This is a genomic window from Halorubrum aquaticum (genome assembly GCF_900113615.1).
In the GTDB taxonomy this organism is placed as follows: Archaea; Halobacteriota; Halobacteria; order Halobacteriales; family Haloferacaceae; genus Halorubrum; species Halorubrum aquaticum.
Genome location: NZ_FOPZ01000014.1, coordinates 1 through 90,301, shown reverse-complemented (window position 1 = coordinate 90,301; position 90,301 = coordinate 1). Strand labels below are relative to the sequence as shown.

The window sequence follows — 90,301 nt, the reverse complement described above, 5'->3', positions numbered from 1 at the left end:
GTCGGGCGCGCCCGGCGCGCCCGGGAGCGCGGGCAGGTGTATCATGCCGATCACCGGCGCGTCCGTGCCGAACGTGGCGTCGAAGTTCATGGCCCCTCCGACGACCGGGGGCGGTTTAACGCTCCCGTATACGGATTCATGGAACCGTTCGCACGCCATCGGAGAACCGCTCACTACAGGCGAAGCAATGAGCGATCGTCCGAGCGGTGGCGCGCCGGTGAGTGGTCGCCGTAGGCGACCGCGAACCGCCCGCGAGGGACGCCGCGAGCGGAGCGAGCGGCAGCGAGGCGCTCCGCGCCTCTGGCAGCCGGCGGCTCTGCCGCCGGCGACGAGGCTGGGGAGGCGTGAGGTGCGGGGCGGTCGCGGTCGGGTGGGACTCAAAGGGGCAGTCACGCGAATCCTCGCGACTGGGGCTTTGGACGAGTTCACCGCGCCAGCAACTGTTCCCTTCTGTTCACCCGAAACAACCGTACTAGTAGCAAGCCAACTCTCGCGGATGGCTCCCGAAGACGATGGAGACGGAGTGCGATGGATGGGAATCGATTTCCGGCGCGGAAGGTACAAACCCCTCCGAGTCCAACGGGAGCACATGACATCCTCGCTCGCCGACGAGCCGGTGGAGTCGTCCGCGGAGGACGACGAGCCGCTGACGCCGGAGGAGTACGCCGACCACCTCGCCGAACTCGGCGACGCCTGGGAGGTGATCGAGGAACACCACCTGGAGGCGACGTACCCCTTCGAGGACTTCGCGACCGCCCTCGAGTTCACGAACGGCGTGGGCGAACTCGCCGAGGCGGAGTGGCACCACCCCGACATCCACCTCTCGTGGGGGGAGGTCGGGATCGAGATGTGGAGCCACGACATCGACGGCCTCCACCGGTCCGACTTCGTGATGGCCGCACGGATGGACCGGCTCTACGACGAGTACGACGGGGAATGAGACGCGTCCGTCGCACCGCCGCGATCGGCGCAGGGAACCCGCGATCGGCCAACGAACGCCTTTAAATCCCTCCCGGAGAAACTGGAGGGCAATGAGCGACAACGTCTTTCTCGTCCCGGTCGATCCGGAGAACTTCGATCGAACGGTCCGATCCGCGGTCGACCTCGCCGAGTATCCCGACCGACCGGAACCGCTCGCGGACGTCGAGGAGGCGCGCCTGTGGGCCGTCGACGACGACAGCGGGAACGGTTCGACGTTCGACCGCATGGAGTCGGGCGACCTCCTCCTGTTCTACCACGACGGCGAGTACGTCGCCACCGGCCGGGTGGGCGAGACCTTCGTCGACGAGGACCGCTGGGCCAGCGGCACGTTCTGGACCGCGTTCCCGACCACGCGCGTGTACACGGTCGAATCGTTCGCGGCGGTCTCGGTGCCCAAACGCGGCGTCAATCGGATCTTCGACTACTCCGCGTCGTACACGCCGGGGTTCATGCGCGTCGCCGACGATCGTGTCACTCGGGACCTGTCCACGATCGAGACCGCGCTCGACGCCTACACCAAACGGAACGCCGAGGCGTAGTCCGGCCGAGACCGAGCGCCGTCCGACCCGTCCCGAGCGTCGCCGTCCGCGACGACGCGCCCCGTCAGTACAATTATACCACATCGGGCGGTAGCCCGGCGCATGTCCCTCGCGGAGACGCCCGTGGTGTTCGCGTTGCTCTGTGTCAACACGCTCGTCGGGGGCGTGTTGGTGACCGCCGCCTACGACCTCACGGACCTCGTCCTCGGCTGGACCGGATGGATCGCCGGCGCGGTCGGCGGCGGCGTGATCGGGTGGATCGTCGTCCCGCGGGTCGCCTCCGGGACCGTCTCGACCGGCGGCCGGATCGGGTTCGCCGCGTCGCTCGTGCTGATCGGCGCGTTCCTCGGCCGAGCGCTCGTCCCGATCGTCGCCCGGTTCGCCGTGGCGATATCGGCGTTCCTCTTCTCGACGCTCGCGACCCTCGTGTTGACCGTCGGCGAGTCGGTCCTCGAGCAGGTGTACGACCCGTCCGGGTCCGGAACGCCGGTCCTCGAGGCGATCGATCCGGCGGCGCTCGCCGGGTCCGGCCTGTTCGCGCGGCCCGAGTTCCAGCGGTTCCTCCTCGTCTCGCTTCTCGTCGGCGTCGTCGCCGGGGTTCTGGCGATGCGGTACTACGACCCGATCGTCTCGCTGGCGCTGACCGGACTCGGTGCCGGCGTCCTCGCGACCGCGTACCCGGTGTGGCGGGCCGTCCTCGCCGGCGAGGCGCTCGCGATCACGCAGCAGGCCGCCCTGTCGAGGCCGGCGTTCCTCGCGCTCCTGCTCGGCGGGGCCGCGATCCAGTACCTCCGCCACGGCGACGACGAGGATCCCGTGCTCTCCGCCGCGGGCTGAGGTGACCCGTCCGCCTCGCCACAAGAAGGGCACGTCCGCCTCGCCGCGCCGGCGTTCCAGTCGCGGCCGAGGGCTCGCCTCCGTCGCTCGTGTCCACGATCCGGCGAAATGACGGTTCGGCCCGGATCGGCCGGCTCGGGTGCGCTCGAGCCGGATTGATCGGCGTTAATTCGGGCCAAATCGAACGAATCGAGTGGGTCATTGAAGTCGGTCCCCGCTCGAGTGGAGCACGCAATGAACGCCATTCGAACCGCGCTCCTCGGAGCGCTCGCCGCGGTCGTACTGATCGGAACCGGCGTCGCGGCCGGCGGGGTCGCCGCAGCCGGGCCGAACGCGCCCGCCGACGTCGGTCCGGACGCGAACGCAAGCGACGACGCCGGACCGCCGAGCGACCTGCCGGAGCCCGTTCCGGAGTTCGTCGGCGACCTCCTGAACGAGGTCGACGGCTTCCTGTCGGGCGAGGTCGAGAACCTCGGTGACGCGGTGAGCGACCTCGCCGGCAACGACGTGGGCGGCACGGGAGGTGTCTGACGTGAGCGATCGGTTCGAGCGCCTCGGGACGATCGGCCGTCGTGACTACCTCCGTGCGACCGGTGCCGCCGCGCTCGGGACCGCCGGGCTCGCCGGCTGTATCGGCCGTGCGACCGGCACGCTCGCGACGTCGGTCACGGACCAGCCGGCCGACATCGGCGACTTCGAGTCGCTCGTCGTCACGATCGACGGGATCTGGCTGGGGCCGGAAGGCGGCGACGGCGGCGAGGAGGACGGAGACGACGAGGGAGACGTCGATGACGGCAACGAGACCGACTCCGCGGGCGGCAACGAGACCGATCCCGGAGACGGAAACGAGACCGGATCCGACGATAGCGACGACGAGTCGTCCGACGAGGACGGCCCGCAGGGACGTGAGTACCACGAGTTCGACGAGCCTCAGGAGGCGGACCTCGTCCAGCTACAGGGCGAGGAAACCCAGCTGATCGACGAGCGCGAGCTGACCATCGGGACCTATCCGTACCTCCAACTCGACGTCTCCGGAACCGACGCGACCCTCGCGGACGGCGGGGAGGCGACCGTCGAACTGCCCGGGAACGCGCCGCTCACGTTCAATCAGGAGTTCGAGATCAGGGAGGAGTCGGTCACGAGCTTCACCGCCGACTTCGCGCCCGTCGAGCGCGGGAACGGGACGTACCTCCTCCGCCCGGTGCCGCGGGGCATCGAGGTCAGCTACGAGGAGGACGGAAGCGAGTAGCGCGAACGCGGGAGTGTGGACGGCTCGAGGTCGGAGGACGCGGACGGCTCGAGGTCGGAGGACCCGGACGGCCAGAGACCGGCGTACACCGGTCCGTTCGGAGTTCTACCGCCCGGCAGAGGGGCCGCGACAGCGTCGCGAGGTGATCGCCTCCTTCGACCGGAACCGACAGCCGCACTCGACGCAGCGGACGAACGGCTCGCCGGGCTCGGTCTCCAGCCGGTGACCCCCGACGACGAACGGTCGGGTGACCGTTCGCGGCCGGATGCGGTCCGGTATCGTGGTCTCCGGCGTCTCGCTCAACGCGGCTCTGAGAGCGATGGTGTCGACGTCGACCGGGTCGAATCGACCCGCCTCGAGCGCGGCCTCGCGGTCCGCCACCTCGGTCCAGCCGGTGACGACGACCGGGGAGTCGGTCTCGGTGTCGCTCACGACCACGACGAACCGGATCCCCCCGTCGACCAGTGCGAACCGCCAGCCGTCCGTCCGGTTCCAGCGGAGCTGTCCACGCCGGATCGCCTCGGTCACGGTTCGCGTGGAGACGTACCGGCCGGGCTGTTCCAGCCGCTCGCGGAAGTGGTTCGTGAGCGCGTACGATCCGGGATCGCGGAGGGGAGGGTCCTCCGGCGTGCGCCTCCGCGGTGTCGTCGACCGTCCACGGTCGGGGTCGGTCTCCCGTCCCCGAGACGGGACCGACTCGGGCGAACCGGGTCGCGCGGTCGACGCGCGGCGTCGATCGGCCTCGGGTGACGCCGCGTGCGGTGCGGTCCGACGCTCCGTCGATCCGGGACGGGGGACCTCCTCGGCCCCCGACCCGCCCTGTCGGGATGCCACTGGGTGTGGGTATAGAGCGTGTTCTTAAGTTTGTTACGGCGACCCACGGAAACTCACGACCGCTGGGCAGGGGACGAACGGAAGTCGGCGAGGGGCGGGTAACCACCCGCCACCGACGGCCTCACTCGTGTCCGGAGACGCGGACCGGCTCGTAGGGCTCCTCGAGCCACTCGACGTCGGAGTCGGAGAGATCGATGTCCAGCGCCTCCACCGCGTCCTCGAGGTGCTCGACGCTCGAGGTCCCGACGATGGGCGCGTCGACGACGTCCTTCTCGAGGATCCACGCGAGCGCGATCTGCGCCATCTTCACGCCTCGCTCGTCGGCCAGCTCCTCGACGCGGGCGTTGACCTCCTCGCCGCCGCCCTCGCGGTACGGGCGGCCGATCGACGTCTCGTGTTCCCCGCGCGTGGTCGCGTCGTCCGCCTCGTACGGGCGCGTCAGGTAGCCCGCGCCGAGCGGGCTCCACGGGACGGTGCCGATCCCCTCCTTCTCACAGAGCGGGATCATCTCGCGTTCCTCCTCGCGGTACGCGAGGTTGTAGAGGTTCTGCATCGTGACGAACCGCTCGTATCCCTCCCGATCGCTCGTGTGGAGCGCGTCGGCGAACTGGTGGGCCCACATCGAGGAGGCCCCGATGTAGCGGACCTCGCCGCGGCGGACCGCGTCGTCGAGGGCGGCGAGCGTCTCCTCGATCGGCGTGTCGTCGTCCCAGCGGTGGATCTGGTAGAGGTCGACCGTGTCCATCCCGAGCCGGTCGAGGCTGTTCTCGAGCTCCTGTTCTATCGCCTTCCGGGAGAGCCCGCTCGCGTTCGGGTTCGACTCGTCCATCTCGCCGTACACCTTCGTGGCGACGACCTGCCGGTCGCGGTCGTACTCGGCGAGCACGTCTCCGAGGATCTCCTCGCTCTCGCCGTTCGAGTAGACGTTCGCGGTATCGAAGAAGTTCACGCCGAGTTCGATCGCGCGCTCGATCAGGTCCTCGCTCTCCTCCTCGTCGAGCATCCAGTCGTGCCCGCTCCCGAAGCTCATACAGCCGAGACAGAGGCGGCTCACGGTCGTGCCCGTGTTCCCGAGCGTCGTGTACTCCATACGTTCGGTCCCCTCGCCCGCGACATAAGTCCCGTGGCGAGTCGTCGACGGTCGGAGCCGAGTCGGCGATCGCCGGATCGCCGCGGCGCACCCTTTATACGACCGGCTGTGTTAGCCCCGCGTATGCCCCAGTGTGAAATGTGTGGTGCCGAGCAGGCCTCCCTGACGACGACGAAGGTCGAAGGCGCCGAGTTGGAGCTGTGTAGCTCCTGTACGGACTTCGGTACGGAGGTCCGTGAGGAGCCGAGCAGCTCGGCCGGGAGCAAGTACTCGACGAGCTCCAGTTCGGGGACGCCATCGTCGTCGTCCGCGTCGAGCGGCTCGGGGGGGTCCTCGGGCGGCTCGACGCGCCGTCGCGACATGTTCGACGACATGGAGGAGATCGCCACGGACTACGACGACCGGATCCGGAAGGCCCGGGAGTCGAAGGGGTTGAGCCAGGAGGAACTCGCCGACGACCTCAACGAGAAGGCGAGCCTGATCCGAAAGCTCGAGCGCGGCGACACGCTCCCCACCGACGAGATCCAGCGGAAGCTCGAGCGCGCGCTCGACGTCTCGCTCGTCGAGGGCGAGGAGGTCGACGCCGACTGGGACTCGAACGACGCGGGCACGATGACGCTCGGCGACGTGGTCAAACGGAAGGACTGATCGCCGCCTCGCGGTTCTCACCGCCGCTCCGCGGTCCGGATCGCCTACTCCATCGGCGTTCCGCGGTTCCGCATCGTGCTTCCGCACTCGGGACAGGTACCCGGATTCGTCCCGTCGACGACGTTCCCGCAATCGAAACACTCGTAGCCGGCCTTTCTATCGGCGTCTTGGGTCACGTCTCTCATTGTAACACGCGAGCACCGTTCGGTCCGGATGCTCCTACCCGAGGTAGGGGCGTGACCCTCGTGTAGCGTGTGGTTCAACATCCAACCTAGATGGATTGTGGTGGTTGGATGTTGAACCACACTACGGCGACTCGGCGACGTCCGCGACGTCCGCGGCGTCAGCGTTCCGTTCGTCGAAGAGCGCCGAGAACAGCTTTCGCTGGACCGTCCGGGCGTGCTGATAGAACGCGGACGAGGAGATGTCGAGCGTCTCGGCGATCTCCTCGCCGGAGCGCTCCCGCGGGGACTCGAAGAACCCGCCGTAGTACGCGGTCTGGATCACCTCGAGCTGTCGATCGGTCAGGTCCCCGAGGAACCGCGAGTGGAGGTCGCGTTCGGCGGTTCGGTCCCGGGTCCGTTTCGAGACGAGCCGCGTCTCCTCGAACGTCTCCTCCAGCAGGCGGCCGATCCGCGAGACGTCGACGCCCTCGGGGACGTCGACGACGACGTTCGTCGACGCCGGCGTGGCGGACGCGCTGTGAAACACGACCCCGTGGTCGGCCAGTTCCTCCGCGAGGAAGGGTCGCGAGAGCCGCAGCCGCAACACGCCCCCCGTCTCCGTCGCGTTGATCTCCCGGACGGAGTCCACGACGAGGAGGTCCCGCGCGACCGCCGCGACCGACTCGACGGTCGTCCCCTCCACGTCGACGAAGACGTAGCTCCCCTCCGTCGTCTGTCGTGCGCCGCCCTGATAGGAGACCGTACACGAGGCGTCACGCGCCAGCCGCGAGAGGAGGAACGTCGGGTCCTCGACGGCGAACTCGACGCGCGTCGTCGACGTCGTCAACAGCGCGTTCTTCCGCTCGATCGCGCTTATCGCCGAGGCGATCGTCTCCCCGAGCTCCGTGAACACCTCCCGGACCATCTCGGAGAACGCCTCCCGCTCCGCGGCGTAGACGGTGAGGACGCCGTACGTCAGCTCGTTGTAGACGAGCGGCACGCTGATGGCGGAGAGGTAGTCGCGCGAGACCGCGGCCTTGCGCCACTCCTCCTCGCGAAGTCCGCCCGGGACGTTCCCGACCACGGACATCTCGCCGGTCGCGGCCGTTCGACCGGCCGGCTCGACACCGTCGGCGGCCACCGAAACGGGCTGGTCGTCGAGGTATCCCCGCTCCGCGCCGGCCCACGCACGCGGCGTGAGCGTCTCCCCCGTCGCGTCGGTCGAGCCGATCCAGGCGAAACGGAACCGGTCGTCGCCGGTCAACAGCTCGCAGACGGCGTGTTCGACCTCCTCGCGGGTCTCCGCGCGAACCAACGCGCGATCGACCTCCCGGATCGTCTCGTTGATCCGGTTCAGCGCCGTGAGTCGGTCGTTTCGTCGCTGTAGCTCCCGGTCCTGCTCGCGGAGGCGTTCCTCGCGCACGATCCGGTCGAACGCGGCCTCCGCGGTCGCCGCGAGCAGGTCGGCGAGCTCGCGGGTCACCTCGTCGAACGCGCCGACGGCCGTCGTCCCGGCGACGAACACGCCGTTCCCCCCGAGCGGGATGAACGCGACGCTCCGGAGGTCCGTCGACCGGTCGGCGAGCCGGTCGTCGGCGTGGACGTCGTCGAGGAACAGCCGCTCGTCCTCGACGAAGGCGTGCCCCACGAGCGTCTCCCCGTCCGCGTCGACGGGCGAGGGCGGGCCGTGGACCGCCCGCATTCCGTCGGAGTACGCGACCGGACGGAGCGCGTTGGCGTCGGGGTCGAAGCGATACACCGCGGCGGCCTCGAGTCCGAGCACGTCCGGCGTGTCCGCCGTGACGTGGCGGGCGATCTCCGCGTCGGTTCCGGCGTACAGGAACTCCCGTGCCGTCTCCTGGAGGGTCGCGAGCGCCCGTTCGCGCTGTTTGCGCTTGGTGATGTCGCGACAGCTGTAGAGCAGGGTCCCGTCGCGGATGGACACCTCGCGGACGTTGACCAGGAGCGTGTGCTCGCGGCCCGCCTCGTCGGTCACGGTACACTCGATGTTCTTCAACACGCCCTCCTCGGCGAGGGTCTCCCGGTCGAAGAGGTCCTCGCCGAGGAGGTCGTCGATGGTGCCGAGTTCGCGTATCTCCTCGGCCGTGTATCCGAAGATGAAGTGGACGTTGGGACAGACGTAGGTGTACTCGCCCTCCTCGTCGGTGATGAGGACGGTGTCGGTCATGTTGTTGAGCGTGACTCGGTGGAGTTCCTCGGACCGACGGAGGTCGCGCTCCACGTCGGCGTGGTCCGTGATGTCGACTCCCTCCACGACGGCGGAGACCAACTCGCCTCGCTCGTCGGTGACCGGCCGCGCGGACAGTTCGATCACGGCTCGGTCGTCGTCGTCGCCGTCCCCGTTTCCGCGGTCGTCCCCGGGTTCCCTTTCACCCGCGTCGTCGCGGTCCGAACCACGGATGACGACCGCGTTCCCGAACCCGCCGTCGAGCGCGGTCTGGACCACCCGTCTGACGTCGCTCCGGACGCGCTCGGAGTCGGACCAGCGCGGTAGCTCCCAGATGGGCACGGCGACGTCCTCGTTCGAGTCGACGACGCTCTCGTTCGAGTCGACGACGGTTCCCTCCGGGTCGGCGAGGACCGTCGCATCGGTCCCGCCGCGACCGCCCGACAGTTCGGCGGCCGTTCGGTTCATCCGGTCCACGGAGCCGTCGGCGTCGAGTACCCACGTCGCGGTCCGCGCGTCGCGGAACATCGCGTCGAACTGTCTGGCGCGGTCGCGCCGAGCGCGGTCGAGTCGGGCGGCCTCGACGGCGCTCGTGACTCGGTCGAGGAGCTTCGAGACCGGGTCGTCGTCGGGGTCGAGACGCACGTAATCGCTGACGCCGGCGGCGATGGCCTCGCTCGCGACCGCCTCGCTCCCGGACGCGGTCGCCACGATCACGGGGAGCGTCGGGTCCCGGTCGCGGATCGCTCGGAGCAGGTCGAGCCCGGAGCCCTCGGGGAGCCGATGTTCGGTGACGACGGCGTCGGGCCGTCGCGTTCGGAGCGCCTCGAGGGCGTGCGCCTCCGTCGGGGCCGTCCGAACCGTCGTTCCGGGTTCCGACGCCACCGCGTCGGCGAACGGCTCGATCCACGTCGCGTCCCCGACCAACAGCAGTCGTGAGGGAGCGGGCGTGCTCGACTCGGGAGTCATTGCCCCTCGTTTGAACCGCGCGCGGTTCAAGACACCGGCCGCGCCGTCAGTGCGTCGAGGCGGGCGGAGGGGACGGGTCGGGAGAGAGGGCCACGGCTTAGGCCGTCGCGTCGTCCTCCCCCTGCCGTTCGGAGGTGCCGTACCGTTCCGTCAGGTAGTCGACGACCCGGTCGACGGTGTCGGGGTCGTAACTCCAGAAGCCGTAGAACCGGCCGGGTTCGCGCTCCTCGGCGAGCAGCACGCACTTCGCGCCGTCGAAGCCGCCGCCGTCGTAGGCGACGAACCACGTCTCGCGGATCTCGGCGGTGCGGCCGATGTGTACCTCGTACCGCTCGGTGTCCGGGGCCTCCCCTTCCGCGGCCGCGTACGCGTGGACCTCGAGGCGTTCCTTCCCGCCGAGCCGGTCGTAGGTGTTCGACTCGCCGGTCAGGACGTCGAGCGTCTGGAACCCCGCGTGGAGTTCGCCGTCGCCGACGCGCCAGGCCCGGTCCTCGATCTCGCGGGAGGCGGCGACCATGTCCGAACGCGAGTACGAGGTGAAAAGCGTCTCGTCGAGGTGGTCCAAGACCGGCCGGCCGACCCGCCGGGACTCGGCCTCCTCGGTCCCTTCCGCGGGCCCGTCACCGTCGGCAGCGTCGGCGGGACCGGGGAGGAGGTCGTCTATCGCGGTCGCGGTCACGAACTCGCCGTCGCGGGAGAGCACGGCGTAGCCCGTGGGACCCTCGGCCGGCCGTTCCGCGACGACTCGGAGGTTGCGGTCGGCGAAGTGCTCCGCGAGCGTCTCGGCGACCGTGGGGTCCGGATCGAACACCGTCAACGTGGCTTCGCGGGCCTCCACCCCGGCGATGATCTCGATGAGCGACATGCGGTATCGGACCCGTCGAAACGCGGGTTCGTGTGTCGGTATCTCCCGCGGGTTAATAGTGTTTCTCCGCGGGACCCGACGAACCACGAAGGTATTTGCGGCCCCGTCCGCTACCCGGGGTATGTTCATCCTGGTGAACCTCAAGGCGTATCCCTGTGATCCGATCGAGGTCGCGACCGCCGCCCGCGACGTCGCCGAGGCGTCCGGCGCGCGGATCGGCGTCGCCCCGCAGGCGGCCGACCTCGCCCGCGTCGCGGAGACGGGCGTCGAGACGTGGGCCCAGCACGTCTCGCCGAACGCCCACGGCTCCCACACCGGGTCGACGCTGGCGGAGGCCGTCGCCGACAACGGGGCCGAGGGGACGCTGATCAACCACTCGGAGAACCGGCTGAAGCTCGCCGACGTCGACGGCTCGGTCCGGGCGGCCGAGCGGGCCGACCTGGAGACGATCGTCTGTGCGAACAACCCGGCGCAGGTCGGCGCGGCCGCGGCGCTCTCCCCCGACGCGGTCGCCGTCGAGCCGCCGGAACTCATCGGCGGCGACGTCTCCGTCGCGACGGCGGACCCCGGCATCGTCGAGGACGCGGTCGCGGCCGCCGAGGACGTCGACCCCGCCGTCGACGTGTTCTGCGGGGCCGGCGTCTCCACCGGCGACGACGTGGACGCGGCGGCGGACCTCGGCGCGTCGGGCGTCCTCCTCGCCTCCGGCGTCGCCAAGGCGGACGACCCGGCGGCGGTGCTCGAGGACCTCGTCTCCGGGCTCTGAGCCGGGGGTTCGTTCCGCGGTACCGACCGGCCGACGTGCGTCTCCCGATCCCCGTCGGCTGCGCTTGCGGGTCAGTATAAAGACATCGATGTGAGTGGGTAACACGATCGCACAAATCGCAGGACGGCATCGACATCGTGTCGTTCAGGAGATCGGGGCGTCTAGTAACCTTTAACCGACACAAGCCGGTATTTGTGGCCAAGATGGCGACCAACAAGATCCTCGGTATCGACCTCGGTACCACCAACTCCGCGTTCGCGGTGATGGAGGGCGACGAGCCCGAGATCATCTCGAACGCAGAGGGCGACCGGACGACCCCGTCGGTCGTCGCCTTCTCGGACGACGGCGAGCGGCTCGTCGGGAAGCCGGCGAAGAACCAGGCCGTCCAGAACCCCGACCGGACGATCCAGTCCATCAAACGCCACATGGGCGAGGACTACACGGTCGAGATCGGGGACGACGAGTACAGTCCCGAGCAGATCTCGGCGATGATCCTCCAGAAGATCAAACGCGACGCGGAGGAGTACCTCGGCGACGACGTGGAGAAGGCCGTGATCACGGTCCCCGCGTACTTCAACGACAAACAGCGACAGGCGACGAAGGACGCCGGCGAGATCGCCGGCTTCGACGTCGAGCGCATCGTCAACGAGCCGACCGCCGCCTCCATGGCGTACGGCCTCGACGACGAGTCCGACCAGACCGTCCTCGTGTACGACCTCGGGGGCGGCACGTTCGACGTGTCGGTGCTGGACCTCGGCGGCGGCGTCTACGAGGTCGTCGCCACGAACGGGGACAACGACCTCGGCGGCGACGACTGGGACGAGGCGCTCATCGACCACATCGCGGCGGAGTTCCAGAACGACCACGGGATCGACCTCCGGGAGGACCGGCAGGCGCTCCAGCGGCTGAAGGACGCCGCCGAGGAGGCGAAGATCGAGCTGTCGAACAAGAAGGAGACCACGGTCAACCTCCCCTTCATCACCGCGACCGACAGCGGCCCGGTCCACCTCGAGCAGTCGGTCACGCGAGCGACCTTCGAGAACCTCACGTCGGATCTCCTCGACCGGACGGTCGAACCGACGGAGCAGGCGCTCTCCGACGCGGGCTACGACAAGGGCGACATCGACGAGGTCATCCTCGTCGGCGGCTCGACGCGGATGCCGCAGGTCCAGGAGAAGGTCGAGGAGCTCGTCGGTCAGGAGCCGAAGAAGAACGTCAACCCCGACGAGGCGGTCGCGCTGGGCGCGGCCGTCCAGGGCGGCGTCCTCTCCGGCGACGTCGACGACATCGTCCTGCTCGACGTGACCCCGCTCTCGCTCGGGATCGAGGTGAAGGGCGGCCTCTTCGAGCGGCTCATCGAGAAGAACACGACGATCCCCACCGAGGAGTCGAAGGTGTTCACGACGGCGGCGGACAACCAGACCTCCGTCAACGTCCGCGTCTTCCAGGGCGAACGCGAGATCGCCGAGGAGAACGAGCTGCTCGGCGCGTTCCAGCTCTCGGGGATCCCGCCGGCACCCGCCGGCACCCCGCAGATCGAGGTCTCGTTTAACATCGACGAGAACGGCATCGTCAACGTCGAGGCCGAGGACCAGGGCTCGGGCAACGCCGAGTCGATCACCATCGAGGGCGGCGTCGGCCTCTCCGACGAGGAGATCGAGGAGATGCAAGAGGAGGCCGAGAAGCACGCCGAGGAGGACGAGGCCCGCCGCGAGCGGATCGAGGCCCGCAACGAGGCCGAGACGGCGATCCAGCGCGCGGAGACCCTCCTCGAGGAGAACGAGGAGAACGTCGACGACGACCTCGCGGCCGACATCGAGGCGGCGATCGAGGACGTCGAGGAGACGCTCGAGGACGACGACGCCGAGACCGAGGAGATCGAGGAGGTCACCGAGGCGCTCTCCGAGCAGCTCCAGGAGATCGGCAAGCAGATGTACCAACAGCAGCAGGCCGCACAGGCCGGTCCCGGCGGCGCGGGCGGTGCCGGTCCGGGCGGTATGGGCGGCGCCGGCCCCGGCGGGATGGGCGGTCCCGGGGGCGCGGCCGGCCCCGACGGTGCCGACGGCGACGACGAGGAGTACGTCGACGCCGACTTCGAGGACGTCGACGAGAGCGACGACGACGAGAGCGACGAGTAGTCGCCGACGCGCCGCGATCGGCCGCGTCGTGACCGACCGTATCGCCGCCGAACGGGCCGGCCACGGTGCCGCCGTCGGCCGCGCCGCTTAACACGACCGAACCACGACCACACACCAACGTAACGCATGAGCGAGGACTTCTACGACGTCTTGGGTGTCTCCCGGGACGCCAGCGAGGACGAGATCAAGAAGGCGTACCGGAAGAAGGCCGCGAAACACCACCCCGACGTCAGCGACGACGACGACGCCGAGGAGCGGTTCAAGCGGATACAGAAGGCCAAGGAGGTGCTCACCGACGAGGAGAAACGCCGCCAGTACGACCAGCTCGGCCACGACCGGTTCACCGAGGCCGACAAACACGGCGCGACCGGCGGCGGTGCCGGCCCCGGCGGCGCCGGGGGGCCGTTCGGCGGCGCGGGCGGCGGTGCCGGTGGCTTCGAGGACATCTTCAACCAGTTCTTCGGCGGTGGCGGCGGTCCGGGCGGCCGCGGCGGCCGCCGGGACGACCGCCCGCGACAGGGCACGGACCTCCGGACGGGCCTCACCGTCGACCTCGAGGAGGCCTTCGAGGGGACCGAAAAGCAGTTCACGATCACGCGACCCACCCGGTGTGACACCTGCGACGGCGAGGGCCACCCCTCCGACGCCGACGTGAACACCTGTCCGCAGTGTAACGGGCAGGGGCAAGTCCGGCAGGTCCAGCAGACGCCGCTCGGGCGCGTCCAGCAGACCTCCACCTGTCCGCGGTGTGAGGGCGCGGGCGAGGTGTACAGCGAGGACTGTCCCGACTGCGGCGGCGACGGGATCGCCCGCGAGGAGGCCACGCTCACCGTCGAGGTGCCGGCCGGGATCCAGTCGGGGCAGAGCCTGCGGATGGAGCGCGAGGGCGCGCCCGGCGAGAACGGCGGGCCGAACGGCGACCTGCTGATCGAGGTCGACGTCGACGTCGGCGACCGGTTCGAGCGCGACGGCGACGACCTCCGCGTCAACGAGGCGGTCTCGTTCCCGCAGGCGGTCTTCGGCGACACGATCGACGTGGAGACGGTCGACGGGACGGTCGAGATGGACGTGCCCGCGGGCACCCAGAGCGGCGAGACGTTCCGGCTGAAGGGGAAGGGGATGCCCCACCTCCGGCGTCGCGGCCGCGGCGACCTCTACGTCCAGGTCGCCGTCGTCGTTCCCGACTCCCTCAACGAGGAACAGCGCGAGGCGCTGGAGGCGTTCGCGGAGGCGGGCGGCGAGGACATCGACGTCGGCGGCGGCTTCTTCGAGAAGCTGAAGAGCACCTTCTGAGCGGCGGAACCGGATCCGAGGATAGGCTTTTCGGGCCTCCGACCCAAGCGAGGGTATGGGCTACGACGAAGCCGCCTACACCGACGTCGAACCGAAGGCGCCCGGCATGTACTTCCTGCGCGAGGCGCTCGACTGCGCCGAGCTCGGCGTGACCGTCGTCGAGGGCGACGCCGACTGGGACGGGATGGAACACGACCACGCGGAGGACGGCCAGGAGGAGGTGTACGTCCTCCTCGAGGGCGAGGCGACGATGGACGTCGACGGCGAGTCGGTCGCGCTCGCGGCCGGCGACGCGGTCCGCGTCGACCCCGAGTCGAGCCGGACGCTCTCGTTCGAGGCGGACGGCTCCCGGATGGTCGTCGCGGGCGCGCCCTGAAGTGGCGGGGATCGACGTCGTCGGCGACCTGCTCGCGCGCGACCGGCGGAGCCGCGACCCCGCGCTCGTCACGCCGGACGGCCGCGAGCGGACCGCTCACGACCTGATCACCAACGGGTACAAGGCGGCGAACGTGCTTCGCTATCTCGGCGCACGCGAGGGGTCGACGGTCGCCGTCGACCCGACCCCGGGGCTCCACGCGACGCTCGCGTTCCTCGGCGCGGCACGCCTCGGGGCGGCGGTCAGGTTCGACCCCGACGCTGGCGTCGCGGCCGGCGACCGCGTCGTGGTGGTCCCCGTCGCGGACGGATCGGCACTCGACCCGCGACCCGGAACGAACATCGCCGCGTTCGGCGGACCGCCGGAGCGTCCCGAGACGACGCACTGGGAGCAGGAGCTCTGGAGCGAGAACCCGGCCACGCCGCCGTCGACCGTCTCCCCGAGCGATCCCGTCGTCCGCGGCGAGGGCGGAACCGTCTCGCACGGTCGGCTCGTCGACGCGGCGGAGGCGGCGGCGACGGAGCACGGGATCGACCCCGGAACGCGGGTCGTCGTCCGGACGACGCTCGCCGACTCGCGGACGGTCGCGGCGGGCGTGGTCGCGCCGCTCGCTCGCGGCGGCGTGGTCGTTCTCACGGACGCGGCCGGGGAAACGGACCCGGAATCGACGTCTCTCGGCGATCTCGCCGTCGTCGACGGCCCGGACGCGGAGCCGCCCGAGCCCGCGCGGGTCGACGTGGCGTCGCTGCCGGATCTGACCCGCTAGGACCGGTAGGAACCGCCACCTCTGTCGGTCCCTTTCGGTCGACCGCCGCGGTCGATCGGGGCGAGTTTCTCCGACGGGAGCGGCAGGGAACCGTGTCGGAGCGTCCCGAGCAGTTCGGTCCGGTCGCCCTCGAGGCCGATTCGGAGCGTCGGCGCGAGGGTTCCGCCGAACCGGCGACGCTGCTCGCTCTCGGGAAGGTCCGCGATCCCGTCGAGATTCGCGCCGACGTACTCGTAGTAGTTGAAGAAGCTCGCCACGAGCACCTCGTCGCCGTGGTCGTAGGCGGTCCACGAGTACGACTGGAACGGCGCGTTCGCGGGGTTGGTCGCCACCATGCCGTGGCCGTTCAGCGGCCGGTACTCGCCGCGGAGGTCGTCGGCGACGAAGCCGTACAGCGCGTCGTGTCCGACGATACCCGGCGCGAAGGTGTGCTGGTGACTGGAGACGAACAGGTAGTACGTGCCGTCCCGGACGACGAGGTGTGGCCGCTCCAGTTCCTGGTTGACACAGACCGCGTCGAGAAGCGGCGGTTCCAGTTCCCACTCGGTCGGATCGCCGGTCGGCGAGCGCGCGATCCCGACGCTGCCGTTGAACGACGCGGCCTCCGGGTCCTCACACGGGTCCGCGTCCTCGGGGATCGGGGTGTTCGCCTCGAAGAGGAGGTACGTCTCGCCGCTCGCGGGGTCCTCGAAGAACCACGGGTCCCGGAAGGTGTAGGTCATCCCCCGCGACTGCGCCTCCCGCTCGTAGAGGTCGCCGTCCGGCTCCAACAGGACCTCGTGGTCCCACTCGCCGTCGATCCGGAGCCCGTCGTCCTCGACGCGCACCGTGCCGCCCGTCGCGCCCGCGATCCGCTGGGTGTACGCGAGCTCGTCCTCGCCGCGCTCGCCCGCGGCGGTGTAGAAGGCGTACACGTCTCCGTCGTCGACCATCGTCGAGCCGGCCCACTGTCGCGACCCGAGCGCGTCGCCCGAGAAGAGGGGACCGCCGTGGCTCCAGGACTCCCCGTCCGGCGACGTGAAGTAGTGGATCGACGCCACGTCGTGACGCTTGCCCGGGAGCAGGTCGTCGGTCGTCGTGAGCGCACAGACGACGCGGTAGCCCCCGATCTCCGCGAGCGATCCGTCGCGGTTCCGAAGCGGCCACGTGTCCCAGACGTGGAACCCGTCGAACCGGTCGGTCTCCGGCGGATAGATGACCGGTGCGACGGTGTCGTCCGTACGCTCGATCCGGCCGGCAGCCTCCCGCGTCCAGACGGCGCGACCGTCGCTGTCGTTCGTCATAACGGCCGTTCGACGGTGGGGCAAAAAACGGTTACTACACCCGTTGAAACTGGACCGTCACGTGGTGGAGACCGGTCCGACACGCGTTCGCGCCGGATCCCAAAGCCCTAATCGGTGCCGGTGGTCGGTCCCGTATGGTCGACACTCATCCCGCACAGCGCGTCGGCGTCCTCGCCGACTCACAGAACCTCTATCACTCCGCACAGAGCCGGTACTCGCGGAACATCGACTACTCGGCGCTGCTCGAGGAGGCGGTCCGCGAGCGGTCGCTGGTCCGGGCCATCGCGTACGTGATCCGCGCCGACTCGCCGGAGGAGGAGAGCTTCTTCGAGGCGCTCCGCGACATCGGCTTCGAGGCCAAGATCAAGGACATCAAGACGTTCGCGGACGGCTCGAAGAAGGCCGACTGGGACGTTGGAATGAGCCTCGACGCGGTGACGCTCGCGAACCACGTCGACACCGTGGTGTTGTGTACCGGCGACGGCGACTTCGCCCGGCTCTGTTCACACCTCAGACACGAGGGCGTCCGCGTCGAGGCGATCGGGCTCGGAAGCTCCACGGCCGACGAACTGGTCGCCGCCGTCGACGACTTCGTCGACATCGACGAGCACGAGGAGCGGTTCCTGCTGTAGCGTCGTCGTGCTCGCCAGGGCGAGCGACCGGAGTGACCGCCGGAAAGCCTTTATCCGCGACGGTTCAGCGTCGAACCGATGCCCTCCGACGACAACGACACGAGCTACTCGGTCTTCGGCGACGACTCGACGGACGCCGGGAGCGGCGGCGGCGATCGAGCGACCGGCGACGACGACGGCCCCGGTCCCGGTCGCGCCGAGTACGACGACGAGAGCGGAGATTGGAACGAGAGCCGCGCCGACGCCGATCCGGAGACCCTCGGCTCCGACGACACCGGCTGTCCCAAATGCGGCGGCGAGGAGACCGAGACCGACGAGATCGCGACGAGCGGAACCGGGCTCACGAAGCTGTTCGACGTTCAGAACCGCCGGTTCGTCGTCGTCTCGTGTGCGAACTGCGGCTACTCCGAGCTGTACAAGGGGCAGTCGAAACACGACGCGATCGACTTCTTCGTCGGGTAGCGCGGGCCACCGGCCGAACCGCTCCCGCACCCCGTCTCAACCGAGCGTACGATCGAGGACGGCCGCGACCGTCGCGGCCGCCGCCTCCACCTCTCGGACCCTCACGTACTCGCGTTCGGCGTGTGCCACCGCGCCGGCGTCGTCCGCGAGGTCGCCCGGCCCGAAGACGACCGTGGGTGCCGGCGCGAAGTACGACGCCTCGGTGGCCGCGCCGAACGGCCGCACCTCGCCCCCGCGCCCGGCCGGGAGTCCCGCGTCCGCGGTCGCGGTCCGTGCCGCCGCCGCCACGGTCTCGACGAACTCGTGGTCCGGATCGGTCGAGAACGCCTCGAAGAACGGGGACTCGCGGTCGGTGAGCGTCACCCGAGCGTCGACCGCGCCGTCGGTCGTGCCCGTCGGATCGTCCGCCGCGTCGGCCGAACCGATCGCTTCCCGAACCGCCGCCTCGAGGGCGCTCCGGAATTCCTCCGCCGTTTCGGGGGGCACGCTCCGCCGGTCGACCGTGATCGCGCAGTCGGCGGGCACCTGGTTCGTCGCGCCGCCGCCCTCGATGACGGTCGGCGTGAGCTTCGGCGGGCCGAGCTGCGGGTGCTCGTCGGTCCCCTCGTCGAACCGGCGGACCGCGGCCAGCGCCCCCTCCGCGGCCGCGACCGCGTTCGCGCCGGCGAACTCGGCGGCGTGTGCCGCCTCGCCGGCGAGTTCGATCCGCCCCTGAAACCGACCCTTCGCGGCCGTACAGACGTCGAGGCCGGTCGGCTCGCCGACGAGGTACAGGTCGCCCTCGAGGGCGTCCGCGGTCCCCGGGAGCTTTCCGGTCAGCGTCGCGGCACCCCGCGAGAGCGTCTCCTCGTCGGGCGTCACCGCCAGCGTGAGCCGTCCGTGTTCCGGCTCGGCCGCGAGGAAGCCGTACAGAAGCGCCGCGAGCGGCCCCTTGGCGTCACACGCCCCGCGGCCGCGGATCACGTCGGCGGCGTCGCCGGCTCCCCCCGTCTCCGGACCGGTCGCCTCCCGGTCGCGCTCGAACGCGACGTGCGGAGTGACGGTGTCGATATGCGTGTTCACGACGACGTGTGGGCCGTTCTCGGGGCCCGGCGAGGCCTTCTCGGCGACGACGCAGCCGGCGTCGTCGACCGCGGCGTCGACGCCGGACCCCTCCAGCGTCTCCACGAGCAGCCGTCGCATCTCCTCGACCCCCTCGTGTGAGGGGGTCGAAACCGCCTCCTCGAGGAAGCCGACCGGGTCGAAGTCGGTCGCGTCCGTCATCGCGGGTCCGCCGCGACCCGCCCCGAGAACTCGCGAGCGACCGGGCCAGTGAGCGTCGCGTGGTCGTCGTCCGGAACCGTGATGCGCAACTCGCCGCCCGGCGGTCGGGTCACGGCGGTGTCGCCGTCGATCAGTCCCAGCCGGCGGGCGACCGCGACGACCGCGACCGCGCCGGTGCCACACGAGCGCGTCTCGCCCTCGACGCCGCGCTCGAAGGTCCGCTGGTCGATGACTGCCGGCCGGCCGCTCCCCGCCTCTCCCTCGGATCCGCCACCCGCGTCGACGACCGCCGCGAGGTTCACGTTCGCGCCCTGCGGGAAGACGTCCGCGTGCCTGACGGGCGGCGCGACCGCGTCGATGTCGACGGCGTCGATCCCGTCGGGCGCGTCGCGGCCGCCCTCGAGGAACGCCACGGCGTGGGGGACGCCGGTGTCGACCGCGGTGACGGTCAGTCCCTCGACCTCCTCGTCGACGAGCGGCTCGTCGCGGTCGACGGGCACCGACGCCGGGTCGAACCGCGGCGTTCCCATCTCGATCGTCGCCTCGCTTCCGTCGGGGCTCACGGTCGCCCGGCGCGTGCCCGCCTGCGTGTCGATCATGAACTCGCGTTCGCCGGTCCGGTCGTGCGCCCAGCGGGCGACGACGCGCGCGCCGTTGCCGCACATCGCGGCAGTCGAGCCGTCCGGCTGGACCAGCGTCATCACGACGCGGGTCGGGCGGTAGCGCTCGCCGATCTCCAAAAAGAGGACGCCGTCGGCCCCGCGGCGACCCGTGGGGTCGTCGGCGGCGTCGCTCGCCCCGTTCTCCGTCGGGCCTCCCTCGTCGACCGTGTCGGCCGAGACGCCCGTCTCGCGGTCGCAGTACGCCCGCGCGAACGCCGAGCGGTCGCCGACGCCCTCGGCGGCGTCGACCACGAGGAAGTCGTTTCCGGTGCCGTGGTACTTCTCGATCGGAACGGCGTGGGCGCTCATCGGCCCACCTCCGGCGCTTCCTCGACCGTCGTGAGGTCCGCGAGCCGCTCGCGCCGTCGGACGACCGTCGCCTCCCCGTCCGTCAGCGCGACCTCCGCGGGTCGCGGCCGCGAGTTGTACTGGTTCGCCATCTCGTATCCGTACGCGCCCGCGACGCCGACCGCGAGGAGGTCCCCGCGGGCCGGCCGCGAAAGCGCGCGGTCCCGACAGAGGGTATCGCCGGTCTCACAGATAGGTCCTGCGACCGTGACGGACGTTGCCTCCCGGTCCGCCGGGGCCGGCTCGTCGGCCGCGCCGCCGAGGTTCCGGATCGGGTGGTACGCGTCGTACATCGCCGGACGCAGGAGGTCCGTCATCCCGGCGTCGACGCCGACCACCGTCTCCTCCGGCGTCGGCTTCACCGTGTTCACCCGGGTCAGGAGGACGCCCGCGTCGGCGACGACGTACCGGCCGGGCTCGATCGCGAGCGCGAGCCCGGAGAGGTCGCCGACCGCCTCCCGCGTCGCGTCCGCGACGGCGGGCAGGTCGAGCGGCTCGTCGTCCTCGCGGTACGGAACGCCGAAGCCGCCGCCGACGTCGACGTACTCGAGGTCGAGGGGGTCGGCGACGGCCGGGTCCGGATCGATCAGGTCGCGCGCGAGGTCGCCCATCCGCGAGACGAGCTCGCGGTGGCTGTCGAGCTGGTCGGGGTCGATCCCCGAGCCCGCGTGCGCGTGGACGCCCACCACGTCGAAGCGCGCGGCCGCCTCGCGGGCGACCCGTGTCGCGCGGTCGTAAGGGACGCCGAACTTGGGGGCCGAGCCCGTGGTGACCTTCGCGTGGTGGCCCGCGCCGACGCCCGGGTTCACGCGGAGACACAGTCGGCCGTCGTAGCCGCGCTCCGCCAGCCGGTCGAGGGTGTCGACCGCGCCGGCCGTTATCGTGAGGTCCGGCTCCCGCTCCGCGACGTCGACGACGTAGTCGAGGTCGCGGGCCGGCGGGTTGACCGCGGTGTAGTGGAGCCGGTCGCCGTCGAAGCCGGCCGCGAGCGCGCGGTCGAGCTCGCCAGCCGAGGCGCACTCCGCGTCGAGTCCCGCCTCGCGGACCGTCTCCAGCACCGCGCGACCGGTGTGTGCCTTGACCGCGTATCGCACGTCGGCGTCGGGAAAGGCCGAACGGAGTCGCTCGCAGTTCTCGCGGGTCCGGTCGAGGTCCTGGACGTACAGGGGAGTGTCGTGTTCGTCGGCGAGGGCGGCGAGTCGATCCCCGTCCCAGTCGCCGGTGCGCCGGACGGGCGGGTTCGCGTCGGCGTCGCGCTCCGCCTCGGCCGTCTCGGCCGTCTCCGCCGTCTCCGCCGTCATTCGCGGAGCGCCCCCTCGCGTCGGGTCGCCTCGAGCGTCTCCGTCTCGACGTCGGTGGCGACCACCGCGGGCTTGTACGCGCCGCCCTCGAAGAGGTCGTGGTCGCCGACGGAGGACTCCACCATCCGCGTGAACGCCCGGCGCTCGGCGGGGAGGTGGCCGTAGATGACCTCCTCCTCGACGAGGTCGTAGACCGGGATCCGCGGCGTCAGGAGGGTGTTCTCGCCGACGATCGAGTCCTCGCCGACGCGGAACCCGCTCGTGACCCGGCAGCCCGCGCCCAGCGAGACGCCGTCCTCGATCACGACGGGGGCGTCCTCGATCGGCTCCAGCACGCCGCCGATCAGCGTGTTCGCGCCGAGTTTCACGTCCGCGCCGATCTGCGCGCAGGAGCCGACCGTGTCACAGGAGTCGACGAGCGTCCCGTCGCCGACGTACGCGCCCATGTTGAGAAAGGCCGGGCTCATCACGATGCAGTCGCTGCCGAGGTACGCCCCGGGTCGAAGCACGGTTCCGTCGGGGGTGTTCCGGGTGTCGCGCTCGGCGAGGTCGTCGGTCTCGCGGAGGGGCAACACGTCGTAGTAGGTCACGCCGCCGTACTCGCGCGGCTCGGTCTCGCGGAGCCCGAAGTTGAGCAGGATCCCGCGTTTGACCCACTCGTTGGCCTCCCACGTCGTCACGTCGTCGCCGGTCTTCTCGGCGGCGCGGACCTCGCCGGCCTCTAACGCCGCGAGGAAGTCGTCGAGGACGGCCACGTCGTCCGCCGTCGTCTCCGCGGCCGAGAGCCCCGCCTCGTAGCGCCGCCAGAGGTCGGTCACGTCGGATTCGAGCGTCATTACTCCCTCCGTGGTCGACCGACGGTATTTACCCGTCGATGTGTGTCCCTGGGTAGCGCACCCACGCGCTCACCCGTCGTCATCGGTCGTCCCTTCCCCTCCCGCCGCGCTCCCGTCGAGCACGTCGTCGAAATCGTACCGGCCAGGGTCGCGGCCGACCAGCCACGTCGCGGCGTCGAGCGCGCCCGCCGCGAACACGCCGCGGTCGCCGGCGCGGTGGGTGAGCGCCAGCGTCTCGCGGTTGCCCGCGAGCAACACCTCGTGCTCGCCGGTCACGTCGCCGGCGCGTCTCGCGTGGACGCCGATCTCGTCCGAGCCGCGGGGCGCGTCGCCCTCGCGACCGTGGACCCGGCGGTCGAGGTCCTCGCGGACCCCCTCCACGTCCTCGAGGAGCGTCTTCGCGGTCCCCGAGGGGGCGTCCCGTTTCCCGTCGTGATGGGTCTCCGTCAGCTCCACGTCGTATCCGGGGACCGCCGCGACCGCCTCGCGGACCGCTCGCCGGAGCGCGGCGACCCCGCGCGAGAAGTTCGACGCCTTCAGCAGGGGGACCGCCTCGCTCGCGGCTCGGAGCCGCGCCGTGCCTCCGGAGTCGAACCCCGTCGTGCCGGTGACGACGGCCACCCCGGCCTCGGCGGCGGTCTCGGCGTACGCGGCGGCCGACTCGGGTCCCGTGAAGTCGACGAGCGCGTCGGGGGCGGTCTCCGCGAGCAGGTCGTCGAGCCGGGCGGCGTCCGCCACGTCGACGCCCGCGACCGGGTCCGTCGGCGTGCGGTTGACCGCGAGGACGACCTCGACGCCTTCCCGCGCCGTCGCCGCCTCGATCACCTCCCGCCCCATCCGCCCGCCCGCGCCGGTGACGGCGATCCGGAGGGCGGCGTCGCCGGTCATTCCACGCCCCCGGAGACCTCGGTCGCCTCCGGCGTGCCGTCCTCGTACTCCGCGAGCACTTCGCGCAGGGAGTCGCGCCGGTCTTCGGAGAGCCGGGTGAGCGGCGGCCGAAGGTGCGGGCCGCCGCGGCCGCGGACGTGCATCGCCTCCGTGACCGGGATCGGGTTCGTCTCGACGAACAGCTCGCGGACCAGCGGCGCGAGCTCGTGGTGGAGCTCCCGCGCGCGGTCGTAATCGCCCGAGAGCGCCGATCCGACCATCGCACACGAGCGCTCCGGCTCGACGTTCGCGACGACGCTTATCGTTCCCGTCCCGCCGACGGAGAGCGTCGGGAGCGTGAGCCCGTCGTCGCCGGAGAGCACGGAGAACGTCTCCTCACGGGTTCGTTCGACGACCTCGCTGATCCGGTTCAGGTCGCCGGAGGCGGCCTTGTACCCCTGAACGTTGGGGTGGCTCGCGAGGTCGACGACGACGTCGACCGGGATCGACCGCCCCGTCCGCGAGGGCACGTTGTAGACGATCTGCGGGAGGTCGACCGCGTCGGCGATCGTCCGGTAGTGTTCCGAGAATCCCTCGGGCTCGGGCTTGTTGTAGTACGGCGAGATGAGGAGGAGTCCGTCCGCGCCCGCCTCCGCGGCTCGGCGCGAGAGCGAGAGCGCCTCGGCGGTGTTGTTCGAGCCCGTGCCCGCGATCACGGGCACGTCGTCGATGGCGTCGCGAACGGTCTCGACCACCTCGATGTGCTCGTCGTGGGTCATCGTCGCGGACTCGCCGGTGGAGCCGACGGGGACCACCCCGTCGACGCCGGCGCGCTCGAGGTAACGGGCGTTCTCCGCGAGCTGGTCGTGGTCGATCCCGTTCTCGTCGGTGAACGGGGTCGTCATCGCGGGATAGACTCCCTCGAAGGGTTGGTCGGTCGGTTCTCGGTCGTCGTCGCGGTCGGTCGTGTACGGTGTCGTCGTGGTCGTCGTAGGGTTCGTCATCGGTGTCGTGGTGTGGATCGCGTGGTCCTGAACGTGGTGTGGATCGCGTCGTTCTGAAAACGGTCGCGTGCGGGCCGGGGGTCGTCCGGAACGGGGTCGCCACTCCCGCCTGTGGACGCGTCACACCCGTTTCTTCGAGAAGAGCCGCGTCGCTGCCGGCGGGCGCGAGCCGAGCGACGACGCGGTTCGAGTCACGCCCGGACGTACGTCGATGACTCGCTTATACGTTTTGTCTCCGACGGAATCTGCCGTCCCCGCCGAGCGTCGGCGGGTTCGTCGACCGACTCGTCCGCGGATCCGCCACGCCGTCACGGGAGAACGGTTTTTACTACGAGCGTGGTAACGGGGGATCATGACCGACGACGAACCCCGCCTCGGATTCCTCATCGAGGGGGAGACGGACGGGGGGGAGACGGACGGCGGGGCGACGAAAGGCGAGGCGGCGGCCGAGGGGGTGCCCGACGGAACGGAGGGGTCGGCCGCGCTCGCGTTCGCCCGCGACGTGGTCGGGGACGTCGAGACCGTCGCGCTCTCGGCGATCGCGGCCGGAGCGGTCGACCTCGGAGGCTTCGACGCGCTCTGGTGGCACGCGTACGACCCCGTGAGCGACCCCGCGACGGTCGCCGAGTGCGCGGACCCGATCCGGGCGTTCCTCGCGGACGGGGGCGGACTGTTCTGTTCCGCGCGGGCGCTCGCGCAGGTGAGCGCGCTCGGGATCGACCCCGTGCCGCCGGACGCGACGGGGACCGAGGAGGTGGTCGACCCCGTCGGCCCGCTGTGGCACCCGCTTTACGCCGGCCATCCCGCCGTCGACGGCCTCGACGGCCTGCGCCACCACATCCGTCCGGCGGGTTCGACCGCCCCGTACGCCAGGTACGAGGACGTGCTTCCGGAGCGGGCGGACGTGTTGGCCGCCACCTACCGCGGCGTCGAGGACGTCCCCCGGGAGGTGACCGTGCTCCAGTGGCGGGTCGGCGCGGGGACCGTCATCGGCGTCGGCGTCGGCATGGAGTTCGCCCAACGCGACGACGAGACCACCGAGGCGACCCGCGAGCGCTTCGCGGCCGACGCCATCCGCTGGCTGGCGGGGGAGAGCGAGTACGACACCGCGCTCGCGACGGGCCGACCGAAGAGTAGCCGTGAGCTCGAGCGCTACCGGGACGCCCTCTCCGGCGACCGCGACCGTCCGTCCTACCACGTCACCCCGCCGGCCAACTGGCTCAACGACCCGAACGGGATGATCCACCACGACGGGACCTACCACCTGTTCTATCAGTACAACCCCGCCGGGCCGTACCACCACTCGGTCCACTGGGGCCACGCCGTCAGCGAGGACCTCGTCCACTGGGAGGACCGCCCGGTGGCGATGTCCCCCGATCCGAGCGGGCCGGACCGGGACGGCTGCTGGTCCGGGTGTGCGGTCGCCGTCGACGTGCTCGAGGGGGCGGACGACGGGACGCGGCGGGTCGTCCCCGCGGGCGACGACGCCGATCCCGCGGTCACCGCAGCCGACGCCGACGCGGTCTACGCCCTCTACACCGGCGGGCGAGACGGGTGGCAGCGCCCGTGTCTCGCCACCGCGACCGACGACGACCTCACCGGCTTCGAGGGCGACGCGAGCAACCCGGTGGTCCGGTCGCCGCCGCCCGAACTGGACCTGCTGTCGACGCCCGGCGAGCCGGCGCACTTCCGGGACCACTGCCTGTGGTACGAGGACGACCGGTGGCACCAGCTGATCGGCACGGGGCTCCAGGACCGCGGCGGCGCGGCCGTGTTGTACACCGGCCGCGACCTCCGCGAGTGGAGCTACGAGGGTCCCGCCCTCGTCACCGAGGAGGCCGAGCCCGGCGTCGTCTGGGAGTGTCCCGAACTGCTCCGGTTTTCCGACGGCGACCTCCTCCACGTCTCCGACTACGAGGACGTGCGGTACTTCCTCGGCGAGTTCGACGCCGACGCCGGCCGCTTCCGCGTCGAGGACCGGGGGATCCTCGACCCCGGCGCGTTCTACGCGCCGCAGTCGCTCTCGACGCCGGACGACCGGTGGGTCACGGTCGGCTGGCTCCGCGAGGAGCGGTCGACCGCGAGCGGGTGGGACGCCGGCTGGTCCGGGGCGATGAGCCTCCCGCGCGAGGTCGAGGTCGTCGACGACGAGCTCCGTCAGCGACCCGTCCGGGAGGTCGACCGCCTCCGCGGGACGCGGCTGCTCGAGGGGACGTGGACCGCGGGTTCGACCCCCGAGCGTCTCGACGCCGTCGGCGAGGCGTTCGAGGTCCGCGCTCGCCTCGATCCGGGCGACGCGCCCGGAACGGTCGTCGCCCTGCGGGTCCGGGAGACCCCCGACGGCGCGGAGCGGACGACGATCCGGATCGGCGACGACCGCGTCGTCGTCGACCGCTCGGAGAGCAGCCTCGACCGCGACGCGCGGGACGCGCCGGTCGGCGTCGCCGTCGACGACCTGGAGTTCCCCCTCGACGTCCGCGCCTTCGTCGACGCGTCCGTCCTCGAACTCTTCGTGAACGGGCGGCGGGCGCTCGCGACCCGTATCTACCCGACGCGCCACGACGCGACGGGCGTCTCGCTCGTCTCCCTCCCCGGCACGACGGCCGCCGTCGACGGTGACGAGGGGGACCTCGACGTCGAACGCGACGACGCGGACGGTGGCCCCGTCGACGTCGACCTCTCGATGTGGCGGATGGAGGGCGCGTGGCCCGCGATGGGGGACGACGTGCGACCGTTCGATCCACGGTAGCGGACGTGGGGCAGCCGACGGGACGCTGACCGGCGGACGACTCAAGCCACACTATTTACGCACCCGCCACCACGGTTACGACTCATGAGCGAGCCAGCGGACGACGACCACGCCGCGAGACAGGAGTACGACCCGGCCGCGGACCACGCGTTCCCGGACGACCGGCTCAACGAGGTTCTCGACCGGATCGCGAACGACCCGGAGATAACGACGTACCTCGAGGCGCAGAACGTCAACGCCGTCGACCGCAAGGGGTACAACGACCACGGGACGAAACACGTCGAGATCGTCCGCGACCGTGCGCTTCGGCTCTACGACCTGCTCAAGGCCGGCGGCGTCGAGTTCAACGGCGCCCGCCAGCAGGGGCTCGAGGAGGCCGACGAGCCGGTGATCATCGCGCTGGCGGCGACGCTACACGACATCGGGCACGTCGTCCACCGCGACGAGCACTCCTACTACTCGATCCCGCTGGCGGCCGACGTGCTCGACCGGTTCCTCCCGGCGTTCTACGACGTCCCGGAGCAGGTCCGGGTGAAAGCCGAGGTGCTCCACGCGATCCTCTGTCACCACACCGAGGAGGAGACGCTGACGCGGGAGGCGGGCGTCATCCGCATCGCCGACGGCCTCGACATGGAGCGCGGTCGCTCCCGGGTGCCCTACGAGAAGGGCGGACGCGGGATCAACACCGTCTCCTCGCAGGCCATCGAGTCCGTGATCCTCCATCCCGACGAGGAGGGCCCCGTCCAGGTCGAGATCCGGATGAACAACGCGGCGGGCGTCTACCAGGTCGACTCGCTTCTGAAGGCCAAAGTCGAGGGGTCGCTGCTCGAAGAGGAGGTCCGGATCGTCGCGATCAACACGAAGGAGAACGGCGAGGGCTCGCTCGTCGAGCGGATCGAGCTGTAGGCGGCCGCTCCGTCGGCGGAACCGGATCGAGCGCGGAATCCAGCAGGGACCGCCGGCTCGCGCGGCCTTTACTACGTGGACCCCATTCGCCGAGCCGGTACTCGACCGTGGCCCGCTTCGGCAACTCGGTACGGCTCCTCGGCAACGCGGAGTTCGCCTCGCTCGCCGGGACCGCCTTCGCGCGCAGTCAGGCGTACTCGACGATCCTCATCGCGATCGCGTTGTACGCCGACCTCTTCGGAACCACCGGCTTCGTCGAGGGGCTGTTCGGCACCGCCTTCGCGGCCGTCCAGCTGCTCATCGTCCTCCCGCTCGGTCGGGCGGTCGACACGGGCAACGCCAAGCGCTTCCTGCTCGCCGGATTCCTGATCAACGTCGGCGTCTTCGTGGGCTTCGCGTTCGTCTCGAGCCCGGTCCACGTGATCCTCGTCCGGATGGTCCAGGGGCTCGGCGCGAGCGTCCTCTGGATCACCGGCGCGACGATCATCGGCGAGATCAGCCCCGACGACGAACAGGGGCTCTGGCTCGGGTCGTACAACCAGTTCGCGTCGGTCTCCTCGCTCATGGGCGACCTCCTCGGCGGCTACCTCCTGTACGCGTACGGGTTCACCGAGACGTACGCCGTGCTCTCGCTTATCACCCTCGTGAGCTTCCTCCTCGTCTACCGCTTCCTGCGGGACGACCCCGGCGGCCAGACCGACCCCGAGGCGGTCGACGGGCTCGAGACGTTCCGGTCGCTCCTGGCGCTGCCGATGCTCCGCTCGCTCGTCGTCTTCCGGTTCACCTTCAGCGTCGGCAAGATGGCCGTCATCATCTTCCTCCCGATCTACGCCCGGACGGCGTTCGGCATCTCCGCGTTCGCGATCGGGTGGATCATGGCCGGCGGGAAGGCGACGAAGGCGGTCACGCAGGGGTTCGTCGGCGACCTGACCGACAGGTACGGCAGGCGACACGCCTTCGTCGCGATCGGGGCCGTGTTGTACGGGGTCGGCACCGCCGCGATCCCGCTCGCGACCTACTTCGAGGGGACCGTCGACCCGGTCACCGTCTCGTATCTCGGCGACTCACAGACCCTCGGCGGGGCCTTCTTCGCGCTCTTCGCGGCCTACTCGCTGCTCGGCGTGGCCGACTCGATCCGGCTCCCCGCGAGCATGTCGCTCTTCGTCGACGAGGGGGAGCGACACGACTCCGTCGCCAGCGCGATGTCGCTGCGCTCCATCTCCTGGAAGGTCGGGCAGGTCGTCGGGCCGGTGGTCGTCGGCACGACGATGGACTTCACCAGCACCGAGACCGGCTTCCTGCTCGCGGCCGGATTCATCGGGTTCGCCACGACGCTCTTCGTCGTTCAGGCGCGGCGAGCGGCCGCGGCCGAACCGAGCGCGGCGTGAGCGACGGTCGGATCGGGAGCGACGGTCGGATCGGGAGCAACGCCCGGACCGGAACCGATTTGCGCACGGCGGCGGTACCGCGGCCATGAGCGACAGCGAGGACCTCGCCGACCTGCGGACCGGCGCGGACTACCAGTTCGGATCCGGGGCCGGCGGGGCGCTCTTCCCGCCCGACGAGCCGGTCACGATCCGCCGGTCGAGCGGCGGTCGTCCCCGCCAGGTCATCGCCGGCGACGTCGACGACACCCCCGGGAGCAGCGAGGGAGACCGGATCGTCACCTACGGAACGGACGGGCGGTTCACCCTCGGCGAGGTGGGCGCGAGGAGGCTACAGGAGGTCTTCCCCGAGCCCGCCCACCGCGTCGTCGTCGGCGAGGAGAGCGAGCCGTTCGTCCGCGACGGGCGAAACGCCTTCGCGAAGTTCGTGACCGCGGTCGACGAGGGGATCCGCCCCGGCGACGAGGTCCTCGTCGTCGACGACGAGGACGCACTCTTCGCGGCCGGGCGCGCGGAACTGTCGGGAGCCGAGGCGCTCGCGTTCGGGAGCGGCGTCGCTGTGAAGGTGCGCCACGGGGTCGGCGGCAGCGACGGCGACGGCGGGTGAACGGAGGACGCCGAAAGGCGGATCCCCGACGCTCGCGCTCGCCTCGCCGACGGCCACGGTCCTTCCCGGATCACGCCGGATCGGTCGGCGGGGGACCCTCCCGCCGGTACGTCCGCACGAACGCGTACGCCAGCCCGATCAGCCCGCCGATCCCGAGCACGCCGGGACCGACCCCGAGCGAGACCTCCTCCGGGGTATCGACGAACGAGAAGAGGTAGGTGAGCCGCCCGGGCGTCCCGATCGTGAGCGACTCGACGCCGAGGGCCGTCAGGAGGATCGGCCCGCCGAGCGCGAGCAGGACGAACGTCGCGAACGCGGCGACGGCCGCCCCGGCGAGGCCGTCCCAGACGAGTGCCGTCACGGAGAGCCCGCGCGGCGCGTCCGCCTCGCGGCCGAGGATCCTGACGCCCGTCTCGTGGTCGACCACCCGGACGTGCTCGGGGTACCGAAGCACGGCGACCGTCATCCAGACGTCCGCGACCGCGCCGGCCGCGTTCAGCGTCAGCGGGAGGGCGAGCCACCCCCACTCGAGGGCGAGCATGACCGGCACGCCGACCGCGGTCATGGCGACGAGCGGGGTGAGGAGGACGACGACGAACTGGTTCCGGGAGAACTCGTGGTCGGTCGTCGCGTACGCGTACGGCAGGACGAAGTGGGCGATCCCGACCCCGTACCGCGGCTCGCCGCCGTAGTACCGGATGGCGAGCCCGTGGAGCCACTCGTGGGGGACGAGAAAGAACGTTCCAAGGAACGCCACGATCAGGAGGTCGAGCGGCGTCGCGATCCAGCCGACCGTCGCGGGGAAGAAGTCGAAACTCACCGCGTTTCCGGTGGCGAACCGGTAGAGCCCGGCGAAGCACGCCCATCCGACGATCATCCCGAGCGTCCCGACCGCCGTCATCTGGATCGTCAGCCCCCGGGTGAGTTCGAGTTCCCCGAGGACGCGCTCGGGTTCGGCGTCGGTCATACCGCACTCGACGTGTCGGAGGGACAAGAAGTATGCCGGCCGTCAGAACGCGACCGTGAGCCCGAGCGCCTCGACGAGGGGGACGCCGGCGACGAGCGAGCCGACCAGGTATCCGCCGATCGCTCCCCCATTGAGCAGGGGCAAGCCGGCGTGTGCGCGACCTTTCATCACCCAGTTCATCAACACGAGCAGGCCCGCGAGCGTGCCGACCATCGCGAGAAGCGCCGGGAGGTTGAGTTCGATGAACGGGACCGAGAGCGCCGCGGCCGGCGAGAAGGTGGCGGCGCTGGCGACCATCACCGCCGGGATCACGGCGTCGCCGAGCCCGATGAAGAAGGCGTCGCGTTCGTCGTCTTCGGGCTCGTCGTTCCCGTCGTCGGCGCCTCCCTCGCGGTCGGGCTCGTCACCGTCGGCGTCCTCGCGGTCGGTTCCGTCCTCCTCGTGGACGTCGTTCGCGTCCTCGAAGTCGTCCTCGAGGAGCGAGTAGGAGACCGAAAGCGGGATCACGAGGACGACCGGGATGTTGAGGTCCATCACGCCCTCGGCGAGCGAGAGCATATGTTCGGTGCCGTACACCGAGATCGCGTCGTAGACGGCGAGGAAACTCAGGAGGACGAGCGCGGGGAGGATCCCGAAGGAGATCCCGAACAACCCGGCAGCCCCCGCGCCCATCAACACGCCGGCGGCGTCGATGACGTACCACTCGGGGTGGACGAGCAGGCCGACCGCGACCGCGACCGCGGGGATCGCGGCGAGAAGCGGCGGGGCGAACGCGGCGAACACGTACCACGAGAGCCACGCGGAGACGCCGACGATCAGGAGCCGGATCGCCCAGTCGAAGTCGTAGCGGAACGCCGCGAGAATCAGCCCCGTCATGGCGACGATGGCGACGATGTACACCAGACTGTTCGTCGGGTCCTGCGGGTTCTCGACGGGTTGATAGTCGCTCTCGACGAACTCGGGGACCAACGCCAGCGCGCCCAGTTGGACGACGAGGAAGAGGCCGACCGCGAAGGCGACGCCGCGGTACTCGCGGGGGAACATTCGGGCGTACGTACTCCACAGAGGCCTATCGTCCTTGCGTTTCGACGACGGGGTCGTGACTCGAGGGATCGGCTCCGTTCCGGGAAGAGGGATCGGTGCTTCCACGCCTCGAACGGGTCCGGGTGGTGGTGGGAGCGGGTGGCCCGAACCCACGCCGACGGACGACGGACGGTGGAAGCGAGTGGTCGAGCCGACCATGCCCGAAACGGGTGGTCGGCCGGATTCGTCCGCGGCGTTCGTACGCAAGCCGAAACGGATGAAGAAGCTGTCGCTCGAATTATCCGTGCTGATACTCTCGGGGGAGTGGCGAAGGGCGGCAGGTGGCGGAAGCCGGATGGCGGCGAAAGGCGAAGGCGGAAACGGGAGGCGAGTGGACGGGTGACGGCACCGAACAGCGGACCCCCTGGCTGTATCGGGCCGTCGCCCGAGGCGGGACGGGCGCGGGTCGTTGTCGCCGAACTTCGACGAGAAAAGCGTCGAACTTCGGCAGTCTCCGGTACGTCCCGCTCGCGTATAAAACCACGGAGACGGGACCGAGTCGGATCGGACCGGGCCGAACCGGCCACCGGACCGGATCGACCCGCGACTCGAGCGGAACTCAGGCGTCGAGCGTCAGGGACCGCCGGAGCGCATCCTCCAGGTTGTCGAGCTCGCCGTCGAAGTTGCGTTTGAAGAAGGACTCGACGCCGGGGAGTTTCCCCTCGACGACGAACTCGTTCGCGAGCCGGCAGCCCCCGTCGGTCTCCGTGATCGTGTGTTCGCCGGTCACCCGGAACGCGCTCGATCTGCCCACGAACTTCACCCGGTTCGGCGGGTCGCGCTCGACCTCCTCGGTCTCGACCGTGATCGTCGACCGGATCATCGGGACCGGAAGCGCGACGTGCCACGTCGCCGTCCCGTCGCCGTGGACCTCGAAGGTGTCGACCACGCTAATCGCCCCTGCTCGTTTCTCCGCGTCCGAGATGAACGCCCACACGTCCGCTGCGGGCGCGTCGAACTCGAACGTCCGGGAGACTCGGACGGTCATGGATCGGAGTACGAACGCGGGGAGATTAAAAGGGTGGAGTCGCGGATCCGACCGCCGGCTCCGAACGCGTTCGATCGGGTGTTCGGGCCGGCTCACCCCTGCGTCACGCGCCACGTCGTCGAGCGGGCCCGACCCCACTTCTCGATCTCGACGTCGTCGGCCTTCTCGGCCAGCCGCGGGAGCCGGGAGCCGACCTGCTTGGCGGTGAGACCGATCGCGTCGGCGATCGTCTTCGAGCGGACGTATCGCTCGCCGCGGGTGACGCTGTCCGTGAGGTACGCGAGGATCCGCCGCTCCTCCTCGGTGTACTCGGTCATCGTCGGACGTTGGCGTCTGACGCGCTTAACGGTTTCTCGTCGAGCCGTCTCACTCGAACGCCTGGACGGCGACGACCGCCAGCAGCGCGAAGACGAACGCGGCGGCGAACCCCCACGCCTTCCCGAACTGGGTCGGGTGGCCGTACATCACGACTGCGCCGACGACCGCGACGGCGGACAGCGCGAGCGTCACGCCGATCCCCTTGTCGGACTCGATGGATCCCTCGGTCATACGAGTCGCTTCGCGGGTGGACACTTAGTTCATGCGAACTTGGCGATCCGCGTGAGGGGACGGGACTCGCGGGGCGTCGACGGCCCGTCTAGACGATGTCGACGTGGTCGGACGCCTCGTTGAGCGCGAGGTTCGCGGCGATCTCGGCGTTTCGCATGGCGTACTCCGCGGTGTGCTGGAGGCTGACGAGCACCTCACGGGTCATCAACAGCACGTCGTTGTCGAGGTCGTCGGGCAGCTCGCCGAGTATCTCCTGTTCGCGGTCCTCGAGCCGGGCGAAGAGGTCGCGGCACTCGACGGTGAGGTCGTAGTCCCGCTCGACGACCGCCCGGACCGCCAGCGCCGTGAGCTCGTCGACCTGGTCGGTGAACTCGCGGATCTGTCGCATGGTTGCCTTGTCGACGTCGAGAGTGTGGCCGTCGGCCTCCATCACGATGTCGGCGATGTCCTCGGCGTTGTCGGCGGTGAGCTCGAGGTTCTTCGCGACCGACCGGTAGCCGATGAGCGGGAACCCCTCCTCCAGTCCGACCGCCCGCGCGAGGTTCGGGTTCTGGTAGGCGGTGAAGATCAGCCGCAGGAGGAGCACGAAGATCTTGTTCGCCTGCCGCTCGCGGTTGAGCGCGCGCTGGGCGAGGTCGGCGTTGCCGTGTGCGAGCGCCTTGACGGCCTCGCCGCGCATCGTCGAACCGGTGTTCTCCAGCCGCTCGAGCAGGTTGTCGAGCGTGAAGTCCTCGGGGTCGACCGAACACCGGATCGAGATGTCCTCGGGCGTCTCCTCGATAACGCCGAGTCCCATGAGCTGGGTCTCGGCTTTGTACACCGCGTTGATGTGCTCGCTGTCGAGGGTCCCCTCGCTCCGGACGTGGATCACGCGCCGGCCGAGCACGTACTGGGCGACGACCGCTCGCTCGAGCGCCCGAGCGTCGAGCCCGTCCGCGTTGATGACCGCCTCCGACTCCTCCGAACTCACCGACTCGGGCAGCACCGTGAGCGTTCCCTTCCCACCCATCCGCAGGGAGACCTCGTCGCCCTTGTTCACGCCGTGTTCCTGTGCCCACTCGGCCGGGAGCGTCATCGCCAGCGTCGACGGCCCGAGCCGTTGGACCTTCCGCGTTTCCATATCCATCGGTATCGTGTGAGATACCTTAACCTTGTTCCTATGTTCATTATACGCTCGATCAAATATACAAGGTGATCGAACGTCGAGGCGTCCGTCCGCCAGCGACGCCCTCGGACGCGGTCCGGGCGGTTCCGGAGTCGATCCGCGAACTTATATCGACCGCCGGCGACGAGCCGATATGACCGAGCGGGTGCTCGTCGTCGACGATTCCTCGTTCCAGCGGACCGTCGTTCGGGACGCGTTGGAGGGGTCCTTCGACGTGGTCGGCGAGGCGGAGAACGGCGCGGAGGCCGTGGAGCTCTTCGAGGCGCACGAGCCCGATGCCGTGTCGATGGACGTCGTGATGCCGGAGATGACGGGGATCGAGGCGACGCGGAACATCAAGGACCGATGGCCGGACGCCGTGGTCGTGATGTGTACGAGCGTCGACCAGCAGGAGAAGATGATGGAGGCGGTGAAAGCCGGCGCGGACGGCTACGTGACCAAGCCGGTGGACCCCGACGAGCTGGTTCCGGAGCTGAAGAGCAACCTCGACTGATCGGGGCTCCGTCAGTTCTCAGCCGGGTGTGACGGCGTCTCTCGGGGGCATAAATAAGAAAGGCCTTTGAGTAGTCCGGGAGAGATATGGGACATGACCGAGGACGAGGCGGTTGAGACGTTCTACTCCGAGGAGCGCTGGCAGAACTGGCTCGACAGGCTCGCCGACGAGGACCTCGATCCCGAAAACGAGGACTCCGCGCGGCTGCTCTTGAACCTCCAGGACGACGCCGCGATCGCGATCGCGAAGGTCCTCGCGGCCTTGGAGGAAGAACGCATCGACGAGGACCGGGCCGTCGAGGAGATCCGGGACGTGAGCGACATCGTCCTCGCGGAGGTCTCCTTCGACGACGAGGACAAGAACATGCTGATCGACGGGGTTCAGACCTCGCTCGTTCCCGTCTTCTACGCCGCCGAGGAGTTCGTCGTCGGCGGGGTCGTCGAGGGCGACGTCGACGAGTTCGTCCACGCGGCCGCCGACGCCGAGGCCGAGGAGGACCTCGACGCCGCGTTGGGATACGTCGTCCAGGCCGGCACCCGCGTCATCGACGGGGAGCGTCTCGACATGGAGCTCGCCGAGGAACTGGAGTACGGACTCGTCTCCGAGTGGGTCAACGGGCTCGACTCCCTCCAGTCCGCGATCGAGGACCCCGAGGTCGTCGAGGAGGACTGAGAGCCCCGATCTCGGCCCCGTCGAACCACCGCCCTCCGGGACCCGTCTCGTTCTCCCGCCGGCGTTGACCGCTACGCGACGCGTCGGCGATCCCCTCTCGTCGGCCGGTTCGCCGTCGTTTCGCCCGCCGCCGGTTCGCCCGCCGTCGTTTCGCCCGCCGCCGGTTCGCCGTCGTTCTACTCTCCGCAGTCACGCGGTCACGGAGAACAGAAGCAGGTTGTGTGCGGCCGGGCCGAGTCCGACGGCGGCGACGAAGCCTAAGAGGGGAAGCCCCTCCTCCGGCTCCTCGCGGACGTACGGAGCGAACAGGGACACGACGGCGCTCGCGACGGCCAGCTTGACGAGGAGGAACAGCCAGCCCTCGCCGAGCACCGGCACCGACGGCACGCCGTCCAGTTCGAGGATGATCCGCGAGAGCGGGCTGCGTTCGCCGAAGCCGAGCTGGGACACCCCGATCGCCGTCGAGACGCCGTCGAGCGCGTGTCCGTACACGGCGAGCGCACCGACGCCTCCGGTGACGGCGACTCCCGGCTCGAGCCGACCGAGGACACGCCAGACGACCGCCGCGATCGGAGCCGAAGCGAGCACCGCGACCGCCGACCACGACGCCCCCGACCCGGAGACGCCGGTGGTGAGCGCGACCACGACGACGGGGACGACGAGGACCGTCCCGACCGCGGCGATGACGCCCGGGACCCGCTCGCCGTCGGCAACGGCTTCCTCGGCCGCCAGCCAGGCCGCGCCCGCGAGCGCCGCGACCGTGGGGTACACCGTCGGCGATCCGCCGAAGGGAGCGAGCGGTTCGGGGAGCGCCCCCACGACGTACAGAACGTGGAGCGCGGACCCGAGAACGATCCACGGCGTCAACGCGAGCACGTGCGAGACACCGACCGCCGGTCGTCGCCGACGGAGCGCGAGGGCGACCCCGCCGGTCGCCAGGAGGACGACGAGGAGGTACGGAAGCGGAGGCAGCGTCGTCCCCGCCGGGAGAAACGGGAGGTCGCCGAGCGTCGCGGGGACCGATCCCCGAACCGTCGCGGAGACCGGATCCGTCGGCGATGCGGACGCCGGGATCACACCGAGAGGACCGGCTGGCTCGCGTACAACAGGACGTACTCCGCGGCCTTCTCGAGGACCTGTCCCGGCTCGCCGGTGACCGGCTCACGGGGGACGACGATGAAGTCCGCCTCGATCTCCTCGGCGGTGTCGAGGACGACGCTGCCGGGATGAACCGTCTTGACCTCGGTGGAGAAGCCGTACGCCATGGAGTTGCTGTGGCCGACTCCCGCCGCCTCCGCGCGCTCCGCGACCGATTCGGTGAAGGTCGCGGTGTCCTCGGCGACGTCCCGCTCGTCTATCGAGCCGGACTCCAACGCCCGGACGACCTCCTCGTCGAGGACGTACAGCGCGTGGACGCTCGCGCCGTACTCGCTCGCGATCCCGATCGCGTAATCGACGGCCTCGTGGGACGCCTCGCTGCCGTCGACGGGCGCGAGAACGAGGTCGATGTCGAGCTTCGTCATACCCGACTCGACGGCGGGGAAGGTCAAAAAGCCCGTCGGATGGCGGACCGCGGGCGGACCGTCGGCAGGGGTCGGCGACTCACCGGTCCTCGAACGTCGAGAGCGCGCGCTGTCCGGCGTCGAGGCGGTCGGATCCGGAAACGTTCGTCGCGATCACCTCGTCGACCGCCTCGCGACCGTCGCCGTCGCTGTTGATCGCGCGGGTCGCGTCCACGGTGTCGACGTGAAAGCCCGTCGCCGCGTATCGGTCGTACGTCACGCCGCTGTTCGAGACGAGGACGTTCACGCCCCGGTCGTCGAGGGTCGTCGCGACCTCGATCAGGCGTTCCTGGTCCTCGCGGTCGAACCCGTCCGCGCTGTAGGCGGTGAAGTCGGCCGTCAGACTCATCGGCTCGTACGGCGGGTCGAAGTACACCAGATCGCCGGGGTCTGCGACGTCGAGGACGTACTCGAAGTCGCGGTTGTACACCTCGACGTCGGCGAGCGTCTCGCTCGCCCGCCGGATCCGGTCACGTTTGATCCAGTCCGGGTCCGCGTACCGGCCGATCGGGACGTTGAAGCCGCCGTCGGCGTTCTCGCGGTAGAGGCCGTTATAGCAGGTGCGGTTCAGGTACACTAAGAGTGCGGCCTCCTCGAGGGGGTCGTACTCGCCCGTGTACGGCCGGTCGTTGAACCGGGCGCGCTGCTGGTAGTAGTAGCTCTCCACGTCCCGGCCGCGCTGGGTCGTCTCCGCGTACGGGAGGTCCGGATCGGGCTCCGACTCGGGGTCCGCGAACGACTCCAGCCGCTCGATGAGTCGCCCCGGCTCGTCGCGTACCCGCTCGTACAGCGAGACGAGCCGAGGGTTCGCGTCGTTGATCGTGCCCGCGTTCGGCTCGAGGTCGAAGAAGAGCGCCCCGCCGCCGACGAAGGGCTCGTGGTACCGGTCGAACGAGTCGGGAAACCGCGCGTACAGCGCGTCGAGGAGCTGTCGTTTCCCGCCGGCCCACTTGAGTATCGGCTCGACCATGCGATACCGACGGTCGACCGCCGTCGAAAATAAACGTCCCGGGAGCGACCGTCCCGCGCGGGACCGCCCGCTCCCGAAACGACACGCGTCCCGCGAGGAGACACGTTCATGTCGGTGGGGAGCGTCGAGGACGTAATGACACGAACGATCAGGTTAAACCGGATCGACGGCGTCCTCTCCGAGCTGGAGTATCCCGTCGAACCCTCGACGGTCGCGACGGAGTGTGACGACGTGACGGTCAGGCTCGCGGACGGCGAGGTCAACCTCGGCGCGACGGTGAGCTCCTCGACCGCGGTCGAGTTCGCCTCGGTCGAGGAACTCACCGAGGAGCTGATGAGCCTCCTCCCTCGGCGCGCGGTCGGCGAACCCTTCCAGTCGGACGGGGACGCGTGAGAGGTTCCGGAAGTACGTGCGTGGAGTCGAATCGGAAGCGTGGAGCCGTTCTCAGATCGTCACGACGCCGCTCCCGAAGAAGTAGATGTACGCCCACCAGGCGTAGCCGACGCCGAGGACGAGCGCCGTGAGCACCTCGAGCACCGTCACGTAGGTGTCCCCGTGCGTCTCGCGGAACTGCTGGATCAACTCGATCCGCCGCCAGGCGGGCATGAGCGGCTCCGGAATTATCTCCTCGAGTCCGCCGACGTTCGACGTGTCGATCTGGTCCTCGGTGGAGTCCTTCGTCGAGCTCATTGGTTCACCCCCGAGCCGAACGGGAGATCCATTCCGCGAACCATCACCTTCTCACCGATGAAGACGGCGACGAAGACGGCGATCCCGACGAGTTTCAGGACGAGTACCGGATACGTCATGATCAGCACGCCGAGGACGGTCAGTCCGACGCGAACCAGCGTGATCCGACCGATGGACAGCTCGAACGGGTAGTTCAGACCGTAGATGATCGTGATCGCGCCCATCATCACGAGCGCCCCGAGGAACAGGGTGTTCGCGTCCGGTGACATCGAGATCAGCCCCGGGTTGTAGACGAACGCGACGGGAAGGACGAAGAGCGGCGCGGCGATCTTCAGGGCGGCCCCGCAGGTCCGCCAGAAGTTCGCCTCCGCTATCCCGGCCGCGACCACCGCCGCCGTCGCCACCGGCGGCGTGATCCCGGCGAGGATCGCCGCGTAGAACATCGTGTAGTGGGCCGTCTCCCGGGCGATCCCGAAGTCGGAGACGAACGTCGGCACGATGAGGATGGCCACGATGACGTACGCGGCGACCGTCGGCATGCCGACGCCCATCACGATGGCGACCGCCATGCCGAGCAGCACGGCGAAAAGCAGGACGCCGCCGGAGAGGTTGATCATCAGGAGCGCGATCTTCGCGGGGACGCCGGTCGTCGAGAAGAGGTTCACGACGCCGCTCACCACCACGAGGATGATCGCGATCGGCGCGAGGATGATGGCCCCGCGGCGGAACCCGTGTATCGTGTTCTTCACCTGCGTCACGAACTCCGTGACGAAGGTCGTCTCGGAGCCGTCGACGAGCCGCTGTACCGGCGGCATCAGGACGCCCGTGAGGACCATCGCGATGACGGTGTACAACGCCGAGGTCATCACCGTGTACTGGGCGATGCCGAGGTAGTAGATCAGGACGCCGAACGGGAGCCCGAAACGAACCCCCTCGATGACCTTCTCGCTCGAGGTCATCTCCTCGTCGAAGAACTCGGAGAACTCCATGTCCTGGTCGCTCGCGTCGCTGATCGCGGTGTAGTGGACCGCGATGGCGATGGACGCGACCAGGATCGCGGCGGGAACCATCCCGGCGATGACGATGTTGAGGTACGCGACGCCGAGGTACGACGCCATCACGAACGCGGACGCTCCCATCACCGGCGGGAGCACCTGTCCCGCCGTCGAGGCGACCGCCTCGATGGCGGCCGCCCGGTGGCCGGCCATCCCGCTCTCCTTCATCGTCGGGATCGTGAATGACCCGGTCATCGCGGCGTTCGCGGTGTAGGAGCCGTTGATCGAGCCGATGACCGCCGACGAGAGAACGGCGGTCTGTGCGACGCCGGACCGGATCCGGCCGGCGGCGACGATCGCGAGCCGGAGGATCAGATCGAACGCGCCGTACGCGAACAGCAGCCCCGCGTACAGCAGGAACGGCGCGATCCACGACGCGGTCAGCTGCGTGAGCGACCCGTAGAACCCGTACAGGTCGGTGACGAGCGCCTGAAGCAGCGTCAACTCGGTCATCCCCGCGTGTCCGAGGACGCCGGGAACGCTGTCGCCGAAGATCGCGTACAGCATCACGCCGATGACGAGTCCCAAGAACAGGTTCCCGAACTCGCGCCACGTGAGGTACAGAAGCGAGACGATGACGAGCCGGGCGAGCATGTACTCGTGGGGGGTGGCGAAGCCCTGGCGCAGGAGGTAGACGGTGTCGAAGTTCGCGAAGAAGTACGCCGAGGCCGTGATCAACACGCCGGCGGCCGGAAGCAGGACCGCGGCGTCGACCCAGCTTCCCTCCTCGAGCGATTCCTTCGTCTCGTTGAGCGCGTACACCGTCATGATGCCGCCGACGAAGATCACGCCGTACTTGACGGGCGACCACGTCTGCGTGTATATCCAGCCGAGCGCTATCGCCCAGAAGAGGACGGCGGCGAGCGTGACGGTGACGTCGAGGCCGCGAATCCAGCTCGACGGTCCGGTCGTGTGTTCCGCTTGTGTGTCCATGTTGTTGTATCGTATAGAAATGTAGTGTCGTTTATCGGCTACGCGATCGAAGCGGGGGAGGTCAACTCGGGGAGTCTACTCGCCTTCCTGGAGGCTGTCGTCCCACGCGTCGTTGTCCCGGTAGTACTGCGCCGCGCCGGGGTGGACCGGGATCCGCTCCTGGGCGTATCCGAGCATGTCGGCGGTCGACTCGAAGTCGTTGAACTGGGCCTCGCCCTCGTTCACGACGTCGTTGTGCTCGTCGACGACGCGACACAGCTCGTAGACGGCGTCGGCGTTGGCCTCGGGGTTGAACGTGTAGAGCACCTCGAGGTCCCAGGTGAACACCTCGTCGGTCCCGATGTCCGCGTTCGCGATGGGCCAGTCGTCGTAGCTCGTGGTGGTCGTTCCGGCACCCGCGAACGACTCCGCGGACTCGATGAGCGCGTCGGTCGGCTCGACGTAGTGGAGGTCGATTCGGGAGGCCATCTCCTGGACGAAGCCGGTGTATCGAACGCCCGGCGTCCCGTACGCGATGCTGGCGTCGATCGTCCCCTCCTCCATCGCGCCGGGCGCGTCGCCGACGCCCATGTCCTGGATGTTCATCTGGTCGTAGACGTCCGCGGTCGGGTCCTGTGACCAGACGTCGAGCGTCGTCGCGCGCGTCGAGTAGCCGGGCTCGGCGGGGTAGACGTTCGCGCCGGCGAGGTCGTCGAACGTCTCGATGCCCGTGCCGTCACGAGCGACGATGTAGATGCTGTACGGGAACGCCGAGAACCCGTATTGGGGGATCCGCGACACCGCCTGCTCCGCGAACTGGCCCGTCTCGTCGAGCGCCTTGTTGAGCGAGTTGTTGTCGGTGATGCCGGCGTTGAACTGCTCCTGGGCCATCCGATAGATGGTCCCGATGTACCCCGGACTCTCGATCGTCGAGTACTCCAGAGTGTCGCTCTCCTGGCTGACGGCCCGCTCGACCGCCAGCCCGACGTCCTGGGTCCCGCCGGCGGACGTCCCGACGCGGAGTTCCAGGCTCGCATCGCTTCCGTCGTCGCCGGAGCCGTCGCCGCTGGAGCCGTCGCCGGAGCCGTCGTCGCCGCTGGAGCCGTCGTCGCCGGAGCCGTCATCGCCGCCCCCGCCGCCACCGCTACAGCCGGCGAGTCCCGTTACACCCGCCGCAGCCGTGCCGTACAGGAACTTCCGTCGGTTTACGTCTTTGTCAGCCATGTTCGAATGTGATGATCACTCCGGTGCATAATAATGTATCTGTTTGTTCCGATACTCACACCTCACACAATATGTCGAACGTATAATGATTCCGTCATTCGATCGATCACGGATCCGGTTCCGATCGATCCGATCGAGCGATACGATCGGACGGAAACACTCGGGAAAACGGTCGGATCCCGCTACTAACGGATCGAAAACTCATCGATCGTTCGAGGCGCCACGGTCCCCTTATCCCAGAACTGTCAGCCGCATTGTGTCAATCGGTGAGCGCGACCGTCACGGGGCAGTCCGCGGAGAGCATCACCGACTGGGTGGTGCTCCCGAACAGGACCTTCCCCGTCGGACTCCGTCTGCGTCCGCCCATCACGATCCCGTCGGCGTCGATCTCGTCGGCGACGGCGAGGATCCGCTTCGTCACGTCGCCGTGTTCGCGCCGCTTCGAGACCGTCACGCCCGCCGACTCGAGGCGTTCGACGACCGCGTCGACGCTTTCGGGATAGTTGGTCTCGTCCCAGACGTCCTCGGAGTCCACCCGCCCGCCCTCGCCCGTGACGTCGAACTCCTCGAAGACGTTCACCACGACGGCCTCGACCTCGTCGGCGGCGCTCGGGAGCCCGCTCACGGCCTCCGCCGCGGCCATCGATCGTTCCGTGTCGTCGCCGACGGGAACCAGCACTCGATACATGCGGATAGATGGCATGGGTTCGGAAATAAAGGTTCCTGCGCGTTCGGGTCGTCCTCCCGAGCGCCGCCGCGTCTCCGGGTCGCGAGCGCGTCCCCGAGCCCTACCGCGTCACCGGTGCGTCGACAGACCCGATGGACTCCACGACCGCACGCACCCGATCCCCCGGTTCGATGGGCGCGGCACCGGGGGTTCCGGTGCTGAACAGGTCGCCGGGTTCGAGCGTCATCACGCCCGAGTGGAACGAGACGATCTCCGCGGGCGGGAACAGCATGTTGCGGATCTCGTTTTCGGCCTCGACCTCGCCGTTGACCTCGGTCCGCACGGACAGCGACGACAGGTCGAGCGGCTCCTCGGGCACGACGATGGTCGAGCCGGGAACGAGGAACGTATCGAAGCTCTTCGCCCGGGTGAGGAATCGCGGGTTCCGCTGGAGGACGTCCTCGGCGGTCATGTCGATCACCGGCAGGTAGCCGGCGACGACGTCGTCGACGTCGGCTTCCGGGACGTTCCGGCACGTCCGACCCATGACGACGGCGAGTTCCGCCTCCGCGGTCACCCGCTCGCTCCGCTCGGTCGGCGGCAGCCGGATCGGACCGCCCGGCCCGGTGAGGGCCGTCGAGGGCTTCATGAAGCTCGCCGGCTCCTCGGGTCGGTCCTCGTCGAGGTCGCCCGCGTGCTCCTCGTAGTTCAGCCCGATCCCCCAGAGCTTGCCGAACCGCTCGAGGGGCGCGGCGAGCGTCAGGTCCGCCGCCGGGATCGGCTCGGCGGTCGCGTCGTCGACGTCGCCGAGGGTCCCGTCGGCCGCTCGCGGCAGCGCCTCGCGGACGCTCCCGAGGTTGGGCTCGACCGAGCCGAGCGGGACGAAGCCCTCGTCGTCGCCGAGCAGCGGCTCCCCGGTCGAAGCGCGTGCGAGGTACTTCATTCCTCCCGGTCCGTCCAGAAGTCGAACGACCGACCCGGCGCGAACACGTCGAGGCCGACCGCGAGCTCGTCGCCCGTGTTCTCGACCCGGTGGGCCTCGTTCGACTCGAGCAGCACCGAGTCGTTCTTCTCGAGCGTGACCGAGTCGTCCTCGGTCGCCACGGTGAGTTCGCCCTCGAGACAGAGACACACCTGCTCGTTCTCGTGGTCGTGCATCGGCGAGCTGTGCCCCGGCGGCTTCTCGAACCACTCGAAGGAGAACCGGTCGCTGCCGGCCATCGCGACCCGCCGCCACCCGTCGTCGGGCTCGTACGTCTCGGCCTCGTCGAAGGCGACCGGCTTCATCGTGACTCCTCTATCGTTGCGTCCGCGGGATCCGTTTCTCTAACCATGATAGGCTCGAACACGACGTGAGTGATAACGTTTGCCGTCCCGGTGGACCACGTCACCGTCCGGGCGGACCGCGGTACCGCCCGAGGGGATCGCGTCACCGTTCCGGCGACGACGGCTCCGGGATCCGCGCGGTTCCGTCCTCGAATCCCACCGTCACGTCGCGTTCCCGCACCGTCGCCGCCTCGGGGAGGTCGTCGACGACCGCCTCCGAGACGTGGAGCTCCCCGAGGTCCTCGGTGTTCCGGATCCAGACGATCCGGACCGTCTCGGGGTCGTAGCCGCCGAGGGCGGCCAGCGCGGTCCGGAGCGCGAACTCGTCGTCGGGCGCGACCACGGGGAGCTTCGACTTCGCGAGCGATCCGCTCGTGAGCGCGTTCGCGTACGTCTTCTTCACGTCGAGCTGGTCGATCGCCGCCCGCCGGGTGAGGTCCGCGAGCCCGATGCCGTTGCCGTTCCCCTTCGTCGCCTCGGTGAGCCCGCGCACGTAGATCAGGTCGATGTCGGGCGTCTCCGGGTCGGGCGCGTTGAGGACGCGGTAGCGGCCGATCACGTTCGTGTCCATCCCGGCTCCCGATATCTCCTTGCCGATCTCGTCGACGACGAGGAGGTCGATCTCCTCGACGGGAAGCATCGGCATCCCCTCGTAGGCGCGCTCCAACAGCTCGGGCTCACGGTCGAGGAACGACCCGGCCGGCACGGCCTCGACGTGGCCGAGCTCCTCCTCGAAGTTCTCGACGAGGGCGAGCCCGCCGAGCAGCGGCACCGCCGACTCGATGACGTCGAGCGCGGCCGTCAGCGTCTCGACGTACCCCTCCGCGATGGCCGTCGAGTGGAACGACTTCGCGCCGCGCTGTTTGCCGAGGCCGACGGCGGTCATCTTCGCGAGCCCGCTCTCTATCGGCCCGCTGAAGTTGGTGTGTGCCTTCACGCGGTTCACCACGAGGACCGCGTCGGCTTCCAGTGCCGCCGTCGAGAAGTACACCGGCACGTCCGTGTCGCCGACGGTCACCGTCGCCAGCGCCTCCGCGTCCATCCGGGCGTCGATGGGAGCCCCCACGCTCGCCTCGTCGATCCCGAGCGCCTCGAGCACCTCCAGTTGTCCCTCCGGGGTCGCCCCGCCGTGGCTCCCCATCGCGGGCACGACGACGGGGTCGTATCCCTTCGAGTCGGCCCAGTCGACGGCCGCGGCGGCGATCTCGTCGATCCGGTCGATACCGCGGCTGCCGACGCCGATCGCGACGGTGTCTCCCGGTTCGAGATCGTCGACGTCGAGCCGGTCGAGCTCCGAGCGCGCCGAGCCGATCGGGTCCGCGAGCGTCTCGCTCGGCGGGTCGTATCGAACCCGCGCGAACGACGGGAGCGGCTGTGCGTCGATGAGGTGGTCGACGTCGCTGCGGTCGGGAAACTCCATGGATGTACTCTCGTGGGGGCGGGACAAATAGTGTTCGTGGACGGCGGGAGGCGTCAGCGTTCGTGGATACTGGGAGGCGTCTCGGACGGGGAGCGCGCACGAACGGTCGCGAATTTCTTGCCCATACAACGAGGTATTTACGGACACGATTAGCGGCTCACGCATGGAGATAGTCGAAGTCGAGTCGTTCCCGATCGAGCTCCCGTTGGAGTCGCCCGTCTCCTTCTCCAACCGGACGCTCACGTACCGGGACCACGCGATAACGTACGTTCGAACCGCCGACGGGCTCGAGGGTGTCGGCTACTCGCTGGGATACGAGGGGGCCCACCTCGTCGCCGACGCGGTCGAGTCGATGCTCGAGCCGATCGTGAGCGGCGAGGACCCGCGGGACACCACCCGGCTCTGGCGCGAGATGTACGAGGGCAACGTCCAGATCGGGCGGATGGGCGTCATGTTACGCGCCATCTCCACCGTCGACATGGCGCTCTGGGACCTGAAGGCGAAGGCGGCCGACCAGCCGCTGTACAAGCTGCTCGGCGGCAACAGCGAGTCGGTCCCCTCCTACGGAAGCGGGGGCTACTACCGCGATGAGAAGGGTCACGAGGCGTTACGCGGCGAGGTGCGTCGGTACGTCGACGAGGGACACGACGTCGTGAAGATGAAGGTGGGCCGCCTCTCTGTGGACGAGGAGGTCGAGCGCGTCGCCGCCGTCCGCGACGAGGTGGGTCCGGAGACGACGCTGCTCCTCGACGCCAACGGCGTCTGGGAGTCGACGACCGAGGCGGTCCGCGCCTGCCGGGCGTTCGAGCCGTACGACCCGTACTTCATCGAGGAGCCGGTGATGATCGACCGCGTGGAGACGATGGCGGAGGTGAACGACGCCATCGACTACCCGGTCGCCACCGGCGAACTGGAGGGGACCCGCCACAACTTCGCGCGGCTCCACGACACGGGCGCGGCGACGGTCCTCCAGCCGGACGTGACGGTCTGCGGCGGGATCACGGAGTGGCTCCGGATCGCGAACTACGCCGCCGCCTACGACGTGCCGATCGCGCCCCATTACAACTGGAACGTCCACACCTCGCTGCTCGGGGCGATAGACAACGGGCTGTGGATCGAGTACTTCTACCGCGACATGGACGTGAAGGCGTTCGACGACGTCGTCGCGGAGCCGCTCGCCCCCGATGACGACGGTCGGATCGCGATGCCCCAGGAGCCGGGCCACGGCGTCACGCTCGATAAGGACGCCCTGGAGGAGTTCAGCGCATGAGGGACTACTCGGACCGGATCGACGTTCGCGACCCGGAGCGGGACGTGGAGATCACGAGCATCGACGCCTGCGTCGTCGAGGGCAACTTCGAGTGGAACCTGATCAAGGTCGAGACCGACGCCGGCGTCACCGGCATCGGCGAGTCGTATCGGGGCGGCGGGATCCCGGAGATCGTCGAGTACGCGAACCGCTTTCTGGTCGGCGAGAACCCGCTCGACGTCGAGCGGCTCGTCCGGTATATCTTCCAGGAGATGTCCGGCCACGGCGGCACCACGGGGAAGGTCGTCACCGCGGCATCCGGCATCGAGATCGCGTTACTCGACGCCGCCGGAAAGATACTGGGTCTGCCCGTCTACCAGCTGCTCGGCTCGAAGTACCGCGACGAGGTCCGGATCTACTGCGACTGTCACGCCGGCGAGGCGTACGCGGTCGAGGACGGGGCGACCGCCTACGCCGAGGCCGAGGCGTACTCCCCGGAGGCGTACGCCGCCGAGGCCGCGCGCGTCGTCGACATGGGCTTTCCGGCGCTGAAGTTCGACCTCGACCTGCCCGCCGACAACGAGAACGACCCGTACAACGGCCGGCTGACGAACGCGGCGATCCGCGAGAAACGGGAGATCGTCGAGGCGGTTCGCGAGGAGATCGGCTACGACGTCGACCTCGCGTTCGACTGCCACTGGGACTACTCCGTCGAGAGCGCGAAGCGGCTGGCACACGAACTGGAGGAGTTCGACCTCATGTGGCTGGAGGACCTCGTGCCGCCGGAGAACATGGACGCACAGAAGGAGGTGACGAAGGCGACGCGGACACCGGTCGCGACCGGCGAGAACCGGTTCCGCGTCTTCGAGCTCTCGGATCTCATCTACGACCACGGCGTCGACGTCGTCACGCCCGACCCGACCACGGTTGGCGGGCTCCACGAGACGATGCGGATCGCCGACCGCGCCGAGGAGAACTACATGCCGATGTCCCCGCACAACGTCTGTAGCCCCGTGGGGACGATGGCCTGCGTCCACCTCGGCGCGGCGACTCCCAACTTCGACCTGCTGGAGTACCACGCACTCGAGGTCGACTGGTGGGACGACCTGCTCGTCCGGGAGGAGCCGCTCATCGAGGACGGCCGGATCGCGGTTCCGGAAGCGCCGGGACTGGGGATCGAACTCGACATGGACGTCGTCGACGAGCACCTCCTCGAGGGAACCGACGGGTTCTGACCCGGCGGATCGTCCGGGGAAGATCGGCCGGCCCGTCCCGGGAAGTAGGGTTATTTATTCGTGGATACGTAACCCCGTACATGATCGATTATTTCGATTTGGAGGCGTCGCTCTCCCAAGAGGAACGACTGCTCGTCGACTCCGCGCGCTCGTTCGTCGAGGGCGAGATCGACGACATGGGAGAACACTGGATCGAGGGCACCTTCCCGACGGAGATCATCCCGAAGATGGGCGAGATGGGATTTTACGCGCCGAACCTCGAGGGGTACGGGCTACCGGGCGTCAGCGAGACCTCCTACGGGCTCCTGATGCGCGAGCTGGAGGCGTGTGACTCGGGGCTCCGGTCGATGGCGAGCGTCCAGGGCGCGCTCGTGATGTACCCGATCCACGCGTTCGGCAGCGACGAACAGAAGGAGGAGTGGCTGCCCGCCCTCGGCGAGGGCGAGGCCGTCGGCTGTTTCGGCCTGACCGAGCCCGAACACGGCTCGAACCCCTCGGCGATGGAGACCCGCGCCGAGAAGGACGGCGACGAGTACGTCCTGAACGGCTCGAAGACGTGGATCACGAACTCCCCGATCGCCGACGTCGCCGTCGTCTGGGCGAAGGACCACAGCGAGGACGACACGCCAGTCCGCGGGTTCCTCGTCGAGACCGACCGCGACGGCGTGACGACCAACAAGATCGACGAGAAGCTCAGCCTCCGCGCGTCGATCACCGGCGAGATCGCCCTTCAGGACGCCCGGATCCCCGAGGAGAACCGCCTGCCCGGCGTCTCCGGGATGAAGGGCCCGCTGTCGTGTCTGACGCAGGCGCGCTACGGCATCGCGTGGGGCGCGGTCGGCGCGGCACAGGACTGCTTCGAGACCGCCCGCGAGTACGCCACCGACCGCGAGCAGTTCGGGAAACCCATCGGCGGCTTCCAGCTCCAGCAGCGCAAGCTCGCGGAGATGGCCACCCAGATCACGCTCGCCCAGCTCCTCGCTCACCGGCTCGCCGAACTCAAGGAAGCGGGCGAGATGCGCCCGCAACACGTTTCGATGGCCAAGCGCAACAACGTCCGGATGGCCCGCGACCAGTCGCGGATCGCCCGCGAGATGCTCGGCGGCAACGGGATCACGGCCGACTACTCTCCGATGCGACACATGACCAACATGGAGACCGTCTACACCTACGAGGGAACCCACGACATCCACACGCTCATCCTCGGCGAGGACCTCACCGGGATACAGGCGTACCAGTAGGAGAACCACGACCGGGAGGAATGGCGACCGCCGTTCCGCAGTCATCCCATTTCCGTGATGGATCGCGTGTGAACCGATCGGTCGTTAGGAGCGGGTGACCGATGATGTCACGGGTCCAACGCGAGCTAACCGAGGCCCGGAGTTACAAACGACCGACACAATCGAAGTTACATCATATGTTTTACGTTTGAAAACGGCACGTTACTTCGCCGTTCAACGATCGGACTCCGAGTAATCCCTTCTTTTTGAAACAGTTCCTATAGTTATCTCGCTGAACGTATTACCGCCTAGAGCGAGGGAAACCGCGAGTGAACCGTTCGTTCTCTCCGCGAATCGAATAATCAGTGATTTCTGGAGGGTGTTCGAGCTGTGAGACCACGGGCCGGAACTGTAAATCGCGAAGGAGTTCTGTGGAGCCAGTAACATCACCCAAATAAAAAATAATTCGAGGGTACAATCTCGATTCGGTATATAACTATGAGTCATTCTCCCTAAGACGGGATCACTGGGTTATCCCAGCACAACATGACAGAGATAGACGACTCAAAGGCGCGTGCGGAACGGATCGCGGAATCGGTGAAAGAACGGATGGAGGACGGAGGCAGTTCCCGGCGCGGGTTTCTGAACCGCTCGCTACTGGCGGGAGGGACGTTGCTCGCACTCGGCACCGGTACGGGCTTCGCCATGTCACACGACGAGGACGACGCCGCGCACGAACCGTCCGCGGATTTCGACGACGTGGCGGGAACCGACCTCGACGTGTTGAACTACGCGCTCACGCTTGAGAACCTCGAGAACGCCTTCTACCGCGAAGGGCTGGACATGTTCGACGAGAACGACTTCGCACAGGCGGAGCACGGACGGGATCTGGCGGATCTCAGCACGGAGACCGCCGAAGGGGTTCAAGCGATCTACGACCACGTCGAGGTGATCGGCGGACACGAGACGGCACACGTCGAGGTCCTCGGCGAGGCGATCACGCTGCTCGGCGGCGAGCCCGAGCCCGAACTCTCCTACGACTTCGGGGTCGAAACGGTGGACGGGTTCCTGGCGACCGCCCAGGTGTTCGAGAACACGGGGGTCGCGGCCTACGCCGGGGCGGCACCGTTCATCGAGAGTCCGGATCTCCAGAGCGCCGCGCTGTCGATCCACAGCGTCGAGGCGCGTCACGCCGCGTTCCTCAACGACGTCAACGGCGAGTCCTTCTTCCCGGACGCGTTCGACTCGTCGCTCTCCCAGCAGGCCGTCCTCGACGCCGTCGCCCCGGTTATCGAGTCCGACGAGAGGGAGACCGGGAACGGTGCCGAGAACGGAAACGGCAACAGCACCGATGCCGGGAACGGAAACGGCAACAGCACCGATGCCGGGAACGGAAACGGCAACAGCACCGATGCCGGGAACGGCACCGAGACCGGCGACTAGTAGCGCTCAACCGAACCAACCCTGGAGGGTCCCTCACCCTTTCGCCAGCCCGCTCGGTTTACCGTTCTCTCACGTCCGATCCATCGGTCGTTCCGTCCCAGCATCGGCTTCGCGTTGGAGCGGTACGCCGATCGAAAAAACGCGTCGTCGACGCTCGACCGTTATTGGATCGCACGCGTCAATCTGAACCGTCGTCGCCCTCCACCCGCCGTTTCAGGGCGTACGCGGCTCCGCCTACGCCGACGACCCCGTTCACGAGACTGAATCCGGGGACGCTATCGCTCGACTCCGCGGAATCGTCTTCCTGATCCGTGTCGTCCGATCCGCTTCCGTCGTCGGTCGGCTGGCCGGTATCGCCTTCGGGGTCTTCCGGCTCCTCCGGTTCCTCCGGTTGTTCCGGACTGGACTCGACGGTGACCGTCGATCGGGCTTCATCGGTCAGTTCGTCGCCGTCGACCACGGTCACCCGAACCTCGTACTCTCCCGGCGACTCGTACGCGTGGGTGACCCGCTCGCCCGTCGTTTCGACGGTTCCGTCCCCGTCGAGGTCCCACCTGTACTCGACGATCGTGCCGTCGGGATCCGACGATCCGGTGGCAACCAGTTCGATCTCCTCGCCCGCCGTGACCTCGCTCGCCGAGACCGACAGGTCGGCGGTAGGCGGTTCGACGACGGTCAGCGACTGCGTCGCCGTGTCCGTCGCACCCTCGGCGTCCGTTACCGTCAGCGAGACGGTGTACTCCCCGCCATCCGAGAACCCGTGAAAGGTGGTCGCACCCGAGGCGTCCGTCGTCCCGTCGTCGGTGAAGTCCCACTCGTACGACGAGATGTTCTCGTCCGGGTCGTCGGATCCTGTCGCGTCGAACGAGACGGGATCCCCGACTTCGGGTGTCGTGGGCGATATGGTGAACGTCGCCGAGGGCGCTCGGTTCGGTGGGGTCTCATCGATGTTGGTCCGGTACACCGTTCCGTCGCCCTCGAGCCAGAGGGAGCCGTCCACGTACGCGTAGTCGTAGATCGTCTGGGCGTTCGGATACGCGTAGGTCGCGGTCGTCTCTCCGCTCTCGGGATCGTACCGCTGGATGCGATCCGACCCCTCCTCGCCGACCCACAGGTTCTCCCCGTCGTGAGCCAGCCCGAAAACCGTCGTTTCCGTCTCGAACGATCGCTCGATGGAGAGGTTTGCGGCGTCGAGGTTCCAGATACGGCCGTTCTCACCGCCCACCCAGAGCTCGTTTTCGGACTTGTCGGTGGCTATGGATTGGATGTTTGCCGGCATCCGTTTATCTGTCCACTCTCCACCGCCGTACGGGTATTTCGTCAACGTCCGCCCGGCTCCGGTATAGGACGCGTTGGAATCGAATCCGCAGGCGAACATGCTCGAACCGACGTCCGTCGAACTGCTGACCGAACCGTCCAACTGGAGCGTGTACGTCGTCCCGCTCAAGTGAGCCGTGAGCAGATACGGCGTACCCTCGTACACGTCTGCCCCGAGCCCTCTCGCTTCCCCCTCCGGAAGCGTGACCTCGGAGGCAACCTCCGTCTCCGCTCGGACCGTCCCGGCGAGCGTGGTCGAAAGGCCGACCCCGAAACCAGCGCCGACGACTCCCCGCAGAACGTCTCTCCGATCCATGTCTCGCCGAATGTGGTGTCCAGATATTAAATATGTCGCCGTTGTAATATATATTTATCAATGAGTTTCTGAGAGCACACTCTCGAATTCGGATCCGCCGTCGACGGGAGTCGACCGGTTCCGATCCTCCCCTCAAGCGACCCGGTTCCGGAGGTCGTCGTACTCGCCCGTCTCGGCGGCCCGCTCCACGTTCTCCACGAGGATATCGGCTCGTCGCTCCCAGTACTTCGGGGTGTGTCCGGAGACGTGCGGGGTGAGGAGGACGTTCCCGAACCCCCACAGGTCGTGGTCGGTCGGGAGCGGCTCCGGGTCGGTCACGTCGAGGGCCGCGCCGTGGATCGCGCCCGATTTGAGCGCGGAGACGAGCGCGGGCGTGTCGACGACGCCCCCGCGGGCGATGTTGACCACGATCGCGTCGGTCGGGAGCGCGTCGAATTCGGCCTCGCCGATCAGCCCCTCGGTGGTCTCCGTGAGCGGACACGAGAGGACCAAGACGTCGGTTCGTACCAGCGCCTCCTGGAGGTCGTCGTATCCGTACACCTCGTCGGTCGGGCCCTCCTTCTCCGGCGTGTGGCGGACGCCGACCGTCTCCACGTCGAACCCCTCGAAGCGCTCGACGATCGCCTCGCCGATGGATCCGAGGCCGACGACCGTGACGGTGCTGCCCGCCAGCTCGGTGAACGACTGGAACCGCCGCCACTCCCGACGCTCCTGCCGCCGGATCCCCTCGTCGAGCCGCCGGACGAACGTGAGCACCCACCCGAGCACGTGCTCGGCGATGTTGGGACCGTGGACGCCGGAGGCGTTCGTGACGGCGACCCCCCGGTCGGCCAGGTCCTCGAGCGGGAGGTGGTCGACGCCGGCGGCGTTACACGCGAACAGCCGCAGGTTCTCGGCGATCGCGAGGTCCTCGTCTGTCACGGTCCCGCCGGCGACGACCGTCGCCTCGGCGACGTACTCCCGCCGTTCCGTGGCGGTCCGCGCGAGACGGACGGTGTGGTTCGGGAGGCGTTCCCGAAGGATCTCGGCGTAGTCGGCGGCGGGGATCCCGTGTGCGTCGTGGTCGAGCACCGCGATGTCGGTGGGGGTCGGCTCCGTGCTCATCGTCCGGGCGTCGACGCGGGGGGACAAAGTACCCGCGGTCGCGGCGGGGGACGGGAACCGTCGGAGTGAGGGGAGGGGCGGTCACCCGTCCATCCGGATCGGCGGCGCTCGGCTCATCAACACCAGACAGCCGATCCCGACGACCGCGCCGACGACCCCGGTCGCGACGCCCACGAGCCTGACGGCCGGAACGAACTCGATCCGTGCGCTCGCGACCGCGATGGCCCCGCCCATGAGGATCGGCGTCAGCGTCGCGCTCGCGCGACCGGTCCCCTCGCTGAGGCTCACGAGCCCGCCGCGCAGCGCGGTCGGCGCGAGGTCCGTGACGATGCTCCGATAGACGGACAACACGAGCCCGAAGCCGGCGCCCATCAGGACCACGCCGAGGGCCGCGACGGGCAGCGCCGGCGCGAGGAAGACGAGCCCGAGACCGGCGCTTATCGAGACGTTCGCCGCGATCAGCGGGTAGAGCCGGTCGTCGAAGGCGGCGGAGATCCGTCCGGTCTGGGTCGCCGCCAGCGCGTACGAGAGGCTGGCAAGCGCGGCGAGGACCCCGGCCTGTGCCGGCGTCCCGCCGAGGACGTCGACGACGACGATCGAGTTGTAGGTGAGAAAGCCGAACCACGCCAGGTTCGCGGTCCCGCGAGCGACCACGATCGTCCACGCGCGCCGGTGGGCGACGAGCGTCCGGAGGTCGGCCAGTTGCGTCCGGAGGTCCTCGTCCGACCCGTTCGCGGCGTCCTCGTCCATCGGCTCCTCGAACCGGAGGTAGACGACCGCGGCGATCGGGAACGCGATGGCGTACAGGAGGAACGGGTACTGCCACGCGAACCCGACGAGGACGCCCGCGATGAGCGGGAAGACCGTCTGTGAGAGCCCCGATCCGGTGAATCGCAGCCCCTGTGCGGTCGCCTCCTTCGTCCCCGAGTAGAGGTCACCGAGGCTCGTGATGATGATCGGCGTGAGCGCGGCGAACCCGATCCCCTGGAGCAGCCGGAGCGCGAGCGCCGCCGCGAACGTCGAGACGAACGCGATCGCGGTTCCGGTCAGCCCGAACCACACCAGCCCGAAGACGAGGACCGGCCGTCTCCCGTACCGATCGGCGATCACCCCGGCGATCGGGATGACGACCACGGCCGGCCCGGTGAACGCCGACATCAACAGCCCGATGTTCGCTGGAGACGCGCCGAGCGGTTCGACGAGCGACCCCAACACGGGCGAGAGGAGCGCGGTCCCGAGCGGCGGGAGGACGTTGATGAGGAGCAACAACTGGAAGGGACGCTCCCGGACGATCCCCGAATCGCTCCCCGCTATCGACGGCGTCGAGACCACGGATACTCTCCCGGAGGGATGTGGGGTACATGGGGCTACGTCTTCCGGCAGAGATCGTTACGACCGACGGGTCGGCGATCCCCGAGACGGGTGGCGGACCTCACCGGACGTCGACGCACTCGCCGGCGACCTCGACGGCCTCGTCGGCCACCGTGACCGTCCCGTCGAAGCGCGCGCAGGTCCCGGCGTCCCACGCGAGCCGACCCGCCCAGCCGTCGCCCGAGGCGGTCAGTTCGTGGCGGCCGTCCGTTCCCACGACGACCTCGAACACGCGGGCGACGCCGGGGTCGAGGCGGTCGGACTCGTCCGCGTGGGTCGTCCCGTCGTCGTCGACGACCTCGACGCGAACGTCGATCGGTTCCGATCGCTCGTTCCGCACGGAGAGGTCGAGGCGACTCCCCTCGTCGTCGCCGAAGCGACCCGCGCAGCCGGCGGTGAACCCGGCGAGTGCGGTTCCGGCGACCGCGAGGAAGCGACGACGATTCATCGCGGCTCGACGCTCACGGAGAGGTCGTCGACGTAGTGGGTCGCGTCCGCCTCCCAGATCACGGCCGTGCCGACGGCGAGGTGGAGGGTGTCGACGTCCAGTCGAGGCGTCGTCCACTCGAAGCCGTACTCCCGCCAGCCGTCGGCGAGCCACAGCGGCTCGCGGAGCCCGCCGTACGGGGTCTCGCCCAGTTCGGTCGTGTCGACGCCCGGCTGCGGGAAGTCCTCCTCGGTCGACGGCGGGTCGGCCCCGAGCCGCATCAGGGCGTGGCGGATCGTGTTGAACGACTCCGACTCGCTCCAGAACTCCCCCGTCACCTCGATCCGATAGGCCCGACCCGACTCGATGGGGACCGGATGATCGACCCACGTCACGCCGTCGTCGTAGTCCCCCTCGTTCCAGATCCGCAGCGAACGCTCGCCCGACGCCGCCTCGGCGTCCGAGACGTCGACCTCCCACTCGAACGCCGCGAGGTCGACCTCGGGACCGATCGCCGCGCCGCTTTGCCACTCGCCGATCCCGTCCTCGAACCCCTCGGCGAACGTCGACGGCTCGCCGTCCGTGTCGCCCCTCCACCCGGCACACCCGGCGACGCCCGCGAGGGCGAGGGCGGCACCCGCACGGAGCGAGTTACGTCGTAACATTCCATGGGCTATCTCCCGGAGCGACATAACTCTCCGCACGTCGCCGCACCGTCGGACCCTCACGCGCGGAGGTCCGTTTCGGTCTCCGCCGGAGGGACGGACTCGGTTTTAAGACGACCTGTCGGGAACGGGGACGTATGCTTCTCGGGGGACTCGGTCTCCAGTTCGCGGTCGTGATCGGGACGGTTCTCGGGCTGTGGGTCGGGGCACAGACCCTCGTCGACGCCGTGGTTCGACTGGCCCGCCGGGTCGGGGTGGGCGAGCTCACGATCGGGTTGACCGTCGTCGCGATGGGGACCTCGACGCCGGAGCTGATCGTCACGACCGACGCCGCGCTCGCCGGGCTGGGCGACATCGCCGTCGGCAACGTGATCGGCTCGAACGCCTACAACCTCGCGTTCATCCTCGGTGCGGTCTCGCTGCTCCGGGTCATCCCGGTCGAGCGCTCGCTCGTTCACCGGGACGGGATCGCGTTGGTCCTCTCGACGCTCGTCGGCTTCGCGGCGCTTCTCGACGGGACCGTGACCGCCCTCGAGGGCGTCCTCCTCGCCGGACTCTTCGTCGCCTACACGGGGTACCTCATCCGGGACGAACGTCGGGACGCGTCCATCGAGACGGTCTACGAGGGGCTCCGTCCGACCGGCGGGGGGTCAACCGGGAGAACGTCGGACGAGGAGACGTCGGGAGACGGCGCGCGCTCCGAGGGTTCGGCCCGGGGGCGGGACGTGATCCTGTTCGCCGTCGGATTGGGGCTCGTCCTGGTGAGCGGCCACTACATGGTCGAGGCGTCGTCGACGATCGCGCGGAGCGCCGGCGTCTCGGACTGGGTGATCGGCGGCACGATCGTCGCGGCGGGGACGTCGACCCCGGAACTCGCCGTGTCGCTCGTCTCGATGCGGCGCGGACACGTCGGGATGTCGGTCGGGAACGTCGTCGGGAGCAACGTCTTCAACGTGCTCGGGATCCTCGGCGTCGCGGCCGCGATCCGCCCGCTGACCGTCGGCGGCGCGGCGATGGAGACGCTCCTCTGGTTGACCGTCCTCACCCTGTTCATGGTCGCCGCGCTCTGGTCCGGACGGCGGCTGTCGCGTCCGGAGGGCGCGCTGTTCCTGCTCTCGGAGGTCGCCCGGTGGGTGCTCGGGCTGCTCCGGATCTTCGGGTGAGTTCGCGTGGCGGAACCGTCGGTACCGATGGGCCGTCTCGCGTCGGACGGCGCACGGTAACGGGCGCCTAACGAAGCACCTGCGCTCCGATCGGACGGTATGTTACTCTCGGCGTTGTCGGAGTCCCTCGAACGCGAGCTGACCTACCCGATCGAGTCGGAAACGGTCGTCGACCGGATGGGGACGGTTCGGATCGAGGGTCCGAACGGCGACGGCGACCAAACGATCGCCTCGATCCTCGAGCCCATCGGTACGACCTCGTTCGACTCCGCGGACGGGCTCTTCGCCACGATATACGGGAACCTGAGCGACGACCACATCGGTCGGAAGTACTACGACGACCGGGGGACACAGCAGGAACCCCGAGACGACACCTCGGAGACGGAGGACGTCTCGTTTTGAGGCCGGACGACGTCCCACTTTGAGGGCTGACGACGTCCCGATTTGAGGCCGGATGTCGAGGCGAACGGCACGTTCACGGGTTCGAGGGCATCATCGAGGACGTCACCGACTACGAACTCCAGGTGTCGGCGACGGGAATCAGCGTCGAGAACGTCGGGAGCCTGGCGAGCGGCGACGCCATCGAGAACCTGCGCTCCGCGCAGAACCTCGGTCTGATCAGACTCTCGCCTTCCGGCTTCACCGCTCGTCACTTCGCTCCTCGCGGAGAAGGTCCGGGTGCGAGAATCGAACCCGCGTCTCAGCCTCCACAAGGCTGAAGGATAGTCCACTACCCTAACCCGGACACGCACCCTCACGTATCCCGTTTCGACTGATAACCGTTACGACTCGCGGTTGGCCGTGCGATCGTCCCGCGTGAGACGGTCGCGTCCGGCCGTCCGCGAGGAGCTACGTCCCGTCGCTCTCCTCGTCGTCCTGGCGGATCCGAACCGTCGACACGCGAGCGCCGTCGACCGCCAGCACCTCGATCGTGTACCCGTCCTCGGAGACGACGTCGCCCGCCTCGGGCGGCCGACCGAGCCGGTCCAACACCAGTCCGCCGAGGGTGTCGAACTCGGCGCTCTCGAATTCGACCCCGAGCGCGTCGTTGACCGCCGACAGCGAGACGCCGCCGTCGATCTCGTACCCGTCGTCGCCCGACCGCCGGATCGAGGGCTCGTGGAGGTCGAAGTCGTCCCGGAGGTCGCCGACGACCGCCTCGACGGCGTCCTCGATCGTCGCGAGCCCCTCGAACGCGCCCCACTCGTCGATCACGACCGCCATCTGTTGATGCTCGTCCTGGAACCGCACGAGGAGCTCGGCGACCGTCGTCGTCTCCGGGACGAGCACCACCTCGCGCGCGAGGTCGCCGGCCGTCGCGGTCCCGTCGCCGTCCGGGTCGCTCGCGGTCAGGACGTCCTTGACGTCGACGAAACCGACAACTTCCCCTCCGTCGCCCGAGGTGACCGGATAGCGCGTGTGTCCGGCCTCGCGGATCGTCTCCCGGAGCTCGGAGAGCGAGGCGTCGGTGGGGACGCTCACCACGTCCGGTCCCGGGACCATGACCTCGGTCACGGGCGTGTCGTCGGCCTCGAACACCCGATCTATCATTTCCACTTCCGCGTCGGCCACGTGGCCCGCCTCGCCCGCCCGAGCCAATACCCGGCGGATCTCGCGTTCGTCGAGCGTCTCGTCGGTCTCGGAGGCCGGCGGGATGCCGATCAGACTCGTGAACGCGTTGGCCGTCCCGTTGAACACGACGAGCCCGGGGTAGAACAGGAGATAACAGAGCTTCATCGGCGGCGCGACGAAGAGCGAGAGCCGTTCCGCCTCCGCGATCGCGATCGTCTTCGGCGCGAGCTCGCCGAAGACGACGTGGAGGAACGTGATGAAGCCGAACCCGACCGCGAACGCGACCAAGTGGATGAGGTTCGCCGGGAGCAGCGGCTCCAGGACGGGCTCGATGAGCGCCGCGACGGCGGGCTCGCCGGCCCACCCCAGACCGAGCGAGGCGAGGGTGATCCCGAGCTGTGTCACCGCGAGGTAGTTGTCGAGGTTCGCCATCACGTCCTGGAGCGTCTCCGCCCCCGCACGGCCCTCCTCGACGAGCTGCTCGACCGACGTCGAGCGGATCCGGACGAACGCGAACTCCGAGGCGACGAAGAAGCCGTTCAGGACGACCAACACCAACGCGAGCAGGAGCCGCGAGCCGGAGGCGACGAAGTCTACCATCGCGGCCTCCGTGTCGCGTCACCGTTCGAGCGAGGAACACGCATGTCTATCCGTCTCTACACGCACCCACTTAAACGATCGACCGATCCGGGAACGGCGACCGAACGGGTCCCCGACTCCGGAAAATCGGGACCTGACCGGCAGGAAAGTAGTTATATCGACCGCGCGTAGGTTCCCGAGACGGTCGAAATGTCAAGAGAGATCGGTGAAGACGGAGACGGTCCGCTCGACGAGCGACGTCGCCGGTTCCTGGGGTACGCGGGGCTCGCGGCGGTCGGGGCGGGCGGCGTCGCCGGCGCGTGGACGCTTACCCGTCCGGACGAGCCGGCGGGGTCCGACCCCGCGCCCTCGGAACCGTCGGGAGGAGACGGGGAGCGGAGCGACGAGGAACGGAACGACGAGGAGCAGGCGGGTGGGGACGACGGGGAGTCGATCGAGGAGGTCCCGGCGGTCGTCGAGCGGTACGCTCCCGACCTCTACTTCGGCGCGCTCGAGAAGTGGTTTCCCACCGACCCGCGCGCGTACGTCGTCGACTCCCCCGACGGTCCGGTCGTCGACGGCTTCCGCGCGCTCGAGGAGTACTCGCGGGAGTTCCACGAGACCGGATCGCCGCCGACGCCGACGGCGTTCTACCGGGTCGTCGAGGCGGCCGACGGCGTCGACGCGGTCCAGTACTGGTTCTACTCCGTCTTCGACCAGTTCACGGTGAACTTCCACTGGCACGACTGGGAGCTGCTCCAGGTGTTTCTCGACCGCGAGACGGGCGATCCGCTGTTGCTGTCGGCGAGCGCTCACGCGCGCGGAACGCCGAACAACGAGTTCCTCGATCCCGACCTCTCGGAGGGTCGCCGGCCCGGGATCCTCTCGGAGGTCGGCTCACACTCGAGCGCCAGCGAACTCAACGGGGTTCGGCCGAGCTTCGAGCGGCTTCCGGGCGAGAACTGGCGGTCGGACGTGACGAACGACCTGTTGGGAGTCGCCGGGGACCTCGCGGCCCCGTTCGCGTACGGGCTCCCTCGCGGCGAGGGGGCCAGACTCCCGTTCGTCATGCCGGAACTCGACGGATACCCCCTCCACGACCACCCGTCGCTGTCGGTCGAACGGGTGGATTTCATCGACGAGCGAGTGACCGTGAACGGCTGGCGCGGGCTGCCGACTCCGCCGGAGGGGATTCCGCTCCGGCAACCGGGGCTCGTGATGACGCATCCCGACAGCGCCACTCGGGCGGACGCGACGTACGCGCTCGAACCGATGGCGTCGCTTCCCGAGGCGATCGCGGACTTCGTCGGCCCGCAACTGAGCTTCGAGTTCGCGATCCCGGGGTTCGCCGAGGACCGGTTCGCGGACCACATCACGTCCGTGGGGATCCCGTGGGAACAGCCCCGGTACGCCGACCCGCTCGCCGACGTCACCGACCCCGCGCACCGGCGCCGGATCGACGGCGAGTCGCCGTCGGGGCTCTCGAACCGCGTCGTCGGACGGGTTCGCTCCCTCGCCGCCGGCTCGGACGGCGCTCTCGACGGGGTCGATGACGACGCGCGCGACGCGCTCGGCGACGCGGTCGCCGTCTCGCGATACGCGTTGCCGGTCGAGGTCGCCGTACGGCTCGCGAGCGAGGACCCGACCGCGACGGTCACCCGTGAGGGCGTCTTCGGATATCTCGACGTCGAGCCGGGCGAACACCTCCTCGTCGTCGACGGGCCGGGGTTCGCCCCGGTCGCCCAGCGGTTCGTCCACGACGGCGGCACGTTCCACGCCGGCGCGGACGGCGAACTCACCGTGATCCCGGCCGAGGACGCGGGCTGGATCCGCGGCGACGGACGGGAATCCCGAGGGATCGCCCGCGTCCGCGTGGTCGAGGACTACGCGGGCGTCGTCTACGACGGAGCGCCGACGGAGGCGGACCGGTTCGCCGTGGCGGTCCACCGGGAGGGACGCTACACCGTCGAGGTGGTCGACGCCGAGGGCCGTCCCGGCGCGTACCGAGTTACGCCCGGATCGTTCGGCGAGGGGACCGAGACGGTGCTCGACTCGATCGAGACCGGGAAGGCCTCCCTCTCGAGAGCGCTTCGGGACGAACTGGCGGACCTGATCGACCTGGCTCGGTCGCTGCGGGAGGGGACCGACGAAACCGCCGACGCGGACCGTGAGACGGACGCCGACGGCGACGTGGTGACCGAGGACGACGGTGACGCGGTGATCGACCGACTGTCGCGCGCTCGATCGGAGGCCGAGACCGCGGTGCGGCTCGCGGACCGCGGCGACGCGACGGGGGCGAACGAACGGCTCGCGACCGTCGTCTCCCTGCTCCGGGAGGCGATCGAACTCCTCACGGGCGAGCGGCGAACGGACTACGACGCGGCCGCCGTGTCGGCGCTCGAGCCACGGATCGACGTCGCGATCGGTCGAGCCGCGACCGCGATCGAGACCGCGATCTGAGGCGGGTCGCCCGAGAGCTTTATCGATCGGCGCTCGCGAATAGGGGACGATGACCGTACACGACTCGTCGGCCCGCCGTGACGGCGCTCGGCCGACACGACCGAGATCGACGACCATCGATCGGCTGCCGACCTCCGAGCGATCGACGGCGCTCCCGCGGGTGGTGGCCCGTGAGTGAGGAGTCGGCCGCGGAGCGTTCCGCGGAACTCGAGGAGCTGGCCCGCGAACTCGTGTGTATCCCCACGGAGAACCCGCCCGGGAACGAGGAGGCGGCCGCCGAGTTCGTGTACGAGTGGTTCCGCGAGGAGGGCATCGACGCGACGCTGCTCGAAGAGCCGGACCCCGACCGACCGCAGGTCGGCGCTCGCGTGGGCGAGGACGGACCGACGGTCGTGTTGAACGGCCACCTCGACGTGGTCCCCGCGGGCGACCCCGAGGAGTGGACGACCGGCCCCTACGAGGGCGTCGTCGAGGACGGCCGGCTCCGCGGTCGCGGGAGCGCCGACATGAAGACGGGCGTCGCGCTCGCGATGCTCGTCGCCCGCGATCTGGCACCCGAGATCCGGTCTGGCGAGCTGTCGGGCTCCGTCGTCGTCCACGCGGCGATGGGCGAGGAGACCGCGGACCCCGGCACCCGAACCCTCCTCGAGCGCGGGTTCGACGGCGACTACGGGGTCGTCCTCGAGCCCACCGACTTCCGGGTCGCGACGAGCACCAAGGGGCTCTCCGTCTACCGGATCGCCGTCGAGGGCGTGGCGACGCACGCGAGCCAGCCCGACGCCGGGACGAACGCGATCGACGAGGTTCGGCCGCTGCTCGACGCGATCGACGAGTACGACGCCGAGCTCCGCGAGCGCGAGGGATCGCTCTGTGGCGGCGCGTTCGCGACGGTGACCGGGATCGAGGCCGGGACGGGGACGAACCTCGCGGTGATCCCGGACCGCGCCGAACTCGTCCTCGACAGACGGGTGCTCCCGGGGGAGGACCCGGACGCCGTCGACGCCGAAGTCGAGGCGTTACTCGATCGGGTGCGGGAGGAACACGGCGTCGAGACGGCGTGGACGCGGATCCAGACGTACGCCTCCTCGTCGATCCCGGTCGATCATCCGCTGGCGACGAGCCTCCGCGACGGGTCCGTCGAGGCGGTCGGCGCGGACGGCGGCGTCGGCGAGCCGTGGGGGATCGAGGCCGCCACCGACGCGCGGAACTTCGTCAACGACGCCGGGATACCGGCGGTGACGTGGGGGCCCGGCGACCTCGATCAGGCACACACGGTCGACGAGTCGATCGACCTCGCCGACGCCGACATCGCGAGGGACGTCCTCGAGGACGTGACTCGAGCGTTCATCGAGTAGCGGAAGTGCTCGCCCGCCGATCCCGGACGATCGGGGTCGGCGGGCCGAGATGGGGCGGCCCGAAGAGATCCGACGGGACGCCGCCGACGTGACGGGGAGGTTTCGGCGCGATCGGGTCGATCCGTGCGGTCGCACGGAGGGACGCCGGTAGTTAGATGACGCGGTTCTGGAGGTAATCGAGGTGTTTCGCGTTGTAGACGATCTTGACCTCGTCGGCGGCCGGGCTGCCGATACAGGTCAGGCGGACGTTCTTCTCCTCGACCTCCTCGTCCGAGAGGATCTGTTGCATGTCCATCTCGATCTCGCCCTCCTTGACGATGGACGCGCAGTTCGCACACGCCCCGGCGCGGCACGAGAAGGGCCAATCGTAGCCCTGTGCCTCGGCCGCTTCGAGGATGTACTCGCCCTGGTTGACCTCGAGGGTACCGTAGTCCTCGTCGTCGAGGCCGGCGTCGGCGGCCTCCGCAAAGAGGTCGTCGTCGTCCATCGACCAACCGTGGTCGTCGAGCACTTCGTAGTTGAGGTATTCTACAGTGGGCATCAGCCGTGAGTTCAACCCCCACCTCATTAGGCTTTGCTGTTCCTCCCGTGGTCCGGCAACGAGTGACCCGGCCCCTTCGCCGAAACTCCGGGGCGCGGGGAGCGTCGTGACCGCGAGGGGTACGGGGACGACCGGAGGTACGGGGACGACCGGAAGTACGAGGACGACGGAAACTCCGACGCCCGATCGGCTGTCGGCTTCGGGACGGTACGGGTAAGGCTAAATACGGAGGTCCCCCAATCGCGGTCGATGGAGGAATCGGTGGTGGCCGATTTCGTCGGGCGGGTACACACGTCCGACGTCGGGAGCGAGGACCCGGTTCGCGGTCGGGTGCTGTTGAGTCAGCGACGGCTCGTGCTCGCGACGGCCGACGCGCGGACGACGGTCCCGCTCTCGGGGGTGTTCGACGTGGTCGTCGGGACCGTCCCGGGGGACCTCCGGTCGTTCTTCAGCGACAGCGTCACTCTCGCGTACGAGCGCGGAGGGACGCGATCGACCGCCCTCGTCGAGGGCGAACCGGACGACATGGAGCGGTTCACCCGCGTCCTGTTCAAGGCGCTGTTGCGGGACGTGACGGTGACCGTCCGGCACCCGGCGAAGGTCGGCGGTCGGGTCACGGACGCGACCGACCGGACCGCGAGGGTGTCGCTGTCGCCCGGAGCGATCGGATTCGTCGGGGGCGACGAGCCGTTCTCGGTGGACCTCTCGACGGTCATCGACTACGATCGGACGAATCGAACCCTCGCGGGAAAGGAGCGGCCGGCGCTCGTCTTCCGACACGTCCCCGAGAACCGGACCGTCACGTCGATCGTCACGGTCCCCGACGAACGGACGCTCAACGTGCTCGGTCGGTACATCAGACTCGAGTACGAGGAGGTCCAGACGGAGGTCGAGGAGCTCGATCCGACCGAGGACGAACTGGAGGTCCTCGTGTCCATCTACTCCGCCGGCGGCGAGGCGTCCGTCTCGCAGGTCGTCACCGGCGACGCCACGCGAACGTCGATGATCCTCGACTCGCTTCGGGAGTCGGGACTCGTCGTCGACGGCGAGACGGGCGCGGCGCTGACCAGAAAGGGACGGATGGTCGTGACGACGTACCTCGAGTCGGTCAACTCCTGATCGATTCGACCCCCGTTTCGGCCGGCCTCCGGATCGACCCGTCACCCACAGCTATTTCCGGGACAGCGGCGTCAACGATCACCACATGGACGCGTCGAGTTCGACCGGTCGGGATCCCGCCTCGCCCGGTCGGAACTCCCCGTTTGCGCTCTTGTTCGCCGCCGTCGGCGTGCTCTGTCTCGTCGTCGGGACCGGACTGGCGGTCGACGCGGTTCGGGGCGGCGGATCCGCTCTCGTGGCGTTCCTCGACATCGTCTTCTTCTGGATCCCCGGCGTCACCTTCGTGTACGCCGGGTACTGGCTTCCGCGATCGGAGATCCCTCGGCACTACTACCCGCGGATCGTCGCCTGGACGTTCGGCGGCGTCATCGTGATGTACGGGTTCATCGTGCTCCGTGATCTCCATCCCGGCGTCACCGTCGAGTGGTCGATCGGGACGCAGGCCATCGGGTTGACGATCGGTTCCGTGAGCGGGTTCCTGATGGGCGTCCAACGATCGAAAACGACGAGACGTACCGAACAGCTCGAGGAACGGACCCGGGAGCTCGAGGAGAACGAACGCGAACTCGAGCGACAGAACGCCCAGCTCGAACGCTTCGCGAGCGTCGTCTCTCACGACCTTCGAAACCCGCTCTCGGTCGCCCGCGGGAACCTCGAGTTGGTCCGCGACGAGTACGACGGCGACCGGCTCGTCGCGGTCGCGGACGCACACGCACGGATGGAGGCACTGATCGACGACCTGTTGACGCTCGCACGGCAGGGAGAGGCGATCGACGCGACGGAGGCGACCGACCTCGCCGAGGTAAGCCGGGTCTGCTGGGAGCAGGTCTCCACCGACGGTGCGACGCTCTCGATCGATGAGCCACCCACGGTCATGGCCGATCGAGACCGGCTCCGACAGCTCCTCGAGAACCTGTTTCGAAACGGCGTCGAGCATGGTCGTTCGAGAGACGGCGACGCCGTCTCTCGTGATGACGAAAACCCTCCCGGAGAGTTTTCGAACCACTCGACTGACAGTCGGGCTTCTCCCGACGACGGCATCGAACGCGGCGGCGGAACGACGATCACCGTCGGCGGCCTCGAGGGCGGGTTCTACGTCGCCGACGACGGTCCGGGGATCCCCGAATCCGAACGCGACCGCGTCTTCGACGGGGGCTACTCGACGGCGGAGCAGGGCACGGGGTTCGGGCTCGCGATCGTCGCGGAGATCGCCGAGGCCCACGGGTGGGAGGTCCGCGTCGTGGAGAGCGCCGACGGTGGCGCACGCTTCGAGATCACCGGCGTGGAAGTCGTCCGAGCGTGAGTCCCGATCGCCGCCCTTGAAGCGTCCGGCACCCGAGACTCGCGCATGGACCGGATATACGCCCCGTGGCGGATCGAATGGGTCGAACGCGAGGCGGACCCCATCGACGGCTGTCCCTTCTGCGTCCTGCCGGACCGGGAGAACGCCCGCGAGGCCCGCGTCGTCGCGCGTAGCGACCACAACTACGCGTTGTTGAACAACGCGCCGTACAACCCGGGACACGCGATGGTGATCCCCGACGCTCACGTCGACGACTGGACCGACCTCGACGACGCGACCATGCTCGATCACGCTCGGCTGAAGGCCGCGACGCTCGCGGCCATGCGTCGCGGGATCGATCCGGACGGGTTCAACGCCGGGCTCAACCTCGGCGGCGGGGCCGCCGGCGGCTCGATCGACCACCTCCACACCCACGTCGTCCCGCGGTGGGGCGGCGACACCAACTTCATGCCGGTCGTCGGCGACACGAAAGTGATCGTCGAGGCGGTCGACCGGAGCTACGAACACCTCCATGAAGGGTTCGCCGCCGGCGACGACGTCGTCGATCCCGGCGACCTCGAGGCGGGCGAGGCGGTCCGGCTCTCGTTCGATCTCGACCTCGACGACGCCTGAACCGGCTATCCGTCGCCGAGTTTGGTCTCGCCGACCGCGTCGTGACCCTCGATGACCTCCGTGCCGCCCATGTACGGCCGCAGCGGCTCGGGGACGGTCACGGTGCCGTCGTCGTTCTGGTAGTACTCCAGGATCGCGACGACGATCCGCGGGACCGCGAGCCCGGAGCCGTTGAGCGTGTGGAGGAACTCCGCGGACTCGTGGTGTTCCTCGCGGAACCGGATCCCGGCGCGGCGCGCCTGGAAGTCCTCGAAGTTCGAGACCGAGGAGACCTCCAGCCAACGGCCGCCCTCATCGGGCCCCTCGTCCATGTCATCGGCGGGTGCCCACACCTCGAGGTCGTACTTCTTCGCCTGCGTGAACCCGAGGTCGCCGGTACACATCTCCAGGACGCGGTAGGGCAACTCGAGCCGCCGGAGCACCTCCTCGGCCTCGTCGACGAGCCCCTCGAAGCGCTCGTAGCTCTCCTCGGGCCGCACGAAGTTCACCATCTCCACCTTGTTGAACTGGTGGACGCGGACGATCCCGCGGGTCTCCGTGCCGTGTTCGCCCGCCTCCTGCCGGAAGTTCGGCGTGTACGCCTGGTACTTCAGCGGGAGGTCCTCGCCGAGCAGGATCTCCTCGCGGTGGAGGTTCGTGACGGGGACCTCGGCGGTCGGGAGCAGCCAGAGGTCCTCGTCGTCGTACGCCTCGTCGTTTCGCCCCTCGAGCCGGTAGGCGTCCTCGGTGAACTTGGGGAACTGCCCGGTGCCCCGCATCGACGCGGAGTTGACCGGGATCGGCGGGAACACGTCGGTGTACCCCTGCTCGCGGTGGACCTCGAGCATGAACTGGATCAGCGCGTGTTCCAAGCGTGCGCCGTCGCCCTTCGCGACGTAGAAGCCGCCGCCGGCGACCTTCGCGCCGCGCTCGAAGTCGAGGATCTCCAACTCCTCGCCCAGATCGTAGTGGGGATCGACCGTCTCGGGGAGGTCCCGCAGGTCGTCGAACCCCTCCCTTCGTACCTCCTCGTTCTCTGACTCGTCCGCGCCGATCGGCACCGACTCGTGGGGGATCTGCGGGAGTTCGAGCAGCGACTCCTCGAGTTCGGCCTCCAACTCCTCTGCGCGCTCCTCGACGCCCTGAAGCTCCGATTTGAGCTCCCCGGAGCGCTCGATGGCCTCCTGGGCCGCCTCCTCCTTCCCGTCGGCCTTGAGGTCGCCGATCCGCGAGGAGACCTCGTTTCGCTCGTGACGCAGGTCGTCGCCGCGTCGCTTGAGCTCGCGCCACTCCTCGTCGACCTCGAGTATCCGGTCGAGGTCCACGTCGACGCCCTTGTTCGCGAGCGCCTCGCGGACGGTCTCGGGGTTCTCCCGGACGAACTGTCGGGAAAGCATTTACCGGCCGTTCCGCGGGCCGACCCAAAACCGTATCGGAGCGTCGCCGGCGTCCCGTCGGACCGTCCATCGACTTCGGCGGGCGTGTTCACGCCGTCGACGGGGAACCACCGGGAGTGAGACCGACCCGTTCGGCGGTTTCGTCGCGTTCCCGTCCGTGAAACTCGAGAGGAGTCGTTGTACGACTCAGTAGCGGAACCAGATCCCGAACGACTCCCCGCACTCCCGACACTTCCGGGAGACGGCGTGATCCTTGATGTCGCCGTGGGTGGGCTCGCCTTTTCGGACCTTGTCCACTTTACTCCGGCATCCCTTCGGAACGGGAACCTGATCGGCGTGGCCGCAGTACGGGCAATCGACCGATACCGATGACATACTCGTACGTTCGTGCGACGTAACAAGTATTTTTTGAGCAGTATTTGTTATTCACATGAATACACGACAGTCATAAGTAGTTAATAACGCAACAATAGTTCCGTACAGGGGTAGTGACTAGTTGAGCAGCCGGAGGACCTATGACAGAGACACGTACTCCGAAGGAACTGCTTGAACGGATCGGTAAGAGCGAGTATCACGACGTATCGGAGACTACCACGAAAGAGGAGGGCCAGTACGTGGCGACTGCCACGAGGCGGCTACAGTACGTCGGGCGAAGCACCGAGACCGTCATCGAAGCCGATGACCGGTTTCGGAACCGCGAGTTCGCGCCATACAACGAGCACCCGGACGGATACGACGGTCACGATCTACCCACCCCCGCCGACTGGGCACGAGAGCACGGGAAGGGGGTACTCGACAGCGACGGTGACGAAGTCATCCACGAACTGAAACGGGTCTCGTCTCGGAACGAGGAGTTCGGTGAGTGTCCGACGTGTGAGGGAACGGGTCGGACGATCTGTCCGAAGTGTGATGGTACGGGCCGGAAACCGTGTTCCGTGTGCTACGGGAGCGGTGAGAAAACCGTATACGATCCTTGTGACGCCTGCGCCGGACAGGGAGACGTCGAGAGGACCGAAGAAGAGCAGTGCCGTGTCTGTGGAGGAGATAAGCATATAGAACGAAACGGGGTGGACGTTCCGTGTCCGAACTGTGATGGAACCGGAACCGAAGAACGAACGAAACAGGTCGACTGTGAGGTGTGTAACGGCTCAGGCGAACGATCCAGAACGGAGCCTTGCCAGAGGTGTGATCAGCAACACGAAGAGACGTGCGAAAACTGTGACGAGAGCGATCACGTCGAGTGTGATCAGTGTACGGGAGACGGAGAAGTCTGGGAGTACGAACGCGTAACCGACCGGTATCAGGTCGAACTGGACGTCTCCGTCGATCCGTCACCGTCGGCGTTCGCCAGAGGTCTCATCGCGGCTGATGAGATCGAGTGGGAGCGCGTCGACGACGAGACGCACGAGGTCGATTCGCTTCCCGACGGGAGCGGGATCATCCGCGAGCAGAAGGCAACGTTGCGAACCCCCATGCAGATCGTGGCGTACTCCCCGGTCGAAGCGTCGTCGATATACGACGGTAAGGCCTACGAGCCGTGGAAAGGCGGCGCACAGATCGAACGCGTCGGAGCCCACGTGGAGGCGGTGACGGCGGATTTCGGGGAGATAACGCGGCCGGGGTTCGGGACGTTTCTCAGGCGCGTCGTGTACGCACTCCCGCTCGGGTTCGTGCTGGCGATCGTTCTCGCGCTGGGGCTAACGCAGCTCGATTCCGCTTACGGACTCGTCCGCAACGCGGTCGGCGGTGTCGTCGCCGTGGCGGTCCTCGCCACGGCCGTCGTTTCGTCTACCGGCTACGCGCTCGGGATCGTCATGATCGGTCTGTTTGCCGCCTCTCCGGCGCTTGGCGTCGCCTCAACCGAACAAGCAATGAACGGGATCCTGTTCGGGACCCTCCCGATCGTGATCGGGACCGCACCGATCGTGTACCGGTACGTGAAGTACAACTGGTGAAAGGCGGTGACGGGGGTGTCGCGGCTGTTCTCGACGCGGCCACGCTCGTTCGACCTGTGAGGGACGACGTCCGAACCTCGCACGGTCGTCGGAACATCCCGTCGAACTAAAGACGTCTCGGCGATCGGCACGCACTCTCCAGTGAACGGCCGGTTCGCCTCGTATCACGTCCGATGAAGAGGAGCCCAACGGACCTACGGAAGGTCGTATCGACCGGTTCCGGCTCAGAGGACGAACGTGATGATGGCGAGCACGATAAATATGATGACGAGCCACTTCGCGATGTTCATACTCAGCCCGGCGACTCCGCTGGCACCGGCGACCGCCGCGATGATCGCGAGGACGAGAAAGAGGATCGCCAGTTCGATCAGATCCCCGCCGAACTGTAGGGGGACGCTTAGAGCTCCGTCGTAAACCGTCTGGGTGATTCCCATGCCCGACCCTTCCTTCCCACCCGCTTAGTTAGGGGACCCGTATCGGCCGATCGTGGGACGTTCCGGCGTCTCACGGCGGTTGTAACGGGATCGAGGGTCGTAAACGATCGATCCTCTCGACGCCCTCAGTACCCGCCGGGCAGCGCCATCCCGATCGCGAGCGCGACCAGCGGCACCGCGGCGACGACCGCGTACCACAGCCCGGCCGCGACGAGCAGCGTCCACGTCGAGGGGCCGTACCCCGTCGGGTCCCAGTCGACGCCGAGCCGCGGCAGTCCGACCACGGCGAGTACAGGTGCGACGAACGCGACGGCGATACCGCCGAACAGCGCGGTGTCGATGAATCCCTCGCTCCACCCGGGACCCGCCGAGTCGACGAGGCCGACCGTGAGCAGGAGGCCAGCGAGATACGGGATCGAGAGCGCCAGCGCGATGCCGACGTACGAGGGAACGAGCCGGCCACGAGGCGGCAACGCGCGAAACAGCGCCCGAAACCGTGCCGAGATCAGGAACGGGGACCAGAGGAGCGCGGCGACGAGTCCGGGGAGCGCGAACAGCACGAGCGTCCAGAGCCAGCCGACCGCGCCGTCGACGAGGGAGGGGAGGGCCATGCCCCGAACGGCTCCCGGCCGAGACAAACGCTTTGTGGTCGGTCGGCTCGGACCGCCGCCATCCCGGTGACGCCCGGACCACCACGGTTTAACCGGCGCGACGCGAGCGCGTAGGCATGCTCATCACAGGCGCGGAACTCGCCGACGGGCGGGTCCGGGACGTCCGGGTCCGAGACGGGACGATCGTCGCGGTCGAGGAGGGGCTCGACCCGGTCGCGGGCGAGCGCGTCGTCGACGGCCGCGGGCGACACCTGCTTCCGGGCGCGATCGACGTCCACGTCCACTTCCGGGAGCCCGGCGGGAGCCACAAGGAGACGTGGGAGACCGGTTCGAGGAGCGCGGCCGCCGGCGGCGTCACGACCGTGGTCGACCAGCCGAACACCTCGCCGCCGACCGTCGACGGCGACGCCTTCGATCGGAAGGCCGAGCTCACGGCCGCCTCGCACGTCGACTACGGGATCAACGGCGGCGTCACCCCGGAGTGGGACCCGGACGCGCTGTTCGACCGGCCGCTGTTCGCGCTCGGCGAGGTGTTCCTCGCGGATTCGACGGGGGAGATGGGGATCGACGCCGACCTGTTCGCCGAGGCGGTCGAGGCGGCCGCCGCCCGCGACGTTCCGGTGACGGTCCACGCCGAGGACGCGACCCTGTTCGACGAGTCGGCGCTCGACGGCGACCTCGGTGGAGTCGGTACCGCCGCGAACGCGGACGCGTGGTCGGCCTACCGCACGGCGGCGGCGGAGGCGGCTGCCGTCGAGCGCGCCCTGGAAGTCGGCGAGGACGCCGACGGCCGGATCCACGTCGCACACACGTCGACGCCGGAGGGGATCGACGCGGTCGCGGCCGCGGCCGACGGGGGCGCGTCGGTCACCTGCGAGGTCACCCCGCACCACCTCTTTCTCTCGCGGGAGAACGCCGGGCGGCTCGGCACGTTCGGCCGGATGAACCCGCCGCTCCGTTCCGAGGAGCGCCGGGCCGGCGTCTTCGAGCGGCTCCGCGACGGCGACGTCGACGTGGTCGCCACCGACCACGCGCCCCACGCGGTCGACGAGAAGCGGACCGGGCTCGCGGACGCGCCGAGCGGCGTCCCGGGCGTCGAGACGATGTACCCGCTGCTCCTGGAGTCGGTTCGGGCCGGCGAGCTGTCGCTCGAACGCGTCCGCGACGTGGTCGCCGCCAACCCCGCGTCGATATTCGGGCTCGACCGGAAGGGCCGGATCGCGGAGGGTGCGGACGCCGACCTCGTCCTCGTCGACCTCACGAGCCCGCGGGAGATCGAGGCGGGCGCGCTCCACTCGAGGTGTGGCTGGACGCCCTTCGAGGGCTCCCGCGGCGTCTTCCCCGAGATGACGGTCGTCCGCGGCGAGCCGGCGTACGAACGCGACCCGATCACCGGCGCGGAGGAGTTCGGCGAACCCGCCGGACGGAACGTCCGGGAGCGATAACGGACTCTCATCGACGAAACGCTCGAAAACGACGGCGGGCGTTGACAGTAGGAGTTGACGAGGGGTGCTGACGGCGGAACGCCTATGCCGTTGCTGTCCTTACCTCGGTGTACGAGCTATATCATGTGTCGTGTTCACACAGACCGTAATGGTCGGGGATCGACAGCCGTCGTGACCGCGGGGAACTCCGGGGATCGATGAACGACTCGGCCGACGCGACCGGCGTCGACGACGCGTCCGAGCCGGTCGATCCGAACGCGGACCTCGCGGACCTCGCCGATCGCCCTGCGCTGGACGTCGACGCCGCGGCGGACCTGGTGGATCGACTCGTCGAGAACGTCGAGTCGGTGATCGTCGGGAAACGCGAGGCGGTCGAACACGTCCTCGTCACGGTGCTCGCACGCGGGCACCTGCTCGTCGAGGACGTTCCGGGCGTCGGCAAGACCACGCTGGCGAAGGCGGTCGCCCGTTCCGTCGACGCCTCCTTCAAACGCGTCCAGTTCACGCCGGACCTCCTCCCCTCGGACGTCACCGGCGTCAACGTGTTCAACCAGCGCACCGACGAGTTCGACTTCCGGCCCGGGCCGGTGTTCGCGAACGTCGTGCTCGGCGACGAGATCAACCGCGCCCCGCCGAAGACGCAGTCGGCGTTGCTCGAGGCGATGGAGGAACGACAGGTGACGACGGACGGCGTCACCCGGACGCTGCCCGACCCGTTCTGCGTGATCGCGACCCAGAACGACGTGGAACCGGGGCGAACCTACGAGCTGCCGGTCGCGGAGATCGACCGCTTCACGAAGAAGATCCGGCTCGGCTACCCCGACGTCGAGGCCGAGGCGACGATCCTCGACCGCACCGTGGGCGACCACCCGATCGGTTCGGTCGAGCCGGTGGCGAGCCTCGAGGACGTTCGACGGGCCCGCGCGACCGTCGCGGACGTCGAAGTCAGGGAGCCCGTCCGGACCTACGTGGCTCGGCTCGCGAAGTACACGCGCCGGACCGCGGCGCTCGGCGTCAGCCCGCGCGGGAGCCTCGCGCTGTTGCGAACCGCACAGGTCAGAGCCGTCCTCGACGGCCGCGACTACGTGATCCCCGACGACGTACAGACCGAAGCCCCGACGGTGCTCGCCCACCGGATCCGGACGGACGCCGGCGCGGCCGAGGGGACCGACGGGGCCGACGTCGTCGCGGAGGCGCTCGATCGTATCCCGGTGGAGTGAGGCGATGGCCGACGCCTTCCTCACCCGTCGCGGCCGGGTCGTCCTGGCGGTCTGCGTCGCCGGCGCGGTCATGGCCGTCGCGGCCGGGGGCCGATCGCTCAACGCCGTCGTCCTCCCCGGAGCCGTCGCGCTCGCCGCCGGCTACGTTCAGATCTCGCGGGTGGAGCCGCCGGGAGCCCGTCGGTCGGGACCCGGCGACGGCTTCGTCGGCGAGGAGCGCGAGGTCAGGATCGACTTCGACGGCGGAGCGCCGGGCACGCCCGTCGACCGTTCCTTCGTCGCGGACGTCCGGGACCGCCTCGATGACGGGTTGGCCGACACGTCCGATTCGGGCGGCGTCGACGGACGGACCGGCGCGGTCCGGATCGCCGTGGGCGAGGAACCGGCGACGTATCGTCTCGGGTTTCTCGAGCGGGGCGACCGCCGGCTCGGACCGATCGAGCTGTCGGCGACCGACGTGTTCGGACTCTTCGAGAGGCGCCTGCGGATCGACGAGCGCGACCGGGTCGTCGTCTATCCCGCGATCCGTGCGATCCCGTCGTGGTTCCGACGTGGGCTGTACGCCGACGAGGCCCTCGGTGCGAGCCGACAGCGCGAGGAGTTCGATCGCCTCCGCGAGTACGCGCGGGGCGACTCGCTCCGGGACGTTCACTGGCCGGCGACGGCCAAACACGACGAGATCGTCGTCAAGGAGTTCGCGGCCGAAACCGACCACCGACGCGTGTCGATCGCGGGCGGGACGCGTTACTCGGCCGACGCCGACGCGGCCGACGTGCTCGCGAGCGCGACCGCGAGCCTCGCGCTCTCGCTTCTCGACGACGGCGTACCCGTCGACGTACGGTTGCCGGCCGGAGCGGTCGCGGCGGAGCCCGGCCCTCACGGGCGGCGCGAACTCCTCGAGCTCGCCGCGCACACGGGGCCGGGTGCGATCGACGACCTCGACGACGCGGACGTCCGGATCGTCGCCGGGCGCGACGACGCGCGGATCCGGACCGAGGACCGAACCGTCCGCTTCTCGGAGCTGCGAGCGGCGGCGAACGCCCCGGGCGCCGGTGAACGCGATGGCGGTCGGCGCGACGTCGACCGGCGCAAGTGGGGCGGCGACCCGGACGCGACCGTCGTCGACGGAGCGTACGGATCGAGCGCGCACGGAGCGAGCGAGCGACGCGGGAACGACTCCCCCGTCATCGCGCCCGGGAGGACGGACGGAGCGGGCGACTGGAGGAGGCCGGGCCGATGACGAACCGCTCGCACGAGGGCTCGCGGGACCTCCGCGGCACCGGACCGCTCGGCGCGGTCCCCGCGGGTCTCACGGAGCCCGCCACGCTCGGGGTGGCCATCGCGTTCCTCGCGTACGTGAGCGCGTTCGCCTCGATCACGGACGTCGTCGGAGGGACGGCGCGGTTGGCGGCGGTCGTCGCGGTCGCGGCCGTCTGCGGTGCGGCGCTCGCGCGGGTCGTCTCCCCGCGGACCGCGGTCCGGTTGGCGGTCGCCCTCTTCGGCGCCGGGCTGTTCGGGTACTACCTCGCGATCCCGGGAAGCCGCGTCGCGATCGGGTCGCTCGGGGCCGTCGCCCTCGACGTGGTCTCGCTTCTGACCGGGCTCTCCGTGCTCCGGCTCGCGCTGGTCGACGTGTGGGTGCTCGTCATCGCGCCGGTCCCGACGTTCCTCGTGGCGTACCTCGCCGGACGGGCCCGCCACGTCGCCGCCGCCACGGTGGCCGGCGGGACCCTCGGGTTCTTCGTGCTCACCGGGGACGCGGGCGACGCGGTGACGCTGGCCGGCGTGGTCGGCGTCGCCGTCGCGGTCGGGCTCTCGACCGTCTCGGTCCCCGGCGGGCTTCGGAGCCACGGCGGGACCCTCGCCGCGGTGCTCGCGGTGATGGTGCTCGCGAGCGCGACGGTGACCGTGTTGCCGGCGGGCGCGGCACAGCCCTGGGCGGTCGACCGCGGCGCGCCCGGGATCGAGTCCACGCTCGTCGCCGACGACGAGCTCGAGATCGTGGGAACGACCCGGCTCTCGCCGGAGGTTCGGTTCACGATGGAGAGCCCCGTCGAGCGGAACTGGCACGTCGCCTCCTACGACACCTACACCGGGGACGGCTGGGTCCGGTCGGGCGAGGAGCGCCCGCTCGAGGCCCCGCTCTCTGGACCGCCGGGTGACGCGAGAGCGGTCGAGTCGACGTTCACGACGGAGACCGAGATGGAGACGATCCCCGCACCCTGGCAGGCCGTCGACGTCGGCGGAGTGGTCGGCGGGGCCGCACAGGTGGACGACCGCGGGACGATCCGACCGGGCGGGCCGATACTCGAGGGCGACCAGGTCGCCGTCGAGAGCCGGGTCCTCGACGCCTCGCCGGCGGAGCTCCGGAACGCGAGCACCGACTACGACCCGACGATCGAGGAGCGGTACACCCAGCTCCCCGAGAGCACGCCCGACCGGGTCGGCGAACGGACCGCGGAGGTGCTCGCGGAGGCGGACGCCGAGAACCCCTACGACGAGGCGGCCGCGATCGAGTCGTACCTGATCGAGGAGTACGACTACTCGCTGACGATAGACCGGCCGGAGGGCGACATCGCCGACGCGTTCCTCTTCGAGATGACGGCCGGCTACTGTACGTACTTCGCGACGACGATGGTCGCGATGTTGCGCTCACAGGGGGTTCCGGCGAAGCTCGCCACGGGCTACTCCAGCGGCCAGCAGGTGGACACCGACGAGTACGTCGTCCGCGGGCAGGACGCCCACGCGTGGGTGATGGTGTACTTCCCGGAACACGGCTGGGTCGAGTTCGACCCGACCCCGAGCGCCGAGCGTAACCTGGCCCGTGACATCCGGCTGGCGGAGGCTCGCTCGGACGGCGCCGAGAACGTCGACACCGACCGCTCCGGGTTCGAGATCTCCACGAACGTCGAGGAGGAGCCGAACCAGCTCCCGGAGGCCAATGCGAGCGGGAACGAGACGACCGCCGGAAACGACACGGAGTCCGGGCTGAACGGGAGCAGCTCGACGGTGAACGACTCCGTACCCGAGGAGCTTCGACCGGACGCTCCTTCGACGGTGGGTGCGCCCGACGGTGACGGCGGGCCCTCGCTTCCCTCGCGGGAGGTGCTCGGGTACTGGCTCCTCTTCGTCGTCGTCGCGACCGCGGGCGCGCGCCACGTCGGCGCGACGGACCGGGCGTACCACGCGGCGCGGCTCCGACTGCCGAGCCGCTCGCGGACGCCGCGTGCGGACGCGGAGCGGGCCTTCGCCGACCTCGAGCGGATCCTCGCCCGACGGTACCGGGAGCGCCGCCCGGGCGAGACGCCGCGGGCGTACCTCGACGGCCTTCGAGCGCGCGGGGTCGACGACCGGGTCCACGCGATCGGGGAGGTCTACGAGCGGGCGGCCTACGCCGGGGACGTGAGTCGAGAGGACGCCGACGCCGCGAGACGAACGGTGCGGCGGCTCGCGCTGGAGTCGACGCCGCTTCTGGGCCGGCTGTTCGACCGGAAGTGATCGACCCGTTCGGCGTTCGTCCCGTCGGAACCGCCCGCGTTTCGACCGGATCGAGGAGGGGGCTGCCGACACTATTTAATACGGGCACCCTGTACTCTCGAACTGTAATGTCGGAAGTCTGCTCGACGTGCGGGCTGCCCCAGGAACTCTGCGTCTGCGAGGACGTCGCGAAGGAGTCCCAGCAGATCAGCATCCGCATCGACGAGCGCAGGTACGGTAAGGAGGTAACGGTCATCGAAGGCTTCGACCCGAAGGACGTGGACATGAGTTCGTTGTCCTCGGACCTGAAATCGAAGTTCGCCTGCGGCGGCACCGTCGAGGACGGCGCCATCGAGCTTCAGGGGAACCACTCGGGTCGCGTGGAGGACTTCCTCCGCGATAAGGGATTCAACGTCGCGTGACCGGTACCTGACCGCCCGTCGTCGAGCGTATCTCGTCGTTTTTCATACCTCACGAGCCGCAGAGTCGTTCCTCCTCGGGAGGGTCGTCTCCCGTCGAACCGACGACCGATCAGATCAGGACCGCCGCGCGCCCGACGACGAACGCCGCCGCCGCGAGGAAGGTCCCGTACTTGAAGTGGCCCTGTGCGGCGCTCGGGTCCGAGAATCCCTCGTAGCAGGCGTACAGCATCACCGCGTCCGCGACCGCGACGACGACGAGGTAGACCGCCCCGAAGGTGCCGAGGAGGTACGGGAGCGGACTGACCGCGACGGCGACGAGGAGGGTTCCGGCGGCGATCCACAGCGACCGACGCTCGCCGACCGCGACGGGGAGCGTCCGGAGTCCCTCCTCGCGGTCGCCCGCGAGGTCCTCGACGTCCTTTATCACCTCGCGGGTGAACGTCGAGAGCGCCGCGAGCGCGGCCAACACCAGCGGAGCCTCGAGGCTCCCGACGGCGGCCCCGCCGAAGAGGAAGGTCGAGCCGACGAGGTAGGAGACGAGCGCGTTCCCGAGCCCCGGCGTCCCCTTGAACACCGTGGTGTAGGTGACGAGCGCGACCAGGTTGACCGCGGCGATGGCGAGGGCGGCGACCGGCAGCAGCGCGGCGAACCCGATCGCGGCGGCGAAGAGCGCCGCCGAGAGCGCGAGCGCGCCGCGCGGGGAGACCGCGCCGCGCGGGATCGGGCGGTCCGGTCGGTTGATCGCGTCGATCTCGCGGTCGAAGTAGTCGTTGATCGCGTTGCCGGCGGCGACCGCGACCGCGGTGGTCACGACCGCGACCGCCGCGGTGAGGGTCGCGTCGCCGAGTCCGGCCACGAACGCGCCGGTGGCCGTCAGCACGCCGGCGGCGACGCAGTTCGCCGGCCGCGTTAGCTCCAGTGCCCCGCGTAACGTGTCTTGCAACTCGTTTCCGTCCACCGGCGCGCGCGACATAAACGACGCGGGATCGGTCGGATACGACACGGGACGGGAAGGCTTCGATCCGCATCTACGCCTCACTAACGTTTATGCCATGAGCCCCGGAACGTGCGCGCATGGCTAAAGGCCTGGACGTCGGTACGATGAACATCCTCTCGGGGCGACAGGAAGGCTCCGAGACGGTGTTCGTACAGCAACGCAACTCGTTCGTCGAGATCGAGTACAGCGATATGGCCGAGCAGATGCTCTCCAGGAGCGAAGTCCTCCACATCCGGAAGGACGACAAGGTGTACGTCGTCGGCGACGACGCCCTCAACTTCGCGAACATCTTCAACAAGGAGACGCGCCGGCCGATGCAACACGGGATCCTCTCGAGCGACGAGTCCTCGGCGATCCCGATGATCAAGCTCATCACCGAGCAGGTGGTCGGCGAGCCTTCCCGCCCCAACGAGCGGCTGTTCTACTCCAGCCCGGCGGACCCGATCGACTCGCCGCTCACGACGCTGTATCACGAGAAGACGCTCGAGTCGATGCTCGGCGACATGGGGTACGACCCCGAACCGATCAACGAGGGAATGGCCGTCATCTACTCCGAGCTCGCGGACAACAACTTCACCGGGCTCGGGATCAGCTTCGGCGCGGGGATGACGAACGTCTGTCTCGCCTACTACGCCGTCCCCGTGATGAAGTTCTCCATCGCCCGCGGGGGCGACTGGGTCGACGAGCAGACCGCGCAGGCGACGGGGACGCCCGTCGACAAGGTCACGAGCATCAAGGAGGACGAGTTCGAGCTCGACTTCCGCACCGACGTCGGCGGCGTCGAGGGCGCGCTCGCGATCTACTACGAGAACCTGCTCGATTACGTGATCGAGAACATCACCCGCGAGGTCGACGAGGAGGACGTCGAGGAGGGCCTCGACGTGCCCGTCGTCGTCACCGGCGGGACCTCCAGCCCGAACGGCTTCGAGGACCTCTTCGCCGACCACCTCGCGGACGCGAACATCCCGTTCTCGATAAGCGGCGTCCGCTCGCCCGACGAGCCGATGTACAGCGTCGCCAGCGGCGCGCTGGTGGCCGCCCGCTCCGAGGAGGGCGCGGACGAGGACGCCGGGTCCGCCGAGACGGCGGAAGCGACCGAGGCGGCCCCCGAATCCGAGGACTGACCGACCGCACCGGGGCGGAACGGTCCCCGCCGCCGTGCCGACCCGCCGTTTTTCCGTCCCCACGAGCGACGCGGCAGCCGTCGCGACGACGTCACCCTCATCCCCGTGGTCGCTTCCTCGTTGCTCCCGACGGCAACGATCCGTATTAACACGAACGATTATTAAGGATAGGCGAATAGGGACGAGCGTGGCATCCGTAGTACACGACTGATCCGCGATCGGAGCCCGGGCCGGCGGGCACGGTTCCCCTCGGGGACGAGGATCACGAGACGGACGGCACAGACGATGAACTACCGACGGCGGCCGAGGCGGTCGCGCGTTCGGCCGCGACGTTCGACCCGAGCGACACCCGGCGGCTCCCGAACGGGACCGACGAGTGGAACGGGTACGCGGGGTCGCTCCACGTCGAGGAGTGACCCCGCGGCGGACCCTTTTAGACGACCGAGCGAGTACCGGCGAGCGGCCGATGACGATCCACCGCTCCGAGCCGGACTCGGCACCCGGCGACGACGAGCCCTATGAGTGCCGAGGCCACACCTTTGGTGTCGAGCGTACGCGAAAAGCCACACGCACGTCCGCTTACTCCCCCTGACTCGGCAGCCGCCGCGCGAGCACCGACACCAGCGCGTCCATGTCCCGCGTCTGGTACCACGCCGTTCCCGGACCCGTGAACTCGAAGACGAGTCCCTCGCCGCCGAGAAGGTTCGACTTGAGGCCGCCGACGCGCTCGATCGAGTAGTCGATCGTGTCGTCCCAGGCGACCAGGTGTTGGTTGTCCAGGACGTACGACTCGCCGGGGGCCAGTTCGATCGTCTCGAGACCGCCGTAGGAGTCGACGAAGGCGGTGCCGGTCCCCTTCAGCGCCAGCGGCGTCAGACTGGCCTCGCCGAGCATCGACTTGAGGCCGCCGACCTCCGAGTCGACGTCGATCCCCGCGGTCGCCGCGAGGAACGCGCCGTCGACGGTGTAGAGCGTCTCGTCGCGGAGCTCGTGGGCCGCGACGTCGCCCGGCGACGGCGGCGCGAACGTCACCGTGCCCGGCTCGCCCTCGGCGGTGAACTCGTTGACGAAGGCGGACTCCCCGCCCAGAAGCGACTTCGCCGAGCTGAGAAGGCCGTCTCGGCTCGTTCCGGTCTCCATCGAGACGGTCGCGGAGTGGCCGACCAGCGCACCCGGTTCGGCGACGATCGACTCGCCCGGCTCCAGCGTGACGATCAGGTGCGTGTACGACGGCTTGTGGGTGAACTCGTACTCCATGGGTGGATCTCCGCGGGTGAGTTCGGCGGATCACTACTTAAATTGGCGGCTCCATCGGAGGAAGCGATCGTGACGTCTTCCGCCCGTTCCTCCGGCGTCAGTTCTTTCCGGTCTCCCATCGTTCCGCGATCTCCTCACCCGTCGTTATCCACGCGTCGCCCGTCGCGAGGACGTGCTGGATCAGTTCCTCGAGCGCGTCGATGCGGCCGGCACGACCGATGATCTGCGGATGCATCGTCAGGGTGAACGCGCGCCCGCGCTTGTGGAGGCCGTCGAACTCCCTCCGCCACGAGTCGAAGACCGGTCCCGTGGGGGTGATGCCGCTCTGGTACGGGAGCTGCGGGTACATCTGGTATCCGAAGTACGGCCAGTCGTCGAGCGACCAGTCGAACGGGATCTCGACGATCCCCTCGTCGTGGACGTACGGGCGGTCGTCGTCCATGAACGTCGACTCCCAGCGGATGCCGTGCTCGGCGAGCAGTTCGAGCGTGTGGTCGCTCAGATCGGAGGCCGGGCTGCGGTACCCGACGGGCGTCTCGCCGAGCAGGTCGTCGAACACGTCCAGCGCTTCCTTGACGTCCGCCTCCTCCTCGGCCCGCGAATCGAAGTTCGAGGGGTTGACGTGACGATACCCGTGATGGCCGATCTCGTGTCCGGCCTCGTGGATGGCCCGGACCGTCTCCGGCCAGTCCTCGGCCACCCTTCCGGGTATGAAGAACGTACACCGGAGATCGTACCTGTCGAACAGCTCGAGTATCCGCGGAACGGCGACGTTCGGGCCGAACTCCCCGCGCGTTCGGATCGGCGGCTTGTCCCACGCCTCGTCGCTCTCGATGCGGAGGTTCCAGATCTCGTCCGCGTCCAGATCGAAGGTGAAACAGGCGGCGCTCCGATATCCGTCCGGCCATGGCGAATCGGACATGGTTCACGGCGCGTCTCTCCGGCGACGGAATTATATCCTTCGGCGGGTCCGGCGCGCATCGGGTCGGACCGTGAGGACCGTTCCGTCCGCCGGTCGATTTATGTCGATCCGATCGCAGTGATCGGCCATGACAACGAGCGTCTCACGGGAGGAGGTCCGCGAGTGCGTCGAGGGGAATCGAACTCGTCTGTTGGACTTCCTGGAGGAACTCGTCTCCGCCCGGTCGCTCCCCGGCGAGGAGGGGCCGGCACAGGAGGTGATGAAGGCGAAGTTCCGGGATCTGGACCTCTCCCTCGACGTCTGGGAGCCGGACGCCGACGACCTCCGGGACCATCCGGGATTCTTCGAGACGACGCCGTATCGGGAGTACGGGTACGAGGGACGCGAGAACGTCGCGGCGGTCGACGAGGGGGCGGGTGAGGGCGGCCGTTCGCTCGTCGTGAGCGGCCACGTCGACGTCGTCAACCCGGACCCCGTCGACGACTGGGAGCACGACCCGTGGGATCCCACGATCGAGGACGGGCGGATGTACGGCCGGGGGACGATGGACATGAAGGGCGGCATCGCGGCGTTCGTCCACGCGTACGAGTGTCTTCAAGAGCTCGGGGTCGACCTCGCCGGCGATCTGACGCTTCAGACGACGATCGAGGAGGAGGCCGGCGGGGTCGGCGGCGTCCTCTCGGCGTTGGAACGCGGCCACCGACCCGACGCCGCGATCGTCGCGGAGCCGTCCGGCGTCCCGAAGATCGGCGTCGCCAGCGCCGGCGTGCTGTACTTCCGCGTTACCGTTCCCGGGAAGACGGCACACACCGCCTACAAGTTCCTCGGCACGGACGCCGTCGGAAAGGCGTTCGAGGTCCATCGGGCGTTGGAGGCGTATCACGACGACCTCAACGACCGGATCGAGGACTACGGGCCCGCACTCAACCAGTACCCGGAAGCGGCGGGCAGCACCGCCAACCTGAGCCTGACGAACATCGAGGTTCCGGGGTCCTGGACGTCGACCGTTCCGGGAGAGGCGGTCATGGAGTTCCGGGTCGGCTGGCCGCCGAGCGCGGGCCTCGACCAGCACGACGTCCGCGAGGAAGTGGAGGACGTCGTCGCCGCGGTGGCGGCCGGAGACGAGTGGCTGAGCGAGCATCCGCCGGAGATCGAGTGGTTCGGCTGGAGCACGGACCCACACGAGATCGACTTCGAGAGCGACTTCTACCGGCTGGTCCGTGAGGAGACTGAACGGGTCACCGGCGGGACCGTGGAACACCGGGGCGGCCTCGGCGGCAACGACGAGCGGTTCTACAACCGGTACTACGGGATCCCCACCCCGAGCGTCGGGCCGGAGGGCGGCAACGGCCACGGCGCCGACGAGTTCGTCGAGATCGACTCGTTAGTGGAGACGGCGCGGGTCCACGCGCTCACGATGATCGGCTGGTGTGGAGTGGCCTGATACGGCGTCGGTTCCGGGCGTCCGTCGCCGCGCCGGTGGTCGGTCGAGCCTACCAGGCGGACCAGGCGGTGAGGCTCTCGTCGCGGCCGTACACCCGCTTGAGGTCCTTCGCGTACGCCATGTCGCCGGCGTGATCGAGCTTCTCGTGTCGGTACTTGGGGGCGTCCTCGCGGATGTGAAGCCCTTCGATCGTGAACTCCTCGTCGCCGAACTCGACGGTCTCGCCGACGACGAACTCCATGTCGCCGGGGACGTTCACGCTTATCGATCGGGTCCGGTCGGCGTCGCCGTCCTTCGGGTGGAGCGTGACGTCGACGCCGACGTTGTCGACCGCGCGGGTCCACAGCGTCTCGACGCTCGTGATCGCCGCGTCCTCGACGCGGTGTTCGGGGCCGAGTTCGATCCCGGTGACCCGAACCTGCATCAGCGCGTCCTCGGTGTCGACGACGAACTCCTCGCCGGTCTCGACGCCGCCCTCGGCGGGGACCTCCATCTCGGTGGTAAACGAGTCACCGTCCTGTGAGACGACGATCGTGAGGTCGATCGTCTCCTCCTCGGGGATCTCGGTCTTGTGGGTGTGATCGCAGTCGGTACACCGGACGGTGGCCTGGCCGCCGGGTCGCAACACCTCGTGGACGGTCTCCTCGCCCGACGAACACGACGGGCAGACGAGACTCACTCGGTCTCCGGTTTCGGTCATTACGGCGTCGTTCCCGCCGCGTGCGTAAATATCCGCTCCCCTGACGGCCGTGTGCGTGCCAGTGCCAGCCGTGTACGTGCCGTCGACTACCGTGTGCGTGTCGCTGTCCGGGGGCCGGACGAGTACAGAAACTGGTTTACCGGTGTCGGCGGAACGGACGCCCATGATCGTACCCGGGTCGAGTTCGCAACTGCTCGCGGCCGCGCTCGCGGAGGAGACGGGTCGTCCGCTCGCGACCGCGACGTACGACCGCTTCCCGGACGGCGAGCGTCTCGCCGCCGTCCCGGGGTTCGAGGGAACGGAGGCGACCGTCGTCGCGTCGACTGACTCCGACGAGGCGTGGGTCGAACTCCTCCAGTTACAGGACGCCGTCCGTCAGGCCGGCGCGGAGCGCGTGACGACCGCCATCCCGTACATGGGATACGCCAGACAGGACGAGTCGTTCCGCGACGGTCAGCCCGTCTCCGCGCGGGCGATGGCGCGGGCGGTCTCGACCGGAACCGACCGCGTGGTGCTCGTCAACCCGCACGAGCCGACGGTCGCCGACTTCTACGACGTGCCGGTCGAGACGGTCGACGCGGCGAGCGTCCTCGCCGCCCCCCTCTCCGGTCTGCGGGACCCGCTCTTTCTCGCGCCCGACGAGGGGGCGATCGGGATCGCCGAGACCGTCCGCGACGCGTACGGCGAGGGCGAGACGGACTACTTCGAGAAACACCGCGACCGCGAGACGGGCGACGTGGAGGTCTCCCCCTCCGACGCGCCCGTCGACGGCCGGGACGTCGTCGTCGCCGACGACATCGTCGCCACCGGGTCGACGATGAGCGAGGCGGTCGACGTGCTGGTCGAGCGGGGAGCCGAGCGCGTGGTCGCTGCCTGCGTCCACCCCATGCTGGCCGAGAACGCGGTGACGAGGCTGCGGGCCGCCGGCGTCGACCGGATCGTCGGCACCGACACGATCGAGCGGGGCTGTAGCGTCGTCAGCGCCGCGCCGGTCCTCGCGGAGGCGCTCAATGCGGCCGAAACGCTGGCCGAGGAACGGTGAGGCGGGACCGGTCAACGCTCGGAGGGCAGTGATGGGTAGCCGACCCGATTTGGGGAATATTATTACGTATACCCATCGTACGACGAGGCATGTCCCACGCCACGCTCGACGACCGCGGTCGGCTGACGCTTCCGAAGGAACTGCGGGAACGGTACGGCGAGCGGTATCACGTGGTCGACCTCCACGACGGGATCAAGCTGATCCCGATCGACGAGGACCCGCTGGACGCGCTGAGAGACGAATTCGCGGACGTCGACGAGACTGTGGACGAACTCCGCCAGGGGGCGCGCGAGGCGGCTCTGACCGACGCCGGACGCTGAATGTACGTCGAGACCGATTTCCTCCTGGCGCTCATCAAGGAGGACGACTGGTTGGGTAGTTCCGCGGAGGCGATCTACGACGAGCACCGAACGGAACTGTGGACCTCACGGTTCACCCTCATCGAACTCCTTCTCGTCGCCTACCGCGAGGGGCTCGATACGGAACGCGTCATCGCGAACGCGACGGAACTCGTCGAGGTCCGTGGGGACACGGAGACGGTCGTCGCTGCCGCGAGCTACGTCGAGGAACACGGGTTCACTCCGTTCGACGCGCTCCACCTCGTCGAATCCGGCGGGGATACGATCGTCTCCAGTGACGACGCCTACGAAGGGTTCGCCTCGCGGGTAGATCTGCGGAACATCGACGAGGGGTAACGCTCCGCAACGAATAAACGGCGCTCGCACCTCCCTTCGATAATGGCCGATTGGACGGAGCGGTACCGCCCGAGCACGCTCTCGGAGGTCCGCGGCAACGACAAGGCCCGCGACGCGTTCGCTGAGTGGGCGCGTTCGTGGGACGACCACCGCGAGGCCGTCATCCTCCACGGCAGCCCGGGCGTCGGGAAGACGAGCGCGGCACACGCCTTAGCGAACGACATGGGCTGGGAGACGGTGGAGCTGAACGCCTCCGACCAGCGGACCGCCGACGTGATCGAGCGGTTCGCCGGTCGTGCGGCCCGAAACGCCACCCTCGGCGGCAGCGCGGCCGGCGGCGGGGCGACCGGCGGCGACACCGCCTCCAGACAGCTCGTGATCCTCGACGAGGCCGACAACATCCACGGCAACTACGACCGCGGCGGGGCCTCCGCGATCACGAAGCTGGTCAAGGAGTCGGGCCAGCCCATCGTGCTCATCGCCAACGAGTTCTACGACATCTCCCGCGGACTCCGGAACGCGTGTCGGGACGTCGAGTTCCGCGACGTCTCCGCGCGCTCCATCGTTCCCGTCCTGCGGGACGTCTGCCGCAAGGAGGGCATCGAGTTCGAGTCGGACGCCCTCCAGCGGATCGCCGAGCGCAACCGCGGCGACCTCCGCGGCGCGATAAACGACCTCCAGGCCGCCTGTGAGGGCCGATCGTCGATCGCCGTCGAGGACGTCGTCACCGCCGACCGCGACAAGGCGATGGGGATCTTCCCGTTCCTCGACGCGGCGCTCAAGGAGGAGTCCGCCGAGGAGACGCTCCGGTCGGCGTACGCGGTCGACGAGACGCCCGACGACCTCACGAAGTGGATCGAGGACAACGTGCTCGACGTGTACGACGCGGCGGAGGCGACCCGCGCGTACGACTTCCTCGCGAACGCCGACGTGTGGCTCGGTCGCGTGCGCGCCAGTCAGAACTACTCCTACTGGCGGTACGCGACCGACAACGCGGCCGCGGGCGTCGCCGCCGCACGCGACGGAACCAAGGGCGGGTGGACCCGATACGGCCGCCCGCAGTTCTGGCCCTCCTCGGACGCGACCGCCGACGAGGTGGTGGGGAAGATCGCCGAGACGAGCGGCTGTAGCGTCGCGACCGCGCGCCGGGAGGTGTTGCCGTTCCTCTCCGCGGTCACCCACCACTGTAAACCCCGCGAGTTGACCGTGGCGATGGCGGCCGCCTACGACCTCGACGAGGCCGGCGTGGCGTTCGTCACCGGCTCCGGCGAGTCGACGAACAAGGTGGAATCGATCGTCGAGGACGCTCGGGAGCGCCGCGAGGAACGCATGGAGGACCACGCCGACGGCGCGTTCGCCGGCGGGGCCGGACGCGACGGCGACGCCGCGAGCGCGAACGACGGCGGCGCGGCCGGCACGGGCGACGACACCGACCGCGACGGCGGGGAACGCGGAGCCGGTTCGGACGTCGACGAGCCGACCGACGACGAGGGATCGGCGGACGGCGAGGTCGACGAGGACGACGGAAGCGACGACGGCCAGTCGGGACTGAGCGACTTCGTATAGACGGGATTGAACGACTTCGTTGAGGCGGGGGTTCGGAAAGGGGATCAACCGACGACGGAAAGAGCCCTCACTCCGCGGAGGGGGATCCGCGATCGCTGACGGCGGTCCCACTCGCCGGGTCGTCGCCCGCGGTCCCGTCCGGATCGTCGTGTCGCTCGACGCCGGCGAACTCGAATCGGGCACCGCCGGCGCGGCTCTCGGCCACCGAGACCGACCAGCCGTGTGCCTCGGCGATCCGCTCGACGATGGCGAGTCCGAAGCCCGTCCCCTCCTCGGCGGTCGTGTGGCCGGGTTCGAAGACGTCCTCGCGGTCGTCCTCGGGAATTCCCGGTCCGTCGTCCGCGACGTAGAACCCGTCGTCAGTCCGGCCGACGAAGACGCGCACGCCGTCGGAGCCGACCCGTCGGTCGGCGGTGGCGTCGTCGGGGCGGTCCGCGTCGTCGCCGACGGGCGTCGCGTCCTCGTCGATCTCGCCGTCCGAGCCGTGTTCGATCGCGTTCCGAAAGAGGTTCTCGAGGGCCTGTCGAAGCCGGTTTCGGTCACACTCGACCCGCGGGAGGGGTTCCTCGACGACCAGCTCCGCGTTCGCCGTCCGCCCGATGGTGGCCCACGCCCGGTCGACGACGGCCCGGAGGTCGGTCTCGGCGGTCGCCTCGACCGAGCGGCCCTCGCGGGCGAGGGAGAGGAGATCCGAGATGAGTTCGTCCATGCGGTCCAGGGCGTCGTGGACGCGATCGATCCGTTCGTTCGCCTCGTCGCCGTCGAAGTCGCGGGCCAACTCGAGGTTGCCGACCGCGACCGAAAGCGGGTTTCGGAGGTCGTGGCTGACGACGCTCGCGAACTCCTCGAGGCGCTCGCGCTGTTGTTCGAGCCGGCGCTGTCGCTCGATCCGGTCGTAGGCGGGGAGCAGGTAGCCGATCACGTCGCCGTCCTCGGCCCGCCGCCCGTGTTCGTGGATCCACGTGGGGTCCGTACCGTCGCGGACGACGCGGTAGGCGACGTCGACGCCGTCCCCGCCGAGCTCCTCGCGGAGCCGATCCCGGTCCTCGGGATGGACGGCCTCGAGCCACGAATCGAGCGCGAGGTCCTCGATCGGAAGCTCCGGGTCTCCGGCGGATTCGAGCACGATCCGGGCGGCGTCACCCTCCGGTCGTCGATACGCGACTCCCGGTCGCGGATCGGCTCGCGGAGACATATGCCACCGGATCGTTCGTGAGCCGGTATAAGTCTTACCTGAATAACATTTGTCGGACGGTGATATCAATGATCAAACGAAGTGAATTAACGGGTCCATCAGTGAAATAACGGTGGAGATCACACCGGAACACGAACGGTGCCCGACGGCGGGCGTTTCGCTCCGTGAGCCGTCGTCGATCGGGATCGACCTCGGGCCCGAACGACGACCGACCCCGGGCTCGAACGGCGGAGCCGGTCGTGCCGGGGACACAACACGTATCACACCGGGCGACGACCGCCCACCATGCGCGCGGCCGTCCTTCACGAATACGGCGAGGAGTTGGCGATCCGGGACCTCCCCGAGCCGGAGCCGGGACCGGACGACGCGGTCGTCCGCGTCGACGCCTGCGGGGTCTGTCGGAGCGACTGGCACGCCTGGAAGGGCCACGGCGAGTGGGCCGACGACCTGGTCCCGCGCGGACAGGTGCTCGGCCACGAGCCGGCCGGCGAGGTCGTCGCCGTCGGCGACGCGGTCGACCGGTTCGCCCCAGGCGACCGCGTCGTGGTGCCCTTCTCGCTCGGCGACGGGACGTGCCCCCACTGCCGGCGCGGCCACGGCAACGTCTGTGCGGACGGGCGCGCCCTCGGGTTCGAACCCGACGCGCCCGGCGCGTTCGCCGAGCGGGTCGCCGTCCCTCGCGCCGACTACAACCTCGTCGAGCGTCCGTCGTGGCTGCCCGCCCGCGACGCCGCGGCGCTCGGCTGCCGGTACATGACCGCCTATCACGCGCTCGTCGAGCGCGCCGGCGTCGGCGGCGGCGACCGGGTGGCCGTCCACGGCTGCGGCGGCGTCGGGCTCTCGGCGGTCCAGATCGCGGCCGCCGTCGGTGCGCGTGTCGTCGCGGTCGACGTCGACGACGACGCGCTCTCGCGGGCCGTGGACCTCGGCGCGGCGGAGACGGTGTTGGCGGGCGGCGGAGAGGCCGACGCCGGGGCCGACGCTGACGCGTCCGTCCCCGAGCGGATCCGCTCGCTCACCGACGGCGGCGTCGACGTCTCGGTCGACGCGTTGGGGATCGCCGAGACCTGTCGCAACTCCGTTCGGTCGGTCCGCCCCCGCGGGACGCACGTTCAGGTCGGGCTGACCACGGAGGCGGAACGCGGCGAGGTGTCGCTGCCGACCGACTGGATGACCCGCTGGGAGGTGTCGTTCCTCGGCGCGCGGGGGATGCCGCCGACGAACTACGAGGACCTCTTCGCGCTCGTCGAGGCGACCGGGATCGACCCCGGCGCGCTCGTGACGAGAGAGCTGGCGTTGCCGGAGGTCTCCGACCGGCTCGCGGCGATGGACGACTACGACGTGCGCGGCGTCGAGGTCGTCACCGAGTTCTGATTACCACCAAGCCGGCTCCGCCGAGGCTCGTTTTTCAGGCGACTCAGTGTGGAACCCCCGGTCGATAAAGGTGAGAGAGGTATCAATCCGGGGCGGTGGCGCGCCTCCGAGCGCCCGAAGGGCGCGAGGAGCCCGCGAGGGACGCCGCGAACGCTTGAAAAGCGTGAGCGGCGAGGCTGGGGAGGTGTGAGGTGCGGGGCTGTGCGGGGCGGGATGGGACACAAAGGGGCAGTCGCCGGCGGC

Annotated in this window: 88 protein-coding genes and 1 tRNA gene; 44 read left to right on the top strand and 45 right to left on the bottom strand. The window is 69.2% G+C overall.

Annotation, left to right across the window (positions count from 1 at the left end; all coding sequences use genetic code 11):
* The first annotated feature begins 589 nt into the window (after positions 1–589).
* The 5 genes from F3H10_RS11845 to F3H10_RS11825 all read left to right on the top strand — a co-directional run bounded on the left by F3H10_RS11845 (position 590) and on the right by F3H10_RS11825 (position 3,606).
* Complete coding sequence (locus F3H10_RS11845) at positions 590–940, top strand: 4a-hydroxytetrahydrobiopterin dehydratase (RefSeq protein WP_149784976.1); 351 nt, start codon at positions 590–592, stop codon at positions 938–940.
* 91 nt (positions 941–1,031) lie between these two features.
* Positions 1,032–1,520 (top strand): hypothetical protein, encoded by a 489-nt coding sequence (locus tag F3H10_RS11840; protein WP_149784975.1) that lies wholly within the window; start codon positions 1,032–1,034, stop codon positions 1,518–1,520.
* A 102-nt stretch (positions 1,521–1,622) separates the two neighbouring features.
* Positions 1,623–2,357: a hypothetical protein gene (locus tag F3H10_RS11835; RefSeq protein WP_223174303.1), complete on the top strand. Its 735-nt coding sequence runs from the start codon at positions 1,623–1,625 to the stop codon at positions 2,355–2,357.
* A gap of 234 nt (positions 2,358–2,591) precedes the next feature.
* Positions 2,592–2,888: a hypothetical protein gene (locus tag F3H10_RS11830; RefSeq protein ID WP_149784974.1), complete on the top strand. Its 297-nt coding sequence runs from the start codon at positions 2,592–2,594 to the stop codon at positions 2,886–2,888.
* Position 2,889: 1 nt separating this feature from the next.
* A complete protein-coding gene (locus F3H10_RS11825) occupies positions 2,890–3,606 on the top strand; it encodes a DUF4382 domain-containing protein (RefSeq protein ID WP_149784973.1) in 717 nt (238 codons plus the stop codon).
* A 105-nt stretch (positions 3,607–3,711) separates the two neighbouring features.
* Here F3H10_RS11825 and F3H10_RS11820 read toward each other — a convergent pair whose 3' ends face one another.
* Together F3H10_RS11820 and F3H10_RS11815 are read right to left on the bottom strand one after the other, a co-directional pair.
* Positions 3,712–4,440: a hypothetical protein gene (locus tag F3H10_RS11820; protein ID WP_149784972.1), complete on the bottom strand. Its 729-nt coding sequence runs from the start codon at positions 4,438–4,440 to the stop codon at positions 3,712–3,714.
* A 121-nt stretch (positions 4,441–4,561) separates the two neighbouring features.
* On the bottom strand, positions 4,562–5,530 hold the full coding sequence (locus F3H10_RS11815) for an aldo/keto reductase (protein ID WP_149784971.1): 969 nt from the start codon (positions 5,528–5,530) through the stop codon (positions 4,562–4,564).
* Positions 5,531–5,653: 123 nt separating this feature from the next.
* On the opposite strand from F3H10_RS11815, the gene F3H10_RS11810 reads away from it, so the two are divergent.
* Positions 5,654–6,178, top strand: a complete 525-nt coding sequence (locus tag F3H10_RS11810) for a multiprotein bridging factor aMBF1 (protein WP_149784970.1) — start codon at positions 5,654–5,656, stop codon at positions 6,176–6,178.
* A gap of 44 nt (positions 6,179–6,222) precedes the next feature.
* On the opposite strand, the gene F3H10_RS11805 is transcribed toward F3H10_RS11810, so the two are convergent.
* The 3 genes from F3H10_RS11805 to F3H10_RS11795 form a co-directional block, all read right to left on the bottom strand.
* Positions 6,223–6,363, bottom strand: coding sequence for a rubrerythrin-like domain-containing protein (locus F3H10_RS11805; protein WP_149784969.1), 141 nt, complete (start codon positions 6,361–6,363; stop codon positions 6,223–6,225).
* A gap of 121 nt (positions 6,364–6,484) precedes the next feature.
* Positions 6,485–9,499, bottom strand: coding sequence for a bacterio-opsin activator domain-containing protein (locus tag F3H10_RS11800; RefSeq protein ID WP_149784968.1), 3,015 nt, complete (start codon positions 9,497–9,499; stop codon positions 6,485–6,487).
* Between the two features lie 97 nt (positions 9,500–9,596).
* Positions 9,597–10,364: a DICT sensory domain-containing protein gene (locus tag F3H10_RS11795; RefSeq protein WP_149784967.1), complete on the bottom strand. Its 768-nt coding sequence runs from the start codon at positions 10,362–10,364 to the stop codon at positions 9,597–9,599.
* A gap of 121 nt (positions 10,365–10,485) precedes the next feature.
* On the opposite strand from F3H10_RS11795, the gene tpiA reads away from it, so the two are divergent.
* From tpiA to F3H10_RS11770, 5 genes are all read left to right on the top strand, one after another.
* Positions 10,486–11,130, top strand: a complete 645-nt coding sequence (gene tpiA / locus F3H10_RS11790; protein WP_149784966.1) for a triose-phosphate isomerase — start codon at positions 10,486–10,488, stop codon at positions 11,128–11,130.
* 203 nt (positions 11,131–11,333) lie between these two features.
* Positions 11,334–13,268 (top strand): molecular chaperone DnaK, encoded by a 1,935-nt coding sequence (dnaK, locus tag F3H10_RS11785; protein WP_188127931.1) that lies wholly within the window; start codon positions 11,334–11,336, stop codon positions 13,266–13,268.
* Positions 13,269–13,394: 126 nt separating this feature from the next.
* The gene (gene dnaJ, locus F3H10_RS11780) at positions 13,395–14,561 is read left to right on the top strand and encodes a molecular chaperone DnaJ (protein WP_149784964.1); all 1,167 of its coding nucleotides are present in this window, start codon (positions 13,395–13,397) and stop codon (positions 14,559–14,561) included.
* A 55-nt stretch (positions 14,562–14,616) separates the two neighbouring features.
* Positions 14,617–14,937 (top strand): cupin domain-containing protein, encoded by a 321-nt coding sequence (locus F3H10_RS11775; RefSeq protein WP_149784963.1) that lies wholly within the window; start codon positions 14,617–14,619, stop codon positions 14,935–14,937.
* A gap of 10 nt (positions 14,938–14,947) precedes the next feature.
* Positions 14,948–15,703: an acyl-CoA synthetase family protein gene (locus tag F3H10_RS11770; RefSeq protein WP_149784979.1), complete on the top strand. Its 756-nt coding sequence runs from the start codon at positions 14,948–14,950 to the stop codon at positions 15,701–15,703.
* Here F3H10_RS11770 and F3H10_RS11765 read toward each other — a convergent pair.
* Positions 15,700–16,986 (bottom strand): glycoside hydrolase family 68 protein, encoded by a 1,287-nt coding sequence (locus tag F3H10_RS11765; protein ID WP_149784962.1) that lies wholly within the window; start codon positions 16,984–16,986, stop codon positions 15,700–15,702. The two genes, F3H10_RS11770 and F3H10_RS11765, sit on opposite strands and share 4 nt — an antisense overlap.
* A gap of 134 nt (positions 16,987–17,120) precedes the next feature.
* Here F3H10_RS11765 and F3H10_RS11760 point away from each other — a divergent pair, with 134 nt between their 5' ends.
* Both F3H10_RS11760 and F3H10_RS11755 read left to right on the top strand, forming a co-directional pair.
* Entirely contained in the window at positions 17,121–17,618 is a 498-nt protein-coding gene (locus F3H10_RS11760; RefSeq protein ID WP_149784961.1) for a LabA-like NYN domain-containing protein, read from the top strand.
* Between the two features lie 78 nt (positions 17,619–17,696).
* On the top strand, positions 17,697–18,080 hold the full coding sequence (locus F3H10_RS11755; protein ID WP_149784960.1) for a zinc ribbon domain-containing protein: 384 nt from the start codon (positions 17,697–17,699) through the stop codon (positions 18,078–18,080).
* Positions 18,081–18,116: 36 nt separating this feature from the next.
* Here the strand turns inward: F3H10_RS11755 and F3H10_RS11750 are convergent, their stop codons facing one another.
* The 6 genes from F3H10_RS11750 to dapA form a co-directional block, all read right to left on the bottom strand.
* A complete protein-coding gene (locus tag F3H10_RS11750) occupies positions 18,117–19,343 on the bottom strand; it encodes a M20/M25/M40 family metallo-hydrolase (RefSeq protein WP_149784959.1) in 1,227 nt (408 codons plus the stop codon).
* Complete coding sequence (dapF, locus tag F3H10_RS11745; protein WP_149784958.1) at positions 19,340–20,314, bottom strand: diaminopimelate epimerase; 975 nt, start codon at positions 20,312–20,314, stop codon at positions 19,340–19,342. The genes F3H10_RS11750 and dapF overlap by 4 nt, the downstream gene beginning before the upstream one ends.
* Entirely contained in the window at positions 20,311–21,654 is a 1,344-nt protein-coding gene (gene lysA / locus F3H10_RS11740) for a diaminopimelate decarboxylase (protein ID WP_149784957.1), read from the bottom strand. The genes dapF and lysA overlap by 4 nt, the downstream gene beginning before the upstream one ends.
* Positions 21,651–22,490, bottom strand: coding sequence for a 2,3,4,5-tetrahydropyridine-2,6-dicarboxylate N-succinyltransferase (locus F3H10_RS11735; RefSeq protein ID WP_149784956.1), 840 nt, complete (start codon positions 22,488–22,490; stop codon positions 21,651–21,653). The genes lysA and F3H10_RS11735 overlap by 4 nt, the downstream gene beginning before the upstream one ends.
* Before the next feature lie 69 nt (positions 22,491–22,559).
* The gene (gene dapB / locus F3H10_RS11730; RefSeq protein ID WP_149784955.1) at positions 22,560–23,378 is read right to left on the bottom strand and encodes a 4-hydroxy-tetrahydrodipicolinate reductase; all 819 of its coding nucleotides are present in this window, start codon (positions 23,376–23,378) and stop codon (positions 22,560–22,562) included.
* Entirely contained in the window at positions 23,375–24,361 is a 987-nt protein-coding gene (dapA, locus tag F3H10_RS11725) for a 4-hydroxy-tetrahydrodipicolinate synthase (RefSeq protein WP_149784954.1), read from the bottom strand. Before dapA ends, dapB begins: the two co-directional genes overlap by 4 nt.
* Before the next feature lie 352 nt (positions 24,362–24,713).
* On the opposite strand from dapA, the gene F3H10_RS11720 reads away from it, so the two are divergent.
* The 4 genes from F3H10_RS11720 to F3H10_RS11705 all read left to right on the top strand — a co-directional run bounded on the left by F3H10_RS11720 (position 24,714) and on the right by F3H10_RS11705 (position 30,008).
* The gene (locus F3H10_RS11720) at positions 24,714–27,110 is read left to right on the top strand and encodes a GH32 C-terminal domain-containing protein (RefSeq protein WP_149784953.1); all 2,397 of its coding nucleotides are present in this window, start codon (positions 24,714–24,716) and stop codon (positions 27,108–27,110) included.
* An 84-nt stretch (positions 27,111–27,194) separates the two neighbouring features.
* Positions 27,195–28,016 carry an HD domain-containing protein gene (locus F3H10_RS11715; RefSeq protein ID WP_149784952.1) on the top strand — a complete coding sequence of 274 codons (822 nt, stop codon included), beginning with the start codon at positions 27,195–27,197 and terminating at the stop codon, positions 28,014–28,016.
* 107 nt (positions 28,017–28,123) lie between these two features.
* A complete protein-coding gene (locus tag F3H10_RS11710) occupies positions 28,124–29,404 on the top strand; it encodes an MFS transporter (RefSeq protein ID WP_149784951.1) in 1,281 nt (426 codons plus the stop codon).
* An 85-nt stretch (positions 29,405–29,489) separates the two neighbouring features.
* A complete protein-coding gene (locus F3H10_RS11705; RefSeq protein WP_149784950.1) occupies positions 29,490–30,008 on the top strand; it encodes a PUA domain-containing protein in 519 nt (172 codons plus the stop codon).
* A gap of 70 nt (positions 30,009–30,078) precedes the next feature.
* On the opposite strand, the gene F3H10_RS11700 is transcribed toward F3H10_RS11705, so the two are convergent.
* From F3H10_RS11700 to F3H10_RS11675, 6 genes are all read right to left on the bottom strand, one after another.
* Complete coding sequence (locus tag F3H10_RS11700) at positions 30,079–30,975, bottom strand: DUF3267 domain-containing protein (RefSeq protein WP_149784949.1); 897 nt, start codon at positions 30,973–30,975, stop codon at positions 30,079–30,081.
* A 42-nt stretch (positions 30,976–31,017) separates the two neighbouring features.
* Complete coding sequence (locus F3H10_RS11695) at positions 31,018–32,019, bottom strand: presenilin family intramembrane aspartyl protease PSH (protein WP_149784948.1); 1,002 nt, start codon at positions 32,017–32,019, stop codon at positions 31,018–31,020.
* A gap of 598 nt (positions 32,020–32,617) precedes the next feature.
* The gene (locus F3H10_RS11690) at positions 32,618–33,046 is read right to left on the bottom strand and encodes a CoxG family protein (protein ID WP_149784947.1); all 429 of its coding nucleotides are present in this window, start codon (positions 33,044–33,046) and stop codon (positions 32,618–32,620) included.
* 92 nt (positions 33,047–33,138) lie between these two features.
* Positions 33,139–33,363 (bottom strand): DUF7123 family protein, encoded by a 225-nt coding sequence (locus F3H10_RS11685; RefSeq protein WP_149784946.1) that lies wholly within the window; start codon positions 33,361–33,363, stop codon positions 33,139–33,141.
* Positions 33,364–33,412: 49 nt separating this feature from the next.
* Positions 33,413–33,595, bottom strand: coding sequence for a DUF7525 family protein (locus F3H10_RS11680; protein WP_142985551.1), 183 nt, complete (start codon positions 33,593–33,595; stop codon positions 33,413–33,415).
* Between the two features lie 88 nt (positions 33,596–33,683).
* Entirely contained in the window at positions 33,684–34,715 is a 1,032-nt protein-coding gene (locus F3H10_RS11675; RefSeq protein WP_149784945.1) for a phosphate signaling complex PhoU family protein, read from the bottom strand.
* Between the two features lie 178 nt (positions 34,716–34,893).
* Between F3H10_RS11675 and F3H10_RS11670 the strand changes: the two genes are divergently transcribed.
* Both F3H10_RS11670 and F3H10_RS11665 read left to right on the top strand, forming a co-directional pair.
* Positions 34,894–35,253 (top strand): response regulator, encoded by a 360-nt coding sequence (locus F3H10_RS11670; protein ID WP_149784944.1) that lies wholly within the window; start codon positions 34,894–34,896, stop codon positions 35,251–35,253.
* 93 nt (positions 35,254–35,346) lie between these two features.
* Positions 35,347–35,925 carry a DUF2150 family protein gene (locus F3H10_RS11665; protein WP_149784943.1) on the top strand — a complete coding sequence of 193 codons (579 nt, stop codon included), beginning with the start codon at positions 35,347–35,349 and terminating at the stop codon, positions 35,923–35,925.
* Positions 35,926–36,114: 189 nt separating this feature from the next.
* Here the strand turns inward: F3H10_RS11665 and F3H10_RS11660 are convergent, their stop codons facing one another.
* The 3 genes from F3H10_RS11660 to F3H10_RS11650 form a co-directional block, all read right to left on the bottom strand.
* Positions 36,115–36,897, bottom strand: coding sequence for a DUF63 family protein (locus F3H10_RS11660; protein ID WP_223174304.1), 783 nt, complete (start codon positions 36,895–36,897; stop codon positions 36,115–36,117).
* Between the two features lie 101 nt (positions 36,898–36,998).
* On the bottom strand, positions 36,999–37,448 hold the full coding sequence (locus F3H10_RS11655; RefSeq protein WP_149784942.1) for a universal stress protein: 450 nt from the start codon (positions 37,446–37,448) through the stop codon (positions 36,999–37,001).
* Positions 37,449–37,527: 79 nt separating this feature from the next.
* Positions 37,528–38,457, bottom strand: a complete 930-nt coding sequence (locus tag F3H10_RS11650) for a DNA adenine methylase (RefSeq protein WP_149784941.1) — start codon at positions 38,455–38,457, stop codon at positions 37,528–37,530.
* A gap of 135 nt (positions 38,458–38,592) precedes the next feature.
* On the opposite strand from F3H10_RS11650, the gene F3H10_RS11645 reads away from it, so the two are divergent.
* Complete coding sequence (locus F3H10_RS11645; protein WP_149784940.1) at positions 38,593–38,850, top strand: DUF5789 family protein; 258 nt, start codon at positions 38,593–38,595, stop codon at positions 38,848–38,850.
* Between the two features lie 51 nt (positions 38,851–38,901).
* Here the strand turns inward: F3H10_RS11645 and F3H10_RS11640 are convergent, their stop codons facing one another.
* The 7 genes from F3H10_RS11640 to F3H10_RS11610 all read right to left on the bottom strand — a co-directional run bounded on the left by F3H10_RS11640 (position 38,902) and on the right by F3H10_RS11610 (position 45,751).
* Positions 38,902–39,147 carry a hypothetical protein gene (locus tag F3H10_RS11640; protein WP_149784939.1) on the bottom strand — a complete coding sequence of 82 codons (246 nt, stop codon included), beginning with the start codon at positions 39,145–39,147 and terminating at the stop codon, positions 38,902–38,904.
* Entirely contained in the window at positions 39,144–41,135 is a 1,992-nt protein-coding gene (locus F3H10_RS11635) for a TRAP transporter permease (protein ID WP_149784938.1), read from the bottom strand. The genes F3H10_RS11640 and F3H10_RS11635 overlap by 4 nt, the downstream gene beginning before the upstream one ends.
* 75 nt (positions 41,136–41,210) lie before the next feature.
* A complete protein-coding gene (locus F3H10_RS11630; protein WP_149784937.1) occupies positions 41,211–42,338 on the bottom strand; it encodes a TAXI family TRAP transporter solute-binding subunit in 1,128 nt (375 codons plus the stop codon).
* Between the two features lie 259 nt (positions 42,339–42,597).
* Positions 42,598–43,026, bottom strand: coding sequence for a universal stress protein (locus F3H10_RS11625; RefSeq protein WP_149784936.1), 429 nt, complete (start codon positions 43,024–43,026; stop codon positions 42,598–42,600).
* Between the two features lie 100 nt (positions 43,027–43,126).
* Positions 43,127–43,948 carry a fumarylacetoacetate hydrolase family protein gene (locus F3H10_RS11620; protein ID WP_149784935.1) on the bottom strand — a complete coding sequence of 274 codons (822 nt, stop codon included), beginning with the start codon at positions 43,946–43,948 and terminating at the stop codon, positions 43,127–43,129.
* Positions 43,945–44,292: a cupin domain-containing protein gene (locus F3H10_RS11615; protein ID WP_149784934.1), complete on the bottom strand. Its 348-nt coding sequence runs from the start codon at positions 44,290–44,292 to the stop codon at positions 43,945–43,947. Before F3H10_RS11615 ends, F3H10_RS11620 begins: the two co-directional genes overlap by 4 nt.
* Positions 44,293–44,434: 142 nt before the next feature.
* Positions 44,435–45,751: a nickel pincer cofactor-dependent isomerase, group 22 gene (locus F3H10_RS11610; RefSeq protein ID WP_149784933.1), complete on the bottom strand. Its 1,317-nt coding sequence runs from the start codon at positions 45,749–45,751 to the stop codon at positions 44,435–44,437.
* 163 nt (positions 45,752–45,914) lie between these two features.
* Between F3H10_RS11610 and F3H10_RS11605 the strand changes: the two genes are divergently transcribed.
* The 4 genes from F3H10_RS11605 to F3H10_RS11590 all read left to right on the top strand — a co-directional run bounded on the left by F3H10_RS11605 (position 45,915) and on the right by F3H10_RS11590 (position 50,898).
* A complete protein-coding gene (locus tag F3H10_RS11605) occupies positions 45,915–47,021 on the top strand; it encodes a mandelate racemase/muconate lactonizing enzyme family protein (protein ID WP_149784932.1) in 1,107 nt (368 codons plus the stop codon).
* Entirely contained in the window at positions 47,018–48,235 is a 1,218-nt protein-coding gene (locus F3H10_RS11600) for a mandelate racemase/muconate lactonizing enzyme family protein (RefSeq protein WP_149784931.1), read from the top strand. The genes F3H10_RS11605 and F3H10_RS11600 overlap by 4 nt, the downstream gene beginning before the upstream one ends.
* Before the next feature lie 80 nt (positions 48,236–48,315).
* Positions 48,316–49,476 (top strand): acyl-CoA dehydrogenase family protein, encoded by a 1,161-nt coding sequence (locus tag F3H10_RS11595; RefSeq protein WP_149784930.1) that lies wholly within the window; start codon positions 48,316–48,318, stop codon positions 49,474–49,476.
* A gap of 525 nt (positions 49,477–50,001) precedes the next feature.
* Entirely contained in the window at positions 50,002–50,898 is an 897-nt protein-coding gene (locus F3H10_RS11590) for a ferritin-like domain-containing protein (RefSeq protein WP_149784929.1), read from the top strand.
* A gap of 178 nt (positions 50,899–51,076) precedes the next feature.
* Here F3H10_RS11590 and F3H10_RS11585 read toward each other — a convergent pair whose 3' ends face one another.
* From F3H10_RS11585 to F3H10_RS11565, 5 genes are all read right to left on the bottom strand, one after another.
* Positions 51,077–52,531: a PKD domain-containing protein gene (locus F3H10_RS11585; protein ID WP_149784928.1), complete on the bottom strand. Its 1,455-nt coding sequence runs from the start codon at positions 52,529–52,531 to the stop codon at positions 51,077–51,079.
* Between the two features lie 132 nt (positions 52,532–52,663).
* On the bottom strand, positions 52,664–53,635 hold the full coding sequence (locus tag F3H10_RS11580) for a D-2-hydroxyacid dehydrogenase (protein ID WP_149784927.1): 972 nt from the start codon (positions 53,633–53,635) through the stop codon (positions 52,664–52,666).
* 81 nt (positions 53,636–53,716) lie between these two features.
* Positions 53,717–54,967 carry an MFS transporter gene (locus tag F3H10_RS11575; RefSeq protein ID WP_149784926.1) on the bottom strand — a complete coding sequence of 417 codons (1,251 nt, stop codon included), beginning with the start codon at positions 54,965–54,967 and terminating at the stop codon, positions 53,717–53,719.
* 100 nt (positions 54,968–55,067) lie between these two features.
* On the bottom strand, positions 55,068–55,454 hold the full coding sequence (locus F3H10_RS11570) for a hypothetical protein (protein WP_149784925.1): 387 nt from the start codon (positions 55,452–55,454) through the stop codon (positions 55,068–55,070).
* Positions 55,451–56,098, bottom strand: coding sequence for a hypothetical protein (locus F3H10_RS11565; protein ID WP_149784924.1), 648 nt, complete (start codon positions 56,096–56,098; stop codon positions 55,451–55,453). Before F3H10_RS11565 ends, F3H10_RS11570 begins: the two co-directional genes overlap by 4 nt.
* 137 nt (positions 56,099–56,235) lie before the next feature.
* On the opposite strand from F3H10_RS11565, the gene F3H10_RS11560 reads away from it, so the two are divergent.
* Positions 56,236–57,261 (top strand): calcium/sodium antiporter, encoded by a 1,026-nt coding sequence (locus F3H10_RS11560; protein ID WP_149784923.1) that lies wholly within the window; start codon positions 56,236–56,238, stop codon positions 57,259–57,261.
* Between the two features lie 99 nt (positions 57,262–57,360).
* Positions 57,361–57,663 (top strand): DUF5789 family protein, encoded by a 303-nt coding sequence (locus F3H10_RS11555; protein ID WP_149784922.1) that lies wholly within the window; start codon positions 57,361–57,363, stop codon positions 57,661–57,663.
* Between the two features lie 270 nt (positions 57,664–57,933).
* Here the strand turns inward: F3H10_RS11555 and F3H10_RS11550 are convergent.
* Together F3H10_RS11550 and F3H10_RS11545 are read right to left on the bottom strand one after the other, a co-directional pair.
* A tRNA-His gene (locus tag F3H10_RS11550) sits at positions 57,934–58,006 on the bottom strand.
* A 104-nt stretch (positions 58,007–58,110) separates the two neighbouring features.
* Positions 58,111–59,433, bottom strand: a complete 1,323-nt coding sequence (locus F3H10_RS11545) for a hemolysin family protein (protein WP_149784921.1) — start codon at positions 59,431–59,433, stop codon at positions 58,111–58,113.
* A 189-nt stretch (positions 59,434–59,622) separates the two neighbouring features.
* Between F3H10_RS11545 and F3H10_RS11540 the strand changes: the two genes are divergently transcribed.
* On the top strand, positions 59,623–61,872 hold the full coding sequence (locus F3H10_RS11540) for a hypothetical protein (RefSeq protein ID WP_149784920.1): 2,250 nt from the start codon (positions 59,623–59,625) through the stop codon (positions 61,870–61,872).
* Positions 61,873–62,042: 170 nt separating this feature from the next.
* On the top strand, positions 62,043–63,227 hold the full coding sequence (locus tag F3H10_RS11535) for a M20 family metallopeptidase (RefSeq protein WP_149784919.1): 1,185 nt from the start codon (positions 62,043–62,045) through the stop codon (positions 63,225–63,227).
* Positions 63,228–63,378: 151 nt separating this feature from the next.
* On the opposite strand, the gene fer is transcribed toward F3H10_RS11535, so the two are convergent.
* Positions 63,379–63,768 (bottom strand): ferredoxin Fer, encoded by a 390-nt coding sequence (gene fer / locus F3H10_RS11530; protein ID WP_149784918.1) that lies wholly within the window; start codon positions 63,766–63,768, stop codon positions 63,379–63,381.
* 249 nt (positions 63,769–64,017) lie between these two features.
* Here fer and F3H10_RS11525 point away from each other — a divergent pair, with 249 nt between their 5' ends.
* From F3H10_RS11525 to F3H10_RS11515, 3 genes are all read left to right on the top strand, one after another.
* Positions 64,018–64,887, top strand: a complete 870-nt coding sequence (locus F3H10_RS11525; RefSeq protein WP_149784917.1) for a CheF family chemotaxis protein — start codon at positions 64,018–64,020, stop codon at positions 64,885–64,887.
* An 85-nt stretch (positions 64,888–64,972) separates the two neighbouring features.
* Positions 64,973–66,190, top strand: a complete 1,218-nt coding sequence (locus tag F3H10_RS11520) for a sensor histidine kinase (RefSeq protein ID WP_188127930.1) — start codon at positions 64,973–64,975, stop codon at positions 66,188–66,190.
* 45 nt (positions 66,191–66,235) lie between these two features.
* Positions 66,236–66,802 carry an HIT family protein gene (locus tag F3H10_RS11515; RefSeq protein WP_149784916.1) on the top strand — a complete coding sequence of 189 codons (567 nt, stop codon included), beginning with the start codon at positions 66,236–66,238 and terminating at the stop codon, positions 66,800–66,802.
* Between the two features lie 5 nt (positions 66,803–66,807).
* On the opposite strand, the gene serS is transcribed toward F3H10_RS11515, so the two are convergent.
* Together serS and F3H10_RS11505 are read right to left on the bottom strand one after the other, a co-directional pair.
* Complete coding sequence (gene serS / locus F3H10_RS11510; protein WP_149784915.1) at positions 66,808–68,178, bottom strand: serine--tRNA ligase; 1,371 nt, start codon at positions 68,176–68,178, stop codon at positions 66,808–66,810.
* A gap of 186 nt (positions 68,179–68,364) precedes the next feature.
* Entirely contained in the window at positions 68,365–68,553 is a 189-nt protein-coding gene (locus F3H10_RS11505) for a hypothetical protein (protein WP_149784914.1), read from the bottom strand.
* A 140-nt stretch (positions 68,554–68,693) separates the two neighbouring features.
* On the opposite strand from F3H10_RS11505, the gene F3H10_RS11500 reads away from it, so the two are divergent.
* Positions 68,694–70,133, top strand: a complete 1,440-nt coding sequence (locus F3H10_RS11500; RefSeq protein ID WP_149784913.1) for a hypothetical protein — start codon at positions 68,694–68,696, stop codon at positions 70,131–70,133.
* A 224-nt stretch (positions 70,134–70,357) separates the two neighbouring features.
* Here F3H10_RS11500 and F3H10_RS11495 read toward each other — a convergent pair whose 3' ends face one another.
* Positions 70,358–70,567 (bottom strand): DUF1328 family protein, encoded by a 210-nt coding sequence (locus tag F3H10_RS11495; RefSeq protein ID WP_149784912.1) that lies wholly within the window; start codon positions 70,565–70,567, stop codon positions 70,358–70,360.
* A gap of 125 nt (positions 70,568–70,692) precedes the next feature.
* Positions 70,693–71,178 carry a hypothetical protein gene (locus F3H10_RS11490; RefSeq protein ID WP_149784911.1) on the bottom strand — a complete coding sequence of 162 codons (486 nt, stop codon included), beginning with the start codon at positions 71,176–71,178 and terminating at the stop codon, positions 70,693–70,695.
* A 116-nt stretch (positions 71,179–71,294) separates the two neighbouring features.
* On the opposite strand from F3H10_RS11490, the gene F3H10_RS11485 reads away from it, so the two are divergent.
* From F3H10_RS11485 to yciH, 5 genes are all read left to right on the top strand, one after another.
* Entirely contained in the window at positions 71,295–72,623 is a 1,329-nt protein-coding gene (locus F3H10_RS11485; RefSeq protein ID WP_149784910.1) for a dihydroorotase, read from the top strand.
* Positions 72,624–72,820: 197 nt separating this feature from the next.
* Positions 72,821–73,843: an AAA family ATPase gene (locus tag F3H10_RS11480; protein ID WP_149784909.1), complete on the top strand. Its 1,023-nt coding sequence runs from the start codon at positions 72,821–72,823 to the stop codon at positions 73,841–73,843.
* Between the two features lie 4 nt (positions 73,844–73,847).
* A complete protein-coding gene (locus tag F3H10_RS11475) occupies positions 73,848–75,083 on the top strand; it encodes a DUF58 domain-containing protein (RefSeq protein WP_149784908.1) in 1,236 nt (411 codons plus the stop codon).
* Positions 75,080–77,341 (top strand): transglutaminase TgpA family protein, encoded by a 2,262-nt coding sequence (locus tag F3H10_RS11470; protein ID WP_149784907.1) that lies wholly within the window; start codon positions 75,080–75,082, stop codon positions 77,339–77,341. Before F3H10_RS11475 ends, F3H10_RS11470 begins: the two co-directional genes overlap by 4 nt.
* 107 nt (positions 77,342–77,448) lie before the next feature.
* A complete protein-coding gene (gene yciH / locus F3H10_RS11465; RefSeq protein WP_004046732.1) occupies positions 77,449–77,742 on the top strand; it encodes a stress response translation initiation inhibitor YciH in 294 nt (97 codons plus the stop codon).
* A 109-nt stretch (positions 77,743–77,851) separates the two neighbouring features.
* On the opposite strand, the gene F3H10_RS11460 is transcribed toward yciH, so the two are convergent.
* A complete protein-coding gene (locus tag F3H10_RS11460; protein ID WP_149784906.1) occupies positions 77,852–78,685 on the bottom strand; it encodes a geranylgeranylglycerol-phosphate geranylgeranyltransferase in 834 nt (277 codons plus the stop codon).
* A gap of 131 nt (positions 78,686–78,816) precedes the next feature.
* Here F3H10_RS11460 and F3H10_RS11455 point away from each other — a divergent pair, with 131 nt between their 5' ends.
* Positions 78,817–79,863: a disk-shape morphogenesis protein volactin gene (locus F3H10_RS11455; RefSeq protein ID WP_149784905.1), complete on the top strand. Its 1,047-nt coding sequence runs from the start codon at positions 78,817–78,819 to the stop codon at positions 79,861–79,863.
* Positions 79,864–80,442: 579 nt separating this feature from the next.
* Here the strand turns inward: F3H10_RS11455 and F3H10_RS11450 are convergent.
* The gene (locus F3H10_RS11450) at positions 80,443–81,120 is read right to left on the bottom strand and encodes a TIGR00266 family protein (protein ID WP_149784904.1); all 678 of its coding nucleotides are present in this window, start codon (positions 81,118–81,120) and stop codon (positions 80,443–80,445) included.
* Positions 81,121–81,217: 97 nt separating this feature from the next.
* Positions 81,218–82,042, bottom strand: a complete 825-nt coding sequence (locus F3H10_RS11445; RefSeq protein ID WP_149784903.1) for a polysaccharide deacetylase family protein — start codon at positions 82,040–82,042, stop codon at positions 81,218–81,220.
* Positions 82,043–82,169: 127 nt separating this feature from the next.
* Here F3H10_RS11445 and F3H10_RS11440 point away from each other — a divergent pair, with 127 nt between their 5' ends.
* Positions 82,170–83,486, top strand: a complete 1,317-nt coding sequence (locus F3H10_RS11440) for an ArgE/DapE family deacylase (RefSeq protein WP_149784902.1) — start codon at positions 82,170–82,172, stop codon at positions 83,484–83,486.
* A gap of 49 nt (positions 83,487–83,535) precedes the next feature.
* On the opposite strand, the gene F3H10_RS11435 is transcribed toward F3H10_RS11440, so the two are convergent.
* Positions 83,536–84,186 (bottom strand): HVO_0476 family zinc finger protein, encoded by a 651-nt coding sequence (locus F3H10_RS11435; RefSeq protein ID WP_149784901.1) that lies wholly within the window; start codon positions 84,184–84,186, stop codon positions 83,536–83,538.
* 163 nt (positions 84,187–84,349) lie between these two features.
* On the opposite strand from F3H10_RS11435, the gene prs reads away from it, so the two are divergent.
* The 4 genes from prs to F3H10_RS11415 all read left to right on the top strand — a co-directional run bounded on the left by prs (position 84,350) and on the right by F3H10_RS11415 (position 87,489).
* The gene (gene prs / locus F3H10_RS11430; RefSeq protein WP_149784900.1) at positions 84,350–85,228 is read left to right on the top strand and encodes a ribose-phosphate diphosphokinase; all 879 of its coding nucleotides are present in this window, start codon (positions 84,350–84,352) and stop codon (positions 85,226–85,228) included.
* An 89-nt stretch (positions 85,229–85,317) separates the two neighbouring features.
* The gene (locus F3H10_RS11425) at positions 85,318–85,548 is read left to right on the top strand and encodes an AbrB/MazE/SpoVT family DNA-binding domain-containing protein (RefSeq protein WP_149784899.1); all 231 of its coding nucleotides are present in this window, start codon (positions 85,318–85,320) and stop codon (positions 85,546–85,548) included.
* Complete coding sequence (locus F3H10_RS11420) at positions 85,549–85,923, top strand: type II toxin-antitoxin system VapC family toxin (protein WP_149784898.1); 375 nt, start codon at positions 85,549–85,551, stop codon at positions 85,921–85,923.
* Positions 85,924–85,965: 42 nt separating this feature from the next.
* On the top strand, positions 85,966–87,489 hold the full coding sequence (locus F3H10_RS11415) for a replication factor C large subunit (protein WP_149784897.1): 1,524 nt from the start codon (positions 85,966–85,968) through the stop codon (positions 87,487–87,489).
* Positions 87,490–87,556: 67 nt separating this feature from the next.
* Here the strand turns inward: F3H10_RS11415 and F3H10_RS11410 are convergent, their stop codons facing one another.
* The gene (locus tag F3H10_RS11410; RefSeq protein ID WP_149784896.1) at positions 87,557–88,684 is read right to left on the bottom strand and encodes a sensor histidine kinase; all 1,128 of its coding nucleotides are present in this window, start codon (positions 88,682–88,684) and stop codon (positions 87,557–87,559) included.
* 285 nt (positions 88,685–88,969) lie between these two features.
* On the opposite strand from F3H10_RS11410, the gene F3H10_RS11405 reads away from it, so the two are divergent.
* Entirely contained in the window at positions 88,970–90,058 is a 1,089-nt protein-coding gene (locus F3H10_RS11405; protein WP_149784895.1) for an alcohol dehydrogenase catalytic domain-containing protein, read from the top strand.
* The last annotated feature ends 243 nt before the right edge of the window (positions 90,059–90,301 follow it).

Coding starts and splice junctions, on each gene's coding strand:
- F3H10_RS11500 (WP_149784913.1), top strand. CDS start 68,694: ATGACAGAGACACGTACTCCGAAGGAACTGCTTGAACGGATCGGTAAG.
- F3H10_RS11485 (WP_149784910.1), top strand. CDS start 71,295: ATGCTCATCACAGGCGCGGAACTCGCCGACGGGCGGGTCCGGGACGTC.
- F3H10_RS11695 (WP_149784948.1), bottom strand. CDS start 32,019: ATGTTCCCCCGCGAGTACCGCGGCGTCGCCTTCGCGGTCGGCCTCTTC.
- F3H10_RS11840 (WP_149784975.1), top strand. CDS start 1,032: ATGAGCGACAACGTCTTTCTCGTCCCGGTCGATCCGGAGAACTTCGAT.
- F3H10_RS11525 (WP_149784917.1), top strand. CDS start 64,018: ATGGAGGAATCGGTGGTGGCCGATTTCGTCGGGCGGGTACACACGTCC.
- F3H10_RS11750 (WP_149784959.1), bottom strand. CDS start 19,343: ATGACGGACGCGACCGACTTCGACCCGGTCGGCTTCCTCGAGGAGGCG.
- F3H10_RS11815 (WP_149784971.1), bottom strand. CDS start 5,530: ATGGAGTACACGACGCTCGGGAACACGGGCACGACCGTGAGCCGCCTC.
- tpiA (WP_149784966.1), top strand. CDS start 10,486: ATGTTCATCCTGGTGAACCTCAAGGCGTATCCCTGTGATCCGATCGAG.
- F3H10_RS11735 (WP_149784956.1), bottom strand. CDS start 22,490: ATGACGCTCGAATCCGACGTGACCGACCTCTGGCGGCGCTACGAGGCG.
- F3H10_RS11420 (WP_149784898.1), top strand. CDS start 85,549: ATGTACGTCGAGACCGATTTCCTCCTGGCGCTCATCAAGGAGGACGAC.
- F3H10_RS11675 (WP_149784945.1), bottom strand. CDS start 34,715: ATGGAAACGCGGAAGGTCCAACGGCTCGGGCCGTCGACGCTGGCGATG.
- dapB (WP_149784955.1), bottom strand. CDS start 23,378: ATGACCGGCGACGCCGCCCTCCGGATCGCCGTCACCGGCGCGGGCGGG.
- F3H10_RS11455 (WP_149784905.1), top strand. CDS start 78,817: ATGGCTAAAGGCCTGGACGTCGGTACGATGAACATCCTCTCGGGGCGA.
- F3H10_RS11810 (WP_149784970.1), top strand. CDS start 5,654: ATGCCCCAGTGTGAAATGTGTGGTGCCGAGCAGGCCTCCCTGACGACG.
- dnaK (WP_188127931.1), top strand. CDS start 11,334: ATGGCGACCAACAAGATCCTCGGTATCGACCTCGGTACCACCAACTCC.
- F3H10_RS11425 (WP_149784899.1), top strand. CDS start 85,318: ATGTCCCACGCCACGCTCGACGACCGCGGTCGGCTGACGCTTCCGAAG.
- F3H10_RS11645 (WP_149784940.1), top strand. CDS start 38,593: ATGACACGAACGATCAGGTTAAACCGGATCGACGGCGTCCTCTCCGAG.
- yciH (WP_004046732.1), top strand. CDS start 77,449: ATGTCGGAAGTCTGCTCGACGTGCGGGCTGCCCCAGGAACTCTGCGTC.
- F3H10_RS11445 (WP_149784903.1), bottom strand. CDS start 82,042: ATGTCCGATTCGCCATGGCCGGACGGATATCGGAGCGCCGCCTGTTTC.
- F3H10_RS11590 (WP_149784929.1), top strand. CDS start 50,002: ATGACAGAGATAGACGACTCAAAGGCGCGTGCGGAACGGATCGCGGAA.
- lysA (WP_149784957.1), bottom strand. CDS start 21,654: ATGACGGCGGAGACGGCGGAGACGGCCGAGACGGCCGAGGCGGAGCGC.
- dnaJ (WP_149784964.1), top strand. CDS start 13,395: ATGAGCGAGGACTTCTACGACGTCTTGGGTGTCTCCCGGGACGCCAGC.
- F3H10_RS11665 (WP_149784943.1), top strand. CDS start 35,347: ATGACCGAGGACGAGGCGGTTGAGACGTTCTACTCCGAGGAGCGCTGG.
- F3H10_RS11475 (WP_149784908.1), top strand. CDS start 73,848: ATGGCCGACGCCTTCCTCACCCGTCGCGGCCGGGTCGTCCTGGCGGTC.
- F3H10_RS11490 (WP_149784911.1), bottom strand. CDS start 71,178: ATGGCCCTCCCCTCCCTCGTCGACGGCGCGGTCGGCTGGCTCTGGACG.
- F3H10_RS11700 (WP_149784949.1), bottom strand. CDS start 30,975: ATGACCGACGCCGAACCCGAGCGCGTCCTCGGGGAACTCGAACTCACC.
- F3H10_RS11635 (WP_149784938.1), bottom strand. CDS start 41,135: ATGGACACACAAGCGGAACACACGACCGGACCGTCGAGCTGGATTCGC.
- F3H10_RS11440 (WP_149784902.1), top strand. CDS start 82,170: ATGACAACGAGCGTCTCACGGGAGGAGGTCCGCGAGTGCGTCGAGGGG.
- F3H10_RS11595 (WP_149784930.1), top strand. CDS start 48,316: ATGATCGATTATTTCGATTTGGAGGCGTCGCTCTCCCAAGAGGAACGA.
- fer (WP_149784918.1), bottom strand. CDS start 63,768: ATGCCCACTGTAGAATACCTCAACTACGAAGTGCTCGACGACCACGGT.
- prs (WP_149784900.1), top strand. CDS start 84,350: ATGATCGTACCCGGGTCGAGTTCGCAACTGCTCGCGGCCGCGCTCGCG.
- F3H10_RS11805 (WP_149784969.1), bottom strand. CDS start 6,363: ATGAGAGACGTGACCCAAGACGCCGATAGAAAGGCCGGCTACGAGTGT.
- dapF (WP_149784958.1), bottom strand. CDS start 20,314: ATGAGCGCCCACGCCGTTCCGATCGAGAAGTACCACGGCACCGGAAAC.
- F3H10_RS11690 (WP_149784947.1), bottom strand. CDS start 33,046: ATGACCGTCCGAGTCTCCCGGACGTTCGAGTTCGACGCGCCCGCAGCG.
- F3H10_RS11830 (WP_149784974.1), top strand. CDS start 2,592: ATGAACGCCATTCGAACCGCGCTCCTCGGAGCGCTCGCCGCGGTCGTA.
- F3H10_RS11615 (WP_149784934.1), bottom strand. CDS start 44,292: ATGAAGCCGGTCGCCTTCGACGAGGCCGAGACGTACGAGCCCGACGAC.
- F3H10_RS11760 (WP_149784961.1), top strand. CDS start 17,121: ATGGTCGACACTCATCCCGCACAGCGCGTCGGCGTCCTCGCCGACTCA.
- F3H10_RS11545 (WP_149784921.1), bottom strand. CDS start 59,433: ATGGTAGACTTCGTCGCCTCCGGCTCGCGGCTCCTGCTCGCGTTGGTG.
- F3H10_RS11775 (WP_149784963.1), top strand. CDS start 14,617: ATGGGCTACGACGAAGCCGCCTACACCGACGTCGAACCGAAGGCGCCC.
- F3H10_RS11680 (WP_142985551.1), bottom strand. CDS start 33,595: ATGACCGAGGGATCCATCGAGTCCGACAAGGGGATCGGCGTGACGCTC.
- F3H10_RS11610 (WP_149784933.1), bottom strand. CDS start 45,751: ATGGAGTTTCCCGACCGCAGCGACGTCGACCACCTCATCGACGCACAG.
- F3H10_RS11605 (WP_149784932.1), top strand. CDS start 45,915: ATGGAGATAGTCGAAGTCGAGTCGTTCCCGATCGAGCTCCCGTTGGAG.
- F3H10_RS11450 (WP_149784904.1), bottom strand. CDS start 81,120: ATGGAGTACGAGTTCACCCACAAGCCGTCGTACACGCACCTGATCGTC.
- F3H10_RS11655 (WP_149784942.1), bottom strand. CDS start 37,448: ATGACGAAGCTCGACATCGACCTCGTTCTCGCGCCCGTCGACGGCAGC.
- F3H10_RS11720 (WP_149784953.1), top strand. CDS start 24,714: ATGACCGACGACGAACCCCGCCTCGGATTCCTCATCGAGGGGGAGACG.
- F3H10_RS11715 (WP_149784952.1), top strand. CDS start 27,195: ATGAGCGAGCCAGCGGACGACGACCACGCCGCGAGACAGGAGTACGAC.
- F3H10_RS11705 (WP_149784950.1), top strand. CDS start 29,490: ATGAGCGACAGCGAGGACCTCGCCGACCTGCGGACCGGCGCGGACTAC.
- F3H10_RS11505 (WP_149784914.1), bottom strand. CDS start 68,553: ATGTCATCGGTATCGGTCGATTGCCCGTACTGCGGCCACGCCGATCAG.
- F3H10_RS11410 (WP_149784896.1), bottom strand. CDS start 88,684: ATGTCTCCGCGAGCCGATCCGCGACCGGGAGTCGCGTATCGACGACCG.
- F3H10_RS11540 (WP_149784920.1), top strand. CDS start 59,623: ATGTCAAGAGAGATCGGTGAAGACGGAGACGGTCCGCTCGACGAGCGA.
- F3H10_RS11755 (WP_149784960.1), top strand. CDS start 17,697: ATGCCCTCCGACGACAACGACACGAGCTACTCGGTCTTCGGCGACGAC.
- F3H10_RS11495 (WP_149784912.1), bottom strand. CDS start 70,567: ATGGGAATCACCCAGACGGTTTACGACGGAGCTCTAAGCGTCCCCCTA.
- F3H10_RS11415 (WP_149784897.1), top strand. CDS start 85,966: ATGGCCGATTGGACGGAGCGGTACCGCCCGAGCACGCTCTCGGAGGTC.
- F3H10_RS11640 (WP_149784939.1), bottom strand. CDS start 39,147: ATGAGCTCGACGAAGGACTCCACCGAGGACCAGATCGACACGTCGAAC.
- F3H10_RS11565 (WP_149784924.1), bottom strand. CDS start 56,098: ATGTTACGACGTAACTCGCTCCGTGCGGGTGCCGCCCTCGCCCTCGCG.
- F3H10_RS11580 (WP_149784927.1), bottom strand. CDS start 53,635: ATGAGCACGGAGCCGACCCCCACCGACATCGCGGTGCTCGACCACGAC.
- F3H10_RS11585 (WP_149784928.1), bottom strand. CDS start 52,531: ATGGATCGGAGAGACGTTCTGCGGGGAGTCGTCGGCGCTGGTTTCGGG.
- F3H10_RS11620 (WP_149784935.1), bottom strand. CDS start 43,948: ATGAAGTACCTCGCACGCGCTTCGACCGGGGAGCCGCTGCTCGGCGAC.
- dapA (WP_149784954.1), bottom strand. CDS start 24,361: ATGACGAACCCTACGACGACCACGACGACACCGTACACGACCGACCGC.
- F3H10_RS11515 (WP_149784916.1), top strand. CDS start 66,236: ATGGACCGGATATACGCCCCGTGGCGGATCGAATGGGTCGAACGCGAG.
- F3H10_RS11470 (WP_149784907.1), top strand. CDS start 75,080: ATGACGAACCGCTCGCACGAGGGCTCGCGGGACCTCCGCGGCACCGGA.
- F3H10_RS11630 (WP_149784937.1), bottom strand. CDS start 42,338: ATGGCTGACAAAGACGTAAACCGACGGAAGTTCCTGTACGGCACGGCT.
- F3H10_RS11650 (WP_149784941.1), bottom strand. CDS start 38,457: ATGGTCGAGCCGATACTCAAGTGGGCCGGCGGGAAACGACAGCTCCTC.
- F3H10_RS11600 (WP_149784931.1), top strand. CDS start 47,018: ATGAGGGACTACTCGGACCGGATCGACGTTCGCGACCCGGAGCGGGAC.
- F3H10_RS11685 (WP_149784946.1), bottom strand. CDS start 33,363: ATGACCGAGTACACCGAGGAGGAGCGGCGGATCCTCGCGTACCTCACG.
- F3H10_RS11795 (WP_149784967.1), bottom strand. CDS start 10,364: ATGTCGCTCATCGAGATCATCGCCGGGGTGGAGGCCCGCGAAGCCACG.
- F3H10_RS11405 (WP_149784895.1), top strand. CDS start 88,970: ATGCGCGCGGCCGTCCTTCACGAATACGGCGAGGAGTTGGCGATCCGG.
- F3H10_RS11765 (WP_149784962.1), bottom strand. CDS start 16,986: ATGACGAACGACAGCGACGGTCGCGCCGTCTGGACGCGGGAGGCTGCC.
- F3H10_RS11670 (WP_149784944.1), top strand. CDS start 34,894: ATGACCGAGCGGGTGCTCGTCGTCGACGATTCCTCGTTCCAGCGGACC.
- F3H10_RS11435 (WP_149784901.1), bottom strand. CDS start 84,186: ATGACCGAAACCGGAGACCGAGTGAGTCTCGTCTGCCCGTCGTGTTCG.
- F3H10_RS11480 (WP_149784909.1), top strand. CDS start 72,821: ATGAACGACTCGGCCGACGCGACCGGCGTCGACGACGCGTCCGAGCCG.
- F3H10_RS11835 (WP_223174303.1), top strand. CDS start 1,623: ATGTCCCTCGCGGAGACGCCCGTGGTGTTCGCGTTGCTCTGTGTCAAC.
- F3H10_RS11570 (WP_149784925.1), bottom strand. CDS start 55,454: ATGAATCGTCGTCGCTTCCTCGCGGTCGCCGGAACCGCACTCGCCGGG.
- serS (WP_149784915.1), bottom strand. CDS start 68,178: ATGCTTTCCCGACAGTTCGTCCGGGAGAACCCCGAGACCGTCCGCGAG.
- F3H10_RS11555 (WP_149784922.1), top strand. CDS start 57,361: ATGTTACTCTCGGCGTTGTCGGAGTCCCTCGAACGCGAGCTGACCTAC.
- F3H10_RS11560 (WP_149784923.1), top strand. CDS start 56,236: ATGCTTCTCGGGGGACTCGGTCTCCAGTTCGCGGTCGTGATCGGGACG.
- F3H10_RS11800 (WP_149784968.1), bottom strand. CDS start 9,499: ATGACTCCCGAGTCGAGCACGCCCGCTCCCTCACGACTGCTGTTGGTC.
- F3H10_RS11845 (WP_149784976.1), top strand. CDS start 590: ATGACATCCTCGCTCGCCGACGAGCCGGTGGAGTCGTCCGCGGAGGAC.
- F3H10_RS11625 (WP_149784936.1), bottom strand. CDS start 43,026: ATGTATCGAGTGCTGGTTCCCGTCGGCGACGACACGGAACGATCGATG.
- F3H10_RS11520 (WP_188127930.1), top strand. CDS start 64,973: ATGGACGCGTCGAGTTCGACCGGTCGGGATCCCGCCTCGCCCGGTCGG.